The organism is Fulvimarina thalattae, from assembly GCF_040239565.1.
GTDB lineage: Bacteria > Pseudomonadota > Alphaproteobacteria > Rhizobiales > Rhizobiaceae > Fulvimarina.
Map to the genome: position 1 here is coordinate 1 of NZ_JBEHWS010000009.1, position 115,343 is coordinate 115,343.

95 protein-coding genes (1 of these 95 running past the window's edge) are annotated in these 115,343 nt (G+C 61.4%); 34 read left to right on the plus strand and 61 right to left on the minus strand.

The window, feature by feature from the left end; genetic code table 11:
- Positions 1-264 precede the first annotated feature (264 nt).
- From ABRA89_RS12560 to mdh, 12 genes are all read right to left on the minus strand, one after another.
- A complete protein-coding gene (locus ABRA89_RS12560; protein WP_349941834.1) occupies positions 265-921 on the minus strand; it encodes a glutathione S-transferase family protein in 657 nt (218 codons plus the stop codon).
- 128 nt (positions 922-1,049) lie between these two features.
- Positions 1,050-1,808: an SDR family oxidoreductase gene (locus tag ABRA89_RS12565; RefSeq protein ID WP_349941835.1), complete on the minus strand. Its 759-nt coding sequence runs from the start codon at positions 1,806-1,808 to the stop codon at positions 1,050-1,052.
- Positions 1,809-2,107: 299 nt separating this feature from the next.
- Positions 2,108-2,521, minus strand: a complete 414-nt coding sequence (locus ABRA89_RS12570) for a hypothetical protein (protein ID WP_349941836.1) — start codon at positions 2,519-2,521, stop codon at positions 2,108-2,110.
- Positions 2,521-4,152 carry a 2-oxoglutarate dehydrogenase complex dihydrolipoyllysine-residue succinyltransferase gene (gene odhB / locus ABRA89_RS12575; RefSeq protein WP_349941837.1) on the minus strand — a complete coding sequence of 544 codons (1,632 nt, stop codon included), beginning with the start codon at positions 4,150-4,152 and terminating at the stop codon, positions 2,521-2,523. Before odhB ends, ABRA89_RS12570 begins: the two co-directional genes overlap by 1 nt.
- A gap of 51 nt (positions 4,153-4,203) precedes the next feature.
- Complete coding sequence (locus tag ABRA89_RS12580) at positions 4,204-7,191, minus strand: 2-oxoglutarate dehydrogenase E1 component (protein WP_349941838.1); 2,988 nt, start codon at positions 7,189-7,191, stop codon at positions 4,204-4,206.
- 235 nt (positions 7,192-7,426) lie between these two features.
- Positions 7,427-8,347, minus strand: coding sequence for a succinate--CoA ligase subunit alpha (gene sucD / locus ABRA89_RS12585; protein WP_349941839.1), 921 nt, complete (start codon positions 8,345-8,347; stop codon positions 7,427-7,429).
- 45 nt (positions 8,348-8,392) lie between these two features.
- Positions 8,393-8,812 (minus strand): PIN domain-containing protein, encoded by a 420-nt coding sequence (locus ABRA89_RS12590; RefSeq protein ID WP_349941840.1) that lies wholly within the window; start codon positions 8,810-8,812, stop codon positions 8,393-8,395.
- Positions 8,796-9,053 carry a ribbon-helix-helix protein, CopG family gene (locus ABRA89_RS12595; RefSeq protein WP_349941841.1) on the minus strand — a complete coding sequence of 86 codons (258 nt, stop codon included), beginning with the start codon at positions 9,051-9,053 and terminating at the stop codon, positions 8,796-8,798. Before ABRA89_RS12595 ends, ABRA89_RS12590 begins: the two co-directional genes overlap by 17 nt.
- Before the next feature lie 583 nt (positions 9,054-9,636).
- Entirely contained in the window at positions 9,637-10,257 is a 621-nt protein-coding gene (locus ABRA89_RS12600; protein WP_349941842.1) for a hypothetical protein, read from the minus strand.
- A 77-nt stretch (positions 10,258-10,334) separates the two neighbouring features.
- A complete protein-coding gene (locus ABRA89_RS12605) occupies positions 10,335-10,532 on the minus strand; it encodes a hypothetical protein (protein ID WP_349941843.1) in 198 nt (65 codons plus the stop codon).
- Positions 10,533-10,537: 5 nt separating this feature from the next.
- Positions 10,538-11,728 carry an ADP-forming succinate--CoA ligase subunit beta gene (sucC, locus tag ABRA89_RS12610; RefSeq protein ID WP_349941844.1) on the minus strand — a complete coding sequence of 397 codons (1,191 nt, stop codon included), beginning with the start codon at positions 11,726-11,728 and terminating at the stop codon, positions 10,538-10,540.
- A 79-nt stretch (positions 11,729-11,807) separates the two neighbouring features.
- The gene (mdh, locus tag ABRA89_RS12615; RefSeq protein WP_349941845.1) at positions 11,808-12,770 is read right to left on the minus strand and encodes a malate dehydrogenase; all 963 of its coding nucleotides are present in this window, start codon (positions 12,768-12,770) and stop codon (positions 11,808-11,810) included.
- Positions 12,771-13,416: 646 nt separating this feature from the next.
- Here mdh and ABRA89_RS12620 point away from each other — a divergent pair.
- Complete coding sequence (locus ABRA89_RS12620; RefSeq protein ID WP_349941846.1) at positions 13,417-14,574, plus strand: GGDEF domain-containing protein; 1,158 nt, start codon at positions 13,417-13,419, stop codon at positions 14,572-14,574.
- On the opposite strand, the gene zapE is transcribed toward ABRA89_RS12620, so the two are convergent.
- Positions 14,556-15,737 (minus strand): cell division protein ZapE, encoded by a 1,182-nt coding sequence (gene zapE / locus ABRA89_RS12625; RefSeq protein ID WP_463671295.1) that lies wholly within the window; start codon positions 15,735-15,737, stop codon positions 14,556-14,558. The genes ABRA89_RS12620 and zapE overlap by 19 nt on opposite strands.
- 165 nt (positions 15,738-15,902) lie before the next feature.
- Between zapE and hisB the strand changes: the two genes are divergently transcribed.
- The 4 genes from hisB (at position 15,903) to hisA (ending at position 18,565) form a co-directional block, all read left to right on the plus strand.
- Positions 15,903-16,511 carry an imidazoleglycerol-phosphate dehydratase HisB gene (gene hisB / locus ABRA89_RS12630; protein ID WP_349941848.1) on the plus strand — a complete coding sequence of 203 codons (609 nt, stop codon included), beginning with the start codon at positions 15,903-15,905 and terminating at the stop codon, positions 16,509-16,511.
- Positions 16,512-16,548: 37 nt separating this feature from the next.
- A complete protein-coding gene (locus ABRA89_RS12635) occupies positions 16,549-17,007 on the plus strand; it encodes a DUF2628 domain-containing protein (protein WP_349941849.1) in 459 nt (152 codons plus the stop codon).
- A 44-nt stretch (positions 17,008-17,051) separates the two neighbouring features.
- Positions 17,052-17,705 (plus strand): imidazole glycerol phosphate synthase subunit HisH, encoded by a 654-nt coding sequence (gene hisH, locus ABRA89_RS12640; protein ID WP_349941850.1) that lies wholly within the window; start codon positions 17,052-17,054, stop codon positions 17,703-17,705.
- Between the two features lie 119 nt (positions 17,706-17,824).
- Complete coding sequence (gene hisA / locus ABRA89_RS12645; protein ID WP_349941851.1) at positions 17,825-18,565, plus strand: 1-(5-phosphoribosyl)-5-[(5-phosphoribosylamino)methylideneamino]imidazole-4-carboxamide isomerase; 741 nt, start codon at positions 17,825-17,827, stop codon at positions 18,563-18,565.
- Positions 18,566-18,575: 10 nt separating this feature from the next.
- Here hisA and ABRA89_RS12650 read toward each other — a convergent pair whose 3' ends face one another.
- A complete protein-coding gene (locus ABRA89_RS12650; RefSeq protein ID WP_349941852.1) occupies positions 18,576-19,424 on the minus strand; it encodes an alpha/beta fold hydrolase in 849 nt (282 codons plus the stop codon).
- Here ABRA89_RS12650 and ABRA89_RS12655 point away from each other — a divergent pair.
- Genes ABRA89_RS12655 through coaA form a run of 4 tightly spaced genes read left to right on the plus strand, consistent with a single transcriptional unit; the run spans position 19,409 to position 22,232 of the window.
- Complete coding sequence (locus ABRA89_RS12655; RefSeq protein ID WP_349941853.1) at positions 19,409-20,056, plus strand: Uma2 family endonuclease; 648 nt, start codon at positions 19,409-19,411, stop codon at positions 20,054-20,056. The genes ABRA89_RS12650 and ABRA89_RS12655 overlap by 16 nt on opposite strands.
- Before the next feature lie 38 nt (positions 20,057-20,094).
- Complete coding sequence (gene hisF, locus ABRA89_RS12660; protein WP_349941854.1) at positions 20,095-20,898, plus strand: imidazole glycerol phosphate synthase subunit HisF; 804 nt, start codon at positions 20,095-20,097, stop codon at positions 20,896-20,898.
- A 27-nt stretch (positions 20,899-20,925) separates the two neighbouring features.
- A complete protein-coding gene (locus ABRA89_RS12665; RefSeq protein WP_349941855.1) occupies positions 20,926-21,264 on the plus strand; it encodes a phosphoribosyl-ATP diphosphatase in 339 nt (112 codons plus the stop codon).
- Positions 21,265-21,272: 8 nt separating this feature from the next.
- Complete coding sequence (gene coaA / locus ABRA89_RS12670; protein ID WP_349941856.1) at positions 21,273-22,232, plus strand: type I pantothenate kinase; 960 nt, start codon at positions 21,273-21,275, stop codon at positions 22,230-22,232.
- A gap of 69 nt (positions 22,233-22,301) precedes the next feature.
- Here coaA and treY read toward each other — a convergent pair whose 3' ends face one another.
- The 4 genes from treY to ABRA89_RS12690 form a co-directional block, all read right to left on the minus strand.
- Positions 22,302-25,004 (minus strand): malto-oligosyltrehalose synthase, encoded by a 2,703-nt coding sequence (gene treY / locus ABRA89_RS12675; protein WP_349941857.1) that lies wholly within the window; start codon positions 25,002-25,004, stop codon positions 22,302-22,304.
- The gene (gene malQ / locus ABRA89_RS12680) at positions 25,001-26,857 is read right to left on the minus strand and encodes a 4-alpha-glucanotransferase (RefSeq protein WP_349941858.1); all 1,857 of its coding nucleotides are present in this window, start codon (positions 26,855-26,857) and stop codon (positions 25,001-25,003) included. The genes treY and malQ overlap by 4 nt, the downstream gene beginning before the upstream one ends.
- Complete coding sequence (gene treZ, locus ABRA89_RS12685; RefSeq protein WP_349941859.1) at positions 26,854-28,740, minus strand: malto-oligosyltrehalose trehalohydrolase; 1,887 nt, start codon at positions 28,738-28,740, stop codon at positions 26,854-26,856. The genes malQ and treZ overlap by 4 nt, the downstream gene beginning before the upstream one ends.
- A 326-nt stretch (positions 28,741-29,066) precedes the next feature.
- Positions 29,067-30,164, minus strand: a complete 1,098-nt coding sequence (locus ABRA89_RS12690; protein ID WP_349941861.1) for a zinc-binding metallopeptidase family protein — start codon at positions 30,162-30,164, stop codon at positions 29,067-29,069.
- A gap of 233 nt (positions 30,165-30,397) precedes the next feature.
- Here ABRA89_RS12690 and ABRA89_RS12695 point away from each other — a divergent pair, with 233 nt between their 5' ends.
- Positions 30,398-33,814, plus strand: a complete 3,417-nt coding sequence (locus tag ABRA89_RS12695) for a transglutaminase family protein (RefSeq protein WP_349941862.1) — start codon at positions 30,398-30,400, stop codon at positions 33,812-33,814.
- A 472-nt stretch (positions 33,815-34,286) separates the two neighbouring features.
- Here ABRA89_RS12695 and ABRA89_RS12700 read toward each other — a convergent pair whose 3' ends face one another.
- Positions 34,287-35,195: an AEC family transporter gene (locus ABRA89_RS12700; RefSeq protein ID WP_349941863.1), complete on the minus strand. Its 909-nt coding sequence runs from the start codon at positions 35,193-35,195 to the stop codon at positions 34,287-34,289.
- A gap of 40 nt (positions 35,196-35,235) precedes the next feature.
- Positions 35,236-36,030 (minus strand): ion transporter, encoded by a 795-nt coding sequence (locus ABRA89_RS12705; protein WP_349941864.1) that lies wholly within the window; start codon positions 36,028-36,030, stop codon positions 35,236-35,238.
- A gap of 74 nt (positions 36,031-36,104) precedes the next feature.
- Here ABRA89_RS12705 and ABRA89_RS12710 point away from each other — a divergent pair, with 74 nt between their 5' ends.
- Positions 36,105-38,543 (plus strand): circularly permuted type 2 ATP-grasp protein, encoded by a 2,439-nt coding sequence (locus ABRA89_RS12710; protein WP_349941865.1) that lies wholly within the window; start codon positions 36,105-36,107, stop codon positions 38,541-38,543.
- The gene (locus ABRA89_RS12715) at positions 38,540-39,424 is read left to right on the plus strand and encodes a transglutaminase family protein (RefSeq protein WP_349941866.1); all 885 of its coding nucleotides are present in this window, start codon (positions 38,540-38,542) and stop codon (positions 39,422-39,424) included. Before ABRA89_RS12710 ends, ABRA89_RS12715 begins: the two co-directional genes overlap by 4 nt.
- Here ABRA89_RS12715 and murI read toward each other — a convergent pair.
- From murI to ABRA89_RS12730, 3 genes are all read right to left on the minus strand, one after another.
- Positions 39,421-40,209 carry a glutamate racemase gene (murI, locus tag ABRA89_RS12720; protein ID WP_349941867.1) on the minus strand — a complete coding sequence of 263 codons (789 nt, stop codon included), beginning with the start codon at positions 40,207-40,209 and terminating at the stop codon, positions 39,421-39,423. The genes ABRA89_RS12715 and murI overlap by 4 nt on opposite strands.
- The gene (locus tag ABRA89_RS12725) at positions 40,206-40,982 is read right to left on the minus strand and encodes an RNA methyltransferase (RefSeq protein WP_349941869.1); all 777 of its coding nucleotides are present in this window, start codon (positions 40,980-40,982) and stop codon (positions 40,206-40,208) included. Before ABRA89_RS12725 ends, murI begins: the two co-directional genes overlap by 4 nt.
- Before the next feature lie 93 nt (positions 40,983-41,075).
- A complete protein-coding gene (locus ABRA89_RS12730) occupies positions 41,076-42,554 on the minus strand; it encodes a carboxylesterase/lipase family protein (RefSeq protein WP_349941870.1) in 1,479 nt (492 codons plus the stop codon).
- Positions 42,555-42,735: 181 nt separating this feature from the next.
- Between ABRA89_RS12730 and ABRA89_RS12735 the strand changes: the two genes are divergently transcribed.
- On the plus strand, positions 42,736-43,953 hold the full coding sequence (locus tag ABRA89_RS12735; RefSeq protein ID WP_349941871.1) for an NADP-dependent isocitrate dehydrogenase: 1,218 nt from the start codon (positions 42,736-42,738) through the stop codon (positions 43,951-43,953).
- 191 nt (positions 43,954-44,144) lie between these two features.
- Here ABRA89_RS12735 and alaS read toward each other — a convergent pair whose 3' ends face one another.
- From alaS to cckA, 3 genes are all read right to left on the minus strand, one after another.
- Positions 44,145-46,823: an alanine--tRNA ligase gene (gene alaS / locus ABRA89_RS12740; RefSeq protein ID WP_349941872.1), complete on the minus strand. Its 2,679-nt coding sequence runs from the start codon at positions 46,821-46,823 to the stop codon at positions 44,145-44,147.
- Positions 46,824-46,960: 137 nt separating this feature from the next.
- Positions 46,961-48,034, minus strand: coding sequence for a recombinase RecA (gene recA, locus ABRA89_RS12745; RefSeq protein ID WP_349941873.1), 1,074 nt, complete (start codon positions 48,032-48,034; stop codon positions 46,961-46,963).
- 287 nt (positions 48,035-48,321) lie between these two features.
- Complete coding sequence (gene cckA / locus ABRA89_RS12750; RefSeq protein WP_349941874.1) at positions 48,322-50,835, minus strand: cell cycle histidine kinase CckA; 2,514 nt, start codon at positions 50,833-50,835, stop codon at positions 48,322-48,324.
- Positions 50,836-51,084: 249 nt separating this feature from the next.
- Here cckA and ABRA89_RS12755 point away from each other — a divergent pair, with 249 nt between their 5' ends.
- Complete coding sequence (locus ABRA89_RS12755; protein WP_349941875.1) at positions 51,085-51,444, plus strand: flagellar biosynthetic protein FliO; 360 nt, start codon at positions 51,085-51,087, stop codon at positions 51,442-51,444.
- 69 nt (positions 51,445-51,513) lie between these two features.
- On the opposite strand, the gene dksA is transcribed toward ABRA89_RS12755, so the two are convergent.
- Positions 51,514-51,930 carry an RNA polymerase-binding protein DksA gene (gene dksA / locus ABRA89_RS12760; RefSeq protein WP_349941876.1) on the minus strand — a complete coding sequence of 139 codons (417 nt, stop codon included), beginning with the start codon at positions 51,928-51,930 and terminating at the stop codon, positions 51,514-51,516.
- Between the two features lie 363 nt (positions 51,931-52,293).
- Here dksA and ABRA89_RS12765 point away from each other — a divergent pair, with 363 nt between their 5' ends.
- Together ABRA89_RS12765 and ABRA89_RS12770 are read left to right on the plus strand one after the other, a co-directional pair.
- Positions 52,294-53,334, plus strand: a complete 1,041-nt coding sequence (locus ABRA89_RS12765; protein WP_349941877.1) for a cysteine synthase A — start codon at positions 52,294-52,296, stop codon at positions 53,332-53,334.
- Between the two features lie 3 nt (positions 53,335-53,337).
- Positions 53,338-54,102 (plus strand): alanyl-tRNA editing protein, encoded by a 765-nt coding sequence (locus ABRA89_RS12770; protein WP_349941878.1) that lies wholly within the window; start codon positions 53,338-53,340, stop codon positions 54,100-54,102.
- 31 nt (positions 54,103-54,133) lie between these two features.
- On the opposite strand, the gene ilvN is transcribed toward ABRA89_RS12770, so the two are convergent.
- A complete protein-coding gene (gene ilvN, locus ABRA89_RS12775) occupies positions 54,134-54,706 on the minus strand; it encodes an acetolactate synthase small subunit (RefSeq protein ID WP_349941879.1) in 573 nt (190 codons plus the stop codon).
- A 154-nt stretch (positions 54,707-54,860) separates the two neighbouring features.
- Between ilvN and ABRA89_RS12780 the strand changes: the two genes are divergently transcribed.
- On the plus strand, positions 54,861-57,059 hold the full coding sequence (locus ABRA89_RS12780) for a hypothetical protein (RefSeq protein ID WP_349941880.1): 2,199 nt from the start codon (positions 54,861-54,863) through the stop codon (positions 57,057-57,059).
- Positions 57,060-57,141: 82 nt separating this feature from the next.
- Here the strand turns inward: ABRA89_RS12780 and ABRA89_RS12785 are convergent, their stop codons facing one another.
- The 5 genes from ABRA89_RS12785 to ABRA89_RS12805 all read right to left on the minus strand — a co-directional run bounded on the left by ABRA89_RS12785 (position 57,142) and on the right by ABRA89_RS12805 (position 61,410).
- Complete coding sequence (locus tag ABRA89_RS12785; RefSeq protein WP_463671292.1) at positions 57,142-58,938, minus strand: acetolactate synthase 3 large subunit; 1,797 nt, start codon at positions 58,936-58,938, stop codon at positions 57,142-57,144.
- 295 nt (positions 58,939-59,233) lie between these two features.
- The gene (locus ABRA89_RS12790; RefSeq protein WP_349941882.1) at positions 59,234-59,746 is read right to left on the minus strand and encodes a type II toxin-antitoxin system YhaV family toxin; all 513 of its coding nucleotides are present in this window, start codon (positions 59,744-59,746) and stop codon (positions 59,234-59,236) included.
- Between the two features lie 2 nt (positions 59,747-59,748).
- Complete coding sequence (locus tag ABRA89_RS12795) at positions 59,749-60,075, minus strand: type II toxin-antitoxin system PrlF family antitoxin (RefSeq protein ID WP_349941883.1); 327 nt, start codon at positions 60,073-60,075, stop codon at positions 59,749-59,751.
- Positions 60,076-60,150: 75 nt separating this feature from the next.
- Positions 60,151-60,792, minus strand: coding sequence for a uracil-DNA glycosylase family protein (locus tag ABRA89_RS12800; RefSeq protein ID WP_349941884.1), 642 nt, complete (start codon positions 60,790-60,792; stop codon positions 60,151-60,153).
- 6 nt (positions 60,793-60,798) lie between these two features.
- Entirely contained in the window at positions 60,799-61,410 is a 612-nt protein-coding gene (locus ABRA89_RS12805; protein ID WP_349941885.1) for a glutathione S-transferase family protein, read from the minus strand.
- Between the two features lie 109 nt (positions 61,411-61,519).
- On the opposite strand from ABRA89_RS12805, the gene ABRA89_RS12810 reads away from it, so the two are divergent.
- The 3 genes from ABRA89_RS12810 (at position 61,520) to ABRA89_RS12820 (ending at position 64,093) form a co-directional block, all read left to right on the plus strand.
- Complete coding sequence (locus tag ABRA89_RS12810) at positions 61,520-63,076, plus strand: sensor histidine kinase (protein ID WP_349941886.1); 1,557 nt, start codon at positions 61,520-61,522, stop codon at positions 63,074-63,076.
- A 110-nt stretch (positions 63,077-63,186) separates the two neighbouring features.
- Complete coding sequence (locus tag ABRA89_RS12815; protein ID WP_349941887.1) at positions 63,187-63,390, plus strand: DUF1289 domain-containing protein; 204 nt, start codon at positions 63,187-63,189, stop codon at positions 63,388-63,390.
- Positions 63,383-64,093 (plus strand): retropepsin-like aspartic protease family protein, encoded by a 711-nt coding sequence (locus ABRA89_RS12820; RefSeq protein ID WP_349941888.1) that lies wholly within the window; start codon positions 63,383-63,385, stop codon positions 64,091-64,093. Before ABRA89_RS12815 ends, ABRA89_RS12820 begins: the two co-directional genes overlap by 8 nt.
- Positions 64,094-64,102: 9 nt before the next feature.
- Here the strand turns inward: ABRA89_RS12820 and ABRA89_RS12825 are convergent, their stop codons facing one another.
- The 10 genes from ABRA89_RS12825 to rpiA form a co-directional block, all read right to left on the minus strand.
- On the minus strand, positions 64,103-64,930 hold the full coding sequence (locus ABRA89_RS12825; protein WP_349941889.1) for a sulfite exporter TauE/SafE family protein: 828 nt from the start codon (positions 64,928-64,930) through the stop codon (positions 64,103-64,105).
- Between the two features lie 66 nt (positions 64,931-64,996).
- A complete protein-coding gene (gene dusA / locus ABRA89_RS12830; RefSeq protein WP_349941890.1) occupies positions 64,997-66,037 on the minus strand; it encodes a tRNA dihydrouridine(20/20a) synthase DusA in 1,041 nt (346 codons plus the stop codon).
- Positions 66,038-66,154: 117 nt separating this feature from the next.
- The gene (locus ABRA89_RS12835; RefSeq protein ID WP_349941891.1) at positions 66,155-66,496 is read right to left on the minus strand and encodes a hypothetical protein; all 342 of its coding nucleotides are present in this window, start codon (positions 66,494-66,496) and stop codon (positions 66,155-66,157) included.
- Positions 66,496-67,056, minus strand: a complete 561-nt coding sequence (locus ABRA89_RS12840; protein WP_349941892.1) for a hypothetical protein — start codon at positions 67,054-67,056, stop codon at positions 66,496-66,498. The genes ABRA89_RS12835 and ABRA89_RS12840 overlap by 1 nt, the downstream gene beginning before the upstream one ends.
- 196 nt (positions 67,057-67,252) lie before the next feature.
- Positions 67,253-68,635, minus strand: coding sequence for a class II 3-deoxy-7-phosphoheptulonate synthase (locus ABRA89_RS12845; protein WP_349941893.1), 1,383 nt, complete (start codon positions 68,633-68,635; stop codon positions 67,253-67,255).
- A gap of 175 nt (positions 68,636-68,810) precedes the next feature.
- Positions 68,811-69,278, minus strand: coding sequence for a YtoQ family protein (locus ABRA89_RS12850; protein ID WP_349941894.1), 468 nt, complete (start codon positions 69,276-69,278; stop codon positions 68,811-68,813).
- A gap of 27 nt (positions 69,279-69,305) precedes the next feature.
- Positions 69,306-69,950: a gamma-glutamylcyclotransferase family protein gene (locus ABRA89_RS12855; protein WP_349941895.1), complete on the minus strand. Its 645-nt coding sequence runs from the start codon at positions 69,948-69,950 to the stop codon at positions 69,306-69,308.
- Positions 69,951-70,108: 158 nt separating this feature from the next.
- On the minus strand, positions 70,109-71,503 hold the full coding sequence (gene gor / locus ABRA89_RS12860; protein WP_349941896.1) for a glutathione-disulfide reductase: 1,395 nt from the start codon (positions 71,501-71,503) through the stop codon (positions 70,109-70,111).
- A 95-nt stretch (positions 71,504-71,598) separates the two neighbouring features.
- Positions 71,599-72,234 (minus strand): DUF2059 domain-containing protein, encoded by a 636-nt coding sequence (locus tag ABRA89_RS12865; RefSeq protein ID WP_349941897.1) that lies wholly within the window; start codon positions 72,232-72,234, stop codon positions 71,599-71,601.
- 82 nt (positions 72,235-72,316) lie between these two features.
- Positions 72,317-73,012: a ribose-5-phosphate isomerase RpiA gene (rpiA, locus tag ABRA89_RS12870; protein ID WP_349941898.1), complete on the minus strand. Its 696-nt coding sequence runs from the start codon at positions 73,010-73,012 to the stop codon at positions 72,317-72,319.
- 194 nt (positions 73,013-73,206) lie between these two features.
- Between rpiA and ABRA89_RS12875 the strand changes: the two genes are divergently transcribed.
- A complete protein-coding gene (locus ABRA89_RS12875; RefSeq protein ID WP_349941899.1) occupies positions 73,207-73,875 on the plus strand; it encodes an HAD hydrolase-like protein in 669 nt (222 codons plus the stop codon).
- 27 nt (positions 73,876-73,902) lie between these two features.
- Here ABRA89_RS12875 and ABRA89_RS12880 read toward each other — a convergent pair whose 3' ends face one another.
- Positions 73,903-74,223 (minus strand): 2Fe-2S iron-sulfur cluster-binding protein, encoded by a 321-nt coding sequence (locus tag ABRA89_RS12880; protein ID WP_349941900.1) that lies wholly within the window; start codon positions 74,221-74,223, stop codon positions 73,903-73,905.
- A gap of 163 nt (positions 74,224-74,386) precedes the next feature.
- Positions 74,387-74,764 carry an Hpt domain-containing protein gene (locus tag ABRA89_RS12885; RefSeq protein ID WP_349941901.1) on the minus strand — a complete coding sequence of 126 codons (378 nt, stop codon included), beginning with the start codon at positions 74,762-74,764 and terminating at the stop codon, positions 74,387-74,389.
- 469 nt (positions 74,765-75,233) lie between these two features.
- On the opposite strand from ABRA89_RS12885, the gene ABRA89_RS12890 reads away from it, so the two are divergent.
- Positions 75,234-84,176: an apolipoprotein A-IV repeat region-like domain-containing protein gene (locus ABRA89_RS12890; protein ID WP_349941902.1), complete on the plus strand. Its 8,943-nt coding sequence runs from the start codon at positions 75,234-75,236 to the stop codon at positions 84,174-84,176.
- A 57-nt stretch (positions 84,177-84,233) separates the two neighbouring features.
- Here the strand turns inward: ABRA89_RS12890 and ABRA89_RS12895 are convergent, their stop codons facing one another.
- Positions 84,234-85,244, minus strand: a complete 1,011-nt coding sequence (locus ABRA89_RS12895; protein ID WP_349941903.1) for a diacylglycerol/lipid kinase family protein — start codon at positions 85,242-85,244, stop codon at positions 84,234-84,236.
- A gap of 253 nt (positions 85,245-85,497) precedes the next feature.
- On the opposite strand from ABRA89_RS12895, the gene ABRA89_RS12900 reads away from it, so the two are divergent.
- The 5 genes from ABRA89_RS12900 (at position 85,498) to ABRA89_RS12920 (ending at position 92,362) form a co-directional block, all read left to right on the plus strand.
- The gene (locus ABRA89_RS12900) at positions 85,498-85,662 is read left to right on the plus strand and encodes a DUF1328 family protein (RefSeq protein ID WP_349941904.1); all 165 of its coding nucleotides are present in this window, start codon (positions 85,498-85,500) and stop codon (positions 85,660-85,662) included.
- Between the two features lie 431 nt (positions 85,663-86,093).
- On the plus strand, positions 86,094-88,007 hold the full coding sequence (locus ABRA89_RS12905; RefSeq protein WP_349941905.1) for a PRC-barrel domain-containing protein: 1,914 nt from the start codon (positions 86,094-86,096) through the stop codon (positions 88,005-88,007).
- A 457-nt stretch (positions 88,008-88,464) separates the two neighbouring features.
- Positions 88,465-90,966, plus strand: coding sequence for a sensor domain-containing protein (locus ABRA89_RS12910; protein WP_349941906.1), 2,502 nt, complete (start codon positions 88,465-88,467; stop codon positions 90,964-90,966).
- Positions 90,967-91,112: 146 nt separating this feature from the next.
- Positions 91,113-91,727: a peptide-methionine (S)-S-oxide reductase MsrA gene (gene msrA / locus ABRA89_RS12915; RefSeq protein ID WP_349941907.1), complete on the plus strand. Its 615-nt coding sequence runs from the start codon at positions 91,113-91,115 to the stop codon at positions 91,725-91,727.
- Between the two features lie 176 nt (positions 91,728-91,903).
- Complete coding sequence (locus ABRA89_RS12920; protein ID WP_349941908.1) at positions 91,904-92,362, plus strand: DUF302 domain-containing protein; 459 nt, start codon at positions 91,904-91,906, stop codon at positions 92,360-92,362.
- A gap of 98 nt (positions 92,363-92,460) precedes the next feature.
- Here ABRA89_RS12920 and ABRA89_RS12925 read toward each other — a convergent pair whose 3' ends face one another.
- Positions 92,461-93,504, minus strand: coding sequence for a class I SAM-dependent methyltransferase (locus ABRA89_RS12925; protein ID WP_349941909.1), 1,044 nt, complete (start codon positions 93,502-93,504; stop codon positions 92,461-92,463).
- Between the two features lie 264 nt (positions 93,505-93,768).
- On the opposite strand from ABRA89_RS12925, the gene ABRA89_RS12930 reads away from it, so the two are divergent.
- Together ABRA89_RS12930 and ABRA89_RS12935 are read left to right on the plus strand one after the other, a co-directional pair.
- Positions 93,769-95,751: a putative bifunctional diguanylate cyclase/phosphodiesterase gene (locus ABRA89_RS12930; RefSeq protein WP_349941910.1), complete on the plus strand. Its 1,983-nt coding sequence runs from the start codon at positions 93,769-93,771 to the stop codon at positions 95,749-95,751.
- Positions 95,752-95,878: 127 nt separating this feature from the next.
- Positions 95,879-96,298 carry a DUF4864 domain-containing protein gene (locus ABRA89_RS12935; protein WP_349941970.1) on the plus strand — a complete coding sequence of 140 codons (420 nt, stop codon included), beginning with the start codon at positions 95,879-95,881 and terminating at the stop codon, positions 96,296-96,298.
- A 16-nt stretch (positions 96,299-96,314) separates the two neighbouring features.
- On the opposite strand, the gene tgt is transcribed toward ABRA89_RS12935, so the two are convergent.
- The 5 genes from tgt to coaD all read right to left on the minus strand — a co-directional run bounded on the left by tgt (position 96,315) and on the right by coaD (position 100,296).
- The gene (gene tgt, locus ABRA89_RS12940; RefSeq protein WP_349941911.1) at positions 96,315-97,445 is read right to left on the minus strand and encodes a tRNA guanosine(34) transglycosylase Tgt; all 1,131 of its coding nucleotides are present in this window, start codon (positions 97,443-97,445) and stop codon (positions 96,315-96,317) included.
- Positions 97,442-98,518, minus strand: coding sequence for a tRNA preQ1(34) S-adenosylmethionine ribosyltransferase-isomerase QueA (gene queA, locus ABRA89_RS12945; protein WP_349941912.1), 1,077 nt, complete (start codon positions 98,516-98,518; stop codon positions 97,442-97,444). The genes tgt and queA overlap by 4 nt, the downstream gene beginning before the upstream one ends.
- 18 nt (positions 98,519-98,536) lie before the next feature.
- Positions 98,537-99,016 carry a peptidylprolyl isomerase gene (locus ABRA89_RS12950; RefSeq protein WP_349941913.1) on the minus strand — a complete coding sequence of 160 codons (480 nt, stop codon included), beginning with the start codon at positions 99,014-99,016 and terminating at the stop codon, positions 98,537-98,539.
- A gap of 140 nt (positions 99,017-99,156) precedes the next feature.
- A complete protein-coding gene (locus ABRA89_RS12955) occupies positions 99,157-99,768 on the minus strand; it encodes a peptidylprolyl isomerase (RefSeq protein ID WP_349941914.1) in 612 nt (203 codons plus the stop codon).
- A gap of 42 nt (positions 99,769-99,810) precedes the next feature.
- Positions 99,811-100,296 carry a pantetheine-phosphate adenylyltransferase gene (coaD, locus tag ABRA89_RS12960; RefSeq protein ID WP_349941915.1) on the minus strand — a complete coding sequence of 162 codons (486 nt, stop codon included), beginning with the start codon at positions 100,294-100,296 and terminating at the stop codon, positions 99,811-99,813.
- 190 nt (positions 100,297-100,486) lie between these two features.
- Here coaD and ABRA89_RS12965 point away from each other — a divergent pair, with 190 nt between their 5' ends.
- Positions 100,487-100,609: a hypothetical protein gene (locus tag ABRA89_RS12965; RefSeq protein WP_349941916.1), complete on the plus strand. Its 123-nt coding sequence runs from the start codon at positions 100,487-100,489 to the stop codon at positions 100,607-100,609.
- A 125-nt stretch (positions 100,610-100,734) separates the two neighbouring features.
- Here the strand turns inward: ABRA89_RS12965 and gyrA are convergent, their stop codons facing one another.
- Positions 100,735-103,485 carry a DNA gyrase subunit A gene (gene gyrA / locus ABRA89_RS12970; RefSeq protein WP_463671296.1) on the minus strand — a complete coding sequence of 917 codons (2,751 nt, stop codon included), beginning with the start codon at positions 103,483-103,485 and terminating at the stop codon, positions 100,735-100,737.
- A gap of 305 nt (positions 103,486-103,790) precedes the next feature.
- Here gyrA and ABRA89_RS12975 point away from each other — a divergent pair, with 305 nt between their 5' ends.
- Positions 103,791-104,459 (plus strand): MarC family protein, encoded by a 669-nt coding sequence (locus ABRA89_RS12975; RefSeq protein WP_349941971.1) that lies wholly within the window; start codon positions 103,791-103,793, stop codon positions 104,457-104,459.
- A 194-nt stretch (positions 104,460-104,653) separates the two neighbouring features.
- Entirely contained in the window at positions 104,654-105,745 is a 1,092-nt protein-coding gene (locus ABRA89_RS12980) for a cation diffusion facilitator family transporter (protein ID WP_349941918.1), read from the plus strand.
- A gap of 39 nt (positions 105,746-105,784) precedes the next feature.
- On the opposite strand, the gene cobO is transcribed toward ABRA89_RS12980, so the two are convergent.
- From cobO to ABRA89_RS13015, 7 genes are all read right to left on the minus strand, one after another.
- Positions 105,785-106,423, minus strand: coding sequence for a cob(I)yrinic acid a,c-diamide adenosyltransferase (gene cobO, locus ABRA89_RS12985; RefSeq protein WP_349941919.1), 639 nt, complete (start codon positions 106,421-106,423; stop codon positions 105,785-105,787).
- A gap of 32 nt (positions 106,424-106,455) precedes the next feature.
- Positions 106,456-106,875: a GNAT family N-acetyltransferase gene (locus ABRA89_RS12990; protein ID WP_349941920.1), complete on the minus strand. Its 420-nt coding sequence runs from the start codon at positions 106,873-106,875 to the stop codon at positions 106,456-106,458.
- 207 nt (positions 106,876-107,082) lie between these two features.
- Positions 107,083-107,625, minus strand: coding sequence for a bifunctional adenosylcobinamide kinase/adenosylcobinamide-phosphate guanylyltransferase (gene cobU / locus ABRA89_RS12995; RefSeq protein WP_349941921.1), 543 nt, complete (start codon positions 107,623-107,625; stop codon positions 107,083-107,085).
- A gap of 7 nt (positions 107,626-107,632) precedes the next feature.
- Positions 107,633-108,214, minus strand: a complete 582-nt coding sequence (locus tag ABRA89_RS13000) for an ABC-type transport auxiliary lipoprotein family protein (RefSeq protein ID WP_349941922.1) — start codon at positions 108,212-108,214, stop codon at positions 107,633-107,635.
- Positions 108,215-108,392: 178 nt separating this feature from the next.
- Positions 108,393-111,209, minus strand: a complete 2,817-nt coding sequence (locus tag ABRA89_RS13005) for an MlaD family protein (protein WP_349941923.1) — start codon at positions 111,207-111,209, stop codon at positions 108,393-108,395.
- Complete coding sequence (locus tag ABRA89_RS13010) at positions 111,209-112,078, minus strand: ABC transporter ATP-binding protein (RefSeq protein ID WP_349941924.1); 870 nt, start codon at positions 112,076-112,078, stop codon at positions 111,209-111,211. The genes ABRA89_RS13005 and ABRA89_RS13010 overlap by 1 nt, the downstream gene beginning before the upstream one ends.
- 4 nt (positions 112,079-112,082) lie before the next feature.
- Positions 112,083-113,267, minus strand: a complete 1,185-nt coding sequence (locus ABRA89_RS13015) for an ABC transporter permease (protein WP_349941925.1) — start codon at positions 113,265-113,267, stop codon at positions 112,083-112,085.
- Positions 113,268-113,501: 234 nt separating this feature from the next.
- On the opposite strand from ABRA89_RS13015, the gene dgcA reads away from it, so the two are divergent.
- Together dgcA and ABRA89_RS13025 are read left to right on the plus strand one after the other, a co-directional pair.
- Positions 113,502-114,482: an N-acetyl-D-Glu racemase DgcA gene (dgcA, locus tag ABRA89_RS13020; RefSeq protein WP_349941926.1), complete on the plus strand. Its 981-nt coding sequence runs from the start codon at positions 113,502-113,504 to the stop codon at positions 114,480-114,482.
- 141 nt (positions 114,483-114,623) lie between these two features.
- Positions 114,624-115,259, plus strand: a complete 636-nt coding sequence (locus tag ABRA89_RS13025) for a DedA family protein (protein ID WP_349941927.1) — start codon at positions 114,624-114,626, stop codon at positions 115,257-115,259.
- Positions 115,260-115,297: 38 nt separating this feature from the next.
- On the opposite strand, the gene ABRA89_RS13030 is transcribed toward ABRA89_RS13025, so the two are convergent.
- Positions 115,298-115,343, minus strand: the end of a protein-coding gene (locus ABRA89_RS13030; RefSeq protein WP_349941928.1) for a MerR family transcriptional regulator. It continues 515 nt past the right edge of the window; the window shows 46 of its 561 coding nt (coding positions 516-561); the start codon falls outside the window, past its right edge; its stop codon occupies positions 115,298-115,300.

A 115,343-nucleotide genomic window follows, 5' to 3' on the forward strand; every position in this document is an offset into this window, starting at 1 on the left:
CCAGAAACGGCGGTAGAGCACGCCGTTCGGCCCGGAATTGGCATCAGAGAACAGCCGATTGGGGCAAGAGGGAACCAAATCCGCCTACCAAACGGAAATCATCGGGTTTCCGGAGGTGTCCAGCTATGGAACGTCCCAATCTATTGAGCAGCACCGGCGGTGCAGGACGTGCAACTGTCGGACGGCGGAAGAGATCAGGGGCGAATTGGAGCCCGTTCATCAGCATGGTCAGCCAGCGCTAGAGGGGCAATTTCCGAGGCAGCACTAAGGAGAAGAGGATGTTGATTCGGGTGCGGTGAGCTGCATTGATCGGCGTTCCGTCATCCGCGGCCACCATGCTGACAATCGCGGACACTCAAGAAGCAACTCCCGTCCTTCCGACGCCTGCATAAAGTAATCCAACATCGGTGCCGCATAAAGGTCCGCGAGGCTAACCGAAGCACCAGAGAGCCATCGATTATCACCGATCAGATCTTCCATTGCATGCAAGCATGTCCGCGCACCCGCGATGGCCGATTTAACCCGCAATGCGTCTGAGGCCTCGCCCTGTCTCACCTTTGAGACCAACTCGACGTAAATGCCCCAAACAAGATGTGGGTAGCAGTAGTTGTCGGCTATGCTGATGATCTGGTTACAGCGAGCCCGATCTACCGGCTCGACCGGCTGGAGAGCCGGCCCGTCAAAAGCCTCGTCCACGTAGCGCGTAATAGCACCGGTTTCGTAGAGCCTCAGCCCAGAATGCTCGAAGGCCGGGATACGGCCAAAAGGGTGGCGTTCGAAGTGATCTGCCGACGGACCACCCGATGCGAAAACATCGACCGGGATGAGGTCGTATGGAACTGCCTTCTCCAGCAGTGCAAGCCGAACGATCCGAACGTATACGCTATAGGATGCTCCGAAGAGCTTCGGTTTTACCTGCATAGCCTCACTGCTTCGTCGTCATCCGGAGAAAGGTGATTGAATACGGGACCATACGCGAATCAGAAGGTCAGGCGCTCGGCAAAGACCGACGACACCTTACTCAGTCTCAATCGGCAAGCCGTCCAACGTCAGCGCCCGCCGCCCACATCGAGGATCGCATTGCTGACATAGGACGCGTCGTCGGACAGCAGGAATAGGATGGTGCGGGCCACTTCCTCGGGCGTTCCGGCGCGGCCCATGGGGAGTTCATCGGCTAATTTCTTCGCCCGGTCGGGCATGCCGATATCGGTGTGAATCTCCGTATCGATGATGCCAGGACGCACCGCGTTGACCCGGATGCCGTCACCGGCGAGTTCGCGACCAAGGCCGAAGGTGAGACAATCCATCGCCGCTTTCGACGCGCCATATTCGACGCTGGAGCCCGCACCGCCCAACCGGCTCGCGAGCGACGAGGTCGTGACGATCGCTCCGCCGTTACCGCCCCGGCTTTTCGCCATGCGTTTTGCAGCCGCGTGGATAACGAGCGTGGCGCCGAGCGTATTCACCGCATAGAGCCGCTCGATCTCTTCGGCATCCTTGTCCATGAAGGGCTTTGCGAGATTGACCATCCCTGCATTGTTGGCGAGGCCACGCAGCGGAATGCCAAGCTTGTCGATATCTTCAAACATGGCGCGGATCGAAGCTCTTTCGGCGGTGTCGCATTGATGAGCGCTCGCAGAGCCACCCTCTTCTTCGATCGACGCAACGACGCCCATCGCTTCGTCCTTCGCCGCGCGGTAGGTCAGGGCCACGGTCCAACCCGCCTGAGCCGCGAGCTTTGCGACTGCCGCGCCGATACCGCGCGAGCCGCCAGTGACGAGGAGAAGTTTCGAAGAGGTATTGGACATCCGGTGCTACCTTGGCTTTAAGCTGAAGCAATTGGCTTGGAGCCCGATATGACGCGCATTTGCCGTCGACCGAGCCCGTCCTTGCGTTCTAAGCCCTCGCAATTCGGCATTTTCGAGAACGCCGTGCGTCCGCAACATTGGCTGGGCGAGCTTCGACACCAGTTGTTGCGGATGCAGAGCTTCAAACGAGAAGTTGTTTCAGGACGTTCGCCGCGGATTTTGGGCGGTGCTGGAAGATGAACGCTTGGCGACGTTTTCTTGGGCGAGACGACGGACTCTGGAACCGATAGCCGGCCTTCTCAACGCGGGCAGGAGTCGACGTTCTTCAACGAGAACCTCAGTTCAGTAAGAGAGTCGGCATTCGGGTGATTCTCCCGATAGGCTTCGGAACTGAACCACGTATCGTGATAGGTGCCCGGAGCGTAGGTTTCGTCCGACCACCATGGTTTGAACCGACCAGAGATATGCCGAAGCTTCACGCCTTCGGCGGTCAATCCTTCGACTTGAAAGCAGGCTTCTCTCTCGCCGGGAGGAGGTCCTACGGAGAAGCTGTCGGTCTCACTGTCATATTCGCGCGCGATCATGACATAACGGCCGACTTCCAGCGAAGCGGTATCGGGCTTCGTGTCGGCAAGACTCGCCGACGCGAGCGAAAGGAGCCCGGCCATCGCCGCGAAGCCGGCGATGGAAGACAGGAGGAGCTTGTCTGACATCACAGATCGAGGATCAGACGCTCGGGGTCTTCGAGGCTCTCCTTCACGCGCACGAGGAATGTCACGGCTTCCTTGCCGTCGACGATCCGGTGATCATAGGAGAGCGCCAGATACATCATCGGGCGGATTTTCACCTCGCCGCCGATCGCCATCGGGCGTTCTTGGATTTTGTGCATGCCAAGGATGCCGGACTGCGGCGCGTTAAGGATCGGGGTCGACATCAGCGAGCCGTAGACGCCGCCATTGGTGATCGTGAACGTGCCGCCCTGCATATCCGAAACGCCGAGCTTGCCGTCACGCGCCGCCTTGGCGAGGCGGCCGAGTTCCTTCTCGACCTCGGCGATCGTCATCTGGTCCGCATCGCGGATGACCGGGACGACGAGGCCCTTGTCGGTGCCGACGGCCATGCCGATGTGGCAGAAGTTCTTGTATACGATGTCGCTGCCGTCGATCTCGGCGTTCACCGCCGGGATCTCCTTCAGCGCATGGCAGATCGCCTTGGTGAAGAAGCCCATGAAGCCGAGCTTGATGCCGTGCTTCTTCTCGAAAAGCTCCTTGTACTTCTTGCGCATCTCCATGGTCGCGGTCATGTCCACCTCGTTGAAGGTGGTCAGCATCGCGGCGGTGTCCTGGGCGCTCTTCAGGCGCTTGGCGATGGTCTGGCGCAGGCGCGTCATCTTCACGCGTTCTTCGCGCGGAGCATCGTCCTTCGACGGCTCGGACCGCTTCGGCGCGGCCGGTTTCTCCTGCGTGCTTGACGGCGCCCCCTTGGAGACGGCCTCCAGAACGTCGCCCTTCAGGATCTGGCCGTCCCGGCCCGAGCCCTTCACCTGATCGGCGGAGACGTTCTTTTCTTCCATCAGTTTGCGAGCCGAAGGGGCAGGTGGACGGCTCGATTCCTCGGCCTTGTTCTCGGAACGCGCGGTCGTCGGCGCCTCCTTATCGTGTTCGGCTGCTTCCGGCGCACGATTGGCAACGGCATCGCCCGAGGAGTCGCCGCCGGATGCGCCTTCCTCGATCTTCATCAGAAGCGCACCGACCTTAACTTCGTCGCCTTCGGAGACGGCGAGTTCACGGATCACGCCGGCAACGGGCGACGGCACTTCCTGTGCTGCCTTGTCGGTCTCCAGTTCGAGGAGCGCCTCGTCCATCGAAACGCTGTCGCCGACCTTCTTGAAAATCGTGCCGACGGTTGCTTCGGTGACCGACTCACCGGCAGACGGGACGTTGACGTCGGTCAGTGAACCACCGGAGCCACCTCCGCCGCTCGACTGCTGCTGGTCGGATTCGCTTTCGGCACCGTAGCCGCCCGAATTGTCCGAGGCCGCTTCCTGTTTGGCATCGTCAGAGGGTTCCTCGGTGGCATCGTCGGACGAGCCAGCACCCGATCCTTCGCCCTCGCCGATCGTTCCGATGAGCGCGCCGACCTCGACCGTCTCACCCTGTTTGGCGACGATCTCCTGCAACACGCCGGCTGCAGGCGCAGGCACCTCGACGGTCACCTTGTCGGTTTCCAGTTCGGCCAGCGCCTCGTCCAGTTCGACGTGGTCCCCAACCTGCTTGAACCACGTGCCGATGGTGGCTTCCGACACGGACTCGCCAAGGGTCGGAACTTTGATCTCGGTGCTCATGGATTTTTCTTTCGGCGTCCTGATTCGGTCGAAGGGTGACGAGTGCTGAGATTAACCCAGCGCCTCCTCAAGGAAAGCTTCGAGCTGCTTAAGATGGGTCGACATGGTTCCGGCCGCCGGCGATGCGGCCGCCGCGCGTCCCGCATACCGCACTCGGGTGTTGTCCACGCCGATATGGTCGAGAACCCATTCGAGATAGGGATCGATAAAGGACCAGGCGCCCATATTCTTGGGTTCTTCCTGGCACCAGACCATCTCGGCCTGCTTGAAGCGCGACAGCTCTTTGATAAGGGCCTTGGCCGGGAACGGATAAAGCTGTTCGAGGCGCAGAAGGTAGACGTCGTTGACGCCGCGCTTCTCGCGATCCTCGTAAAGATCGTAATAGACCTTGCCCGAGCACATCACGACGCGGCGCATCTGGTCGTCCGGCACGAGCGTGGTCTCGGAGCCATCGACGCGTTCCGCATCGTCCCAAAGAAGGCGGTGGAAACTGGTATCGCCAGCCATCTCCTCCAGCCGCGAGACCGCCCGCTTGTGGCGGAGCAGCGACTTCGGCGTCATCAGGATGAGCGGTTTGCGGAAGTCCCGCTTCAGCTGGCGCCTGAGGATGTGGAAGTAGTTCGAAGGCGTCGTGCAGTTGGCGACCTGCATGTTGTCTTCGGCGCAGAGCTGCAGGAAGCGTTCGAGGCGCGCGGAGGAGTGCTCCGGGCCCTGCCCTTCATAGCCGTGCGGCAGAAGGAGGGTGAGGCCGGACATACGGAGCCACTTGCGCTCGCCAGAGGAGATGAACTGGTCGATCACGACCTGTGCGCCGTTGGCGAAGTCGCCGAACTGGGCTTCCCAGAGAGTCAGCGCGTTAGGCTCCGAAAGCGAGTAGCCGTATTCGAAGCCGAGCACCGCCTCTTCCGAGAGCATCGAGTTGACGACCTCGTAGATCGCCTGGCCTTCGGAGACGTGGCCGAGCGGGATGAAGCGCTCTTCGGTCTCCTGATCATAGAGCACCGAATGACGTTGCGAGAACGTGCCGCGCTCCGAGTCCTGGCCGGACAGGCGCACCGGATGGCCTTCGGCGACCAGCGAGCCGAAGGCGAGTGCTTCACCGGTCGCCCAGTCGATATTCTCACCGCTCTCGATCATCTTCGAGCGATTGTCGAGAAAGCGCTTGATGGTTCGGTGAACGTTGAAGTCGTCCGGCACGCTGCAAAGCTTGTTGCCGATGTCTTGAAGGGTCTTGAGCGGTACGCCGGTCGCACCGCGACGCGGTTCGTCGTCCTCTTCGGCCCGCTTCAGGCCGGACCAGGCACCATCCAGCCAGTCAGCCTTGTTCGGCTTGTAGGATTGGCTCGCCTCGAAATCGTCGTCCAGTGACTTGCGGAAGGTTGCGATCCGATCGTCGACGTCCTGCTGGGAGAGAAGCCCCTCCTCCACCAGTTTCTTGGAATAGATTTCCAAGGTCGTCGGATGATTCCGGATGACCTTGTACATCTTTGGCTGGGTGAACGCCGGCTCGTCGCCCTCGTTATGGCCGTGCCGCCGATAGCAGAACATGTCGATGACGACCGGCTTGTGGAACTTCATCCGGAATTCGGTCGCCACCTTTGCTGCGTAGACGACAGCTTCCGGATCGTCGCCGTTCACGTGGAAAATCGGCGCTTCGACCATCTTCGCGACGTCGGACGGATAGGGCGAAGAGCGCGAGAAGCGCGGATTGGTCGTGAAGCCGATCTGGTTGTTGATGATGAAATGCAGCGAACCGGCCACGCGATGGCCGCGTAGCGCCGAAAGGTTGAAGCACTCCGGCACGACGCCCTGGCCCGCAAAGGCCGCGTCGCCATGAAGAAGCAGCGGCAGCACCTTGGCGCGCTGATCGAGCGGCACGGTATCCGTGCGCGTCGAACCCGCGATCTGATCCTGCTTCGCGCGCACTTTGCCCATCACCACCGGATCGACGATTTCGAGGTGGGACGGGTTCGCGGTGAGCGAAAGGTGGACATTGTTCTCGTCGAAGGTGCGGTCAGATGACGTACCCAGATGGTACTTCACGTCGCCTGAGCCTTCGACGTCTTCGGGCTTGAACGAACCGCCCTTGAACTCGTGGAAGATCGCCCGATGGGGCTTCGCCATCACCTGACTGAGAACATTCAGGCGCCCGCGATGGGCCATGCCAAGAACGATTTCCCTCAGGCCAAGCTGACCGCCGCGCTTGATGATCTGTTCCAGCGCCGGGATAAGCGCTTCGCCACCGTCGAGGCCGAAACGCTTGGTGCCCTTGTATTTGACGTCCAGGAACCTCTCGAAGCCGTCCGCCTCGATCAGCTTGTTGAGGATCGCGCGCTTGCCTTCCTTGGTGAAGGCGACGCCCTTGTCAGGTCCTTCGATGCGCTCCTGCAACCAGCCCTTTTCGGCCGGATTGGAGATATGCATAAACTCGACGCCGAGGGTCGAACAATAGGTGCGCTTCAGGACATCCAGCATTTCGCGGATGGTCGCGAACTTCATGCCGAGGACATTGTCGATGAAGATCTTGCGGTCGTAATCGGCTTCGGTGAATCCGTAGGTCTTCGGCGAGAGCTCGTTATAATCGTCGTCCGGCTGGTTCGCGATGCCGAGAGGATCGAGATCGGCATGAAGATGGCCGCGGACGCGGTATGCCCGGATCAGCATGAGGGCGGAGATCGAATCCTGGCGCGCCCGGTTGGCCGCCTCCTCGCTCATCTCGACGCCCTGCTTCTGGGCTTCCTTGCGGACCTTTGTATCGATCCGCTTGTCGACATCGCCCCAATCGCCGTCAAGCGCCGCGACAAGCTCACCATTCGCCGCGATCGGCCAGTTCGGCCGCGTCCAGGAGGGGCCGGAGGCATTCTTCTGGACGATCGTCTTCTCGTCCTTCAGACCCTGGAAAAAGTTCGCCCATTCTGCATCCACCGAAGACGGATCGTCCTCATAGGCCGCGTAGAGCTCCTCGATATAGTCCGCGTTGCCGCCGTAAAGAAACGAAGTTTCTGCAAACACTTCGTTGGCGTCATCATTGCGTGCCATGGCGTCTATCCGCGGGGGTTACGGGGCCCCGCCTCCTCGCTGCGTTGAAAGGCGGGCGGCGTATCGCCCGTCCTGAAATGAACCGCTGACGGCGGTTTAGCGTCTGCCGCGCCAGCTTGTTCCAATTTGACCCTGCCGTAAAGCGCGTCTGCGAGCCAGATGGGGACAGAAACACGCCTCGGCAATGCAGGTTTGGCGGAGTAAACCCATCATCTTCGCCGAAACCGGATGCAGGTCAGCCTTTAAGGAACTCAACCAGGCTCGATCCGAGCTGCGCCGGAGATGGCGAGACACGGATGCCAGCCTTTTCCATGGCCTCGATCTTGTCTTCGGCACCGCCCTTGCCGCCGGAAACGACCGCGCCCGCATGGCCCATTGTCCGGCCCTTCGGCGCGGTGCGGCCGGCGATGAAGCCGACAGTCGGCTTGGCGCGGCCCTTTTTCGCTTCGTCGGCGAGGAACTGCGCGGCTTCCTCCTCGGCCGAGCCGCCGATTTCACCGATCATGATGATCGATTCGGTCGCGTCGTCGGCGAGGAACATCTCAAGGACGTCGATGAATTCGGTGCCCTTCACCGGATCGCCGCCGATGCCGACCGCGGTCGTCTGCCCAAGGCCTTCGTTCGTCGTCTGGAACACCGCTTCATAGGTAAGAGTGCCGGAACGCGACACGACGCCAACCGAACCCTTCGAGAAGATGTTGCCCGGCATGATGCCGATCTTGCATTCCTCGGGCGTCAGCACGCCGGGGCAGTTCGGACCGATCAGGCGCGACTTCGACTTCGCGAGCTTAGCCTTCACCTTGACCATATCGGACACCGGAATGCCTTCGGTGATGCAGGTGATCAGATCGATACCGGCGTCGATCGCCTCTTCGATCGCAGCGGCCGCGCCTGCTGGCGGCACGTAAATCACCGAGGCGCTCGCACCGGTCTGTTCCTTGGCCTCGGCAACCGAGGTGAAGATCGGCAGCTCGGTTCCGACCGCGTCCTTCGCGCCCTCTCCGGCTGTCCAGGTCTCACCGCCCTTTTTGGGATGAATGCCGGCAACCATCTTGGTGCCGTAATAGGCGAGCGCCTGTTCTGTGTGGAACGTGCCGGTCTTGCCGGTCAGACCCTGCACGATGACCTTGGTGTTCTTGTCGACCAAAATGGACATGGCGTTGTTACTCCTTGAAGGTCACCCCACTACGGGAGAAGGGCGTTACAGAAACGGATTGATGGCGGTCACGGCCCCGTAGGACTGACCATGGCTGAGTTCTTCGGTGTAGAGCGTTTTCGCGCCGAGGCGCTCGGCGGCGGCGATGATGGCGCCGTTCCTCGAGGAGAGCTGGTAGCGCTGGCAGATTTCGATGCCGGCAAACACCAGACGTTCATCGAGCGGCTGGCACGGCTTCTTGGCGATCGCGCGCACCCACTGGAGAGCCTTGTCCGGGCCGAGCGGTCGATCCCCATTGGTGGTGACGGCGGAGTAGAATTCCGCGAGCACCTGAGCTGACGTGCAATAGTCTTCCGACAGAATGATCCGCCGTGCCGCCTCACGCTTTTCGGGCGCGGCATGGCGCCCCTGTGCGGCATAGATAAGGATGGGGCTGTCGAGAAAGACATCAGCGTCCGCGATCAAACTGTGACTCCCCGGAACAGGGCTCGTCCCGATTGGGGCGCCAGCTGCCCATATCGGCATCCGAATCGTCGATGAGCCTCAACAGCTCTTCGCGGGCTTCGTCATGCTGTTTCGCGTCTTCGACCAGTCGCTGCAAATGGGAACGCACCATCTCGTTCACGCTCGTCCGCTTCATCGCAGCGAGGACGCGCACCTTGTCGAGGAGATCCTCGTCAATAGCGAGGGTGATGTTCTTGGGCATGGCCGTTCGAGCCGATCAGCTTCCACACGGATTATGTGGATCACATATCCTGTGTTCAAACTTCAAGCAAGTGTTATGGAGCGTCACGATGATCCACACAAGCCAAAGAACGCCGCTCAGCATCCCTTCAAGAGATCCGCGGGCAGATCCCTCCGCCGGCAGCCTCGGCCCCTGGCGGACGTCATGCGAGCGATTCTGATTCGTGTGGTCAGGCCTGTGTAACGGCCTCGCAAGTCGAACCGTCGGTCATTGCCGACGTAGTGGTCATACCGCCCGATCGCGACCCTGCGGTATCCGAGAGGGCTCAGCTCATCGGCCAAGAAGCTACGAAGCGAGGCGGGGCCGTTGATTTCGCTTTCGAGGCAGGCACGCGTCGCCACTCTTGCCTGTTCGAAAAGGTCGAAATTGCGCCGATTCTCGGCCGGAACCCGCGACGGCGCGTTGGCTGCCTCCGGAGGTATCACCTCGGGCGACGTCGTACAGGACGACATCGCAAGGGATCCGGCGATGAGAGTGCTTGCCTAAAGAGATCGCATCCAAGCCATTTGACGGCTTTCGAACACCCAGATCGCAACCACTCGCTTCATCCCGCCGGCTCGGCTCCCGCCTTCTTGCCAAGCTCCGTCAACTCCGCCCGGTCCATGTTGAGAACGAAGCGCCCGCTCCCGCCCGCCGGCATCCCCGTAATGGTCACCACGCGACCATGATCGTCGACGAAGCTCCAGAAGCCTGCGCCCGGCTGGGCCATGCCCAGCACCCCGCCGCCGCCTTCGACGCCGTCGATCTCACCAAGCCTGGCGGTATCGAGATCGTCGGGCTTGGCCGTGAGAACCATCTGGCAGCTCGAGGCAATGACATGGGGAAACTGCACCCGGCTGATCGTCAGGAAGCTGCCGTCCTCCTTGGTGGCGGAAAACAGCCCGGCCGCCGCGGCCACCCCGGCGGCCATCCCACCACCGTTCGGGTCCATCGATTTCCAGCCACGCTCGAGAGCGAGGCTGCCCGCCGAAGGAATGTTGGTCATTCCCGTCGAGCAGATCTCGATATAGTCGGCGAGAGACTTCGGCGCGCCGTCGGGAGGCGTCAGCGGGAGCTTCGTGCCACCCGCCGCGAGAGCTTCGGTCGCCAGCGCGGCCGAAAAGCCGAATGCCAGCGCGGCCCGGCTCATTTTCAAAGCCGCGACCTTTGCCCGTTCTCCGGTCATGGGCCTGTCCTCCGTAACTGTCTTCCCAGGGGCACTCCTCCACGCCGACCCTAGGATTAGATCAACGCGTCGGTGCCTTACGAACGCTCTTCCAGGATCTTTCGGATGTGACGCAGCTCTTCAACGGTCTCGCGACTGGCCTCGAGAATGCGATTGTTGATCGCTTCCGTATCGGCGACATGGCGATCCATGGCGAGGCGTGATCGCCGCATCAGCCAGATCGCCACGGCGATCAGCAGCAGAAGCGGCAACCAAGCGGCCAGAATATCAGCCATGCCCATCAACCGACGGCGGCGACGATCTTCTGGGCGGCGTCGTCAAGATCGTCGGCGGACGTGATGTCGAGGCCGGAGTCGTTGAGGATCGCTTTACCCTGATCGACATTCGTGCCTTCGAGGCGCACGACAAGCGGCACCTTGAGGCCGACTTCCTTCACCGCCGCGACCACGCCTTCCGCGATCACGTCGCAGCGCATGATGCCGCCGAAGATGTTGACGAGGATGCCCTTCACGTTCGGATCCGCGGTGATGATCTTGAACGCCGCCGTGACCTTTTCCTTCGATGCGCCGCCACCGACGTCGAGGAAGTTGGCGGGCTCCTTGCCGTAGAGCTTGATGATGTCCATCGTCGCCATGGCGAGGCCCGCGCCGTTCACCATGCAGCCGATGTCGCCGTCGAGCGCAATATAAGCGAGGTCGTATTTCGAGGCCTCGATCTCCTTGGAGTCTTCCTCGGTCTCGTCGCGCAGCGCCTTGATATCGTCATGACGGAAGAGCGCATTGCCGTCGAAGGAGACCTTCGCGTCGAGCACCCGCAGATGACCGTCGGTCATGACGATCAGCGGATTGATCTCCAGAAGGCTCATGTCCTTTTCCATGTAAGCCTTGTAGAGGATCGGGAAGAGCTTCATCCCGTCCTCGCGCGCCGCGCCGTCGAGCTTCAGCCCGTCGCAGAGCTTGACGGCATCGGCTTCAGTCACGCCTTCGGCGGGATCGATCGGCAAGTTGACGATCTTCTCCGGGGTCTCTTCGGCCACCGTCTCGATGTCCATGCCGCCCTCGGTGGAGGCGACGAAAGCGACCTTGCCCACGGCCCGGTCGACGAGAAGCGAAAGATAGAGTTCGCGGTCGATGTCCGCGCCGTCCTCGATGTAGAGACGATTTACCTGCTTGCCGCTTTCGCCAGTCTGCTTGGTGACGAGCGTGTTGCCGAGCATGTCCTTGGCGTTGGAAACCACATCCTCAACCGACTTCGCCAGCCGCACGCCGCCCTTGGCGTCTGGACCGAGCTCCTTGAACTTGCCCTTGCCGCGACCGCCCGCATGGATCTGGCTCTTCACCACATAAAGCGGTCCGGGAAGCTGCTTGGCCGCACCCTCGGCCTCATCGACCGACGTGATGGCGACGCCATCGGCCACCGGTGCGCCGAAGCCTTTGAGGACCTGCTTGGCCTGATATTCGTGGATGTTCATGTGATGCCCTTTTTGCCTCTCGAAGGCTCTAAAAGAAAACGGGGCTGCGGTCGCCCGCGCCCCGTCCGATTAAGTGAAATCAGCCGAGGCTCGGCTGAATACCGCGGCAGGCTTCCATCAGGCCCTTAACGCTGTCGACGGACTTGTCGAACTGGGCCTTCTCATCGGAATTCAGGTCGATCTCGATCACGCGCTCGATGCCGCCTTCGCCGATGACGCAGGGAACGCCCACATACATGTCCGAGAGGCCATATTCGCCGTTGAGCGCGGCGGCACAGGGCAGGACACGCTTCTTGTCCTTGATGTAGGACTCGGCCATCGAGATCGCCGAAGCAGCCGGCGCGTAATAGGCAGAGCCGTTCTTCAAAAGCCCGACAATCTCCGCACCGCCGTCACGAGTGCGCTGGATGATCTCTTCGAGGCGCTCGTTGGTGCACCAGCCCATCTTGACGAGATCGGTCAGCGGAATGCCGCCAACCGTCGAATACCGCGCAAGCGGAACCATGGTGTCGCCGTGGCCGCCCAGCACGAAGGCCGTCACATCCTCGACCGAAACCTTGAACTCGCTCGCAAGGAAGTGGCGGAAGCGAGACGAGTCGAGCACGCCGGCCATGCCGACCACCTTGTTCGCCGGCAGACCGGAGAACTTCTGCAAGGCCCAGACCATGGCGTCGAGCGGGTTGGTGATGCAGATGACGAAGGCGTTCGGAGCGTATTTCGCGATTCCGGCACCGACCTGTTCCATGACCTTGAGGTTCGTGCCGAGAAGGTCGTCGCGGCTCATGCCAGGCTTGCGCGGCACGCCGGCCGTAACGATGCAGACATCCGCACCCTCGATGGCGGCGTAGTCGTTCGCACCCGAAAACGCTCCATCGAACCCTTCGACAGGACCCGATTCGGCGATATCGAGTGCTTTACCCTGTGGCGTTCCTTCAGCAATATCGAACAGCACCACGTCACCGAGGTCCTTGAGACCCGCAAGGTGAGCGAGCGTGCCGCCGATCATGCCGGAGCCGATCAATGCGATTTTGTTGCGGGCCATGACATGAGTCCTCTTCGTCTGGCGACGGGCCGCTCGACGCGTATCCCGCGCGGATATGTTGCCGGCCGAACTTCCGTAAAAAGCGGAATGACAATCAGCCTGTGACGGCCACTTAACGCGCCGCGATGTTTCTTGCACCGCACCCTGACGAGAATTTGGGCTTTTCGAGCCGGAAAACTTGCCAGTTTGCGTTCGAGTCTGGAGTTGGGATAGCCCGCGCCGGAGTGTGGCGCAACAGCATCAAACGCCCGCCTGATCTATTCAAACGGTTAGATCATCACGCCGCTTCGCACTTTCTGAAAAAATAGCTCGCACTGATTGCCATGGCTGCCGCCGATGGCCGCATTTTTTCGATCTTTCGCCGATTTCGCAGCGCACAACCCATCGTTGACGCTATGTCATGAGCCTACCTCATCCGAGCAGCCCGCATCGTTTTGCGTGAAATGAAAATACTAATGCCATGATCAAAATATAATCTCTTTCCGTTATTTTCATGGACCGACCAAATCTGAATTCTCTGTATATAACTGTGCAAAAAACCCCCGGATTTCACGGCTTCGTAAAGAAAAACATTAAGGTTTTTGTTCATATCATTTGATTACGCACCAAACCGCCTACATCGCCTCCTCCCGCACCAGGAGACCGTATGCACTGGAATTTCGAGCTTATACTGACGCTCATAAATGGCGTCGGCATTCTCGCGATTCTCGCGGTCGCATACGGCGCGATTCGACGAAGTTCTTTCGGTTCGAAAGGACAAGCCGTTTTAATTGGTGGGGCAACGGCCTGTGCGGCGCTTCTGGCGACGATGCATCCGACCAATTTCGGCAACGAGTGCATGCTCGACAGTCGATCCCTGATTGTTGGGATCGGTTCGGCTTTCGGTGGTCCGATCACCGCGCTCATTGCTGGAAGCGTCACCGCTGCCTACCGTATCTCGATTGGCGGAGGCGGTGTCGTTCCGGGTACCATCGCCCTAGGCATGAGCATCGCGGCTGGTCTGGCATGGAACTTCGTTTTCTTCCGAAAGGGAAGAGTGCAGAGTATCAGCCTGCTCATTCTCGGCCTCGGCATATCGTGGCACGCGGCTCCGATTCTGATGACGGAGAGTACGCCGCTGGTTCAGCTGACAGTCATTCTCGGACTCGGCGGCTCAAGTATCGTTTCGACGCTCTTTCTCGGCTCGCTGATGGCGCGCGAAGAGCGAATGATCCGGCGCGAGGCGGAGCTCTCACGAATGGCTCTGCGCGATCCGCTGACCAGGGTGGCGAATCGCAGGGGTTTCAGGATGGCGCTCCAAGCCATTGCAGCGAACTCCGAACCACGTCCGTTCGCGCTCATGGTCGTGGACATCGATCACTTCAAAGCGGTGAACGACAGATACGGTCATACAGCGGGAGACTTTATCCTTCAGGCGGTCGCGGCGAAGCTCAAGCTCGCGTCGGGCACCGACGCGACAGTCGCGCGTTTTGGTGGAGAGGAGTTCGTCGTCCTGCTCGACGACACGACGCTGCTCGAAGCTCATCGGATCGCGGAAAATGCCCGCCGAGCGATCGCCGATTGGGATTCAGCCGAGGGTGAGACGGCGATCGACGTGACGGCCTCGATCGGCATCGCCGGCGGACTCACCGGCACGGATTACGAGTTGCTGCTCCGCAAGGCGGACGACGCTCTCTATCGCGCCAAAGAGGATGGCCGCAATTGCGTACGCGGCCATGACGATGCCTCCAGTCAAACACCCAACGAAGTCCGAGAGACAAAAGCCGCCGGCGCCAAGCCCGCCCGCTACGCCGTGGCGTCCTGAGGCACCGCATCTCCGGAGGACATGTAGCTGTCGCTCCGCATTTCGAAGAGACGTGAAACCGTGCGCTCAAATTCAAACGTCTCTGTTCCCGAAGGGGCGGAGTAGAGTTCCTTTGCCGGAACCTCCGCGGAGATCACCAGCCGGCGGCCGGCATCGTAGAGTGTGTCTACGAGATTGATCAGGCGCTTGGCTTCGTTGCGCTCCGCGCGGGTCAGCGCCGGAACGCCTTCGAGGATCACCGTGTGGAATCGCTTGGCGAGCGCGATGAAATCCTGCGCGCCGAGCGGCTTCTGAAGGAGCTCTTCATAGCGGAACCGTGCAGCGCCATTGCCTGCCCGCGGAACTGCGATCGTCCGGCTTTTGACAGAGAGCGATGCCGCACGCTCTTTCTCGCCGGACAGAAGCGAGGTCCAGACCTTATCGACCCGCGCTTCGGCTTCGTCATCCAGCGGTGTGATGTAAAGGTCTTCGGTGCCGATGGCAGCCAGCCGATAATCCTCGCCGGCGTCGAGGGCGAGGACTTCGACATGGTTCTTCAGCTTGTCGACAAAGGGCAGGAAGAGCCCGCGATTGAGACCGTCCTTATAGAGATCGTCCGGCGCGACGTTCGAAGTCGCCACCAACACGACACCCTCCTGAAAAAGCGCTTCGAACAAACGCGAGAGAATCAGGGCATCGGCGACATCGGTGACGGTGAACTCGTCGAAGCACAGAAGCAGGCTTTCCTCGGCGATCTGCTTGGCGACCGGCGGCATCGGATCGTCCTGGGAAGCGGTTCCTTCCTTCACCTTGTCGCGATGCGCGCCGATCCGGTCGTGAACATCGCCCATGAAAGCGTGGAAGTGGACACGACGCTTCTTTGAGACCGAACTCTGCCGATAGAACATGTCCATCAGCATCGTCTTGCCTCGGCCGACCGAGCCGTAGACATAAAGGCCCTTCACCTTCTCGGGCTTGCCCTTCTTGCCGAACATCCAGCCGAGCGCGCTCGATTTCGTCGCGATGGAGCGATTGGACAGATCATGGTCGAGGCGATCCAACCGATCGGCCAGAAGTCTCTGGGCGTGATCGGGTTCGATCTCACGCCGCTCGATCAGCCGCTCCAACTGGGCGCGGACGGGGCCCGCCCTCTTGCGTTCAGGTCTGGTCGACGAATTGGCCATCATCGCTCCGGTGTCTGGCGAGAACAGTGCCCACTCTTCCCGGCGCATTTGCATAGGCAAGTTTGCAGTGCAGTAAAAGCCCGGAAGCCGCACTTCGTGGCAATTGGCTCTTCGCGGATTGTGATGATAGGAAACGGTCAAAGCCCAGAACGAGAGAGAACGAGAATGGCTGGCAACGCTGGACGGCGCGATGCGACGGTGTCGCGGGCGACCAAGGAAACGGAAATCGAGGTCCGTGTGGATCTCGATGGCACGGGCAAATCCGATATCGCGACCGGCGTCGGTTTCTTCGACCACATGCTCGATCAGCTTGCCCGCCATTCACTGATCGACATGACGATCAAGGCGAAGGGTGATCTTCATATCGACGATCATCACTGCGTCGAGGACACGGGTATCGCGCTCGGGCAGGCGATCCGCCAGGCGATGGGCGATCGCAAGGGCATTCGCCGCTACGCCTCGCTCGATCTCGCCATGGACGAATGCCTCACGCGCGCAGCGATCGATGTCTCCGGCCGGCCCTTCCTCGTCTTCTCAGCCGAATTTACGCGGGCCAAGATCGGCACGTTCGACACCGAACTCGTGCGAGAGTTCTTTCAGGCCTTCGCGCAAAACGCCGGACTGACGCTCCACGTGACCAATCTCGACGGCGAGAATTCACACCACATCGCCGAGACCTGCTTCAAGGCGGTCGCGCGAGTTCTTGGCGAAGCGATCTCCATCGATCCGCGTCAGGCCGACCTCGTGCCCTCGACGAAGGGAATGCTGGCGTGATGCAGAGATCGCTCGATCCCGCCGGGAGGAATAAGCGATGAGTTCCCGGCGTTGGGTCGTGCTCGAACCGCCGACCGCTGGCGAAAAGGAGAAAACGGTCGAGGCGCGATTCGTGAAAGATGCCTTCGCACCCCTCGCCTTTTTCTTCCTGTTTTTCTGGCTGTTCTGGCACCGAGTATGGCTGGGCGGGATCGTCGTACTCGCGCTCTATCTCTCCTTCATGATGATCGGGTGGTGGCAGGGGTTTGGGCTTTTGTCCTCGATTTCTCAAGCCGGTCTTGCGCTGTTGGTCGGACTGGAAGGCCGGAACCTGGTCGTCAGCGATCGATTGAAAAAAGGTTGGCGGATGGCATCCGTAATCCACGCCGATTCGAGGGCCGAAGCCGAGTTGCGTTATTTCAAATCCAACACCGGAGAGGCGAGATCCGACACACAGGCTCTCGATGCTAAGCCCGAGAGCAAGACGGATCTTCCGTGGACAGCGCGAACCGCGTAAGGCGCTTCGGTAGGAACTCCACGACGCAGGCAGGACGTGCCTTGATGCAGACGGTCACGATAATCGATTACGGCTCCGGCAATCTGCGCTCGGCGACGAAAGCCTTCGAGCGTGCCGCGAGAGGCATCACCCCAGAGACCAGAATTCTTCTGACGGACGATCCGGACGCGGTGCGGACTGCCGACCGCGTCGTTCTGCCGGGCGTCGGCGCCTATGCCGATTGCCGAGCCGGTCTCGACGCGGTGCCCGGCATGGTGGAGGCGATTCGTGAAGCTGTCGAAGAAAAGGCGCGGCCCTTCCTCGGTATCTGCGTCGGCATGCAGCTGATGGCCGAACGGGGCCTCGAGAAGGCCATCACTCCCGGACTCGGGTGGGTAGAGGGCGACGTGGTGAAGATCGAGCCGAACGATCCGAGCCTCAAAATCCCGCAGATGGGCTGGAACACGCTCGATGTCACGACACCGCATCCGCTTCTGGAAGGCATTGAGACGGGGTCGGACGGCTTGCATGCCTATTTCGTCCACTCCTACCATCTGGCCGCCGCACGCGCCGCGGAACTCGTTGCGACGACCGCCTATGGTGGGCCGGTGACCGCGATGGTGGCGAGCGGCAACAAGGTCGGCACGCAGTTCCACCCAGAGAAAAGCCAGATGCTGGGACTGACGTTGATCTCGAATTTTCTGGAATGGACGCCCTGATATGTTCGTTTTCTTCTCCAATCGCTTGGGCTGCCTCGGCTCCATTCTCGTCTCGATCGTCCTGACGCTCGTGCTGCTCGCCGTCTTCCAGATCATCTAGCAATCGGAGAGTTCTTTCCGTGTCGATCCTTTTTCCCGCCATCGACCTCAAGGATGGTGCCTGCGTTCGCCTGAAACTCGGGCTCATGGATCAGGCGACCGTCTATAATGCCGATCCGGCGGGCCAGGCGCGGGAGTTTCGCGATGTCGGCTTCAGCCATCTCCACGTCGTCGACCTGAACGGGGCCTTCAAAGGCGACTCGGTGAACGGCGAGGCAGTCGACGCCATTCTTGCGGCTGTCGGCGCTGAGATGAAAGTCCAGCTCGGCGGCGGCATCCGCACCATGGCGGATATCGAGGGCTGGCTGGCGAAGGGCCTGTCGCGTGTCATCCTCGGCACGGTCGCTGTGCGCGATCCAGAGCTCGTGAAAGACGCGGCAAAGCGCTTTCCGGGCCAGGTCGCTGTCGGCATCGACGCAAAGGGCGGGAAAGTGGCCGTCGAAGGCTGGGCGGAAACCTCCGAACTCACCGCCGTCGATCTTGCGAAGCGCTTCGAGGACGCGGGCGTCTCCGCCATCATATATACCGATATCGACCGCGACGGCGTTCTCGCCGGCATCAACTGGCCGGCGACCATCGATCTCGCCGAAGCCGTCTCAATCCCCGTCATCGCCTCGGGCGGCCTCGCCTCGATGGCCGACATCGTTCGCATGACGATGCCGGACGCGAAAGCCCTCGAAGGCGCTATCTCGGGACGCGCTCTCTATGACGGGCGGATCGACCCGAAAGAGGCACTTCAGGTGCTCTCCGGCAAAAACTGATCGAAGGGCCCTATCCGCACACGGCCTGGCCGAGGAACCGCTTCACCGCCTGATTGAACTCCTCCGGTGCGTCGATGTTCGGCACATGCCCGCCCTCGACGAAGGTGATCTCAGCGCGACCGAGGCGCCGCGCGATTTCACCGGCATGAGAGACGACGACGCTCGTTTCATGCTTGCCCAGAATGACGAGGCAGGGCTTATCCGCGATCTCGACGGTCACCGGATCAGCGGCGACGACGGCGGCATAGGTCGCAACGATCGCTTCCGGTGGCATCTGCGAGAACCCGTCGACGAAGTGATCGCCGGCCGCCCGGCCGACCCATTTCCAGCCGAGCAGCAGCCGCGCGAGCGTCAGGCCGAGGCGAGCGGTTCTCCGCCGTCCGAAAAGCCGGAAGAACGGCCACAAGATGCGTTGCGGGCCCAGCCATTCGACGGCGCGGCGGACGGGCCCCGTCAGAGAAAGTGCGAGCGGGGTATCGGCCAGAATCAGCCCCGCAATTCGGCTTGGCGCGAGAGAGGACATCGACAGCGCGACCATTCCGCCAAGCGAGACGCCACAGATAAAGGCTCGCTCGATACCGAGTGCGTCGAGAAGCGCGATCATGTCCCGCGCATGGGCCTCGATCGCCAGTTCCTCGAACGGCCCAGCCGTTTCACCATGTCCACGTAGATCCGGCACGATGACGCGGCGTTCATCTGCAAACACCTTCGCCTGCCCATCCCAGACATGCCGCGTCTGCACGGCGCCGTGGAGGAAAACCAGCGGAGGCTCATCTCGCCCGGCCCGGTCGAAATCGTCGAGCGCAAAGCGCGTTTCGCCGATTTCGATGATCTTCGATTGCTGTGAGGCTGGTTTCAAACGAAAAGATCGATCCTTCGGCCGATGCGGGCGGCGATTTGCGCGGCTGTGGAACGCTGGTAGACTGCCAGCTGATGAACATCCAGTCGCAACCCGTCATGACTGCCGACGAATTCCTCCGCTGGAACGAGGGCCGCGAGGGAAAACGCGAACTCGTGCATGGACGGGTGTATGAGATGATGACAGGCGGCAGCCGAAAGCACGCTGAGATCATGCTCAATCTCGCGATCGTCTTTCGGACGGTTCTGAATACGGACGACTACGTGGTGACCGCAGCGGATTACGCCGTACGGACACCAGTCGGCATCCGCTATCCAGACATTCTGGTCCTCACACGCGACTTGGAGGGCAAAAGCCTCGCCACCGAACATCCACTTCTCGTCGCCGAAATCCTCTCCCCCTCCTCGCTCGCGATCGATTTCGGCGAGAAGGCAGAAGAGTACACGGCGATCGAGAGCCTCAGGCACTATCTCGTCCTCTCGCAGGACGAGCCCCGGGTCTGGCTCTGGTCGCGGAACGAAGACGGCGCATTCCAGCGACCGAAGATGATTGAAGGTGCGGAAAGCGATCTGCCTCTCACGGGATTCGATCTCACCCTCAAGCTTGCCGAGCTCTATCGCGGCATCGCATAAGCACCTGAGTATCACGCTCCAAAGATCGCAGCTTCGTCATGACCCTCAAGGCCCGCATCATTCCCTGCCTCGACGTGAAAGACGGCCGTGTCGTCAAAGGCGTCAATTTCGAAGGCCTCCGCGATGCGGGCGATCCGGTGGAAGCGGCACGCGCCTATGATGCAGCCGGTGCTGACGAACTCTGCTTTCTCGACATCACCGCCTCCTCCGACGAGCGCGAAACGATCGTCGATGTGGTTCGCCGCACTGCCGAGCAATGCTTCATGCCAGTGACCGTCGGAGGCGGCGTCCGCACAGTACAGGACGTGCGAACGCTTCTCCTAGCTGGCGCCGACAAGGTCTCGATCAATACGGCCGCCGTGAACCGGCCGGAGTTCGTGGGCGAAGCCGCGGACAAGTTCGGCGATCAGTGCATCGTGGTCGCGATCGATGCACGGCGCGTGACAGATACTGGTGCCGAGCCGCGCTGGGAAATCTTCACCCATGGCGGCCGCCGGGAGACCGGCATCGACGCGATCGAATTCGCGCGGAAGGTCGTTTCGCTCGGGGCCGGCGAGATCCTGTTGACCTCGATGGACCGCGACGGCACGAAGGCCGGCTTCGACCTGGAGCTTACCAAAGCGATCAGCGACGCGGTGGCCGTCCCTGTCATCGCTTCGGGCGGTGTCGGCACGCTCGATCATCTCGTGGAAGGCGTCACCAAAGGCGGCGCGGCTGCGGTCCTAGCCGCCTCCATCTTCCATTTCGGCACCTACACGATTACCGAGGCCAAGGCGCATATGGCCAAGGCCGGGGTTCCCATGCGGCTCGATCCGGCCGATATTTCGCTCGATGCCGCCTGATTCGCCGACCGCGGAAACGACAGTCCAATGACAGAATTCAGCCTTTCCGATCTCGAAAAGATCGTCGCCGAACGCGCCAGCGCCTCGTCCGGTGAATCCTATACCGCTAAGCTGAAGGAAAAAGGCATCGGCCATGTCGCGAAAAAGCTGGGCGAAGAGTCGACCGAGACGGTAATCGCCTTGGTTTCGGAGGGCGACGAACGCGTCGTCTCCGAGAGCGCCGATCTCATCTATCATCTCCTGGTAGCGCTCAATCTACGCAATATCCCGGCCTCCGACATCTTTGCCGAGCTCGGGCGCCGGACATCGACAAGCGGGCTTGAAGAGAAGGCCTCGCGGACGCCCGACGGACCACGCGACGGGTGAGCGAGCGGATGGATCAGCTCGAGCCAACACCCTTTTCGCCCTACCGGATTTTCTCGGCGCAGGAATGGTCCCAGTTTCGCGCCGATACCCCACTGACCCTGTCGGCCGCAGACCTCGAGCGCATCCGATCGATGAACGATCCGGTGGACCTCGATGAGGTGACCAGGATCTATCTCTCGCTGTCTAGGCTTCTTTCGGCTCACGTCGAGGCGTCGCAGTTGCTGTTCGAGCAGCGTCAGCAATTCTTGTCCGGTAACGGCGTCGGCCACAAGACGCCTTTTGTCATCGGCATCGCCGGCTCCGTCGCCGTCGGAAAATCGACGACGGCCCGTCTGCTTCAGCTGCTACTCGGCCGCTGGCCGACTTCGCCCAAGGTCGCTCTCGTCACAACCGACGGCTTCCTCTTTCCGAATGCTGTGCTGGAATCGAAAGGACTCATGCGCCGCAAGGGCTTTCCGGAAAGCTATGATGTCGGCGAGATCCTGCGCTTTTTGTCGGATATCAAGGCCGGCGCGCCGCGCGTGACGGCGCCGGTCTACTCCCATTTCTATTACGACGTGACAAAGGGCGAGCGCGCAATGGTCGATCGCCCCGATATTCTCATCTTCGAGGGCCTCAACGTGCTTCAGGTTCAGAAGATGCCGCCGGACGGGCGTGCGGTGCCGTTCGTCTCGGATTTTTTCGACTACTCGATCTACATCGACGCGGAAGAAAGCGACATCCATCGCTGGTATATCGATCGGTTCATGCGCCTTCGAGAGACGGCGTTTCAGCAGGAAGATTCGTTCTTCCACCGCTATGCCAATATTTCCGACGCCGATGCCCAGAACACCGCAGAAGATCTCTGGTCGCAGATCAATGCCGTCAATCTGCACGAGAACATTCTGCCGACCCGTCCGCGCGCCGACCTCATATTGAAGAAGGGGCCGACACACCTCATCGAACAGGTCGCGCTCCGGAAACTCTGAAGCGGTCGCCTGTCGAACGAGGACATTGGCTCCAGAGGTCGTTCTGGAGCCAACGCTTATCCCGCGCGGTTACTGTGGCGTCGAAATCAACATCGCCACAGGCAGAACGCCGAGCACATCGGCCACCTGAATCTCGGAACCCGTCCATTCGGCGTCGGTCAAGACATCCGTGAACGTCTTGGAGGTGAGATCGTCGGGCAGGATTACCCGTGTATCCTGCCACCGTTCAGCCGGCACAGCTGGGTCGAGCTGGCCATCCAACAGTGAGAGCGTCATGCGCGGCGCGATGGTGATCGCAGTGATGCCGTCTTCCGAGACGCGCGCGAAGGCGACGATCCAGCCCGCCCCCGGTCCCTCGACTTCGAGCGGTACATAGCGGCCCGTCGTGAAAACCGACGGCGCGCCCTGACGCATGCGAAGGCCTGCCGCGGTGATCCGCGCTTTCAGATGGCCTGAGCGCCAATCGGAGAGAAGCGCCGCAGGATCGGCTTCGGCCTCCAAGGCCTCGATACGCGCGTCGAAGTCGACGGCGCGACGATTGTCCGGATCGACGAGGGAGAAATCGTAGAACTCGGTGCCCTGATAAATATCGGGCACACCTGGCGCCGTCAGCTTGATCACCGTCTGGGAGAGGCTGTTGAGAGCGCCAGCCGTCACGAAGGGTTGGACACTGGACCAGAATTCCCCGATCAGTTCACCCTCAGGGTCGAGCATCGCCTCGACGAATGCTCGCAGCGCATTTTCGTATTTCTCGGCCGGCGCCGTCCAGCTGGTATAGCGCTTGGCCTCCCGCACGGCCTTTTCGGCGAATGCGGTGAGGCGCTCGGCAATCTCTTCGCACTGCTCTTTATCTGCCGGATCGAAGTCCGTCGGCAGCACGCCGAGCAGGGACTGGTAGAGCCCCCATTCGGTCGCCGGATCAGGCGAGAAGAGATCCGGCTCGATATCCTTGCGCCAGGCGGTCATCACGGCGGCGAAATTCGAAACGAGCGAGCGCCAGCGCCCCGGTGCCTCCGACAGCGTGTAGATCCGCGCGCGGGCGTCCTCGCCGCGCTTCGTATCGTGGGTCGTCGTTGCAACGAGACCGGAGGGCTGATCCTCCAGCCGTATCTGCATCGCCTCGTGGAAGGCTTCGATATCGGCGCCGTACTGGTCGGGCTCGCCACCCACCTCGTTGAGCGAGATCAGGCGGTTATAGCGGTAAAAGACTGTATCCTCGACCGCCTTCGCCATTACGGCGCCGGTCGTCTGCTGAAAACGGCGGGTAAAGTTGAGAGCGCCTGCAACGTCCTCGCCGTCCTCGAAATCGAGTTTCAGGAGCCTGCCGATGAACTGGATCGGCTCGTCCGCCTCGACCTCGCGGCGCGTCATCGCAAGATCGACCGCGTCGTCGATGATGGCGACGTCACGGCGGGGTACGCCATCGACGGACCCATAGGTGCGGTAGACAGGCAGCGCGGCGGCGACCTCCACGATCGAGCGCGCAAGCGTGTCGCGGCCGAGATCACGGGTGGATAGACCGCGTGAGGCAACGTCGAGCGCGAGGCCCGTCAGCACCGTTAGTTCGCCGGCCAGATTACGCAGGAAGATCGAGCGCTTCTCGGCGAGAATCATTGCGCGCAGGTCTTCGCGGCGTCCAAGGAAGGTGTGGTAAGCCTCGCTCATCCCCTCTTCGCGCTTGGGGTCGACATAAAGGCCGGAAAGCGCGGTGATGAACTCGTAGCCGGTCGTGCCGTCGATTGCCCAGGAAGAGCGAAGCCGCTCCTCGCCGGTCAGGATCTTCTCGACATGGATCGTCGGGGAGCGGCGGACGGCGCGAAACGCCTGGTTGAGATCGTCGAGATAGGTTTTCGGGTCCGCAAGACCATCGACATGGTCGATCCGGATTCCGTCCAGCCGGCGCTCACGTGCCAGCCGGATGATCATCTGGTGGCTTTCACGGAAGACGCGGCGCATTTCCTGGCGAACGCCGATGAGATCGGCGATCTCGAAGAAACGGCGATAGGTCAGGCGTTCACGGGCGGTGCGCCACCAGGCGAGCCGCCAGGCCTGAGCCTCGTGCAGGGCGTGAAGGGCCTGCCTGTCGGCATTGATCGTCTCGATCGCGGCATCAAGCGCTTCGCGGAAGCCGCTATCCTGAAGATGCTCACTGAGACGCTCACGAAGTTCGTCTGCTTCCGGCGGAGTCGAGACCGAGAAACGACGGACCAGACGGTCACGTTCGTCGTGGTCCATCAATCCGAAGACATGGCCATAAGTTCGAGGATCGACGGGCAGGCCATAGCCCGCGGCGTCGAAACGGAAAGCGGGCGCCGCCTCGTCGAGGACGATGGTCAGGTCGCCGGCTTCCAGCGCGTCGCCATAGGGCTTTCCAAGGACGGGAACGAGAATGCGCTTGGCTTCCCACGCGATATCGAACGTATAGGCGTAGCGGCTCTCCTCGCCCCAGCGCAGCACGTCCTCCCACCAATGGTTCTGCGGCGAGACGCCCATATGGTTGGGAACGAAATCAAGGATCAGCCCGATATCGGCTGAGGAGAGCGCGTTCGACATCTCCATGAAACCGCCAATACCGCCGAGATCCTCTTCCAGCGCGTTATAGTCGGTAACGTCGTAGCCGTGGGTGGAGCCTTCGGACGCGGCGAAGATCGGCGAGGCGTAGAGATGGCTGATACCGAGGCGCTTCCAGTAGCGGGCAAGATCGCGCGCGGCGGCGAAATCCGTGCCTTCCCTGAACTGGAGGCGGTATGTGGAGACGAGCGGCGCGCTCATGAGGGATTCGGCCTTTCCTCGCGCATCGCCCGCGCCAGGCTCTTGAAGCGCTCGTTTTTTTCGAGGTCTTCAAGAGCGACGTCCTGGCGAATGCGCCAATTGGGGTATTGATCAGTGGTGCCGGGCAAATTCGGCTGGTGGGTGGCACCCAGCATGTCCTCCAGCTGGACGGTAAGGAGCAACGACGGCGTCCGCGCGACATAGCGGTGGATCGCCTCGCTGAGGACCTGGTTCAGCTCCTGCGAAAGCGGCACGTCGCCGTTGAGCATCTGCTCGTAGTCGTTCGGAATGAGGCTCGCCTTGCGCAGTGCGACCAGGAGATCGATCCGTTCCTCGGCGCGGCTCCTGAGGTCGCGCTGCGTCGATAGTTCGTCCTGTGTGCCGGCCTGCTCCCTCAATATGATGTCGGTGCCTCGCCACCAGCCGGCAAGCGGTGCGAGATCGTGGGTCGAGATGCAGGCGAGCGCGAGCTTCGGATAGGCGCTCGGCGCAAGGAAGGCATCATCCCGGCGCTCGAAATAGAGAACACGGTAGGAGAATACGTTGGCCGCCTCCATCGTTTCCCGGAAGCCCTCCGGCACGGTACCGAGATCCTCGCCGATGACGACGCAGTGATTGGCGTTCGAGGCATCGGCGACAGCATCGACCATCTCGCCCAGGGGATAGCGGACATAGCCGCCGCCCGCCGACGACTGATCCTGCGGAATCCACCACAGCCGCGCGAGCCCCATGGCGTGGTCGATGCGCACCGCGCCGGCGTGCAGCGTGAGCTGCCCGAACGCGTTGCGAAGTGGCTTGTAGTCCCGTTGCGCCAGCGCCTTCGGCGAGAGCGGCGCGAGACCCCAGTCCTGGCCGGACGAGTTGAACATATCCGGTGGTGCGCCCACACGCGCGGCGGCGACGGTCAGCGCCGGATCGGCCCAGGTCTCCGCGCCGTCCGGCGCGACTCCGACGGCGAGATCGAGATAGAGGCCGATCGCCATGCCCTCGGATTTGGCCCGCGCCTGAACGCTCGCGATCTGCTCGTCGGCCTCGAATTGCAGCCATTTGTGGAAGTTGATCTCGTCGAGATGATCTCCCTCGAACGCCTGGACGGCATCGCTTTCACGATCCCTCAGCGGCTCCGGCCAGTGATGCCAGCCGGCATATCCACCAGCTGCAACCTGAGCCTCGGATATCGCCTCGAATAGCGCGAAGGCGTGGAGGGTCGAGCCGCCGCCGGATACGAACCGCTCGAAAGCCTGCGAAGACGTAATGTCGTCCTTGCGGGCCTCGAAGATCATCCGCAGCAGCCGGCTCTTCAGCGAAGTGACAGCCGGATAGTCGACGAGTGTCCCGTCGAGACCCTCGAAAAGCTCCGGCTCCTCGGCGCGCAGCGTCTCGATCGCCTTGCCGCCACCCTCGATCTTGTCGATCGCGAGATAAAGCGGGTTGTTGAAGCGCCGGGTCGAAGGAGAATAAGGCGAGAAGCGGTTGCCGTCAGCCATGAAGAGCGCATGCAGAGGATTGACGCCGATAAAGGAGGCGCCCTCCTTCGCCCCGATCACCGCAAGCCGCGCCAGATCCTCGAAATCGCCGATTCCGAAGTTGCGACTGGAGCGCAGGCCGTAGAGCTGGCAGGAAATGCCCCAGCGCCGGTGATCGGCGACGACTGGTGGCAACGCACAACTCTTTCCGGGCGTCTGCCGCGCCTCAGTAAAATGCCCGGGTGCACCGCCGTCGGGATCGACCGAGAGCGCCGCGAGAAGGCGCTGCTTTGCCTCGTCGGAGATTTCCTTCCGCTCGCCCATCTCGGACGTATAGACCGTCTGGATGCCGTGGCTATCAGCCAGCTGGTCAATTGATGGTCTCAAGCGGTACCTCCCGATATAAGCGTCTGATGCGAAAGACGGAAAACGACGGATGTGGGCGGCAAGGTCCCGTCCGCGAGCCGACTATCCGCATTTGCGGGATAAGAATGGACGAGATCGCCGGCGGTCAGGTCATTCTTCGTCAAGTCGGCCGGAAGCGGCCAGGGGTTATCGCTGAGATTGGCGAAGAGATGCAGTACCTTGCTGTCCTGAAGCGTCCAGGCGACGGCAAAGGCCAGCGTGCCGTCCGAGGTATGGTAGGAGCCGCATTGCGCCGGCACATGTTTCAGCAGCGGAACGATCCGTTTCTGACGGATTTTCAGGAGCAGTTTGACCTGTTCGAGTCGGCGCAGATGGTTCGGGCGCTTGAGCTCGGACCAGTCCAGCATCGACGAAGCGAAGGTCGTTTCGGAATTCGGGTCCGGGATCAGTTCGCGCGTTTCGGCAGCGTGGAAGGCCGTGAACTTGGCAAATTCGGAGCGCCGACCCTCGCGTACCGCATCGGCGAGATCGCCGTCGAAATCGGTGAAGAAGCAGAAGGGGTGGGTCTCACCCCACTCTTCGCCCATGAAGATCAGCGGGATCTGCGGCGACAAGAGCAAGATCGCCTGGGCGCATTCGACGATGCGCCGCGAAGCGAGATCGGTCAACCGCTCGCCGAAGGCACGGTTGCCGATCTGGTCGTGATTCTGGATGAAGTTGACGAAGGCCGTCGGCGGAAGGTGTTCGGAGGTCGTTCCGACTTTCTTGTCGCGAACCGGGGAATAATCGCCCTGATAGACGAACCCGGTCGCGAGCGATTTGGCCAGCTGCGAGACGCTGCTGCGCGTGTAATCGGCGTAATAGGCTTCCTGCTCGTGGGTCGCGAGAACGTGGACCGTGTGATGGAGGTCGTCGTTCCATTCGCCCGAGACGAGCTGCGGCTGACCGGTCTCGCCGCGCTCGATATGCCAGGTGATGTTGCGGTCGTCTTCAGTCGTGAGGTGCACATGCCGGCCAGGAAAGCGCTTGCGCACGGCGGCGGCGAGTTCCTTCACCAGCGGCGTGTCGGTCGTGTCCTTGATCGAGTCGATCGCATCGAGCCGCAGACCGTCGAAGCGGAATTCTTCCAGCCAGTAGAGCGCATTCTCGATCATGAATGCGCGGACCGGCTCCTCGTCATAAGCGATCGCCGGACCCCAAGGCGTGTGGATTTCCTCGTGAAAGAACTCGGGTGCATAGGCGCCGAGATAATTTCCGTCCGGTCCGAAGTGGTTGTAGACCACATCGAGAAAGACGCTGAGCCCCCGCGAATGGGCGGCATCGATCAGCCCCTTGAGCCCGGCATCGCCGCCATAGGCCTCGTGCGGACAATAGAGAAGAACGCCGTCATAGCCCCAGCCGCGCTTGCCCATGAACTGGGCGACAGGCAGGAGTTCGATGGTGGTGATGCCAACCGTCTTCAGGAAATCGAGCTTTTCCTCGATACCGGCGAACGTGCCTTTTTCGGAAAATGTGCCGGTGTGAAGTTCGTAGAAGACGGTTTCTTCCCATGGCCGGCCGTTCCACTCGGGCGTCGTCCAGCGATAGGCAGTGGAATCGGTAAGAACCGAGAGTGAATGAACGTCTCCGAATTGCCGGCGGGACGCAGGATCAGGAACGACGAGTCCGTTTTCGAGGCGAAATCCGTAAGCTCCGCCAACCGCGACCTTGTCGGTCGTCAGCCGCCACCAGCCGGCGTCGCCCATTTCCATTGCGCAGAATTCGGCGGGATTGCCGTTCGCGTCACCTATCGCAAGTTCGATCGAAGGGGCCGACGGCGCCCAGAGGCGGAATTCCGCGCCTTCGTGGACAAGTCTCGGACCCCAGGAGGTCTCGAACGAAAAGCCGTTTTCCGTCGAAGTCATAGAGTGCGGTCGCGTCCTTGTCGTTCGGGGAAAGCCCCAGGGATTTCATTATTGGGACGTGGTCTCATGCGGGACAGCGTGCTCCACAGCCATTCCCATAATTGGGGCACATGACGACGGTTCCAGCCCCACGAGCCGACCAAAAAATAATCGTCAGGCAAGCAATCGAGGCAGCCGCGCGCTCGCGCATGGAAAACGGCGAAGGAGCGACGATGGCAGCGCCCGGCTTGAAACGACTCGGGCGCTGCCATTCCCTCGACAAGAGTTCGAACAAGGTTGGGATAGAGCTCGCTACAACTGACCCAATTGTCCGCAATTTTCGTGCGTCAGGCCGCCTGCGCCTGTTTTCCGTTTCCGCCGGCCTCGCCACGCACGAGATCGTGCATGAAGCCGAGTTTTTCGATCACGGCCGGAGACAGGACGAACGGATAGAGATCCTGGTGCCCCATGGAACGGTTGAAGGAATTCAATGCCGCCGAAAGGGCAAACCAGGCATCCGTTATCTGCTGGATGGTGGTGTCCCGGGCATACGGATCGAATGCGATCTTCGTCGTCAGCAATCCCTGGTCGGGAATTCGCGGATCGATCGCGACACCCCAGGCATGGCCGGTTTCCAGCGTATCGACGATGTGAAGATAATGCGCCCACGTCTCGGCGAAATCCTCCCAGGCATGGGCGCCGGCATAGGACGAGACGAATTCTTCCTGCCAGTTCGGTTTCGGCCCGTTCTCGTAATGGCGCTGCAGTGCTTCGCCGTAGTCCTCGGTGTCGTCGCCGAACAGCGCGCGGCAGGCATCGAGTGCACCGGGATTGCCGTCGCGCACGATGCGATCCCAGTACCAGTGACCGACCTCGTGGCGGAAATGACCGAGCAGCGTGCGATAAGGCTCGCCCATGGCCTCGCGCCGCTTGACGCGCTCCGCGTCGTCGGCTTCGGCGAGCGCTATGGTTATGAGCCCGCGATCGTGACCCGTCATGACATTGCCGGGCGAACCGTCGTCCTCGGCGAGGAAGTCGAAACCGAGACCTTCCTCGTTCTCGCTGCGGGTCGAAAGCGGCAGACCGAAACGGTTGATGGCATAGAAGAGGCGATGCTTGCCGATCTCCATCCTCTGCCAGCATGCGAGATTTTCCGGGTCGGAGACGTCGGGAACGGTCTCGTTGTGCCGGCAGGCAAGGCAGTACTGGTCGGCACTATCGGCGGGAAGAAGCCAATTGCAGACGCCGTACTGGTAGTTATCGCAGTATTTCAGCGTCGCGCTGTCGGAGTGCGAACCGGCTTCTTTCCAGAAGTCGTCCTCCTTTTCGAGCGCGATCATGACTTCCCGTCCGGCGTCATAGCCGAGTGAGCGGCCGCAGCGTTCGCACGAGACGTTCTCGAAGTACACGACCTGATCGCAGGCCGGGCAGGAAAACAGTTTCATTTTCAGGTCCTTGGGGCAATTCGATACACTCACACAGGAGCGATGCGCATCAATGCTGGAGTGTGACGAACGTTCCGGCCTTCTGCCAGCATTGCCCGAAATCTTCTGCCAGCATTACCCGAAAGATCGGGCCCTGCCCTTAAAAGACCACAGGCCCGGCCCCTTGCCGCATGTGTGATGTGGTCTAAAGCATAGGTAACAAAAGAAAGCCGAAGCGAAAACAGAAAGCGCCCATGTCGATCCTCGCAAGCCTTCGCCACCTCACCCATTACAAATATGACCGCCCGGTCATTGTTGGTCCCCAGGTCATCCGGCTGCGACCCGCACCGCATTCGCGCACACGCATCCCGTCCTATTCGCTGAAGGTTTCACCGGCCGAGCATTTCGTGAACTGGCACCAGGACCCGTTCGGCAATTATCTCGCACGCTTCGTATTTCCCGAGCCGGTTCGCGAGTTCAAGGTCGAGGTCGACCTTCTCGCCGACATGACGGTCTACAACCCGTTCGACTTCTTCATCGAGGAGCATGCCGAGGAGTTTCCATTCACCTATCCGGAGGAGGTCAAGAAGGAGCTCGAATCCTATCTCGACCCTGAACCGGCGGATGAGAAGTTCCAAGCCTTCATCGACGAGGTCGACCTCACGCCCGGCCAGCGCACGATCGACTTCCTCGTCGGGCTCAACCAAAAGATCCAAAATCGTATCGACTATCTCGTCCGTATGGAGCCGGGCGTTCAGACGCCGGACGAAACGCTGACCAAGAATTCCGGCTCCTGCCGCGATTCCTCCTGGCTGCTCGTCAATACGCTACGCCATCTGGGCTTTGCCGCGCGTTTCGTATCCGGCTACCTGATCCAGCTGAAACCGGACGTCGCGGCTCTCGACGGTCCTTCAGGCACCGATCACGACTTCACCGATCTTCATGCCTGGGGCGAGGTCTACATTCCGGGCGCGGGCTGGATCGGTCTCGATCCGACGTCGGGTCTTCTCACCGGCGAAAGCCACATCCCGCTCGCCGCAACGCCGCATTATCGCTCGGCCGCGCCGATCTCCGGCCTCGTCGGATTTGCTGAAGTGGACTTCGAATTCGACATGACGGTCGGGCGCATCTCCGAGCGCCCGCGCGTCACATATCCATTCTCCGACGACAGCTGGGAGGCGCTCGACACCCTCGGCAAGAAGGTCGATCAGGAACTGGAAGCCAACGATGTCCGGCTCACCATGGGCGGCGAGCCGACCTTCGTGTCGATCGACGAGTTCGAATCGCCGGAATGGAATTCCGATGCCACCGGCCCGATGAAGCGCGGACTTGCCGACGATCTCATCCGCCGCCTCCGCGACCGCTTCGCGCCGGGTGGTTTTCTGCATTACGGCCAGGGCAAATGGTATCCGGGCGAGACACTGCCGCGTTGGACCTTCTCGCTCTACTGGCGCAAGGACGGCGCGCCGATTTGGCAGGACTCCGATCTGGTCGCCCGCGAGAAAACCGACGCCACCGTCGGCGCTGAAGAGTCCGAAGCGTTCACCCAGAGCGTCGCAAAGGCCCTCGATGTAGCGACCGAGAACGTCATGCCGGCCTTCGAGGACGCCTCCTTCTGGATCGCCCGCGAGCAGGGTCTGCCCGACAATGTGGAGCCGACCGATTCCAAACTCGAGGACCGGGAAGAGCGCGCGCGCCTCGCCAAAGTGTTCGACCACGGCCTGTCGAAACCGACGGGTCATGTGCTTCCCGTTCAGGCTTGGCAATCGCGATCGAGCAAAGTCCGCTGGATGTCGGAGCGTTGGAAGACGCGGCGCAAGCATCTTTATCTGACGCCCGGCGACTCCGCCCTCGGCTACCGCCTGCCACTGGCCTCCCTGCCCTATCTCGGGCGCGGGGACTATCCCTACATTCATCCGGCCGACCCGACCCAGCCTTTCCCACCATTGCCACCACAGAACCGCGAGCAGTGGGGACGCACAGCACGACAAACCCACGATCCGTCGTCGGACAAGGCCGATACGGTCGCCGGCCGGATGCGCGAAATGGCACCTCTGCCGCCGCTTGCTGCCAAAGAGGATGGTTCTCGTGCGCCCGCCGGGACGTTCTTTACCGCAGTCGCCTCGGAGAACGCCGAGATTCAGGGCTTCGTGCGCACCGCTCTCTCAGTGGAGCCGCGCGACGGAAAGCTTTGCGTCTTCATGCCACCACTAGAATTCACCGAGGCCTATCTCGATCTTCTCGGCGCGATCGAAGAGGCTGCGCGCGATCTCGATCTGCCAGTTCAGATCGAGGGCTACGCGCCGCCGCACGACCCGCGCCTCAACGTCATCCGCGTCGCGCCCGATCCGGGCGTGATCGAGGTGAACGTGCACCCGGCTTCGAACTGGGAGGAGGCCAAGGCGATCACGCAGGGCGTCTACGAGGATGCCCGCCAGTCGCGGCTCGGCACCGACAAGTTCATGGTGGACGGCAAGCATGCCGGCACCGGCGGCGGAAACCACGTCGTGGTCGGCGGCGCGACGCCGCTCGATTCGCCGTTCCTGCGCCGGCCGGACCTCCTGAAATCGCTGGTTCTCTACTGGCAGCGCCATCCCTCGCTTTCGTACTTGTTCTCCGGCCTCTTCATCGGCCCGACGAGCCAGGCCCCCCGCATCGACGAGGGCCGGCACGACCAGCTCTACGAGCTTGAAATCGCGATGGCGCAGGTCACGCAAGACAGTTTCTCGACCCCGCCCTGGCTAGTCGACCGGCTGTTCCGAAACCTGCTGATCGACGTGACCGGCAACACCCATCGCGCCGAGATCTGCATCGACAAGCTCTATTCACCGGACGGGCCCACCGGCCGCCTGGGCCTCGTCGAATTCCGCGGCTTCGAGATGCCGCCCGAGCCGCGTATGTCGCTCGCCCAGCAGCTTCTGATCCGCGCGCTGATCGCCAAGTTCTGGAAGCAGCCGGAGGACGGCAAGTTCGCGCGCTGGGGCACCAATCTGCACGATCGATTCATGCTGCCCGAATTCGTCTGGCAGGATTTCCTCGATGTTCTCGGTGATCTCACCCGTGCGGGCTATCCGATGCGCCCCGAATGGTTCGAGGCCCAACAGGAATTTCGCTTCCCGTTCTGCGGCAAGATCGAGCGCGAGGGTATCGAGCTCGAACTGCGTCAGGCGTTGGAGCCGTGGCATGTGATGGGTGAGACCGGCGCGATCGGCGGCACGGTGCGCTTCGTCGATTCATCGGTCGAGCGCCTTCAAGTGAAGCTGTCGAACTTCGACAATGCCCGGCATACCGTTACCTGCAACGGCCGCGAAGTTCCGATGACGGCGACGGGCAAAGGCAAGGAGGCGGTCGCCGGCGTACGCTTCAAGGCGTGGCAGCCGCCGTCCGGTTTGCACCCGACCATCCCGGTCCACGCGCCGCTCACCTTCGACATCTACGATAGATGGTCGAACCGCTCTCTGGGAGGCTGCACCTATCATGTCGCCCACCCGGGAGGCCGGAACTACGACACCTTCCCGATCAACTCCTACGAGGCCGAAGCCCGCCGCCTCGCCCGCTTCGAGCCGATAGGCCACACCCCGGGCGGTTATGAGCCGGTCCGCGAGATCGCCGATCCGAGCTTCCCGATGACGCTCGATCTGAGAAGGCCGGCAGGACTGGCTGTGCGTTAGGACATCGAGATCTCTTCCCCGCTGCGGCCGCTGGCCAAGCGGGGAAGGCATAGAGCAGGTGAAGTGCGTTCCTTCGGAAACGACTCCAACGCGGACGCGAAAAAGGGCCGCCCGAGAGGCGACCCTTTTTTACGTTTTTATAGATGTTGGCTGCAGCGGGTAACGACCCGTTTCAGAGCTTCTTCTTCGCCATTTTCGTGACGCCGCGCATGATATCGGATTCTGCGCTGCCGCTGCGTCCGCGCGTCGTAGAAGTCTGCCGGACCGGCCGCTTGGTTCCCGAACGTCTTTTGGAGCTCGCGAAGGCCGAGACAGCTTTTCTGACGATACTACCGAGGTTCATGATCGCATCTCCCAATTCGCGTAAGTGGTTCTGTTCATTTGGCTAATGAACGTGCCTAGAGAACCTCGGTTCCATCGCCGCGACCAACGCGTCACGCGAAACGGCACAGGTCTCGCGAAAAGTTTGCCGCTAACCGACGCCTAAAAGTGAAAGCATCAACGGGATCGTCAGAACCGATACCAGCGTCTGGGATGTGATGATGCCGGCCATGTAAGGCCCGTCGCCGCCGAGCTGGCGCGTGAGGACATAGGCGGTCGGCGCAGTCGGGATGGCCGCGAAAATGACGAGGACCATCGTTTCCGTCGTGCCGAGGCCGAACAGGATGGCGATCGCGGCAGCAAGAACCGGCATCGCGAGAAGCCGCGCGCCGCCGATCCCGACGAACGCCTTAACGTCCCGGGCGATCGCGTCCGGGCGCAGGGCCGCGCCGACGCAGAGGAGGCCGAGCGGCAGGCTCGCCTGGGCGATGAGGTCGAGGAAGCGGCCGATGCCGAACGGCAGGCCTATCCCAGTCGCGGCGATGAGAATGCCGATGATACAGGCAATGATCAGCGGGTTCTTCGACATCGGAGCGAGAAGCACCAGCGGGCCGCGCTGCTCTCCCCTTTCGGTGAGCGCGAGGATCGACAGGACGTTGACCAGCGGCACGGCGACGGCGAGCAGCACCGCAGCGCGTTCAAGACCGCCGTCCGGCACCGTGCTCGCGGTGATGGCGAGACCGAGATAGGTGTTGAAACGCACGATACCCTGCAAAGCCGGGCCATATCGCGCCGCCGGCATTGGCCGCAGGAGGCGAAACACGGCAAGCGCGCCGGCCGCAAAGAGCATCATCACGATCACCGCACCACCGAGGCGCAGAAGGTCCGGATCGCGAACCGGGGCATCGGCAAGATTCGAGACAAGCAGCGCCGGGAAGAGAAGAAAATAGTTCGCCCGCTCGGCAGCCGGCCAGAAGCCGGGCTCGGGAAACTTCAGCCGCGACAGCCCGTAGCCAAGGCAGATCAGGGCGAAGATCGGCCAGATCGTCACGAAGAGCACGGGATCGGCCTTTCAAACGGCGGATCGGCGTCCGAGGCTCTCACCCGTTCGGCTGCCCGGCACGCATTTCGGCAAGTTCAGCTCGAAGCGCCCTTACCTCGGCAAGGATCTCAGCATTCTCCTCATGGCGCTTTTCATGCTCGGCATCGATAGAAGCCTCATGCTCGCCCTGCATGGCCGAAACGATGACACCGATGAAGAGATTGAGCACCGCATAGGTGGTCGAGAGGATGAAGGGCACGAAGAAGAGCCAGGCATACGGATGGACCTCCATTACCGGCCGCACGATGCCCATGGACCAGCTTTCGAGCGTCATCACCTGGAACAGCGTATAGATCGACGCGCCCATATCGCCGAACCACTGCGGGAAGGTGTCGCCGAACAGCTTCGTCGCCATCACGGCGAAAATATAGAAGATTATCGCGAGAAGCGCGATGATCGAGCCCATGCCGGGCAAAGCCGCGATGAGCCCGCCGATCACGCGGCGCAGCGAGGGAATAACGGAAATCAGCCGCAGGACACGCAGGATTCTGAGAGCGCGCAGCACTGTCAGCGGGCCGGTGGCGGGCAGCAGCGCAATCCCGACAACGGTAAAGTCGAAGATCGACCACGGATCGCGGAAGAAAGCACCGCGGAAGGCGTAAATTCGGCCGACGATCTCGACGACGAAAATCGCCAGAATCGCCGTGTCGAAGGCAAGCAGCAGCCCGCCGACGCTGTGCATGACACTGTCGCTGGTCTCGAGACCAAGGAAGATCGCGTTCACGACGATCAGCCCGATAATGAACTGCTCCCAGCGTCTCGACCGGAAGAGATTTTGCAAACGCTGTTGCATGGTGGTGCGTCCCGGCAATCCCGATTAAAGGCCAGCGTGATATAAGCCGGTTCGTCAGAAGGACTATTGCGCGGATGTCTTCACCGGACCTTTCTCATTTTGCAAGAACCTATGCGGCGCTCACCGGTGGCGGGCGGGACGAGATGGTCGATCGCGACGGCGCGCTCAAGCCGCACTACAGGAACGTTATCGCTAAGGCGTTGGCGCTCTCGCCGGAGGAGCGCGACGAACGGGTGCGCCGTGCCCGGCAGTATCTTTCCGAGGCCGGCGTCTTCCACCGGGTCTACGCGCCGAGCGATGCCAGCGAGGAAACGCGGGAATGGCCCCTAGGCCATCCTGCGCTCCTTATCGAACCCGGCGAGTGGCGCACCCTCTCGCGCGGGCTCGTCCAGCGCGCGGAGTTTCTGGAAAAGCTACTGGCCGATATCTATGGCCAGCGCCGGCTCGTCACCCAGGGCATCCTTCCGAGCCCACTGATCGGCCAGAACCCGGAATTCTGCCACGCTCTTTCGGATCAGGCGAAGATGGGCGAGCCGCTGATCCGTTTCATCGCGATCGAACTCGGGCGAGGACCGGACGGACGCTGGTGGGTGCTGGGCGACCGCACACAGGCACCCTCCGGCGCGGGCTTCGCGCTGGAAAACCGAGTCGCCAACACGAAAGCGTTTCCGGATTTCCTGCGCGCGCTCAACATCGAGCGCCTCGCGCCCTTCTTTCAGCGCTTCCGGGAGATGCTCTACAGCCTCGGCGGCCCCGATCACTCGCGGGTGGGCCTCCTGTCGCCGGGCCCGCACAACGAGACCTATTTCGAGCACACCTATCTCGCTCGCTATCTTGGCCTTCTGCTTCTGGAAGGAGGCGATCTCGTCATCCACAATGATGAGGCAATGGTTCGCACCGTCAGTGGCTTTCAGCCGATCCGCGTCCTCTGGCGCCGGCTCGACAGCGATTTCGCCGATCCGCTCGAACTCTTCGGCGGCTCGCATATCGGGACGCCCGGCCTGCTTCAGGCGGTCCGCGCGGGCAAGCTGAAACTGATCAACGCGATCGGGTCGAGCATTCTGGAAACGCCCGGCTTTCATGCCTTTCAGCAGCGCATGGCAAACGCGCTCCTCGGAAAAGATCTCGAACTGCCGACGATCGCCACGTGGTGGTGCGGGCAGAAGGCGGAGCGGGCCTATGTCGAGGCCAATCGCGATCGCCTGCAGCTCGCGTCCGCTTTTCCGTCGGAAAAAATGGCGTCGGGCATGATCCAGACACCGGCCGTCTCGGACGCCGAGCAAGCCCATGAAAGCCGCAAGATCGATCTCGAACGGGATGGCACGCACTGGGTCGGGCGTGAGATTGCAGCGCTTTCGACAACACCTGTCCTCGTCGAGGGCAAGCTCGAGCCCCGTCCGGTCACGCTGCGCGTCTTCCTGACCCGAGATGAAGACGGCTGGCATCTGATGCCGGGCGGCTTTGCCCGTGTCGCCGACCAGCAGGATGCGCGCGTCATCTCCATGCGCCAGGGCGGCAGCTCGATCGACGTCTGGGTTCCCTCTGAAACAAAAGTCGACAAGCCCGAACGCCCTCTGACCCTGCTCGCGGGCACCGGCAAGCGTTTCCAGCGCAAGCTGCCCGGCGCCCTGCCCGCACGCGCCGCCGACAACCTCTACTGGCTCGGCCGCTATGTCGAACGCTGCGAGACGGCAACCCGGCTTCTAAGAGCGTATGGCGCGCGTATGGACGAACTCACCGAGCCCGGCGAATTCGAAACCCAACTCCTTGATCTGGTCGGCTTTCTCGGCATCGAGGTCGCGGCCGAGCGACCGGTACGTGCCCTTCTCGCCTATGCCCAGCAAGCCTTCGACACGGCGTCGAGGATACGCGACCGGTTCTCGCCGGACGCATGGCGCACCCTGCACGAAACCGTGGATCTCATCCTCGGAAGCTACAACGACGACGACGTGGAGCTGGTCAGCCTGACGAGTTCGGTTCTCACCCATCTGTCTGGTTTCGCCGGCCTCGTGCACGAGAACATGTACCAGTTCACGGGTTGGCGCTTCATGCAGATCGGCCGCTCGCTGGAGCGAGGGTTCAACACCGCGTCCACGATCGCCGGCGTGATCGAGCCGGACGAACTCGCGGACGGCGCGTTGGAGACGATCCTCGACTTCACCGATAGCCGGGTGACCTATCGGCGGCGCTATTCCGTTGACCTTACCCGCGAAACGGTACTCGATCTCAGTATGCTCGACCCGCTCAATCCGCGTTCCATCGCCTTCCAGGTCAACCTCATTCAGGAACTGCTCAACGATCTGCCGAACCAGAACACAGCGGAGACACTGGATACCCTTACGAGGCGAGTCGCGCGCCTTGCGGTGCGGCTCCAGACCGCCGACGCCACTGAACTCGGACATGCCTTTATCGTGCGCGTCGCCAACGATCTCGGCGATATTTCGAGGCTGCTGACGGCTCGTTATCTGCTCTCGTCACCGGAAGCCGCCACTGTCAGCGGAACGCCTGAATGAAATACGACATCACCCTCAAGATCGACTACCAGTATGCCGGATCGGTCGCCGATGCCCGACATGCGCTTCGGGTGCGACCGCGCCTGCTTCCCGCGCAGACGCCCATGTCCGTCGATGTGAAGATCAAGCCCCAACCGGAAGAACTCCGGATCGAGACCGATTTCTTCGGCAATGAACGCGATGCCGTCGCGATCTGGCGGACCCATCACAGCTTCGAGGTGGAGATGCGGGCTCGGATTTCCGTCCATCGCGATCCGCTGGAGCCCGAAAGCACCGAACCGCTCGAAGACGTCGTTCGCCGCGCCAATGCGGAGACGCGCACCAACGGCGCCTCGCCGGTCTGGTATCTCGGCCAGAGCCGGCGGATCGAGCCCTACCAGCCTCTCACTGCCTATATCCGCGAGATACTCGGCTCTTTCGAACAGCCGGCCGCCAAGGCGATCCTTGATGTGACGAAGGCGATCAAGGAGGATTTCACCTATAAGCCCGGCGCGACGGATGTCGGCACCAGCGTTCCATCCGCCTTCGACGCGCGGATCGGCGTCTGCCAGGACTTCGCTCATGTTATGATCGCTGGGCTTCGCGCGAACGGCATTCCGGCAGGCTATGTGAGCGGTTTCCTGCGCACCGATCCGCCGCCCGGTCAGCCAAGGCTCGAAGGCGCCGACGCGATGCATGCCTGGGTGACGGCCTGGCTAGGACCGGAAACGGGTTGGGTGGACTTCGATCCGACAAACGGCATTTTCGCATCTAACGATCACATCGTCGTCGCGATCGGCCGCGATTATGACGACGTCACGCCGATCTCAGGCGTGCTGATGACCACAGGGCCCCAGGAGACCGGCCACACAGTGGACGTCATACCGGTCGAGGCGGACTAACCGGTCCGAAGCCCGAAGCCGTGCACGATTCGTTGCGTTGCGTAATCCGGCGTGCCGGAGGTGAACACGGCCGGGTCGAAATCGCCGTGCATCGACCGTGTGCCGGTATCGCCGACCACGCGCTCGGCCTGACGGGCGATCGCCTCGGCCGGATCGAGCCAGTCAACCGGCCATGGTGCCATCTTGCGCATGCGGTTCACCAGAAACGGATAATGCGTGCAGGCGAGCACCACGATGTCGGTGCGCCGACCACCCTCCTCGATGAAGCAGGGCTCGATTTCGGCGAGAACTGCCTTTTCATCGACGAAGCCGCCGCGCATGTAGCGTTCAGCAAGGGTCGCCAGAGCCACGCTGCCAACGAGCTTGACCGAACATTTCGAAGCCCACTGATCGATGAGGTCCTGCGTGTATTGCCGCCGCACCGTGCCCGGCGTCGCAAGCACCGAAACCAGCCCGGACCGGGTGCGCTCGGCTGCCGGCTTGATCGCCGGTACCGTGCCGACGAACTTCATTCCCGGATATGCCTTGCGCAGCGAGTCCAGCGCCAGCGTCGAGGCCGTGTTGCAGGCGATCAGGCAGGCGAGCGGTTCGTAAGTCGTAATCAGGTCTCCGAAGAGATCGACCAGCCGATCGCACAGCGCGTCTTCCTCCCAATTGCCATAGGGAAAGCCCGCATCGTCCGCCACGTAGACGAAGCGGCGATCGGGCATCAAGACCCGCGCTTCGCGCAGAACGGTGAGGCCGCCGACGCCGCTGTCGAGGATCAAGATCGGAGCGTCGTTCATGATGCGTCCGCCTCGTCGGCACGGTCTCTCGCGGGCCTTTCGAGGGATTTGAGAACGCCGCGCAGACTGCGCACTTCCTGTTCTGAAAACTGAGCCTTTGTCAGCATGGTCCGCAGATTGTGGACCAAAGCCTCACGTTTTTCGGGCGGGAAGAAGTAGTTTCGCTGATCGAGCATCGATTCCAGATGATCGAAGAGGCGGTAGAGATCGGCCTTGTCGGCGGGCGGATTGGGCGGGGCGGAAAAGCGCGGCGTCTTCGAAGGGTTCGCCGCATTGCGCCAGGCATAGCTCACGAGGAGCACGGCCTGCGCGATGTTGAGCGAGGCGAACTTCGGATTGACCGGAAAGGTGACGATCTCATCGGCAAGCCCGACCTCGTCGTTTTCCAGCCCGTACTTTTCGCGCCCGAAGATCACACCCGTCTTCCCCACCGGCGCATGGGCGACGAGCCGTTCGGCCGCCTCTTCCGGCCCGCGCACGGGCTTGTAGCTGTCCCGAGCTCGAGCGGTCGTCGCATAGACCAGCGAGAGATCGGAGAGCGCGTCTTCCAGCCTTTCGAAAACACACGCTGCATCAAGAACGTGATCTGCTCGGCTTGCGGTTGCCCGCGCCTTCTCGTTCGGCCAACCGTCACGCGGTTTCACGAGACGCAGATCGATCAGCTCGAAATTCGCCATGGCCCGCGCGACCATGCCGATATTCTCGCCCATCTGCGGCTCGACGAGGATGATCGCCGGTGCATTGGAAAAATCTGGCGGGGTCTCGGTGGGCACGCGGTGGCTCTCTCGGCTCGGAATGATGCTGCGATGTATCGCCGATCACCATGCGTTTCCAGTGCCGCAGAACGCGCGAAGCCTCTGCGACGGTCAGGGAACGAGGCCGTCCACCCCTTCCCAGGCGAGCCGCCTTTCGCGATCCGGGTCACGCTCGATCCTATCATCCACATCGAACACCTTGATCTCCCGCGCCTCGGGTTCGAATTGCGGCCAACCGCGCCCCGGCGTTCCGGACCGTACGAAGGCCGTCCAGTGATCCTGCATGCGCAGGCTCAGGCGACGTCGTGCCGGATCGGGCAAGAGCCCGAGATAGACACTGCGGAACGGCACGAGGAAACGGTCGAAGAGCAGCGGCAGATCGACGGAATGAGTCGCGCCCAGCTTCGACAGCGCGCCCTTGGCTCGCCAGTCGAGCCGATAGACGAAGGTCGGCGCCTTGGAAGAATGAATTTCAGCAAGGCGGTTCGACGAGGCACCAAAAAGAATATCGGTTCCGAACCGGGTCGCGCCGGCTTTGTCCTGTCCGTAGAGACGCGAAAGCTTCGTGGCCCTCTCTCGGCCTGCCTGCCGCTCGACCCAGGACGAGAGATCGTCGAGACCGACCGAAAAGCTGAAGCCCTTGAGATCCGTGAATAGAGTGAATTCGTCCCGGTTCGTCCCAAGAAGGAGCGGCACCGGCTTCGCCTGCCGGAACAATTCAGGCAGCGGTTCTTCCCCGATTTCCGCGCCGTCCAGATAGGGCATGGTGGGGATGCCAGGAAAGCGCCGGAAGAGCGCCGGGATGATCTCGACGAAGGCACTCGGCGGAAGCGCGAAGAGCCGCTCACGTTCGCCGTCTGGCACAAGCATTTCAAATGCCGTCTGGGCGATCTCTCGCGCGGTCTCCTTTTTGCGAAACATGTTGATCGTGCCGGACTGGCAGATTGCCTGCGCAAACAGGGCCTTCGAGCCTTCCGCAATCATGTGGAAGCCGACCGAAGCGGACCCTGCCGATTCGCCGGCGATCGTCACCCGGTCCGGATCACCACCGAAAGCGGCGATATTGTCCCGCACCCATTCGAGCGCCAGACGCTGATCGAGGAGACCGGCATTCGCTATGAAACGCTCATCGCCGGCAAACAGCTCGCCGAACGCGTTGAACCCGAGCAGGCCCAGCCGATAATTGATCGTCACGACCACGACATCGCCGCGCCGCGCAAGCCCGTCGCCCGGATATTGCGCGCCCGAGCCGATGAAGAACCCGCCGCCATGGAAGAAAACGAGAACGGGTCGCTTGCCCCGGCAATCCGGCGTGAAGACGTGAAGGTTGAGGCAGTCTTCGCTCGTTTCGCCGGAAAATCCCGTCAGCGCCGCGATCGCCTTCGGCACGACATTGCGCTGGGGCGCGGACGGACCGAACCGAAGTGCCTGAAACGTGCCCTGGAAAGTCGCGCGCCGGCGCGGCTCGGAAAAGCGATGCTGGCCGGTTGGCGCTTCGGCATAGGGAATGCCCAGAAACCGCAAGACTCCGTTATGCTGCCGCCCCTCTATCAGCCCGCATGGAGCCTTCGCGTATGCTGCACCTGCCATTTCCGAATTTCCGACCTATCCTCGTCAGTGTCTGCTGGGTTAAGCGGACCGCCGCGCTCTGCTTTGCGTCCGCTTAGGTGGGTGGTATAGGGCGCTCAGATCAGTCCGGCGCGGTCAATCCGCGTCGTCATGTCCCGGCGGCCAGCGGTCGCCGCTTATATTTTTTCGAAGGATGGCACCGATGGCGAAAATCAAAGTCGAGAACCCTGTGGTCGAACTCGACGGCGACGAGATGACCAGAATTATCTGGCAGTTTATCAAGGAAAAGCTGGTTCATCCCTATCTCGACATCGATCTGGAATATTACGATCTCGGCGTTGAAAATCGCGACGCGACCGACGATCAGGTCACGGTCGATGCCGCAAACGCCATCAAGCGCCACGGCGTCGGCGTCAAGTGCGCCACCATCACGCCGGACGAAGGCCGTGTCGAGGAATTCGGTCTGAAGAAGATGTGGCGGTCGCCGAACGGCACGATCCGCAACATTCTCGGCGGCGTCATCTTCCGCGAGCCGATCATCTGCAAGAACGTACCGCGCCTCGTTCCCGGCTGGACGAAGCCGGTGATCGTCGGCCGCCATGCATACGGCGATCAGTACCGCGCCACGGACTTCAAGTTCCCCGGCAAGGGCAAGCTGACGATCAAGTTCGTCGGCGAGGATGGTCAGGAGATCGAGCACGAAGTGTTCGACGCGCCGGCCTCCGGCGTCGCGATGGCGATGTACAATCTCGACGAGTCGATCAAGGACTTCGCCCGCGCCTCGCTCAACTACGGCCTACAGCGTGGCTATCCGGTCTATCTGTCGACCAAGAACACGATCATGAAGGTCTATGACGGACGCTTCAAGGACATCTTCGAAGAGATCTACAAGAGTGAGTTCGAGGACAAGTTCAAGGCGAAGAAGATCACCTACGAGCACCGCCTCATCGACGACATGGTCGCCTCGAACCTCAAATGGTCTGGCGGCTATGTCTGGGCCTGCAAGAACTACGACGGCGACGTCCAGTCCGACACGGTCGCGCAGGGCTTCGGCTCGCTCGGCCTGATGACCTCGGTACTGATGACACCCGACGGCGAGACTGTGGAAGCCGAGGCCGCCCACGGTACGGTCACACGCCACTATCGCCAGCACCAGAAGGGCGAGCAGACCTCGACCAACTCGATCGCCTCCATATTCGCCTGGTCGCGCGGTCTCGCCCACCGCGCCAAGCTCGACGGCAACGACGACCTGAAGACGTTCGCCGAGAAAATGGAGACAGTCTGCGTCAGCACGGTCGAGCGCGGCTTCATGACGAAGGATCTGGCGCTCCTCATCGGCCCCGATCAGCCCTGGCTCTCCACCACCGGCTTCCTCGACAAGGTCGATGAAGGCCTCCAGAAGGAAATGGCGAAGGCCTGAGGCCAAGAACAGATAAGTCCGATAAAGGCGGGTCTATGGCCCGCCTTTTTTGTATTCCGAGATGGTGACTGTGCGCGGTATTGTGCCGATATGGGCAGACGGTTTTTCCGGCCGCGAACGGTAATCGCGAGGAAGTTCAATGGCCGGGCACTCGACTCAGTGCTCGGCCCCTAAAGGAGACATTGAGCCAATCAGGCCGCTGCCTGATCTGCCTCTTCCAAAGCCTTCTCCACCGCAGCAATCGCATTGGCGGCATTGTCCGCATCGGGGCCACCGGCCTGCGCCATGTCCGGGCGGCCGCCGCCACCCTTTCCGCCGATCGCGCCGCTTGCAGCCCTTACGAGAGCTACGGCATCAAAGCGTGAGGTCAGGTCTTCGGTGACACCGACAACGACCGAAGCCTTGCCCTCGGCGACGCCGACAAATGCCACGACGCCTGACTGGACGGACTTCTTGGCCTCATCGACGAGACCCTTCAGGTCGCGGCCGGAAACACCGTCGATAACGCGGCCGAGGTAGCAGACGCCGTTCACCGATTTGGCGGCGCCAGAATTTCCGCCTTCACCACCGCCGGCGAGCGCCAATCGCTTCTTTGCTTCAGTAAGTTCGCGCTCCAGACGGCGCCGTTCCTCGACGACCGTTTCGAGGCGGGCCAGTGCATCCTCGGGTGAGGACTTCAGGAGTGCAGCCATCTTTCGAACACGTTGATCCTGCTCACGCAGATAATCGCGCGCTGCCTCGCCCGTGAGCGCTTCGATGCGGCGCACGCCTGCGCCGACCGCACTTTCACCGAGGACATGAACGACACCGATCTCGCCGGTCGCGTTCACATGCGTGCCGCCGCAGAGCTCGATCGAATAGGGCTTTCCGGCCTTCTCGCCCTCTTCTGCGGTCCCCATCGAAACGACGCGAACCTCGTCGCCATACTTCTCGCCGAACAGCGCCATCGCACCGGATGCGATCGCGTCGTCCACGGCCATCAGCCGGGTCTCGACCGGAGCGTTCTGCCGGACGATGCCATTGGCGAGCCGCTCGACGGCTTCGATCTCGGCCCGGTCCATGGGCTTCGGATGAGAGAAGTCGAAGCGAAGACGTTCCGGCGCGACCATGGAGCCTTTTTGGGCGACATGGGTGCCCAGAACCTCGCGAAGGCCTTCGTGAAGGAGGTGCGTCGCCGAATGGTTGGAGCGGATCTTCGCACGGCGGCGGTGCTCGACCTTGAGATCGAGCGCGTCGCCGACCGCCACCTCTCCGGCTTTCACCGTGCCGCTATGGACGAAGAGTCCGTCGGCGAGCTTCTGAGTATCCTCGATCTCGATAGTCGTCTCACCATCAGTCATCACGCCGGCATCGCCGAGCTGACCGCCGGACTCCCCATAGAAAGGCGTCTGATTGACGACGACGAAGACCTTTTCGCCGGCCTTCGCGGATTTCACTTCCGCACCGTCCTGCACCAGCGCGAGGACGGAGCCGCTGACCTCTTCGGTGTCGTAGCCGAGGAATTCGGTCGCGCCGACACGGTCGCGGATAGGGAACCACACCTTTTCGGTGGCAGCTTCACCGGAGCCGGCCCAGCTCTTGCGGGCTTCGGCTTTCTGGCGTGCCATCGCCGTGTTGAAGGCATCGAGATCGACCGCAATGCCGCGCTGACGAAGGGCATCCTGCGTCAGATCGAGCGGGAAGCCGTAGGTGTCGTAAAGCTTGAACGCAGTCTCGCCGGACAGCTTCTGGCCTGAATCCATCCCCTCGGTGGCATCCGCGAGAAGCGATAGGCCACGATCGAGTGTCTGGAGGAAGCGCTTTTCCTCGAGCTTCAGCGTCTCGGAGATCAGAGCCTCACCGCGCGCGATTTCGGGATAGGCGCGCCCCATCTCGGAGATTAGCGTAGGCAGCAGCTTGTACAGCACCGGCTCGCTGGCGCCGAGAAGGCGCGCATGGCGCATCGCGCGCCGCATGATGCGGCGGAGCACATAGCCACGGCCCTCATTCGAAGGCAGAACGCCATCAGCGATGAGGAAAGCGGTCGAGCGAAGATGGTCGGCGATGACGCGATGGCTGGCAATTGCGCCGCCCTCTGCGCGCGAACCGATGGCGTTCTCGACGGCCGCGATGAGCGTACGGAAGAGATCGATGTCGTAGTTGTCGTGCACGCCCTGCAGCACGGCCGCGATGCGCTCCAGCCCCATGCCGGTATCGATCGAGGGGCGTGGCAGGTCGAGGCGCTCGTCACCCGCCAGCTGCTCGTACTGCATGAAAACGAGATTCCAGATCTCGATGAAACGGTCGCCGTCTTCGTCGGGGCTCCCTGGAGGACCACCGGGAATGCCCTCGCCATGATCGAAGAAAATTTCCGAGCATGGACCGCATGGCCCCGTCTCGCCCATCGTCCAGAAATTGTCGGACGTACCGATCCGGATGATCCGGTCGTCAGAAAGGCCGGCGATTTTCTTCCAGAGTCCGGCAGCTTCTTCGTCTTCCGAATAGACGGTGACGAGAAGCTTGTCTTTCGGCAGACCGAACTCTTTGGTGATCAGCGTCCAGGCGAGTTCGATTGCCTGATCCTTGAAATAATCACCGAAGGAGAAGTTGCCGAGCATCTCGAAGAAGGTGTGATGCCGGGCGGTGTAGCCGACATTGTCGAGATCGTTGTGCTTACCGCCGGCGCGAACGCATTTCTGCGACGTGACTGCGCGGGGATAGGGCCGCTTTTCCTCGCCTGTGAAGACATTCTTGAACTGGACCATGCCGGCGTTCACGAACATCAGGGTCGGATCGTTGCGCGGCACGAGCGGCGAAGACGAAACCTTCTCGTGTCCGTTCTTCGCAAAATAGTCCAGAAATGCGGACCGGATTTCGTTGACGCCACTCATCGTCGCAACCTTTGGAGAACAGTCATTTGGCCAGACCGGGCGGAAATCGCCCGATCGGCCATTGCGTCGCCGTTCTACAAAGCTCGTGTCTCGCTGTAAATCGAGACCAGGGTCCAGCGTGAACCGAAACCCGCTGATTATTCTTCTTCTGCAGGACCGCTCGTGCCGTCTTCCAGCAGTTTCTCCGCCAGAATGCCCGCATTTTGACGAATCGACTGCTCGATTTCCCGCGCGGCGTCGGGATTATCCCGCAGGAACTGTTTGGCGTTTTCCCGTCCCTGCCCGAGTCGCTGGCTGTTATAAGAGAACCACGCCCCGGACTTCTCGACAATGCCCGACTTCACACCGAGATCGATGAGCTCGCCCATCTTCGAGACGCCTTCGCCATACATGATGTCGAACTCGACCTGCTTGAACGGCGGCGCAAGCTTGTTCTTGACCACCTTCACCTTGGTCTGGTTGCCCGTCACCTCGTCACGATCCTTGATCGAGCCAATACGGCGGATGTCGAGGCGAACAGAGGCATAGAATTTCAGCGCGTTGCCGCCCGTCGTCGTTTCGGGAGAGCCGAACATGACGCCGATCTTCATTCGGATCTGGTTGATGAAGATGACCATGCACTTGGAGCGGGAGATCGAACCGGTCAGCTTTCGCAGCGCCTGGCTCATCAACCGCGCCTGCATGCCCGGCAGCGAATCACCCATTTCGCCCTCGATCTCGGCGCGTGGCGTAAGCGCTGCCACCGAATCGACCACGAGAACGTCAATCGCGCCTGAGCGGACAAGCGTATCGGTAATCTCGAGAGCCTGCTCGCCGGTATCCGGCTGGGACACCAGAAGATTTTCGAGATCGACGCCGAGCTTTCGGGCATAGACCGGGTCGAGCGCATGCTCCGCATCGACAAAGGCGCAAATTCCGCCCTTTTTCTGGGCTTCGGCGATCGTGTGGAGAGCGAGTGTCGTCTTACCCGAGCTTTCCGGACCATAGATCTCGACGACGCGTCCTTTGGGCAGGCCACCAATGCCAAGCGCGATGTCGAGGCCGAGCGAACCGGTCGAGACCGTTTCGACCTCGACGCTCTGGTTGTTCTGCCCGAGCTTCATGATCGAACCTTTGCCGAAGGCGCGTTCGATCTGAGAGAGAGCGGCGTCCAACGCCTTGGTTTTATCCACCGAATTATCCTCGACGAGTCTGAGGGCGTTTTGGGCCATGTCTCCGCTCCTTAATGCATTCGGCGCGCGTCACGCAACGCTATCCATGGGCCAGAGATACGTACCCTTTTTGTTCTCGTCAAGCGGAATGTTTTATATTTGTTCTCATGCCCCTGCGGGTGTTCTCCGCCTTAAAGGCAGACCGAGCGAACGCGAACAATTCGCGTCGCAAACGGGAGTTTATTGGTAGTCGGAATGGGCCAGCAGACAACATAGTTCGTTGTCTGCTGCGTTAGCGCAAACGATTGCGTGGCATCTCAAAAGGCAGCTCTCGAAGTGGGTAGCGATCAATCGTCGCTGGACAGCATCTGCTTGACCGTCATCGCCAGCTCGCGCTGGGTGAAGGGTTTGGAGAGGAAACCGAATTTCTCGCCCTCTGGCAGGTTCTTCGCGAAGGCATCCTCGGCATAACCGGAGACGAAGATGAACTTCATGTCCGGCCGGACCTTGCGCATCTCGCGCAGCAGCGTCGGCCCGTCCATCTCCGGCATGACGACGTCGGAAACGACGAGATCGACCTTGCCATCCAGGTCCTCCAGCACGTCGAGCGCATCGAGCCCGGAATCGGCTTCGTGGACGTCGTAGCCCTTCAGCTTGAGCGCACGTACGCTTCCGGCGCGGACATAGTCCTCGTCCTCGACAAGCAGAATCGTCGCGGTACCGGAGAGGTCGACCTTCTCATTCACGTCGACTGCAGTCGGCTTTTCGCTCGCGACCAGCGAAGGCTCGGGCACGAAGCGCGGCAGGAAGATACGGAAGACCGTCCCCTCGCCTTCCGTCGATTCGACGTAGATGAAGCCGTTCGACTGCTTGATGATGCCGTAGACCATGGAAAGGCCGAGACCAGTGCCCTTGCCGATTTCCTTGGTGGTGAAGAACGGCTCGAAGATACGCTCGGCGACGTCGGCCGGCATACCGGTTCCGGTGTCGGACACCTCCACCAACACGTAGTCGGCGGCGGGCATCTCGGCATAAGCGAAGGCCGAGGCCTCCCCTTCGGCGACGTTGCGGGTCTCGATCTTGATCGTCCCGCCATTCGGCATCGCATCACGCGCATTGCCGACGAGATTGGTGATCACCTGCTCGAACTGGCCGATATCGGCCATCACCGGCCAGAGGTCGCGGGCGTGCCTGCGCTCCAGCTTGGTCTTGTCGCCGGCGATCCGCTTCAGGAGGAGGTCGAGATCGGCGACAACGTCCGTCAGGTTCAGCATTTTCGGCCGCATTGTCTGGCGACGGGAATAAGCGAGAAGCTGACGGACCAGAGAGGCGGCGCGGTTGGCGCTCTGCTTGATGAGAAGCAGATCCTGGAACGACGGATCGCCCGGCTTCTGGTTCATCAGAAGAAAGTCGACCGACGCGGTGATGACGGTGAGAACGTTGTTGAAGTCGTGGGCAATGCCGCCAGCAAGATTGCCAACGGCTTGCATCTTCTGCGCCTTGGCAAACTGTTCCTCCAGCGCGCGCTGGTCGGTGATATCCACAGCATAAAGGATGATCGTCTCGCCGGCACCCGACTCGCGATCCGGAATGGCGTTGAGATAAATCCGCACCGAGCGCGGCTTCTCGCTCTTCAGCGTGACGTCGATCGGAGCGATCTCCGCCTCGCCTTCGCTCGCCGCCTTGAGGTATTCGGCAAGGCGGCCCGCGCTTTCCTCGTTGAGGAGGTCGAGGAAGGAAACCGAACCCTCGACGGCGTTCACGCCGAACAGTCGTTCAAATGCCGGGTTGGAGCGGCGGCTCACATATTGATCATCGAGCGCGGCGATTGCCATCGGGGCGGCGTTGAAGAAGCGGTTGAACCGGGCGCCAGCAGCTTCGGAATTGGTCGTCTCGTCGGAGGTCTCCGTGAGGACGATCGCGCGCAAGCCGGTACGCCCATCCCTCTCGCGTGCCTTTTGGGCAATCAGCTTGACCGGAAGAATGCGCCCCCTGCCGGTGGTGAGATCGAGATCGATCAGCTGGTTGTCACCCTCGACCAGCGATTTGATTCGCGTCTCAAGATGAGAGCGCATGGTCTTCGGCAGATAGTCGGCGAGATTGGCCGTGCCCGGATCGAAATTGCCGAGATCGGTATCGAGCCATGTCGCCAGTGTCGCATTGAGATAGGTGAGGCGCAGATCCGCATCGGCCGCGAAAAAGCCGACGGGTGCCTTGTCGAGATAATCGATCGCATCCTGTAGGGTGCGGAAGGAGGCTTCCTCTTCACGCCGATCTGCGGTGATGTCCGCTATCTGCCAGGCTTCAAGCGTGCCGCCGGGCGACTGGATCGGTCGCACGGAAACCCGGTACCAGCGCGCATGATTATCCTCACGGGACAGCGGCGTATCGAGGCGAAATTCGCGCTGGCCGCCGCCATTCCGCGCGGCTTTTGCAAGCCAGTAGACGTCCTCGGCAGCGCCCGCATGGCGGGCGAGCAGCTGCACGGGGGACTGGACATCGGCACCATCATCCTTGCCGATCAGGCATCCATAGGATTTGTTGGCGTAAACGACGCGGCCCTTGGCATCGACGAACACCGCACCCTGACGCGCCCCGTCGAGAAAACTCCGCGCGGCTGCTCCCTCGTCAGCGCGGCTGCCGATCGAGATCAGGCCAAGTGCGAAGCCGAACAGCGCGACGATCCCGATAACCGCGACCAGCGCAAAGATTACAAGCAGCGCAATGCCGCCATAGGCATGGCCGAACAGAGCCATCGCCGCGGCGATCAGAATGAGAAAGCCTGAGAAGAGAAGAAGCCGGCGCACACTGCCAGCCCGTTCCGTTCGATCGATCAGGGGTTTGTCGAACGCATTCGCCATTGTCATCTTTCCGGCCCGGCTCTCCATCGCGGCAAACGCAACATGAGTCATCGCGCTCAAAGAGGCGAGTGGAAAAAGGCCGCCGCCCCGTACTGGGCCGGGCTCTGTTGCGTTCGTGCCGTCTTCTATAAACCAGCGGAACGAAAATATCCTGTTTTCGCGACGCCAGGCTTGCGCCGAACTTGCAAGGCGAACCATGCAGTTAGATTAGGTCCGAAACTCGCAATCCGTTCGAATGGGACAAAGCCGATGCCAGACTGGTTCGCCGCGATAACAGGAGACACGTTCGGCCCGATCTTGTGGGTCGTCTTCGTCGCGACGCTGGTTTGCCTGATCGCAGTCGTCAGCCTTTGGCTGATCAAGACAATGACGGGAGGATCAGGCTCGGCGATGGGATTTCGCGGACAGGCGCCACGACTTGCCGTGATCGAAGCGGTCAATATCGGCGATCGTCGTCGCCTCGTCCTCGTCAGACGCGACGACGAAGAGCATCTGCTCCTGCTCGGAGGCGCCAGCGACGTCGTCGTGGAGCGCTATGTGAAAAGCGGAATGAAGGGTGAAAGCCGTCCGCACACTCACGCGGACAAAGACGGCCCATACAAAGATTGACGCTCAGGACGGAGGACACCGTCAAAAAGCTAGCATATCGCGAAAATGTCGCGAAAAGCCGGGCCGGCTTCAGTCGTCCCGGTAGATCTTCTCGCGGCGCTCGTGCCGCTCCTGGGCTTCCAGGGACAGGGTCGCGATCGGCCGGGCGTCGAGGCGCTTGAGATTGATCGGCTCGCCGGTCTCTTCGCAGTAACCGTAGGTGCCGTCGTCGATTCGCTGAAGAGCGGCGTCGATCTTTGCCACAAGCTTGCGCTGACGGTCACGAGCACGCAATTCGATCGAGCGATCCGTCTCGGACGAAGCCCGGTCTGCGGCATCGGCCTGGTTCGGGCTGTCGTTTGCCAGCGCTTCGAGCGTTTCCTTCGACTCGCGAAGAATATCCGCCTTCCAATCCTTGAGCTTGCGCCTGAAATATTCTCTCTGGCGGTCGTTCATGAACGAGCCATCGTCCGTCAGAGCAGCTGCAAGATCAACGGTTTCACTCATACGGTCCTCCATCGCCGGGCGCTGGCGCTTATACCCGCGAGGCTTGTGTAAAACAAGCGCTTCTCAGCCGCGCCGCGGGAATAAAACATGGCCTGTGACATTATTCCGTCGGCTCCGACACTATGCTTCAGCTGCCGCAATAGCTAACCTCGACATACGAAATTCATGCGACAGCCTGGGCGGATCGAGATGCACCTGTTTTCACGATACCGAACCATTGCCAGACTTGCCTTGCCGGAGGCTCGCACGTAACCCTCGCCGCACTAGATTCGGGAAGCAGTTCACGAACTCGATGTGCCGTCGTCTCGCGATCAGGGACGCACGCTCATCCTCAATCAAGGCGCCTCCAAGCCGAAGCGAGCCATGTCACGTTATAATTCCATCCTCGACGCCATCGGCAACACACCGCTCATCCGCCTCAACCGGGCCTCGGAAGAAACAGGCTGCGAGATCTACGGGAAGGCCGAGTTTCTCAATCCCGGTCAGTCGGTAAAGGACCGGGCCGGCCTCTTCATCATTCGCGACGCCGAAGAAAAGGGAATGCTCGAGCCCGGCGGGATCATCGTCGAGGGCACGGCCGGCAACACCGGCATCGGCCTGTCCCTGGTGGCGAATGCGCTCGGCTACCGCACGGTCATCGTGATTCCCGAGACCCAGAGCGAGGAAAAGAAGGACGCGCTGCGCCTGATGGGCGCGGAACTGATCGAGGTTCCGGCCGTCCCCTACAAGAATCCGAACAACTACGTGAAGCTTTCCGGCCGACTGGCTGAAAAGATTGCCCAAACCCACCCTGCAGGTGCGATCTGGGCGAACCAGTTCGACAATGTCGCGAACCGTGATGGTCATGTGGTCACGACGGCCGAAGAGATATGGCATGATACCGACGGCGAGATCGACGGCTTCATCTGTGCAGTCGGCACAGGCGGCACGCTTGCCGGCACCGCTCTCGGCCTCAAGCGCCATTCGGGTCGCATCAAGATCGGGATCGCCGACCCTATGGGTGCGGCCCTCTACAACTATTATGCGCATGGCGAGATGAAGTCGGAGGGCTCCTCCATCACCGAGGGTATCGGTCAGGGGCGCGTGACTGCGAACCTCGAGGGCTTCGAGCCTGACTTCGCCTATCAGATCCCCGATGAGGAGGCGATGAAGATCGTCTTCGATCTGATTACAGACGAAGGCCTGTGCCTCGGCGGCTCTTCTGGCATCAACATCGCCGGTGCGATCCGCCTCGCCAAGGAGATGGGGCCGGGCCATACGATCGTGACGATCCTCTGCGACTACGGCAACCGATACCAGTCGAAGATGTTCAATCCGGCCTTCCTCAAGGAGAAGGGCCTCCCGGTGCCGGAATGGATCGGAAAGAACCCGGAGTTCGACGTACCGTTCGAGGATGCCGACTGACCGATGTCGCAGACGGAAACAGAAGAGCCCGACGGTACAGAACGCGTCTATCAGACTGACGCCTACCTCTCGACGATGGAGGCAAAGCTTGCCCGGATCGAAGGCGAGCGTGGCCTTGTCTTCGAAAGCACAAACTTCTTCGCGACCGGTGGCGGACAGCCGGGCGATACAGGCTTCGTGGAGCGCGGCGACGGCTCGAAAATCGAGATCGTCGAAACGGCGTATTCGCCGGACAAGCACGATGTGGTCATGTTCGCAAAGCACGGCGACGCGCTTCCCGAGCCCGGCGAAACGCTGACGCTCCATATCGACTGGCAGCGGCGCTACAGACTGATGCGCATGCACACCGCCTGCCATCTTCTCTCGGTCGTCTGCCCCTACCCGATCACCGGTGCCGCCGTTGGAGAAGAAGAAAGCCGCATCGATTTCGACTGGCCGGATGCAGCGGCTGACAAGGAAGCGATCTCGGCTTCGCTAATGGAACTCGTGTCGGCCAACCATCCGGTTTTCACGAAGATGATCACCGAGGCGGAGCTCGACGCCAATCCGGGCCTCGTCAAATCGGCGAACGTGAAACCGCCGCGCGGTGCGGGCCTGATCCGGCTTGTCTGCATCGGCGAGGCTTCATCGATCGATGCCCAGCCCTGTGGCGGCACCCATGTCTCGGAAACCGGCGAAGTTGGCGAGATTCACGTCGGCAAGATCGAGAAGAAGGGCAAGGCAAATCGCAGGATGCGTATCCGGTTCGGCCCGCTGCCCGCACAGTAAGCGTCTACCTGAGAACCAGATTCTACAAGCCTCAGTCGCCGCTTGGTCCACGTGAAAGAGCGGCGACACCCGTCCGGCAAATCTCGACCAGGCCGAGCGGCTGCATGATGCCGACGAAGCGATCGATCTTCGACGGGCGTCCGACGATTTCAAACACGAAATGCTCGATCGAGGAATCGACGACGCGTGCCCGGAAAATATCGGCGAGCCGCAGCGCTTCCACGCGCTTGTCGCCCTTCCCCGCCACCTTGATGATGGCGAGCTCGCGCTGGATCGGCTTGGTCGCCTCGCTGCCGGCACCGCCCTTGGTCAGATCGATAACCCGGTGAACCGGGACGATGCGGTCGAGCTGGCTCTTGAGCTGCTCGATGACGTGGGGAAACCCCCGCGTGACGATCGTGATGCGCGACAGGTGCCGCTCGTGCTCGGTCTCCGAAACCGTCAGGCTTTCGATATTGTAGCCGCGCCCGGAAAAAAGTCCGATCACCCGTGCGAGCACGCCGGGCTCGTTGTCGACGATGACCGACAGGGTCCGCGTCTGCGTTTCTTCTTCTTCGGGCGTGATGAAATAGGCCGAAGCAGGCGGCTGGACGGGCTGTGACATTTTGAAACTCTGACGCGTTTGGAAAACCGGCTGGCGCACCATAGCGATCGACGCGTGAAAGGAAAGCCCGGGTCTCGGCCTTGTCGACTTTGTCGGGCGGGTCATCTTTATCCTCAAGGACTTGCGACACAGCACCATTGGGTAGGAGACAGTCATGAAATCATGGACTTCCATGATCGCAGCGGGCACGGCACTGGCCCTTCTTCCTCAATCCGGTCAGGCGCAGGAGAGCGCGCAGCAATGCAGCGGCGTGCCGAACGCCTCCGGGATCGAGCTTCTGATTTCCGTCGAAGGCGCGCCAGGGCGGTATCGTCTCACCTGCCAGAATGGCGCGCTCGTTGCCGTTCCAGCCGAAGCGGCCGGGCTCGTCACATCGCCGACAGCTGCCGAGCAGGCGACCGAGAGCGCCGCCAACACAGCCGATGCCATGATCAGCGGCGAGATGCAGATCGGCCGCAACATGGCAGGTGTCGGCTCGGAAGAAATGCAAGGCATCGCGGGCGCGACTGCGCAGGACGAGACCGGCTCCAACGTTAAGACCTCGGGTTCCGGTGACCTGACGCCCCGCACCGAGCAGCCGCTCCTGGAGGAAGCCGAACCCGATGGAATGGTGCCGTCGGAGGAGGCCGAGTCGTCCACATCGGCAGAAACCGAAATCGAAAACTCGGCCGAAGAAACCGCCGATGATTTGGCGGATGAGGCAACGGATCTGGGTGAACCACCAGCGCCGCTCGATTCAGACGAGGCCTCATCGGATGAATCCGGCGGCGCGATGGAGACCGAGAGCAATTCTGATGCGGAGGAGCCGGACACAGCCGTTAACGGCGTAACTGGAAGTGAAGAGGATCGCACCGACGACGACACCTCTGCCTCGAGCGAGGAAAGCTGGGCGAATGATGCGGAAAGCTTCGCCGAAGAGCCCCAGGAAGAGATGCCGGAGGGCATCCCTTCCATGGCGACGGTCGACGAGAGCACCGGCACGACCGATGAGGCCCCGGTGGTCTCGAAGCCACAGGGAGCCGTGACCAAGACCGGCCCCGGCAGCCTAGCGCAGCAGATGGCGGCCGCGTCCCAGTCGCCGGCCGCCGAGGGTGCTGGTGATCGTGCCGCCGACGAAATGTCGTCCTCCTCGGAAGAGAGCGATGGAAGCGGCGAGAGAGCTAAAACCGCGAAGTCCGAAGATGGCTCGGAGGACGCGCTTCAGGCTACGGGCGTCCCCTCAAGGACCGGACCCGGAACGCTCGAAGAGCAAATGGCCGCAGCTACAGTTGGAAACGGCTCTACGGGCGCGCCCTCGAAGACCGGACCGGGTTCGCTAGAGCAGCATATGTCGGCGGCCACAGCTCGATCGGCTGCAACTGAGGAAAGTGCCGGTGCCTCGGATGAAGCCGATTCAGGCACTGACTCCGAGGAAAGCAACGCCAGCTCGCTGGAATCAACGGGCGTGCCGTCACGGACCGGCCCAGGAACTCTGGAAGAGCAGATGGCCGCAGCGGCCGCCGGAAACGGCTCGACGGGAGCGCCGTCGAAGAGCGGACCGGGCACGCTGGAGCAGCAGATGTCGGCGGCCACAGCTCAATCGGCTGCAACTGAGGAAAGCGCCTCTGCTTCGAACGAAACCGAAGAAAGCACTCAGTCCGAGGAGGGAACGACCAACTCCCTAGACGCGGCTGGCGTGCCCTCACGCTCTGGTCCCGGAACACTTGAAGAGCAGATGGCTGCTGCAACAGCCGGAAACGGCTCGACCGGCGCACCCTCGAAGACTGGCCCCGGCACGCTGGAGCAGCAGATGTCAGCCGCGAGCGCCCAGTCTGCGAGCTCGGAAGGCGATACATCTGATATGGGATCAAACGCCGGTGCAGAGGCCTCCGCGACGCCTGACGAAAGCGGCGACCAGATGGCTGCCGTGTCTCCCGCTCCGTCCTCCGAGCCTGAGGCGAATAGCGCCGAGAGCGATGACAGAATCGCGGTCCCGGCAAATGTGGTTGCGAGCGCCCGGCTGGCCCTCCCAGGTGTCGATTTCCGCTCTGTCTCCGTTCGGGATGAAGAAGATGGACAGCTCTTCGCGCTGCGCGGCGAGGCACCGGATGGAACGCCGGTCTCAGTCGCGGTCGAGGCCGATGGGCAGATCGTCAGCGTCGACCGGCAAATCGAGCCCGAACAGGTGCCGGAACAGGTGAATAGCATCGCTACGGCGCTCTTGCCCGATCGCTCGGTCGATCGCGTTATGCTTTCGACCCGGGAGAACTATAAGAGCTATTTTGTCTTTCAGGGGAAAGACAGCACATCGGCGCCCTTTGCCCTCGAAATCCGCTCGGATGGTCGGGAAGCCCGGTTCGTCCGGCCGAACTGATCGACTCGGCATCAACGACACCTTGCGAAAATGGGCGCTCGCGGCGCCCATTTTCGTTTCAATTTGCATCTTCGGATGATGGTCAGACCAGCGCCCTGCCCTTGGCGTCGATCGCATTGGCGACAGCTTCGTCCGTCGCCTCGTCCGGCAGCAGGATCTCGTTATGTGCCTTGCCCGAGGGTATCATCGGGAAGCAGTTGGTGAGATTCGCGACACGGCAATCGAAGAGCACCGGACCGTCATAGTCCAGCATCTCCTGAATCGCATCGTCGAGATCGCCCGGCTTCTGGCAACGGATGCCATGGCCGCCATAGGCTTCGGCAAGCTTCACGAAGTCCGGCAGCGCCTCGGTATAGGAGTTCGACAGCCGGTTGCCGTGGAGCAGCTGCTGCCACTGGCGCACCATGCCCATATACTGATTGTTGAGGATGAAGATCTTGATCCGCGCATTGTGCTGCACGGCGGTCGACATCTCCTGCATGTTCATCAGCACCGAGGCATCGCCCGCAATACAGACCGAGAGCGCGTCCGGATGGGCGATCGCCGCGCCGATCGCGGCCGGTAGACCGTAGCCCATCGTGCCAAGGCCGCCGGAGGTCAGCCAGCGGTTTGGCTTCTCGAAGCCGTAGAACTGCGCTGCCCACATCTGATGCTGCCCAACTTCGGTGGAGACATAGGTCTCACGGTCCTTGGTCAGCTCGTAGAGCCGCTGGACGGCGTATTGCGGCATGATGACGTCGTCGTTCGGCGAATAGGCAAGGCAGTCGCGCGCCTTCCATTTCTCGATCTGCGTCCACCAGTCGTGCAGCGCCGGCTTGTCGATTCCCTCTCCACGCTCCTTCCAGGCAGAGACGAGATCGCGCAGGACATGGGTCACGTCGCCGATGATCGGCAGATCCACGCGCACGTTTTTGTTGATCGAAGACGGGTCGATATCGATCTGGATCTTGCGCGAATTCGGCGAGAAGGCGTCGATCCGTCCGGTGATCCGGTCGTCGAAGCGTGCGCCGATGCAGATCATCAAATCGCAATCGTGCATGGCGAGGTTTGCCTCGTAGGTGCCGTGCATGCCGAGCATGCCCATCCAGCTCTTGCCGGAGGCCGGATAGGCCCCGAGGCCCATCAGCGTCGACGTAATCGGATAGCCGGTCAGGTTCACGAGCTCGGTCAGGAGTTCGGAGGCCTCGGGCCCTGAATTCACGACGCCGCCACCGGTGTAGAAAATCGGCCGCTTGGCCGAGGCCATCAGCTCGACAGCCTGACGGATAGCCTCCGCCTCGGGATTCATCTTCGGACGGTAGCTCTCATGGGTCTGATCCGGCGGCGGCGGCGAATAGAAGCCCGTCGCGAACTGGACGTCCTTCGGCACGTCGACCACCACAGGACCGGGGCGACCGGTCGTCGCCACATGGAAAGCCTCATGCAGCACGCGTGACAGATCGTTGACGTCCTTCACCAGCCAGTTGTGCTTGGTGCAGGGCCGCGTGATGCCGACCGTGTCGCACTCCTGGAACGCGTCGGAGCCGATCAGCGTCGTCGGGACCTGGCCGGTGATGCAGACGAGCGGGATCGAATCCATCAGCGCGTCCTGAAGCGCAGTCACGGCGTTCGTCGCGCCGGGACCGGAGGTGACCAGCATCACCCCCGGCTTGCCGGTCGAACGCGCGTAGCCCTCGGCCGCATGACCCGCGCCCTGTTCATGGCGAACGAGGATGTGGCGGACATCGGTCTGCTGGAAGATTTCATCATAGATCGGCAGCACCGCACCACCGGGATAGCCGAAAACGTCCTTTACGCCGTTGTCCCGCAGCGCCGTGACGACCATTTCGGCGCCGGTCATTTCGCGCTTGCCGTCCGCTTCGATGCTTTCGTTGCTCATCGTATCCATGTCCTGCTCGATCTCTTCCCTCGCCGGCATCCCGTTCGCCGAACTCCAAGCATAAAAAAAGGGCCTCCAGAGGGCCCTTGTCTACGCGCACACGTGGCATTCGCCTGGCAGCTACGCCGCCGGTCGTGTGCGCGTTCCTACGATTACGAGAATGGTCGTGTTCGTCATGGTGCGGAACGCTATGCATTCGCGGGGGAAAGGTCAATGGTTTTTCGGCGATCGTTGGTCAATATGCGCTGCAATTCTCGGAGTGACCGGCAAGCCGGCCATTATTGAGACGATTCCGCTAGATTTCGCGAGAGGATATGAGGTCGGTTTTGAAGCGAGCACTTCCGCTCTTTGCTTCCTTCAGAAGTGACGTGAGATCTTCGGGAGGATTGCCACTCTCCAACATGCTTTTGAAAGTGGCGTAAGCATCGCTTCTGCTCCCGTAGGCCCGCAACGTCGTATCGTCGTTGACCCACACGAAAACGATGACCTTCATTCCGCCATGGAACCGGAAGAACATGCGGTATTGCTGGAAAAACTTTGCTCTGAACCAGTGCTTGCGGTCCGCCCCGAGGGTCCCGCCTTGGCGGAATTGCGGCGAGGCCGGATCAGCCGGAACAATCTCAGTCACGAGCCGAAAGATTGCAGCCAGTCGCTTGGTGCAGTTCTTTTTACGCCATGTCGTGGGATCGCGCAGCTTTTGCCGCTCGACCTCTTCGATCAGTGTTTCAAGCTGTTCCAGAAAGATCGGATGCGCATAGATCGTCCAGCCATTGATAACGAGGGGCGGATCTGTTGGATTGTCCGGCATCGCTATTCGTCGTCAGGCGAAATCGCCTCGTCGAGATCTACCTCTATATCGCCGACGAGGGCCTCGATACGACGATGAAGGTTCCCGCCGAATACCTTTAGATGCTCAGGATGGCTTCGAATGTCGTTCTCCAGAAGGTCCAGAAACGGACCGAGGGCTGGATCGAGTTCTTCAGAATATACCGGCTCGATATAGACCCGACCGTCGGAACTGGTCCGATAGCGGATCTTATCGCCTTTCCCCAGTTGCAGTTGCTTTCGCACGGCGCGCGGAACGGTGGTCTGATAGCGCTCTGTCAGCGTGGAGACTGCATCGTGGGCGGCGGACAAGGGGTGCTCACTTGTTGGATCGCGTTCGACTGCAAAAGTAATGCAAGTGCATTACTTTTGCAAGGTAGAGCTGCGTCATCGAGCGATCGATTTCATTACCCTCTCCTTCAATTCCGGCAGAAGCTCCTCTGCAAACCACGCATTCTTCCTCAGCCAGCCGTTGTTTCGCCAGGATGGATGAGGGAGCGGCATCACTGGCGCGTCTTTCCCTCCGCTTGCGAGGATATCGCGCCAGTTCATAACCGTTTCCGTCAAAGTCCGCCCTCGACCTTTGGCGATGTGGAAGCTCTGAGCATAGGCGCCGATCGCAAGAACCAGTTCGATTTGAGGCATCGCGGCCATCGCCCGGTCGTGCCAGGTCTGGCGGCATTCCTTGCGCGGCGGTTTGTCGCCGCCTTTGGCGTCATAGCCGGGAAAGCAGAAGCCCATGGGCAGGATCGCAACCTTCGAGCGGTCGTAGAAGATCTCCGGCCCGATCCCCATCCAGTCGCGCAGGCGAACGCCCGATGGATCGTTGAACGGCTTCGACGTTTTATCAGCCAGATTGCCGGGAGCCTGACCCGCGACGAGGATGCGTGCGGTATCCGAAAGAGCGAGCACTGGATTGGGCTCGATCGGTAGCGGTTCGCCAAGCGGATTATCCGCGCAGATGCGGCAACTTTCGATGATGCGCTGGAGATCTTCGGCGCGCTCCGAGCCGGTCGTTCCTTCGGTCATCGAGGATCAGGCTGAAGCGCTCGGCCGCTTTTCGAACTCGGCATACCATCGCCGGAGACTGGAAAAGTCTTCCGGCACTTCCAGCTTGGCGGCCTTCATGAAGCCGACCGCGACGAACACGGTGATGTCAGCCACGGAGAAATTCTCGCCTGCGACGAAGGGCTGCTCGCCGAGCTGATCCTCGAACATCTTCAAGGCATCGATCGCGCGGCCCCGGTTTAGGTCTGCCCATTCCTTCACCTGCACCGGTTCGGCTTTCGCCATGCCGGGATGGCCGTGCCGGAACACCGCCCCGACCGATTGATAAAGCTCCAGTTCGGCGCGACGCTGCCACATCTCGATCGTGCCGATCTCCAGCGGCGTGCGTCCAAAGAGCGGCGGATCGGGATGGAGTGCCTCGAAGTAGCGGCAGATCGCGATCGACTCTGTAAGGATCGTGCCGTCGTCGAGCTCCAGCACAGGCAGCCGCTTCAAACGGTTGCGCGAGGCGATCTTCTCGCTGCGATGCTCGCCTTCGGCCATATCGACAGGCTCAAGCGGCACCTCGATGCCCTTTTCCGCAAGAAAAATTCGGGTCCGCCTCGGATTGGGCGCACGCCCTCCATCGAACAGTTTCATGGCTGATCTTCCCTCCCCATTGCTTGGCTTTCCGTCATGACTGTCTCGTCATGTTCGCGGTTCATTAAGGCATTTTGTTCATTCTTCGGGAAGACAAGCCCTCGTTCTGATGTTCCCGCGTTCCGGACCTGTCCTCGATCCAATGTCCCTTGCCCTCTCCCCTTTCGACAACAGGACCGATGCCGGCCAGGACCGCAAGCCGCGCGCGCTGCCCAGTGGTTCGAAGGCGGTTCAGTCGGCGCGGCAGAACCTGAAGCGGAAAGGACGGCGCAACGCCTCCTTCATCGAGGCTGAACTCCTCGTACAGCATGCCGCCCAGCTTCGCGCGGCCTCGATCATCCTGCCCGCGCCCGTGCTGCTTGCAGGTTTCGGTCTGTCGACTTTTACAGGGGTTACGGTTGCATCGGCATGGACGCTGGCGACGCTGAGCGCCTACCTGATCATCCTTTATCTCGCTCGCCGTGCAGATACCGGTACCTACGGGACTGAAGGCTCCGCCAAGGCGAGGCCGCACGCAAGCGTGCTTCCCTTTCTCGCCGGTCATACGTTCGCCGGTCTCTGCTGGTCCGCCCTCGCCTTTCTGGAATGCCAGGACTGCACTGCGATGCGGTTCGAACTCTTCCACTTTGCCGCGCTGATCATGGCGATTGCCATGACCGCGATGATTTCTTCTACCTTGCGCTTCGTGGTGCCGATTGCCTTCGCACCGCTTGTCCTCGGCCTGAGCCTCGAAACTTATACCAATCCCGATCCCATAAGCTCGGCGATGCAGGGTGTCGTCATCGGCGCCGTGCCGTTTTTCGCCTTCGTCGCGGAAGCGCTGCGCCGGGGTGCGGTCGCCCGGGTTCGTCACCAGGCGGAGAAAGACGAGCTGATCGGCGAACTCGAACGCTCGCGCGTGCTGTCAGACGAAGCACGTCGCCGCGCGGAAGACGCCAACCTCGCCAAGTCGCAGTTCCTCGCGACCATGAGCCACGAGCTGCGTACACCGCTCAACGCGATCCTGGGCTTTTCCGAAGTGATGATGAACGAGATCTTCGGGCCGATCGGCAGCCCAAACTACAAGGAATATCTCGCCGACATCCATTCCTCCGGAAAGCACCTTCTCGGCGTTATCAACGAGATCCTCGACCTGTCGCGCGTCGAGGCGGGACAATACGCGCTGAACGAGGAGGCGGTCGATCTTTCCACGATTGCCGCCGATTGCGCCTCGACCGTGCGGCTGCGGGCGGAAGACAAGCGCATCTCGCTTCAGATGCAATTCGAGGAGGGTCTTCCCTCGCTCTGGGGCGACGAACGCGCGTTGCGCCAGATCGTGCTCAACCTTCTCTCCAACGCGGTGAAGTTCACGCCGAAGGGCGGCGAGATCGTTCTGCGCGTCGGCTGGACGGCAGGCGGCGGGCAATATGTCGGCGTCAGCGACAACGGGGCCGGCATTCCGGAGGATGAGATCCCGACGGTCCTCGCCTCCTTCGGCCAGGGCTCGAACGCCATCAAGAGCGCGGAACAGGGCACCGGTCTTGGTCTCCCGATCGTTCAGGCGCTGGTCAAGCTGCACGACGGGCAGTTCGAGCTATCGTCGCGCGAGGGCAAGGGAACGGACGTCATAGCCGTCTTCCCGCATTCGCGCGTCCTGGAAGTGATGCCGGCCTTCGACATCGTTTGAAGCTTCGCACGCCCCAACGGGTCCGCGGCCTGTCTTGAGCGGAAGCACCCAATCGACCATATCCAGTGCAATCATGAGACACGTTGCGCGGCCTGCGCCAAAGGACATCAATGATCGAATCGCCCTGTAACGGGATCTGCCAGTTGCACCCGCAGACCGGGCTCTGCCGTGGTTGCGGCCGAACTGGCGCCGAGATCGGAGCCTGGGCGTCCCTCTCCCGCAGCGATCGCAAGTCCGTCATGGAAACTCTTCCAGAGCGCATGCGGCAGGCGGGCATGAAACCCTTCGGCATCAAGGATCGCAGCGATGCGTGACGGTAATCTCTTCTGGATCCTCATTGCGATCATCGGCATCGCCCTTCTCGCTCTCCTGACCAGTCAGGACGGGATGGTCGCCGGCCTGCCGGAGGGCCAGTTCGCCGAGCTTGCCTATTACGGCACATGGGGCGTCGCGCTTGGCGCCGGCCTCTTTCTCTTCAGCGGCATCCGGATTGGCGAAGCGCTTCGACACGCGATCGTCTGGATCGGCATTTTCATGGTGGTGATCGGTGCATACGCCTTTGCCCCGGAATTTCTGGCGATCAAGGACAGGATGATGGCCGTGCTCATGCCCGGAAGCGTCGTCCCGGTCTCCTCCGATGGCGAGCGGCCGCAATACATGGTGACGCGTGGTCGTGACGGGCATTTCCATTTGAACGGCGCGGTCGATGGCGAGAGCGTTTCGTTCATGGTGGACACCGGGGCCTCCATGATCGCAATGGATCGGCCAACGGCAGAATCGCTCGGTATCGATACGGATAGCCTGTCTTTCACCGACTATGTGCAGACAGCGAACGGCGTCACCCGCTCGGCGCCGGTGTTCCTCGATTCGGTCACGGTTGGCGATATCGAGCGGCGCAATATCCGCGCGGCCGTTACGGACAGCGACGGCTTGGGCACCGTGCTGCTGGGTATGAGCTTCCTCGACACGCTGACATCTTACGATTTTCGCGGCGACCGGCTGATTTTGACGGACTGAGCGATCGCCTTAGGAAAGGCTGATCGCAAACCGCGCCGCGACGATGACAAGGAAGATGCCGAAGCCGATTTCGAGCGTCCGCCGTGAAAGCTTGTGGGCAAGCGTTGCGCCGAACGGAACGGCGATGAGCGACATCGGTGCCACGACGGCGAGTGTCGTGAGACTGACATAGCCGAGACTGAAGGGCGGCAGCAGAGGATCGCCCCAGCCGCCGAAGATGTAGGTGACGACACCGGGGATCGCGATGAGGGCACCGACGCCGGCGCTTGTCGCCACCGCCTGGATCATCGGCCGGCCATAGAGCGTCATGAAGGTGTTGTTCAAAACGCCACCACCGATGCCGATTAGCGCCGAGGAAAGACCGATCACGACGCCGGCGACGGACCGCCCTGCCCGTCCCGGCAGATCGTCACCGAGCTTCCATTCGATCCGGCCGAAGAGAAGCTTCAGCGAAATCACGGAAGCCAGCACCGCAAAGATCGCGCGCAGGGTGACGGACGAGGCGCTCGCGGCAAGAAATGCACCCGCGATCGATCCGGCCGGCACCGCAATGCACCACTCCTTCAGAAGCTTGCGGTCTACAGCGTCCCGGCTGAGATGGGCGTAGAGCGAGCGCAGCGAGGTCGGCACGATGGTGGCAATCGAGGTGCCGACAGCGATATGCATCGCGACAGCTTCCGGCACTTCGAGCCATTGATAAAGCTGGTAGAGCACCGGGACATAGATTGCTCCGCCGCCAATGCCGAAGAGGCCGGCGAGAAAACCGGCGAGCCCGGCAGCAAGAGCGAGTGCACCGATGATGACGGCCATGCTCTGAAGATCGATCGAATTCAGCATGGGATAAACATGAAATGCCCGGCGGAAGTGGTAACTTGCGGTGAAAGCGCTGTGCGCTCCGTCTGCTTAGGCCGCTTCCCGTCCCGCGTCGAGGCGCACATGGGCAAAGGCCTCGCTGAGGATCGCCGGCGTCACGCCAGGCTTGGTCGATTCCGTCGAAAGTACTTGCCGCCAGCGCCGTGCGCCGGGAAGTCCGTTGAACAGGCCGACCATGTGCCGCGTAACATGGTTCAGGCGCCCGCCGCGCTCCATGTGACGTGCGGCGTATTCTTCCATCTCGGCGATCAGGGCCGGATAGTCGAATTCGCTGGCGGCCTCGCCGTAGACCAGATGATCGACTTCAGTCAGCACGTCCGGCGTCTGGTAGGCGGCGCGACCCAGCATCATGCCGTCGAGACCCAGAGAGGAGATCGTGTCTGTTGCTGAAGCCGCGGATTTCAGGCCACCGTTGAGACCTACAAAGGCATCCGGAACGCGTACCTTGAGACGGCCGACGCGATCGTAATCGAGCGGAGGAATATCGCGATTTTCCTTTGGACTCAGGCCTTCCAGCCAAGCCTTGCGGGCATGGACCCAGATCACGGAAACGGCGGCGCGGATTGCTTCGTCCACCAGCCGATCGAGTGCTTCCTCGATATCCTGATCGTCGACGCCAAGGCGGCATTTGACCGTAACCGGCAGATCGCCCGCTGCCTCGCGCATCGCTGCGAGACCGTCGCCGACACGCTCCGGCTCACGCATGAGGCAGGCGCCAAAGGTGCCGGATTGGACCCGATCCGATGGGCATCCGACATTGAGGTTGAACTCGTCATAGCCCCAGTCTCGGGCGACCGTCACGGCCGCGTGCAATTTCTCGGGGTCCGATCCGCCGATCTGCAGCGCCAACGGATGCTCGGCGGCGTCATAATCCAGAAGCTTCTCGCGCGGACCGTGGATGATGGCGTCGGCGACAACCATCTCCGTATAGAGAAGCGCATGCGTGGTGAGCTGCCGGTGAAAAAAACGGCAGTGGCGATCGGTCCAGTCGATCATCGGCGCAACGGCGAAGACCGGCTGGCCCTTGCCATAGAGCTTTGCTTTCGCTTGATCTGATCGATGCGCTTTCATCGTTCGGCTGCTTCTTCCCTGCCGCCTTTACACTTGAACATTTGCGGAGCGCTTTAACGCATCACCGCGCCCGCTGCCACCCGAGGCGAAGCGGGAGACGACTACCCCGAAATTTGGCTATCGGCGCTCCCGATCCCGTCGCCTCAGCTCTTCCAGCTCCTCCAGATCGGCGGCAAGCCTCGCGCGTTCACACGCCTTGCGCTCCTCGTCCTCGGCCATGACCACGCGGTGGATTTCACCGACCCGCGCATGAATTTCACCGACGATCTGCTCGAAGGTCGCATGGCGATACTGATCGGCCATCGGCTGGAAGACGGCGATGCGCGCCATGCTCAACTGCTCGTCGCCGGCCTGCCGGCCGCGCCGCCTCTCGGCAAAATAGGTATCTATCAGGCGCATGACGACGATCAGACCGGTCACGCCGGCCGCGACATAGCCCATGATCTCGCCGACCGGCATCAGCCCCTCTTCCCCCGATATGCTGCCCGCCCGTCGTTCCAGCCGGCTTCGCGGGTCGCGCGGTGCATGCTGACGAGTTCGGCCAGAATGCAGGCGTAATAGACACCGGCTCCGCTGGCAGTCGTGCCAGATAGCGGGAAACCGAAAGCGAAAGCCGCCCAGAGCGGGATGGTGCCCAGTGCCGCGAGCACTCGGAAATGGGGAGACTTTCGCCAGCCGCCATTGGCGATGAGAAGCATCAGGCGGCCGCCACCGCCGACGAGGCAGAAGAGCGACCATGTGTCGATACTCGCCCAGCTTTTCAGGACCGCGAAGGACGGCGCTTCGAAGGTGCCGCCGTAAGCCAGCGCGACGCCCCAGTTGAGCAGCCATATCGTTAGCAGCCATTCGGCGAGACGCTCGCAGACGGAATGCCAGATGCCGCGCAGAAACGCGAAAACACTCCGAAGCCCCGGCATGGTTCGCAGAGCCCACCAGAGGATACCGTCGCCCCTGCAAAGGGCGGAAATCCGCTCCGGGCTCATCGCCGGCGCCCCAACCAGACCGATACTACCATTCAAGCCCGCCTTCTCTCTTATCCACCGACATCGCGGTCAGAGCCGCGCACACGTTCTTCAAGTCGCGCAACTATGCCGCCGACTGCGGACACCGGGGATAAGATCAAAAGAGGCTTTTCGGGCAGCGCAGGACTTGAGGCACCGCAAAAGAAGATGGCCCGGCGAACCGGGCCATTTTTGAAACCGTCGGGCGTCTTGCTTACTCCGCCGCCTGCTTGTTCGCAGGGGCTTCGGCCGCATCCGACTTCAGATGTTCGGCAACGAGGAAAGCAAGCTCCAGCGCCTGATTGGCGTTGAGGCGCGGGTCGCAATGGGTGTGGTAGCGATCCGAGAGGTTCTCCGGCAGAACGGGCCGGGCGCCGCCGATGCACTCCGTCACGTCCTTGCCGGTCATCTCGATATGGATACCGCCCGGATGGGTGCCCTTGGCATTGTGAACGGCGAAGAAAGCCTCGACCTCGGCCAGAATGCGTTCGAACGGCCGGGTCTTGTAGCTGTTCTGCGAGATCGTGTTGCCGTGCATCGGATCGCATGACCAGACAACCGTCCGCCCTTCCTTCTCGACGGCATCGATTAGCGCGGGAAGATGCTTCTCCACCTTCTCATGGCCGAAGCGCGTGATGAGGGTCAGGCGGCCAGCCTCGTTGTTCGGGTTCAGCTTGTCGATGAGGCGCAGGAGGCCGTCCGGCTCCATGCTCGGACCGCATTTGAGGCCGATCGGGTTCTTGATGCCGCTGCAATATTCGACATGAGCGTGATCTTCCTGGCGGGTACGATCGCCGATCCAGATCATGTGGCCGGAGGTGGCGTACCAGTCACCATGCGAGGTCGAGTCCTGCCGGGTCAGTGCTTCCTCGTAGCCGAGCAGCAGCGCCTCGTGGCTGGTGTAGAAATCGGTCTCGCGCAGCGAGCGATGGTTCTCGCCATTGATGCCGATCGCACGCATGAACTCCATGGACTCGGTAATCCGGTCGGCGATCTGACCATAGCGCGCCGCTTCCGGGCTGCCCGATACGAAGCCGAGCATCCACTGATGGACATTGTCCAGATTGGCGTAACCGCCCTGAGCGAAGGCGCGCAAAAGGTTCAGCGTCGCGGCCGACTGGCGATAAGCCTCGATCTGACGGTCTGGGCTCGGAATGCGCGAGGCTTCGTCGAAGTCGATGCCGTTGATGATGTCGCCGCGATAGGAGGGGAGCGTCTTGCCGTCCTTCGTCTCGTTGGACGAGGAGCGCGGCTTGGCGAACTGTCCGGCGATGCGGCCAACCTTCACGACGGGCTTGGAGCCGGCAAAGGTCAGCACCACTGCCATCTGGAGAAATGCGCGGAAGAAGTCGCGGATATTGTCCGCGCCATGCTCCGCGAAGCTTTCGGCGCAATCGCCGCCCTGCAGGAGGAAGCCACGGCCGTTTGCGACTTCGCCGAGGCTCTGTTTCAGCTTGCGCGCCTCACCGGCAAAAACCAGCGGCGGGAACGACTTGAGACGATCCTCGGTATCGCGCACGGCGTTGGGATCCGGATAATCCGGCACCTGCTCGATCGGCAGGTTGCGCCAGCTCGACGGTGTCCAATTCGCGCCCATGATTTTGACCTCTCATCGACCGGTTTTGGGGCCGGTCATTTCATCATTGTTATTCTTAGATTTTTGCTCGGCAGGCTCTGCGTCAGCCATCCGACAGCCCCCTCATCAGGGGATAAATCGACCGAATTCGGGCGCGTTTAAGCATTTCCGGGCATAAATGTCACCCGTGAGAGGTCTAATACCCGTTCAGTTCGCCGCGGATGACGTAGCGAAGGATATCGACGACCTGATCGGGCCGCTCGACCACTGCGCTCGATGCTGCGCAGACTTCCTTCAGCGCATGAGCGTGTTCCGGCGGATGCATGACGATCAGGCTCTTGCCGAGCGCTGCGGCCATACCGGCATCGAAGGCCGCGTTCCACTGCTTGTACTTGTCACCGAACCGCACGACGATGATGTCCGCTTCCTCGATCAGCGTCTTGGTGCGGATCGAGTTCATCAGCGCGCCCTTGCGGTCGTGCCAGCCCTTGTCGTCTTCCGGGCCCAAGATCGCGACACCGCAATCGTCGGAGGCGGCATGGTTCGTCACGGGTGCCGAGAGGGATACCGGAAGGCCAGCCGCCTCAACGCCCTTCGCGATCTCGTCGCGCCAGTCGGTGTGGATTTCTCCGGAGAGATAGATGCGCCAAAGCTTCTCGCTCATCGCAATACGCCTAACCTTGTCCTGATTTTATTCGTTGGGGCTGAGTTCGACCGCCTGAACGCCGCGCGCGGTGACGAGACTGTCGAACAGCTCCGCCTCGCCCTCCTGCAGAGCGACGGAACGGGAATAGCGCGGCGCGGATCGGTCCTGTAGCAGCCGCGTCTCGAAGCCTTGCGTGCGCTCGACGAACCGCTTCAGCCCATCCTCGCCATAGAGATCGCGAAAGCCCTGCATGACCGCGTCGAGATAGCTCTGGAGAATTGCCGAACCGAGCTCCACCGCATCGCTTGCGCCGGGTGTCGCTTCGTAGATGAAGACCGGCATGTCGGCGAGCGGCGGGTTTTCGATCGTCAAAGCCGCAGGATCGATGATCCGGCGATTGTAGCCCGCCTCGCGCTCGTCGAGACTGGGCAGGTGGTCGACGAGATCATAGACGACGACGCCGTGCACGGCCTCGCTCTCGTTGGGCTGCACCGAAAGAAGCGCCATCTCCGCCGTCGGATCGCGTGGCTGCCAGAATCGCTGCCAGCCACGCGCCTCCGCGCGCCGGATGCCAAGGAACTTCGTGCGTAGCGTGTGGCGATTGACCAGCGAGCCATAGCCGAAATAGGCGATGACCTTTCCGTCGGCAGCCAGCGCCTCGAGGTCGGGATGATCGGAATGTACGTCCATAGCCCTGCAATGGCAGCGCCGGGCGCTCCAATCAAGCCTTCGAAGGTCGACAGCCGGACTCCATCGCGGCGGTATCGTCCGCTGTCCTCGCGCTCTGCGTTCCATTTCCAAGCAAAGATTAGGGTGGCGGAGAGGTGCGAACTAAAGACGGTCTGCCGTCAGGAGGCGATTTTCTCGCCTTTGCGCAGGATGTAGCTCGGCTCGTACATGGTCACGAGTTCTTCCGCACCGCTCGGATGAAGCGCCATGGTCTCGTCGAAATGGCTCTTGGTCAGCCTCGCCTTCACCGCGATGCCGAGTACCTGGGCGAGCTCGCCAGCATCCGAGCCCAGAACATGGACGCCCAGAACCCGGTCGGTCTGCTGATCGACGATGATCTTCATCATCGTCCGCTCGTTCCGGCCCGAAAGCGTATGCTTCATCGGCTTGAAATCGGTCTTGAAGACGGCGACGTCCTCGAAACGCCGGCCGGCCTCCGCTTCTGTCAAACCGACTGTGCCGATTTCAGGCTGGGAGAACACTGCCGTCGGAACGGAGTCGTAATCAGGCTTCTTCGGATTGTTCTTGAACACGGTCTCAACGAAGCACATCGCCTCGTGGATCGCGACCGGCGTCAGCTGCATGCGATGGGTCACGTCCCCGACCGCATAGATGTTGTCGACGCTCGTCCGGGAATAGTCGTCAACCTTGATCGCGCCGCGCTTGTCGACTTCGACGCCCGCCTTCTCGCAGCCGAGATTTTCCGTATTCGCCTTGCGGCCGATCGCGAGCAGGATCTCGTCGGCATCGAGAACCTCGCCGTTGTCGAGTTCAGCCTCGAAGCCGCCGTCAGGCTTTTGCCGGACTTCCTGAAACGTTTCCTTGCAGCGAACCGACATGCCCTTCGCGCTCATCTGCTGGTGCAGACATGTGCGAATATCGTCATCGAAGCCCTGCAGAATTTCCTGTCCACGATAGACGAGCGTCACGTCCGTACCGAGCCCAAGGAAAATATTGGCGAACTCCACCGCGATATAGCCGCCGCCGAGGATGACGAGTTTTTCCGGCTGCCGCTCAAGATGGAAAAGTTCGTTCGAGGTCAGGCAGTGATGGGCCCCCGGCAGATCGGGATGCTGGTTCGGCCGCCCGCCGACCGCGATAAGGATCTTGTCCGCAGTCACGAGTTCGTTCGTCTCGGTGAGACGGATTTCGTGCGGTCCTTCGAGAACGGCACGACTTGCGAGCGGCTGCGCGCCGGCTTTTTCGAGATTGGCCCGGTAGATCGTTTCCAGCCGGGCGATCTCCTTGTCCTTGTTGGCGATCAGCGTTTCCCAGCTGAATTCGCGGGAGCCGACGTTCCAGCCGAATCCGGCCGCATCCTCGAAATGCTCGGAATATTGTGAAGCGTAGACCATCAGCTTCTTCGGCACGCAGCCGCGAATGACACAGGTCCCGCCGTAGCGGTATTCCTCGGCAATCGCGACGCGTTTGCCGATCTGCGCTGCACGCCTTGCGGCACGGACGCCGCCCGATCCGCCGCCGATGACGAAAAGGTCGTAATCATAGGTCGCCATCAGGTCAGGTCCGTTTTTCGCATACAGGAGCCCCGGCGCCTGCGCCGAGGCAATATGGCACGCCGGCGATGTTTCAGTTTGAAGAGGTGTCGGGTTTATTGGCCGTCGCCGCCACCCTCAGCGTTTTGGCCCTCGCTACCCGCAGCATTCTCTCCTGCGTTGGAGGCGCCGGCTTTGGAAGCGTAGATGTCGTTCATGCCCTGAAGTGAAGCCTGGCGCAGATCACGCAGGATGCCGTTGGTCCAGACATTGGCGGCGCCCATGGAATCACGCGCAGCTTTGGGACCCACCTCAATCAGCTTCTGGCCTGCATCTGTCGCGTAGAACTCGGAAATCTGTTTGAGTTCCGCTTCGGAAAAGAGCTGGGCGTAGACTCGCGCAACTTCCGTTTCGAGAGCGGCCCGGCGCGGGGCAAGTTCAAGCGCCTTCTCGTCCACCATGTTCGAGATCTCCGACTGGAGATCCGGATTGTTGGGGATGAATTCCGCTTTGGTCTGGTTGGCGGCGTTCAGGAGAATGTTGTCGAATTCATCGGTCGCGCCGATCGCGTCGACGGCTGCGCGCGCAGCCGCGAGATGGCTTTCGGAAACCTCCTGCGCCGGCTCCGACTCTTGGGCCTGACCCGAAGTTTCGGGCGCTGCCGTGTCCTGTGCCAGAGCGGGTGCGGCGGCGATAACCGCGCCGCTGAAGACGATGGCGCTCAGCGCCGGGACAATGTTCTTGATCCGCAAAACTCGAATCTCCGTAGGTTGTTTGAGCCTCGCGCGAAAACGGTCGCGTCTGCCGGGTGGGTGGTCCTTTGAGAGCCGCTCGTCAAGCCTCAAGCTTCTCGATACCATCCTCGCCGGCCAGGATCGCGGTGCTGGCGAGCTTGATGAAAAGGCCGTGCTCCACAACACCTGGAATCGAATGAAGCGCGGCGCTGAGGGCTTCTGGGTCTGGAATGCGGCCAAAAGATGCGTCCAGAATCAAATGGCCGCCATCGGTGATGAAGGGCTGATCACCGTTCTTCCTGAGGACGATTTCACCTGAGAGATCGAGGGACTCCGCAGAGCGGCGGATTGCCATGAAGGTCGCCATCAGCCCAAAACCGTTGACCTCGATCGGCAAGGGAAACGCACCGAGCGTCTCGACCTTCTTCGACCTGTCGGCGATGACGATCATCCTGGCGGATGAAAAGGCAACGATCTTTTCCCGCAGCAGGGCGCCGCCGCCGCCCTTGATGAGGCGCAACTTTCCGTCGACTTCGTCGGCTCCGTCGACGGTGACGTCGAGGATCGGGATCTCGTCGAGCGTCTTCATGGGAACGCCGAGTTCTTTGCAAAGCTTTTCGGTGCGCTCGGATGTCGCGACCCCGGTCATCTCGAACCCGGCGTTTACGTGTTCCGCGAGAACACGCACGAACTCTTCCGCGGTCGAGCCTGTGCCGATGCCGATGTTCAAGCCTTCTTCGAGCTCCGCAAAAGCGGCTTCCGCGGATTTTCTCTTCAAGGACTTGGCGTCCGACATCCATAAACTCCCAGGACCGTTCTTATGCGGAAATATGGCTTCGGTGCCCGCCTATCCGCAACGCGGTGTTTGATTTAAGCCCTATCGCGCGGATGTCGACAGACTAAAGGGCAAACTTTTGCGCTGTCGACGACAGGCGAGGCAGGCCAGACGCGTCCTGTCGGAACAAGAGCGAAGAAGAGGCAGGCTATCCGATGACGAAACTGGCGGTTTTCGATCTCGACGGAACTTTGGTCGATACCGCTCCCGATCTCGCAGCGAGCCTCAACGCCTGCCTTCATGCCGACGGGCTTCCACCACTGCCCCTCGATGTCGTGAGGCCCCATGCCGGACATGGCGCGATCGCCATGCTGAAGGCGGCCTATCACCACCACGGGCGCGAACTTCCCGAGGCATTGATCAAAGAGCATTTCGACCGATTTATCGTGCACTATGAGGCCAACATCGCCGAGACCTCGCAGCCATTTCCCGGCGTTCTGGACGCGATGGACAGACTCGAAGCAGCGGGCTGGTCGTTAGCGGTGTGCACGAACAAGCGAGAGAAGCTCGCGGTGCTGCTGCTCGACGAACTCGGCCTCTCGAAACGCTTCGCCGCCATATGCGGACAGGATACGTTTGCCGGGATGAAGCCTGACCCCGCCCATCTCGGCGGCACGATTGAACGTTCAAAATCCAGCGCGGCGAAGACGGTGATGATCGGCGACACGATCACGGACATAGCCGCCGCAAACGCGATTCAGGTCCCGTCAATTCTCGTCGATTTCGGCTATGCGCCCGACGAAGATGCCCGCGCGAAAGCAAGTGTCGTCATTTCCCATTACGACACACTAACGCCCCGCTTTGCCGAAGACCTCATCGGTTGATCGGGGATATGTCATGGCTGGGCCGCTTCAGGCCTGCTCTTCGGGGGTGGTAACGGTCAGTCCGTCCAGGTCGTCATTCAGGATGATCTGGCAGGAAAGCCGAGAATTTTCGCGTGGCTGATAGGCGAAGTCGAGCATATCCTCTTCCATCGCCTCGGGTCCGGACAGCTTGTCCACCCAGGCTTCGTCCACATAGACATGGCAGGTCGCGCAGGCGCATGCACCGCCGCATTCGGCCTCGATGCCCGGAACATCGTTGCGCACCGCGTTTTCCATGACCGTCGTTCCGGCCTTGGCATCGATCTCCCGTCGGTCGCCGGACGAGGAGACGTAGATCACTTTGGGCATGATATCTTGAGCTTTCCGATCACCGGCTGTCGCCCGCGAACCCCGTCAGGAAGCGAGGCCGCGAAGAATTGGCTGGAGCTATCGGCAAGCACAGGCTGACTGTCAACCGTGGGACGCGTCCGGCAATTGCCACCCGTGGCAAGCTTGTCCGCTCGAACCGAACTCAGGCGAGTTCGGCCGCGAACCGCCGGGTCATGTTCATATGGTCGATCAGCCGCGACAGGGCCGCCTCGTTCGACGGTCCGGTTTCGAACTGAGCGGCCGCGTCCGCAAGAGCGAATGCGCCGACATTGCGTGCCGTGCCCTTGAGCGCGTGGGCAAGCGTCGCACGCTCCGTAAGCGACAGCGCACGGAGCCGTGCTTCGGCGCTGCCGATCTGGCGGGCCAGCATCGCAAGAATACTGCGTTCGAGTTCGCGATCGCCGCAAGTCTGCGTCGCAAGATGGACGAGGTCGATGGGGCTCGCGGCGGAAGGTCTCATCTTGTGCGAAGAGGAAAGCGAGGCTTCGTCCGGCGTGGCATGAGAAGAAATGGCGGGCATCGTCGTTCTCCGTAATCCGGATGGAAACGCGATCGCCTGAATAGCTGAAACCCTTGTGAGTTCTGCCAGATCCGTTCCGCATCACCCTGATTGACCAAGGCTGATCCAATAAGGTAATCAATCGGTTAACGTGGCGGAATAAAAGTTGGGGCGATTAGGCTTGCGCGAATGGTGCAGCCTCATGAAAATTGTGCTGCCGCAGACTCGGGCAACTGACCGATGATGTTCCGGGTTTTGTGCGTTAACCTTATCTTTAAACTTGTCGAAACTCGGCTCCAAAGCGGTTTCATTCCCGTTTTGAGCCCGGTACGATGGGACGTCCCATTTTCGTGCGCCTCGTTGCGCGCGTCGATGTCATGATCGCGGATGACACTCCGTGAGAACTGACGGTTCCGCAAGGCCTGCCCGCTCCCGGCGAGGCGCCGCGGAAACGCCGGTTCGAGTAACGAGTAATGAAGGCGTACCGACGATGTCGAAGTCCAAAGCCTACGATCCTCTCTCCGACGAAGCCGTGAGTGAGCTCGAGGCCGCTTTGGAAGCGGATCTCAATTCCCGATCGGGACAATGGTCCGACGATGCCGCACAGGCGGAGACACCGCAAAAGCCTGACAATACAACCGTCGACATGTCTCTGGACGATTTCGAGCGTCAGCTCGGCGAGACCGCGGAGGAACTCCGCGCAGAGCAGGCGCGCGAGAATGCGGAAGGATTCTTGCCGCCCAAAAACGTGAAAGAATCGACGACGCCGGAAAAGCCGCTTCCCCAGACTGCCGCCAATCAGGACACGGGTACGGCAGACTACATACCGTCCGGCGGAACAGAAAGCGAAACGAACCAGCGCAGTTACGGCCAGAAAGCCGCGAATGACGAGGAACGCCGGACCGCAGTGATGGCGGACGCGCTCCTTTCGCGCAGCAGCTCGTCCCTTCCGCTCTGGCTTGCTGCGTTGTTCGCGGTTCTCTGGCTCGGCGGCACGGCGCTCGCAGCCTATCAGTTCTTCGGCGACCGCCTCTTCCCGCTCGATCAGGCGATCACCGATCCGGAGCAAGGCACGCTGCTCGCCATGATCGCAGCGGTGGGCGTGATTCCGGTCCTGCTCGTCTTCGCCTTTGCGATACTGGTTCGTCGATCCTCCGACCTGCGTCTCATGAGCCGCTCTCTCGCCGAGGTCGCCTTCAAGCTCGCCGAGCCCGAGACGGTCGCAAGCGAGCGTGTCGCCAGCGTTGGCCAGGCTGTGAGACGCGAGGTTTCCTCGCTCGGCGATAGCGTGGAGCGGGCCCTCTCACGCACGATGGAGCTCGAAAACGTCGTCCATGGCGAGGTTTCGGCACTCGAACGGGCCTATGCCGACAACGAGGCGAAGATCCGGACGCTCGTTCAGGATCTCGGCTCCGAACGCGAACAGATGCTGTCCCACGCCGAGCGCATGCGCTCTTCGGTGGTCGGATCGCACGAACAGCTGGTCACCGATGTCGATCAGGCTTCCGAACAGATTCTCCAGCGCATCGAAGAAGCCTCGGCCCGCTTTACCGCGCTCTTCGAGGATCGCTCCCGCGCGCTCGCCGAGGATTTCACGTCGCGCTCCGACTCGATGGCGATGCTCTTCGACGAGCGCTCGAGCGAAATCAGCGGCCGGCTGACCTCGAACAGCGAAGAGCTGATCCAGCGCATCACGCAGAGCGGCGAGCACGCGACGCAAACCCTGCGTGAGACCGGCGAGAACGTCACCGGCGAACTCGATTCCCGCCTTTCAACCATGAGCGAGCGCTCCGACGCGCTGATGGAGCGTCTGTCCACCATCGGCGAGGACATCGAAAGCCGTATCCAGTCTTCCGAAGAACGCATCGGCGCCCTTCTGGAGAGCCGGGCGCAGTCGCTTACAGCCAGCACCGACGAGCTTGCCACGCGGTTGACCGCGATCGGCCAGGAGATGGAACAGCGCCTCGTTGCCTCCGGCGAGGCAATCAACGGGCTTCTCGCCAATCGCAGCGCAACCCTGACCGGCGAGAACCAGAGGTTCCTCACCGATCTGACCCAGGCGCTGGACGAGCGCTCCAACACCATGACGTCGGAGACGTCGAGCTTCCTCTCCGGCCTTGAAGCGGCCTTCGAGAAGCGTCTGCGCGAACTCGCGGAAAAGAGCGGCGGTTTCCTCGGCGACCTCGACCGGGTGATCGAGCACCGCAGCGAAGAGCTCGACGGAAAGACGAAGCACCTGATCACCGATATCGACGGCCGCCTCGGCACGCGCGCCGCCGAGTTCGAGGACAAGTCCGGCTCGATCGTCGATCGTCTCGAAACACAGGCCCGCGAATTCGATCGCCAGCTGATCGCGACCGGCGAATCCATGACCGGCCTTTTCGAGGCCCGGAAGGGAACCCTGAGCGACGAGACAGGCCGCTTCCTGTCCGACATGGCCGCCGTATTCGACCAGCGCCTCCAGGGCCTTGCCGGCGAAGCGCAGAACTTCCTCGCCCAGCTCGACGGTGCCTTCAACGAACGGCTGCGCGAGATCGGCGAACGCGACAACATCTATATCGGCCAGCTGAGCGAGAGCATCGACACCCGCCGGAGCGAACTCGAAGATCAGTCCCAGCGCTTCCTTTCAAGCATGGAAACGAGCCTGACGGAGCGTACCGAACGGGCAGCGAATCTCCTCTCCGAAACAAACGAGAGGACCATCGGCGACCTCGACCGCCGGATAGAAGCGATCGACCGCACCCTCACGGAACGCGGTGGCAACCTTGTCGAAGCTCTCGACGAGCGGGCAAACGTCATTGCGGATGCGACCCAGCGGATTTCGGATTTGCTGGAAAAACGCTCGCGCGAATTCGCCCAGGCTCTCGCCGAACGCGCCCAGGAGATCGTGGCAGCCTTCGAGGCCGGCCATCATGCCCTCGGAGCAAGCACGCAGGAGGCCGTCGCCGAGAGCGATCGTGTTCTCGACAAGCGCACCTCCGAACTGCGCGCGCTCCTCGACGACCGACTCTCGGGGCTGAACTCCCTGCTCGACGCGGGCTCCGGACAGATCATCGCCGCCTTCGACGGCGGCAATCAGACATTTTCAGAGCGCGGCGCCGCGATGTTGGAGTCCACGCGCGCCCTGTTCGAAGAGCGAACCACTCAGTTTTCGCAGCTCTTGTCCGATCGAAACTCCGAACTGGGCGCGACCCTCGACGAACGGCGCACCAACTTCGACGACAAGGCACAGGAAATCCGCTTGCTTCTCGACGACCGGCTTCAGGCGCTCAACGCGAACCTCGAAGAGCGCTACGGGCATTTCGTCGAAGGCTTCGAGGATCGCCAGGCGACATTCGCGAACCAGGCGGAATCGGTTCGCTCGCTGCTCGATGACCGCCTCGACAGTCTGAGCGGGCTCCTCGCGGCCAGTTCCGGAATGATCGCCGGCTCGTTCGATGATCGCCAGCGCGAATTCGAAGAACGCGCGACCACGATGTCCCGCGAGATCGACGATCGTCTGGCGGGCCTCGCGAACCAGCTCGGCGCCAAGCAGAACGAGATCACCCAGGCGTTCGACCAACGCAAGGCGATCTTCGACGAACAGACCGAGGGCGCGCGCCGGCAGCTCGACGAGCAGCTGGACGGACTTCGCTCCCTCCTCGACCAGCGCCTCGAAGGCCTCGGCGGCATTCTCGCAGCAAGCTCAGGCATCATCGCCAGCTCGTTCGATGACCGTCAGAACGAGTTCGAAGAGCGGGCTCGCGCTGTCTCGGCGGAGATCGACACGCGTCTTGCCGATCTTTCCCGGGCACTGGACCAGCGCGGCGGCGAGATCACAACCGCCTTCGAGGATCGCCAGAAGATATTCGACGACCGCGCGGACGTCGTCCGCGCAGTGCTCGACGAGCGGCTGGAAAGCCTCGGTGCAATGCTCGACGAGCGAGCCGGCCAGATTTCCGGCGCATTCGATGGACGTCAGTCGGCCTTCGAGGAGAAGGCGCGCACGATCGCCAGCGATCTCGACACCCGCCTCAACGATCTTGCTTCGCTCCTCGATGCGCGCAGCGGCCAGATGGCCGGCATCTTTGACCAGCGCCGCCAAGGCTTCGTCGAATCCGCCGAAGTCGTCCGTATGACGATCGACGAGAAGCTCGGTGAGCTCGCGACGATGCTCGACCAGCGCTCGGGAACGATCGCAGAGACAATCGACCAGCGGCGCAATGCGTTCGATGGAATCGCGGAGGATATCCGTGGCGCCCTCGACCAGCGCCTCGAAGGCCTGAATACCTTGCTCTCCGATCGAGCCGGTGCGATCTCCGGCGCGTTCGAAGACAAGCAGGGCGAGTTCGACCGGCGGGCCGATGCCGTTCGTACCTATCTCGATGAACGGCTCGAAGATCTCGGCTCCATTCTCGAAGCCCGCTCAGGCCAGATGGCCGGTCTTTTCGACGATCGTCGTCATGCCTTCGACGCGAAGGCAGAAGAGGTCCGCTCGCTCCTCGACGAACGGCTCGGCTCTCTGTCCGAACTGCTCGACCGGCGGCGCGCTGCCCTTGGCGAGACCTTCGACGAAAAGCTCCAGCAGCTCGATGCCTCGACCGGTTCGCGGATCGACGCGCTGTATGAGCGGACATCCTCGATCGGCAACGCGCTTGCCTCGGCGGTCGCCAATCTCGAAACGCTTCTCCAGAAGCGGCAGGCCAGTCTCGAGGAGGTTCTCGGCAACCGCAGCGAGGACCTCGAAGCAAGCCTTGCCCTCAACTCGCAGACGCTTCTTTCCGGCCTCGAGAGCCAGTCGGGCCAGATCAAGAACTCGCTGGAAGATACAGTCCTTCGTGTCGAGGCGCTCATCGGAATGGCCGACGGCATCATGGCTCGCGGCGTCGACGAGAAACAGGAAGCGCTGGCGCAGCTGCTGGAAGAGCGCGGAAAAGCGATCGAAAGCCTGGTCGATCAGACCCGTGACAGTCTGACCGGTGGTCTCGACCACCGCATCGAGTCGATCGCATCGCTGCTATCCGATCGCTCCGAGCGTCTGAACCAGTCGCTTGAGAGCGAGGGCGTCAAACTGATCTCGACCCTCGATGAGCGCTCCAACGCCCTGCGCGGCGAGCTCGACGATCGCGCCTCGATCCTCACCTCGATCACCGAAGAGATCCGCGAGCGGATGCTTTCTGCTCTCGACGAACGGATCGGTACGCTGCGCGGTGGTTTCGACGATCTCGCCTCAAACGTTGCATCGGATGTCGCGTCCAAGGTGGATGCACTTGCTTCGGCGATGGAAGAGGCGCGCAGCGCTATCCGCGAGAGCATCGACAGCCAGACCGAACAGTTCCGCACCGAGATGGACGAGCGTTCGAACAACTTCTCCGATCGCATCGGCCAGAGTGCCAGCGGTCAGATGGAGGCGATCGAACAGGCCCTTTCCACCGTCATCGGCGGGCTCGACGAGCGGACCGAACGCATTCGCGAACTTGCCCGGATGAACGACGCGCAGCTCGTCGAAGACCTGGACAATCGCGCGAAGACCCTCGCCGATCAGGTCGCCGGCCGCGTCCAGCTTGCCGAAGAGGGCCTCACCACGCGGGCCGAAAGTCTGCGCTCGATCATCGGCGAAGCTCAGCGGCTACTCGTCGACGGTCTCGACGAGCGCCTCGGCGCGATGGCTGCGCTCGTGGCGGCTTCGGAAAGCTCGGTTCTGGGCGGTCTGGACGAACGGCGCGCGGCGATCGCGAGCGAACTCTCAGGAGGCCGAGAGGCCATCGCGCACACGATCGAAGAGCGCGTGAACGCGATTTCGGAATCGCTCATTCAGGCCGATCTCAAGCTGTCCTCGATCCTCGACGACCGCCGCGACAGCATTGCCTCGACCATCGAGGAAGCGTCCCGCGCAGCGGCCGCAACGCTCGGTGACCGGAGCGACGAAGTGCGCCGGGCGATCGACGAGAGCGTTGCGAACGTCTCGTCGACGCTCGACGAACGGCGCGGCGAACTGGTCGCAGCTCTCGACCAGGGATCGAGCGCGCTTGCGGAGAGTCTGGACGAACGCACCAATGCCATTTCCTCGGCGCTGGAGCGCGGCCTCGGCAACGTGGAGCGCACGCTCAACGCCCGTGCCGGCGCCATCGCGGACACGATCCGCGAGACCATCGCGGAAGCCATGCAGACCATGACGGCCGAAGTCGCCCAGGCCCGCGAAGGGCTTCAGGGCGAGACAAACCGCATGGCGGAGAACCTCTCCGGCATGGAGCAACTCTTCACCGCATCGAGCGATGCCGCCCGTCGGCAGATCGAGGAAGAAGCGAACCGCCTCTCCGACCGGCTCAAGAGCCTTGCCGACGAGCTCTCGGCCAAGGCCAACGATGCCCAGCTCTCGCTCACCGGCGAAAGCGCGCGCATCGCCGAGAACATCACTGGTGCGACGACAGCGCTTCGCACCCTTTCGGAAGAGTCCCGCAACCGCTTCTCGGTGGAAGCAACCGAGCTGTCGCGTTCCATCGCGGCGCTGGCAGGCGATATGAACCGAGAAGTCACCACGGTTCAGGAAGGCCTTGCCTCCCAGCGCATGCTTCTCGCCGATGCCCTCTCGAATGTATCCGTCGAGGTCGCGAGCGAGTTCGAGCGCAATACCAAGCGCTTCGAAGAGATGATGCAGGAGGTGCAGGGCCGCGTCACCAGCTCGTCCTACGAGAGCCGGGACGCTATGCGCGAGCAGGCAGAGACCATCGCCGCGCAGATCACCGAAGCGGCGAACCGCATGCGCGAGCAGGCAGAGACGAGCCAGCTCGCCTTGCGCGACAACACCGATCAGCTGGCCAACCGCATTTCGGGCGCTTCCACGCGGCTTCGCTCCGAGACCGACAACGCGGCCAGGAGCCTCGAAGAGCGCGCCCAGCGCTTCACAGAAGAGCTTTCGACCGTCTCGGTGCAGCTCGAAGAGCTTATGCAGTCGAACAATCTCGGCGAAGGCCTGCGCGAGGCGACGGAACGTGTCCGGGCCGAGATCGCCAGTGCTTCGGCGAGCCTGCGCCAGGAAGCGACGACGATCGCCGCCGAGCTTCGCGGCGACGTGGTCAGCCTTTCGCAGTCCTTCGTCCACGACGCATCGGAAGCACGCCAGGAGCTTCTGTCGCGCAGCGCCGATCTCTCCGGTCAGTTCGCTACGATCTCCGAAACGATCCGCACTCAGACCGATCAGGCCCGCGAGCAGCTGATGGAAGCCGCCGGAGCTGTCGCCGACGAACTCTCCTCGCGCATGGGCGAGAGCGAGAGGCAGATCGCAGCACGCGGCCGGATGCTCTCCGAGGACATGGCGAAGCGGACCCGCGAAATGGCGGCGGTGTTGTCATCGAGTTCGGCGGAAATCGCGCGAATCCTCGAAACCGAACTCACCGAGCGCCTCACCGCGAGCGAGCGCGGGATATCGGATCGTGCGCGTCTTCTCGGCGAGGAACTGCAAGGCCGCACGACGGACCTCACCAACATCATCGGCTCCCAGCACAACCAGCTGGTGCGGCTTCTCGAGGAAGATGCCCAGCCGCTGGTCAGCCAGCTCTCAAGCCGGGCGGACGAAACCATCGCCGCCCTCAATCAGGCGGCAGAGGGTGTCATGGGCGCTTTCGACGAGCGTGCCCGCAGCGCCGCAGCAGACGTCTCCGATATCAGGGACCGCCTGTCCGGCGAACTCAACTCGCTGCTCGGCCGCCTCGGTCAGACCTCCGGCGAGCTGCGCGGGCTCGTGGACGAGACCGCAAGCAATCTCGGCGCGATCGACTCGACGCTCCAGCAGACCGGCGAACGCTTCACCAGCGCGGCCGAGCAGGCTTCGAACCAGATCGCCCTCACCGCGCGCATGCTGGAGAACAACACCGAGCGCCTCGACCAGATGTCCATGGGTGCCTTCTCGAAGATCGCGTCGATCGTCGATCGCTTCGCAGAACATGGCGCCGCCCTCGGCGATGCGGTTCGCCAGATCGAGACCGGCGAAGGTCGCCTGCGCGAGACGCTGGAAGGCGGCCGGGGCGGTCTTGAAGAGCTGGCGAGTACGCTGATTTCTCGTTCCGAGGAAATCGGCGGCACGATCCAGTCCTTCGAAGGTCTCATGACCAATCTCTTCGACCGGACCGAGGAGCGCTCCCGCGCGATTTCGTCCCAACTGTCGAACGAGGTCTCCGGCACGCTCGAACAGGCGGAACGGCAGCTGGACTCGACGGAAGTGCGCTCGCGCGCAGCGGCCGAAACGATCCGACAGGCGGTCCAGAGCGCCGTCGAGGAGGCCAGCCAGCGCTTCGAAGGCGCAACCGACGAAATCCGCCGGGCAGCTTCCATCATCCGCGACGAGATGTCGGCGGCCCGCTCCGAGATCAAGCAAGGCGTCTTCGAACTTCCCGAGGAAACCCGGGAATCGACAGCCGCCATGCGTCGCGCAGTCTCCGATCAGTTGCGCGCCCTGCGCGATCTCAGCGAGATCGTCCAGCGCACGGGCGGTGCCCTCGATGTCGCGCCCGTCGCGGCCGCAGCAGGAGCCGCCGCAGGCAGCTATGCATCGAGCCGGCCGGCATCGCAGCCACGCCAGGAATATCAGCCAAGGCAGGAGCCGCCACGCCAGCCGCAAAGCCGTCAGCCCGAGCCGCCGCGTGCGCCGCAACAGCCGGCTCAAACGCCTCAGTCGGCTTTCGACGACAGCGACTTCGAGGAGCGCCTTGCCGCCTCCTTCCTGACCGACGGCAATCTTGCCCGAGACCTGCGCGGCTCGAATCCCGACGCGGCAAGTCCGCGACCATCGACGGAGACCAGAAGCGCGGCACCGCAGGCCCGCGCTGAAGGCAGTGCCACGCGCACTCCATCAATGGAAAGCAATACGCCGGCACGGCCGCTTCAGGGCCCGCCGCCGCAGCCCGCTCCGTCTGCCGTCCGTCGGCAGGAACGTCCCGCTCAAAGCGATTACCGGAGCGAAGCATCACGGCCGTCGTCGACCGGCAAACGTGAGGAAACGCCACCTGAGCCGCAGGGAAGCGGTTGGGTCTCCGATCTCCTGCGACGGGCTTCGCGCGAGGATCAGTCGATGGCGGGACGCGCTTCCCCGTCCGCGCCGGTTGACCGGTCCTCAGGCAACCAGCTTGACGATCTTTCCGGGGAGATCGTCCGTGCGATCGACACGAACGCGGCATCCGATCTCTGGCGGCGGTATCGTCTGGGTGAGACGAACGTCTTCAATAGGCGCCTCTATACGATCCGCGGTCAGCAGACCTTCGACACGGTACGGCGTCGCTACCAGCGCGACACGGACTTCCGTTCGGCTGTCGAGAGCTACATCTCGGATTTCGAGAAACTGCTTTCGGAAGCGGTCCGGCGCGATCCGGATATCGATCTGACGAGCAGCTATCTGACGACCGATACGGGCAAGGTCTACACGATGCTCGCCCACGCCGCGGGTAAGCTCGACGGCTAGCGGTATCTCAGAGACCGGACAGTCCGTTTCGAATGGACTGCCCGGCCCACATGCCAGTCAGGTCGATTTTGCCGATAGATACGTCGCCTCGTGCGGCGCCAGCACCATGAGGGCGCCGGGATCGATCTCGATCACTGTCTCATCTTCGAGCCTGACGAGTTCGCCGTCCTTCACCGCGCGATCCTTGTGATTCCGCCCGCCATAGATGAGCCGCACGCGTTTGGCCTTGAACGCGTCGAGGTTCTGGTTTTCACGCCAGGCTCCCATCATGATGTCCAGCACCAGCTTGGCGACGCGCCCGACACTGCGCGCCTTGCAGATATAAACGCCGAGATAGCCGTCCGTTGGATCGTCGGCGAAGGGCACGTGACCGGTGCCGTAAAAATTGTTCGAAAAGGCGACGGCCGCCGACTTGATCTCCTGCACCTTTCCATCGAGTTCGATTTCCAGGCTGATCTCTGGGAGGGTGCGGATTGCAATCCACCCTGCCCTCCACGTGGCCATTACCTTGCCGATACGCGATCCATAGGAGAACTTGTTGCGCATGCGGACCATGCGGGCATGCAGGCCGACGGCATATTGATGAACGAAGACCTCACCGTTTGCCCGTCCCACATCAACAGGCGTTATCCGCCCCGATGCAAGCGCACCAATCGCCTGTTCCAGATCGAGAGGGATTTGCAGCGTTCGGGCAAAGAGGTTCATCGTTCCTGCCGGCAGGATTCCGAGCGCGGTCTTGGTGCCAACGCATTTCGCCGCTGCAGCAGAGACCGTGCCGTCTCCGCCGCCCACGAGAAGGACCTCGGTATCGTGGCGATCGACCGCCCCCTGGATCGCCTGCACCACTTCGTTTCCCGAACAGCGCACGATCTCGACCGTATGGCCTTGAACCGCGAACTCGTCCCTCAACAGGGACGAGAGCCAGTCGAGGTTGGTGGTCTTCAACGTTCCACCATCCTCGTTGAGAAGCGCCAGAACCTTCATCTGATCCCCTTGCGTCGCGTGGGGTGCCGTCACCACCACTGCCGAACCGACAAACACCGGAATTCCGCCGACGTTCCGATCCACTGTTATTCTTGTTGTGCCGCGATCTGAGAACCGCTCGAGCGCTATCTAAGGCAGACGAAGCGCGTGGTGATGCCCAAGGATGATCGCGAGAACAAGATTAGCGCCGGAAGAGGATCGCCCACGGCGTTTTCGGCTCAGATGCCCGACGAGACAACCGATTTCCATATAGGGCCGTGGAACGCTCCGCGCTCAAAACCATTCGGTTCTGCAACGGCGATCCAGGCGATCGACTGACCAAAGACAGGACATATCCATGCTCGAGATCATCGTCATCCTCCTCATCGTCGCCGCGATCGCGAGCCTGCTTGGATTTCGAGGCATCGCAGGTGCTGCGGGCGGAATCGCCAAGCTCCTGATTTTTATCGTGTTGATCGGCCTGTTGCTGATGATTCTCTTCGGTATTCTGGTCTTTGCGTAACCTCGCGAAACGGCAGCTGCCATCGCAGGCACACTCCGAATAGAGCGATTTTATTTCGACCGATGTCATTTGCTATGCAGGGTTGGCACGAGAAGACGCGCCACGCCGTCGCTCAACCCGAAAAACAAGAACCTGGCAAAGCGGCCTAAGTCGGGAGACCACGCCAAACAAATAGCTGGCTATCAATGCAATCAGTTGTACTTAGGGTGCACGAGCATTTTGCAGTGCAATAAAGCCTTATCTTCGATGTCGAAGATGAACCGGACCTGAACGCGCACATCGTGCGCGCCTATTGTTTGAGCCTGCCAAAAAATACTTTTTCGCAACGGAACCGCCCAGCCCCTTCAGCCATTTCTTAGCCATCAACGTCGCCGTTGGCACCATGTCACGCGGGCGGCGCTGTCAAACAACTGACAGACAAGGAATAAACGATGCTACGCAAACTTCTCGTTTCAACGGCCCTCGCAGGCGTTCTCGCCACAGGTGCCTATGCTCAGGACAGTGAGCAGTCCAGTGATGCTGCAACCGAGGGTCAGACCCAGGAAATGCAGTCGGAACAGGGCAGCTCCGATGCGAGCGGTTCTGACGCGAGCGGCGGCGAAATGTCCGCTTCGTCCGATAGCCAGGCTTCGGGCGATTTCCTGCAGCAGCTTTCATCCGATCAGTATCTGGCATCCAATCTGACAGGCCAGTCGATCTATGGTAGCGATGCCGAGGATGCCGAGGCGGTCGCGACGATCGATAATTATCTCGTTGGGTCCGATGGCCAGATCGTTGCTGCTATTGTGACGACCGCCGGCGAGGAGTCGAAGACAGTCGCCATTCCGTTCGATCAGATTTCTTGGTCCATGCAGGAAGGCGAGCCGCGCGCGACCATGGCTTCCGGCGGTGATGACCTCGGCTCGATGCCGACCTTCATGATGCCGGGCGAGCAGGAGCAGCAGGAAGCAGCTTCCGGCGAAGGCTCCGGTGCTGAAGGTGGCGGCTCGACCGAGCAGTCGGGCATGGCGTCCGAAGACTCGGCCAGCGGTGACATGGCAGCCTCGGGTGGCTCGGCCAGCGAGACCGATCCGTCAAGTGGCGGTGAAGCGAGCGGTTCGGGTGGCTCGTCCGATACGGCCGCAACAGGCGGCAGCGACACCAGCGGTTCCGGCGGCTCGTCCGACATGGCGGCTTCCGGCGGTAGTGGATCGGAAGCTTCCAGCGACACCGCGTCGAGTGGCGGTTCTTCCGATGTACCGACGTCTGTCGGTCAGGATCAGTTCCTGTCCCAGAATCTGATTGGCGCGGACGTGCTGTCCGGTCCGGGCGAAGATGCAGAGAGCGTTGGCGAGATCAACGATCTGGTCGTGTCGTCCTCGGGCGCTATCGAGGCCGGCGTCATCGGCGTGGGAGGATTCCTCGGCATTGGTGAGAAGGACGTTGCTGTTCCGTTCGACGGAATGAAGATGTCCAAGCAGGAAGATGGCACGCCGCAGGTAGTGTACGCATCCGACCGCGCGCAGCTGGAAGAGGCTCCGTCCTTCAGCAGCGAACGTCCTGAGGAAGGTGGTGAAGGTCAGCAAAGCAGCGGCGACCAGGCTTCTGGCGACCAGCAGGCTTCCGAGGGCTCGGGCACGAATTCCGATGGCGGCACTGGCGACAACACGACTGAAGCCGGTGATTCCGCAGCAGCAGCTGCCGCTGGTTCGGCGGCTGGTTCGGCAGCAGCCGAAGCCGATCAGGCCGCCTCTGAAGCCGGTTCCGAGATGGAGCAGGCAGGCGACCAGGCTGCTCAGTCCGCAGATAACGCTACGGATGAGGCAAGTCAGGCCGCTGATCAGGCTGCTCAGTCGACCGAGAATGCTGCTGACGAAGCAGGCACCGAGATGGCACAGGCTGACGATAGCTCGGCAGCTAGCTCCGACTCGTCTTCGTCCGGTGATCAGGCTAGCGGTGACTCGGCTTCCAGCGAAGGTGGTCAGTCGGATATGCAGCCGCTCGACGACACCTCATCGCTTACAGCGGATGATCTGATCGGCACTTCGGTTGTCGGCCCGGACAACGAGTCGGTCGGTGACGTTGGCGACATCGTTCTCTCGCAGGACGGTGGTATCGAAGCGGTCATCATCGACGTTGGCGGTTTCCTCGGCATCGGCGAAAAGCCGGTTTCGGTCAGCATGGACGAACTTCAGTTCATGCAGGACTCCGGCGGTTCGCTGTCGGTCCAGACGCAGATGACCGAGGACCAGCTTGAGAACGCTCCAGAATACACGCCTGAGGAAAGCGCTGCCGGCGGTTCGGGCGAAAGCGGCTCGGGTGGTTCCTCCGATGGTGGTAGCTCGAGCGAAGGCCAGAGCAACTAAGACTTAACTCCATTAAGAACTTAAGAACGGGCTCGCTTCGGCGGGCCCGTTTTTTTTTCGGGTGCTCAAAGCCGCCGGAAGGAATATCATGAGTGCCGGTAGTTTTTCAGACGCGCTTCCACAAAGGAATGCTGCAAACCTGACGTAATTTTCTGCGCGTTGAAACGCTTGCGATTACTGAAGTGATTATCGTTTTTTAATTGTAAATTACTCTTAAAACGCGCAGTCCAAGGGCACGAACTCGCCTCGGGAAGTCCAACGGACTCTTGTTATCAGGCTCGCTTAACGCAATCCTCACGGAAATCGATCAATAGATATTAATCTTCTTTTCGGAGAGGTCTCCGCGCAGAATCGGTGAATTTCAATGACGCAGCGCCTTGTAGGAACAAAGACGCAAAAGCCATCGGGGTCGCTTGACGAATACATCGCTGCTTTTGCGCAGAGCGATGCCGCGGCGATGCTGGCGACAATTTTCGCTCACACCCCAAACCAAATTGTCCTCTACGACGAAAACGCGCGGATCATTGTCGCGAATCCGGCAGTTATCGGACGGTTTGGCGTGGCTATGGAGGATATTCGCGGGCGCACGCCCGACGAGATTATTCCTCATGACGATATGGTGGAGTTGCGCCAGAAGATTGTCCAAGCTGCCTGCAGCGGCCAGATTACAACGATGCATTTTTCGGACAGGGCTTTGGACGAGACAGCCTCGGCCCCAAAAATCCGGCTGATACCGCTGATCGCTCCGCATAGCGCGACACGCCGCGTCCTCGCAATCAGCAGCCACACGACCGACATCGACGAATTGCGCATTGCTGCGGCAGAAGCGAACGACCGGCTTAGCGCCGCAGTGAAGGTCTTTTTCGACATGTTCTGGATCAAGGACGCCGACGGCGCCTACGTCCTGACCAATGACAAATTCGACGAGTTCAACTCGCTCCAGAAGAAAGAAGCGATCGGCCTCAGGGCGAGCGACCTCAGCCATGGTGACATCCGTGAAACCCATCGTCTGACTGACGAGGAAGCACTCACTTCTCAGGATGCCGTTCAGTTCGAGATGGAGATCCCGGCAAGCGACACGATGAGAGCCCGGCGATACGATGTGAGAAAGACTGCAATCCACGACCGCTACGGGAAAATAACCGGGATCCTCGGTACTGCGCGGGACATAACCGCCAACCATGAGATGGCCGAGGAATTGCGAGCCCGTGAGCGTGACTACCGACAACTCGCCGAGCACCTGCCCGACTGCCTCATCCGCTTTGAGCGCACTGGGCGTCCCATTTACATGAACGGCGCCTTGAAGCGCATGCTCAAGGACAGATTCGGCTTTTCACCGGACAATGAGTTCGCCGAGTTCATGGAAAAGCCGGAGCGTTATCCCGGTCTCGTCGATCTGCGGAACAGCGTTTACGAGGTTCTTCGAACAGAGCAGCCATACCAGAAGGAATACGTCTTCCACTTCGGCGACGATGTCACCATAACGCATGAGATTCGCCTGTTTCCGGAATTCTGCGAGAACCGGAAACTCATCTCCGTTCTCGGCATCGGCCGCGATATCACCGATCGGAAGACCGCCGAGCAGGCGCTCGCCGAAAAGGAGCACGAACTCGAACGGCTGGCTTTCACCGATAGTCTGACCGGGTTGGCCAATCGCGCGAAGTTCCGCGATACGCTGCTCGGTGAAATTGCCGCGGCAACGAAAAGCGGTACAAGGGTGGCACTCTTCACCCTGGATATCGACCACTTCAAGGCGATCAACGACTCACTTGGCCATGTCATCGGCGACGAACTGCTTTGCCTGTTCGCGGAACGTCTGCTCAAGCAGGTTGGGCAGGGAATTTGGGTCGGACGTCTCGGCGGGGACGAATTCGCCGTCATTCAACCGGGTCTGACCGATCCTGCTCAAGCCGAAGCTCTCGCCGAAAAGATCATCAAGGCGATTGCCGTCCCGATGACGTTGGATGGAGTTTCCGTCAACGTCGCAACCAGCATCGGCCTCGCGATTGCTCCCGACGACAGCATATGTGACGCGACACTGTTCCGCTATGCTGATATCGCGCTTTACAAGGCGAAGGCGAGCGGTCGCGGTCAGTTCTGTCGCTACACGGCGGATATGAACCGCATCGCCCAGAATCGCTTCGAAATGGAAGCGATGATGACGAGAGGCTTGGCCCTTCGGGAATTTTCAGCCCATTTCCAACCCAAGATCGATCTTAAAACCGGTCGGATCTGCGGCGCTGAAGCGCTATGCCGCTGGAAGACCCCCGAAAAAGGCTTCATCTCACCGGCGGAGTTCATCCCGATCGCCGAGGAAACCGGCAAGATCATCGAAATTGGCCGCCGGATTCTCTTCGATGCGGCGACATTCGCCGTCGCATGCAATACGAAGCGGGACGAGCCCATCGTTGTCGCGGTCAACGTCTCGGCCCGACAATTTCTCTACGGCGGATTTCTCGCCTCGTTCGGCCGTTGCCTCGACCAGACTGGATGCAAGGCGAGCTGGCTGGAGATCGAGATCACCGAGAGCATTCTGCTGAAGGACGATGTCACGATCCTTCAGACTCTCCAGACAATCGCCGATCTTGGCGTGGTGATCTCTATCGACGACTTCGGCACCGGATATTCGGCGCTGAGCTATCTGCATCAATTCCCGATCAGCGTGTTGAAGATCGACCAGTCCTTCATCCGCCAGATCGACCATGACCCGAAACAGGAAGTGCTGGTGAAGGCGATCCTCGCGATGGCGCAGGGGCTGGGCCTCAAGACGGTCGCCGAAGGCGTGGAGCGCGTGGAGACAGAACGACTGTTGACGACGCTCGGCTGCGATCAGGGTCAGGGCTATCTCTGGCACCGACCAATGCCTGCCGCCGATCTCCTTGAACTGCTGAACGCAGACGACGAGGCCAACCTTGGGCATTCCACCCGACAGAAGCCTGCTTACCGACGTGCGGTCTGACGAAGCGGACAATTGGTCGCTGTTAATTCGGAATTGATCACGAAACCTTTCCGGCGCCCCGGTCGAACAATAGTTCAAGAGCACCACGCATTGGCGCGGAACAGGCGCCGCGAAGATGCTCGACCATCGTCGACCTGGGAGATGACATGACCAGACGTTTTGCTCCGATTGTTTTTGCCGCTGCAACTGCAACCGGCCTCGCCTTCACCGCCCCAAGTTTTGCCCAGAACACCGAGACGGCGATTTTCGCCGGCGGCTGCTTCTGGTGTGTCGAGGCGGACTTCGATCACGTCGACGGCGTGACCGAAACGATCTCCGGCTACATCGGAGGAAAGAGCGAGAACCCGACCTATCAGAACCATTCCGGCCATGTGGAAGCGGTTCGCATCACCTATGATCCCTCTAAGGTGAGTTACGACGAATTGCTCGAAGTCTACTGGCACTCGATCGATCCGACCGATGGTGGCGGCCAGTTCTGTGACCGCGGCCACTCCTATACCACCGCGATCTTCGCGACGAACGCCGAGCAGATGCAGAAAGCCCAGGCAACCAAGGCGGAGGTTCAACAGGACCTTGGCAGCGTGGCGACGGAAATTCGTCAGGCTCCGACGTTCTGGACGGCCGAAGGCTATCATCAGGATTATTACAAGAAGAACCCGGTCAAGTATAAGTTCTACCGCAATGGCTGCGGACGCAACAATACGGTCGAGCGTGTCTGGGGGGACAAGGCGTTCATGGGCATCAAGGATGCTGTCGGCTGAGAGTCATAACCCTCACGGTGCGCTCATGAGGCGCACCGGCCGCTCAAAACAAAACGAGTGGCCATGATTCGATAACGGCACGGCCTGCATCGAGAGATGGCCGCCCGCTTCGCCAGACAGTCCATCCGCCCTAACTTTCACGGAAGAATTTCCGTGATGATTCAGGAGCTTGCCCCATGCGTGCATTGACCGCCAGCCTGTGCGCCCTCTTCCTCGTCTTGTCCCCCATCGCCGTTAGCGCGCAGGAAGAATGGGTAACGAAAACGACCGACCGCAGTGTCGATGAAGCTGTCGAGGCGCTGACGGGCGCCATCGAGTCGGCCGGCGCAAAGGTCATGGCCACCATCAACCACGCCGAAAACGCTGCTTCGGCAGACCTGGATCTGCCCTCGACGACGGTTGTAATCTTCGGGAATCCAAGGATCGGCACGCCGCTCATGCAGGAAAACCGCCGCGTCGCGATCGATCTACCTCAGAAGATGCTGATCTGGGACGACGGTGGCCAAACGACGATCGGCTATGTCTCGGCGGAAGCCCTCGCGGCGCGGCACGGGCTTGATGCCTCCAGTGAGTCGATCCGAAAGATGGCAGGCGCGCTCGACAAACTCAGCAGTGCTGCGGCCGGAGCGGAATAGTCTTCGGAGTCGGCAAACATCCTCGAAAACGCATTCAGGGGCCGCAAGAACGCCCCCCGACAGAATAGACGAAGAACAGACGCTAAAGCTCTGTCTGATCAGTTCTTTTTCTCGATCACGGCGTAGATGATATTGCCGTTTTCGCCGCGCTCGACCCGCACGTCCGCCGTATTGCGATCAACCGAAGCGTTGACGATCCGCCAGACGTCTTCCTCGGAGCGCAGGAGGAGCGACCAGTTCATCATCGTTTCCATATAGCCGTCATCGGCGATATCGTCGGCGAAGTTGGCAAGCAGGAACCTCCCGCCAGGCTTCAGCATGTCCAGGCAAATCTTGGTGAGCTTGATCGAGACCGGGTCCGGAAGATAATCGTAGAGCCCAGCCGCATAGACGAAGTCGAATCTACCAAGGTTATAGGCGCCCTTCAGGATACCACGCACCGAACCATTGATCGGCTCCACGCAGCTGCCCGAAAGATCACGCATCATCATTCCGACGCTCATCGGATCCTGGTCGAGTGCGACCCAGCGCTTCAGACCACCGGCCCGGAACGCCTCCGAAAGCTCGGTTTCCCTCAGATGCCCAGCCGCGATCGTGAGAATTTCCGTGTGTTCGCCAACACGTTCCGCGACTTCGTCGACGTTTCGGGCGAGGAGTTCACGGCGTTCGCGTACGGCTGATGCAGCCGGTGCCTCGTTCGTATAAGCGTTGATCGCGCGACCCCGGTCGCTGGCGCTATCCATCTCTGTCTGACGAGAGGAATGCCTGTAGATGAAGTCGAGGAGTCCGGCGTCACCGGAATAGCCGCGGGGCTTCTCGAACGAGCGCCGGGTAAACGGATCCTCATGAATGATCCGAGCCACCGAATGGCTCTGTATCATCTTGACGAGGTCGGCCCATATCGCAGGGCTGTACCGCGCTCTCGCCCTATGCAGCTCACTGAATAGGGCCGCCATCGCGGAGTATTCGGCGCCCGGATTTTCCAGACGCTGACGCGTCATTTCGAGAAGAAGCGCGACCTGAGTGTGGGCGACGGCGGCTTCGTTCGCTTCCGCCGAACCTTCCGAACACAGGATATTCTGAGAGATCATCTCCTGCGTGATCAGACTTTCACCGTCGAATTCAAAAGTTGCCTGCTGCATATCAGCCCCCTCAGGTTGAATACGAACCAAAGGGTAGCAGGCTTTCGAAATGCTGTCTTTTTGATCCTTTAATTAGTGTTAACGCAGCAGCCCGCTCCCCCGTTGAGATCGGCTCCAAATGCCGGATGCTCGGCTTCTGCGAAAGGTTCTAATTCCTTACGGAAAGCGTTCTTCAACTATTCTACCGCATGTTCGACTTCGCGGACATGGTCGTGCATGCGCACCAGTCCGCGAATTTCATTCGCGGATGGGCGGTTTATACCAGTGAACGATTCGGCACTCGACGATAAGCTGCAGGCGGAGCTCGGTCTCCCCTGGTATGCCCGTCGCGACACCGCGCTGAACCGTCTTCATTACGAACGGCGTGAGTCCGACCGAGCGTTCGTGACCCGCTTTTCGATGTGGGCGGCAATCGTCATCTTTGTCAGCTTCTCGGCCATCGATTACTTTCTCATCCCGGATGTTTTCTGGCTGACGACAATCTTCCGGGTCAGCGCCGGAGCGATCGCCTTTCTGTTGACCGAATACATGCACCGCCGCAAAGCGTCTTCGGACGTAATCGACGAAATCAGCGGCCTCATCATTATCGGCTGCTATTTTGCATGGCTATACCCGGCGGCTCAATCAAATGACCTGACGACGCTCTCGTATTATTTTGTATACGGCATCCTTTTCATGATGGTGAGCAATCTTTTCTTCGACTTCCCAACCCATATCGCCGTTCGTACCAGCTTTACGGTATTGGCCGGCGGTTTGATGTCAGTCTTTTGGTTGCCGGAGACGACCCATAATTACATCATTTCAACGATCGTGTTTTACGCGTCCTGCTTTGCGGTCACTTCATATGTCAACTGGAAGCTCGAGCGAGAGCGTTATCATGTCTTTCTCAACGCGTATCAGGCCGAACTGAACCAAAGCGAGGTCGAGCAACGCGGGCGCGAGCTGCTCGCGCTTTCCAGAACCGACCCGCTGACCGGATTGTCGAACCGGCGGGCCATCGACGAAAAACTGGAGCGTTATTGGGAAGACTGGCTGCAGTTCGGCCAGTCGTTCGCAGTGCTGCTGATCGATGTCGATTACTTCAAACCCTACAACGACTTCTACGGCCATCAGGAAGGCGACCAGTGCCTTGTTGAGCTGGCTGCGACATTCAGCGAGATCGCTGCTGCGCGCCAGTGCGTCGTCGGTCGGTTCGGTGGCGAAGAGTTCATTTTCCTGTTCAAGTCGGACGAACCACAATCGGTCTCCTATCTCGCGGAGCGCATACGCAGTTCGGTCGAATCCATCGGGCTGCCGCACGAAAGGCGTAACGATGGCCGCAAATCCGTGACGATCAGCATCGGCGCGGCGATCAGCCATTCCTCGAATGGGACCCATCTGGAAAATCTCATTCAGGAATCGGACCGTGCACTCTATCGCGCGAAGGACCGAGGTCGAAACCGTATCGAACTTTACGACCCCGTAAACCCGATCGGCGGCACCGGTAAGGAGGATATCGGCGCTCTGCTGGACAAGGCGATCGATTCGGGACTCGCCTCGATGATCTATCAACCGATCATCGACATAGAGACGAATGAGACGATCGCCGTCGAGGCACTGATGAGGCTTGAACGGTCCAACGGCCGCGTGGTCAGGCCAAGTGTCTTCATTCCCGTCGCCGAGAGCACCGGGCAGATCAATTCCCTCGGCCGCTGGGCGCTTCAGTGCGCCTGCCGGGACGTTCTCGCCAAAAACCTTGCAGAAGTCGTCAGCGTGAACGTTTCGGTGATGCAGCTGAAGACCTCGGGTTTTTCCCTTTATACCGCCGCCCTGCTCGGCCGTCTGAATATCGATCCCAAACGCCTTGCGCTGGAGATCACTGAAAGCCAGACGCTCGACGCCCATCCGGAGGCGCTGAATTGCATCAATGAGCTGAAGCGGCTTGGCGTGAAGATCTGGCTCGACGATTTCGGATCGGGCTATTCCGGTCTTGCTTGGCTGCAGAAAGTGGATTTCGATCTGATCAAAATCGACGGCTCGTTGATGCACGATCGCATGACGGCTCGAGACAAATCGATGCTGTCGGATCTGATCAGGCTCATTCGGCACCGAGGTCATGCAATCGTCATAGAGGGGATAGAAACGCCCCAGCAGCTTAATCTGATGCGCAAATACGACGTCCGATACGCTCAGGGTTTCCATCTGAGCTGGCCGATCTCCCTATCCCAACTTGAGGCAGCCAAGGAAAAAGAACTGGCCGCCAGCTGAGCCCTTAAGCGCTGCACTTTTTCAGAAGTCGGCTGATTACCTCACGTCATCGTGAGGAGCGACACTGTTTCTTCTTCCAGTCCCGCATCGAACATTCGGGAATGAACGAAACAGGAGACCCGTCGTGATGCATTCGATTGTCAGGCTCGCAGCTATCGTCTCTCTCATCTTCCTCGGCATCGCCAATGTTTCGCGAGCGGACGACTCGTCCGAGATAGAGGCTGTCATTTCCTCCCAGCTTGAAGCCTTTCGCCAAGATAATGGCGAAGCGGCATTCGTTCACGCCGCACCGAAGATCAAATCGATGTTCGGCACGAAGGATCGCTTCATGGAGATGGTGCGGACCGGTTACGCGCCCGTATATCGGTCCAGCAATGTCTCGTTCGGCGAGCTGACGCATGCTGGCGACGGCTTCCGGCAGGACGTCTTCATGACCGATCCCAAGGGGCAGAGCTGGATCGCCACCTACACGCTGGAGCGCCAGCCCGACGGGACGATGAAGATCACCGGCGTCTATCTGAAAAAGAGCGAGGAACTGGCGGTCTGACGTACCGCCGCAAACGTCAAAGCGCGGCGATGTCGCCGCGCGCCCAGCCGGCTTCGGTCTCGGCCTTGAAATCGGCGAAGCATCCCGCCTCGATCGCATCGCGCATGCCCGCCATCAGTGACTGATAATAGGCAAGGTTCGTCCAGGTCAGCAGCATGCCGGCAAGGGATTCGTTCGCCCGCACGAGATGGTGAAGATAGGCGCGGGAATAATCGCGCGCCGCCGGGCAGTCCGATGTCTCGTCAAGCGGTCGCGGGTCCTCGGCATGCCTCGCGTTCTTCAGGTTGATCTTGCCGAAGCGCGTATAGGCTAGACCGTGGCGGCCGGCCCGGGTCGGCATCACGCAGTCGAACATGTCAACGCCCCGCGCCACCGACTGCAAGAGGTCGTCCGGGGTGCCGACGCCCATCAGATAGCGCGGCTTCGTCTCTGGGAGCACTGGGAGTGTTTCCTCGAGCGTCTTCAGCATCACATCCTGCGGTTCACCGACGGCAAGACCGCCGATCGAATACCCCTTGAGGTCCATCGCTGCGAGAGCCTCGGCCGATCGGATGCGAAGGTCGGGAACGTCACCGCCCTGCACGATGCCGAACATCGCCTTGCCCGGCTGGTTTCCGAAGGCTTTCGCCGACCGCTCGGCCCAGCGAAGCGACAACTCCATCGCCCGCTCGATCTCCGCGCGCTCGGCGGGTAGGCGGATGCACTCGTCCAGCTGCATCTGGATGTCGCTGTCGAGAAGTCCCTGGATTTCGATGGAGCGTTCCGGTGTCAGCGCGTATTCGGTGCCGTCGATATGGCTCTTGAACTTCACGCCGGTCTCGTCGAGCTTCCTGAGATCGGCGAGCGACATCACCTGAAACCCGCCTGAATCGGTCAAGATTGGATAAGGCCAGCGGGCGAATTCGTGCAGACCACCCAAGCGGGCAACGCGCTCGGCGCCAGGCCGCAGCATCAGATGGTAGACATTGCCCAGAATGATGTCCGAGCCGAGTTCGCGGACCTGATCGAGATACATCGCCTTCACGGTGCCGGCGGTTCCCACGGGCATGAAGGCAGGCGTGCGCACCGTGCCCCGCGGCATGGTGATCTCGCCGCGCCGCGCCTTGCCGTCGGTGGCGAGGAGGTTGAACTGAAATGTGTCGGTCATTCTTCGATCCGGTCCAGCAGACATGCGTCGCCGTAGGAATAGAAACGGTACTCGTTCGAGATCGCGTGCGAATAGGCCTCGCGCATGCGCTCCAGCCCGCAGAACGCCGAGACCAGCATAAAAAGGGTCGAGCGTGGCAGGTGGAAGTTCGTCATAAGCCGATCGACCGCCTTGAAGCGGTATCCAGGCGTGATGAAGATGTCGGTCGGCCCGGCGAAGGGCGCGATCCGACCATCCGCGCTCGCCGCGCTTTCGAGAAGCCGTAGCGATGTGGTACCGACGCAGACGATCCGGCCACCGGCTGCTCTCGCTGCGTTGAGCCGTTCGGCCGTCGCCACATCGATAATGCCGATCTCGGCATGCATCCGATGATTGTCGGTGTCGTCAGCCTTCACAGGCAGGAAGGTGCCAGCGCCGACATGAAGCGTCAGGAACTCTGTAGCGACGCCACTTTCTCGTAACTTCGCGAGAAGATCGTTGGTGAAATGCAGCCCCGCAGTCGGTGCCGCAACAGCGCCGGCCTCACGGGCATAGATGGTCTGGTAGTCGGTCCGGTCCTGCTCGTCGTCACCACGACGCGCCGCAATGTACGGCGGCAGCGGAACATGGCCGACCGCAGCGATCGCCGCATCGAGATCAGGGCCGGAATGCTCGAAGGTAAGTGTCGCCTCGCCGCCCTCACCCCGGGCCGTGACCTCGGCGACGAGGGTCTCTGCATCACCGCTCGAAAAGACCAGCTGATCGCCGACCTTCACACGCTTGCCGGGCCGCACGAAGGCCGCCCAGCTCTCGGGCGACAGCCGCATATGGAGCGTCGCCTCGACCTGGGCGATCCCCTCGCCGTCCCGCAAGCCCTCTCGGGTCCGCACGCCAAAAAGCTGAGCCGGTATGACCTTCGTGTCGTTGAAGACGAGAACATCACCCGCCTCCAGCAGTGCCGGCAAATCGGCAATCCGATGATCGGAGAGGCCGCCTCTCGATACGCCGAGAAGCTTCGCCGTTTCGCGCGGCTCCGCCGGCCGGAGCGCGATGCGCTCCGGCGGCAGTTCGAAGTCGAAGAGATCGACCCTCATATCGCGCTAAGGCCTGGCTCAGCCGGCGTCGACATCGCTCGCAACGCGCATGGTCGTGATCGAGTCCGGATCGCGAACGGGCTCGCCCTTCTTGATCTGGTCGACATTGTCCATGCCCTCGATCACCTCACCGAACACAGAATACTGCTTGTTCAGCCAGGGCGCGTCCTCGAAGCAGATGAAGAATTGCGAGTTCGCCGAGTTCGGGTTGGCCGTACGCGCCGCCGAAACAGTGCCGCGCTTGTGCGGTTCGGCCGAGAACTCGGCTTCGAGATCCGGCTTGTCGGAACCGCCCGCGCCGGTGCCCGTCGGATCGCCGGTCTGGGCCATGAAGCCGTCGATCACCCGATGGAAGACGACGCCGTCGTAGAAGTTTTCGCGAGCGAGTTCCTTGATGCGTTCGACATGCTTGGGCGCGAGGTCCGGGCGCAGCTTGATGACGACCTGTCCCTTGGTCGTATCGAGGATCAGGACGTCTTCTGGATTGTCATAGGCCATGATCGGTCTCTTTCTTCATTGCATTCAAAAAGGGCGGTCCGGGACGTTTCCCGAACCGCCGCGATTGATGGTCTCTGTGTGACATTATCGAAAAGCGCGCAACCCCGGCCTATCGGCCGAGAGGCTTGCCAATCGATTGCTCAGCCCTGTCCACCCGATGCTTCTCCGCCGCCGACGGTCACGTTGGTCATCACGTCCGGGTCTTCGACGGTGCCGTTCTGGCGCGCGTCACCCTTCTTGATCTGATCGACGACATCCATGCCTTCGACGACATCACCGACGATCGTGTACTGGCCATCGAGGAAGTCGCCGTCGGCGAGCATGATGAAGAACTGGGAGTTGGCGGAATTCGGGTCCTGCGAACGGGCCATGCCGACCGTGCCACGATCGAAGGTCTCGCTCTCGCTGAATTCAGCGTCGAGATCAGGCTTGTCCGAGCCGCCCATGCCGGCGCTGGAAGCGTCGAAGGAGTCCGAGCCCTTCTTGCCGAAGCGCACGTCGCCGGTCTGGGCCATGAAGCCGTCGATCACCCGGTGGAAGACGACGTTGTCGTAAGCGCCTTCCTCAGCCAATGCCTTGATCTGCTCGACATGCTTCGGCGCGAGATCAGGGCGGAGCTCGACGACGATCTCGCCCTTGTTGGTTTCGATGTTGAGGCGGTTGGAGGCATCGGCAGCGTCCTGGGCCGATGCCGGCATCACAGCCGCCATGGTGAGCCCGGCGAGGACGCCGAGTGCTGGAAGAAGTTTCATTTGTGACCCCCTAGATCGCGAACGGTACGAAACCGGCGCTGGCTACGCGTTTTTGCCTCGAAGCGCGGCCAAGACCGGTCCTGGAACGAATGACGAGACATCCCCGCCCATCTTCGCGATCTGACGAACCAATGTGGCGGTAATGGGCCGTGTCTCGGGCGAAGCCGGGAGGAAAACCGTCGTGATTTCAGGGCGCATCGCCCCATTCATACCGGCCATCTGCATTTCGTAGTTCAAGTCCGTGCCGTCACGAAGGCCGCGCACGAGCACCGATGCACCGGCCTTCGCCGCCGCGTCCACGACAAGGCCGTCAAAGGAAACGATTTCGATTTCGGCGCTCCTGCCATCCACCTTCAGGCTTTCGCGGATGAGGTTGGCGCGCTCCTCGAAGGAAAACATCGGGGTCTTCGCCGCATGAACGCCTATTCCGACGATAATCTCATCAAACGAGCTGAGCGCCTGACGCAGGATCGAAAGATGTCCGAAGGTCATCGGGTCGAAGGAGCCGGGGAAGAAGCCTGTCGTCATCTCGTCTTTCCGTGAAACAGGAGGCGCTTAAGAATGATTACAGATCGAGACAATTTGCGTGAAGACAATCGCGAACCTTGTGTCTATCTTGCACCCAAGGGGATCGACGCGGCCTTCGACGATCTTCGCCGGGAACCATTCGGCATCGTGAAACGTATTCGATGCAAGATAACGAGGAGAGACACTCAATATGCTGATCGTCGCGCTATCTCTCGCAATGGTTTTCAGCCTCACAGCCGCAACGCTTGTCACGATGCACAGCGATCAGGAACGCTCGCGCGTGAAGGTAAAGGCCCGGCAGTTCCGCCGCTGATTGCGGTAAAGACTTTAAGAACACCGACCTCCAGACGGTAAACAATCGACCTCCAAACTAGCTGGCGCCGCTCTCGAATATCGAGAACGGCGCCTTTTCTTTTGGATCAAGCTGGAACGGGCGGATCAATTCTCGCCGCTCGGCTCCTCGCCCGGATCGTCATCCGGCGCATCGTCGCGAGGTTCGACCGCATCTCCGCCAGCATCGGGTTCATCGCCTTCGATGACATCGGCTTCGCCGGTCTCATCGGTGCCCTGATCCGGAATGCGCTCGACGGAAACCACCCGCTCACCGTCCGCCGTCTTGAAGATCGTCACGCCGCCTGTCGCACGGCCCTTCATGCCGATGCCGTCGACCGGCACACGGATGACCTGTCCACGATCGGTGACGAGCAGCAGCTGATCCTCGTTCTCCACAGGAAAGCCGGCCACGATTGCGCCCAGCTTGTCGAGCCGGTTCGTGTCGGTGGCGCGGATACCCTTGCCGCCGCGCCCTGATGTGCGGAACTCGTAGGAGGACGAGCGCTTGCCGAAGCCAAATTCCGAAACGGTGAGGATCATCTCTTCACGCGCGCCGAGTTCGGCATAACGCTCCTGATCGATCGCAACGTCGGCGACCACTTCCTCATCGCTGTCGGTCTCGCCATTCGTATCGCCTTCGACGGCGCGACGCATCTTGAGATAGGTCGAGCGCTCTTCGGCCGAGGCCTCGACATGGCGCAGGATCGCCATCGAGACGACAGTCTCGCCATTGCCCAGCGAGATGCCGCGCACCCCAACCGAATTGCGGCCCGCGAAGACGCGGACATCAGTGGTCGGGAAGCGGATGCACTGGCCGGACGATGCCGTGAGCAACACATCGTCGTCTTCCGAACAGGTGGCGACGCCGAGGATCGAATCCTGATCGTCGTCGAGCTTCATGGCAATCTTGCCGTTGCGGTTCACGTTCGTGAAGTCGCTGAGCTTGTTGCGGCGGACCGTGCCTCGGGTGGTGGCGAACATGACGTTCGTCCGTTCGGCCGCCTCTTCCTCGTTCGGCAGCGGCAGGATGGACGTGATGCGCTCGTTCTTTTCGAGCGGCAGGAGGTTCACAAGCGCCTTGCCACGACCCTGCGGAGTCGTCAGCGGCAGACGCCAGACCTTTTCCTTGTAGACGATGCCGCGCGAGGAGAAGAACAGCACCGGCGTATGCGTGTTCGCGACGAAAAGCCGGGTGACGGAGTCCTCGTCGTTCTTCAGGCTCATGCCCGAACGGCCCTTGCCGCCGCGACGCTGCGCCCGATAGGTCGCGAGAGGCACGCGCTTGATGTAGCCGCCATGGCTGACGGTCACCACCATGTCCTCGCGCGGGATCAGGTCCTCGTCTTCGAGATCAGCCGCGCCTTCGGAGAGTTCGGTGCGGCGCGGCGTGGCGAACTCGTCGCGGATGGCGATGAGCTCGTCCTTGATGATCTGCATCACGCGGGTGCGTGAGGAGAGTATCTCCAGATAGTCCTTGATCTCGGCGCCGATCTTTTCGAGCTCGTCGCCGATCTCGTCGCGCCCGAGGGCCGTGAGGCGCTGGAGCCGCAGGTCGAGGATCGCGCGGGCCTGGGCTTCCGACAGGCGATAGGTGCCCTGATCGGAAATCCGGTGGCGCGGATCGTCGATGAGCCGGACCAGCGGCGCAACGTCCTTGGCGTCCCACTCGCGGGTCATCAGCTGTTCGCGGGCGGTCGCCGGATCGGGCGCGGCGCGAATGAGCTTGATAACCTCGTCGATATTGGCGACGGCGATAGCGAGGCCAACCAACACGTGCGCCCGCTCGCGCGCCTTGCGCAGCAGATATTTCGTACGCCGGTTGATCACATCCTCGCGGAACGCGACGAAGGCCGACAGCATGTCCATCAGGGTCAGCTGTTCCGGCTTTCCGCCGTTAAGCGCAACCATATTGGCGCCGAACGAGGTCTGCAGCGGCGTGAAGCGATAGAGCTGGTTGAGAACGACATCGGCCGTCGCATCGCGCTTCAACTCGACGACGACGCGATAGCCGTCTCGGTCGGACTCGTCGCGAATGTCGGAAATGCCCTCGATACGCTTGTCGCGCACGAGCTCCGCCATCTTCTCGATCATCGTCGCCTTGTTCACCTGATAGGGAACCTCGGTGACGATGATCGCCTCGCGATCGGCGCGGATCGTTTCGGTATGAACCTTGCCGCGCATCAGGAGAGAGCCGCGGCCCGTCGAATAGGCCGCCTGGATGCCTGCCTTGCCCAGCAACACAGCGCCAGTCGGGAAGTCCGGTCCCGGAATGATCTCCATCATCTCAGGCAACGTGATCGACGGATTGTCGATCAGCGCGACGCAACCGTCGATGACCTCGCCCAGATTGTGCGGCGGTATATTCGTCGCCATGCCGACAGCAATGCCGCCGGAGCCGTTGACGAGAAGATTCGGGAACCCGGCCGGCAGGACCACCGGCTCCATCTCGCGGCCGTCGTAGTTTTCCTGGAAATCGACGGTTTCCTTGTCGATGTCCGCGAGTAGAGCATCGGAAATCTTGCGCAGCCGGCACTCGGTGTAACGCATGGCTGCCGGCGGATCTCCGTCGATCGAGCCGTAATTGCCCTGCCCCTCGATGAGCCGGTCGCGCAGCGACCAGTCCTGCGCCATGCGCACCAGCGCATCGTAAATCGCCGAGTCGCCGTGTGGATGGTATTTACCCATCACCTCGCCGACCACACCGGCCGATTTGCGGTACGGCCGGGTCGAGGTAAGGCCCATCTCATGCATGGCATAGAGAATGCGTCGATGCACCGGCTTCAGGCCATCGCGCACGTCCGGCAGCGCGCGACTCACGATCACACTCATGGCGTAATCGAGATAGCTGCGCTGCATTTCTTCGATGATGGAGACCGTGCCGATGCCGCTGCCTTCCGGCGGCCCGCCGGTCGGCTCGTCGGGAGGCGTCAAGTCGTCGTTGTCGTCAGCCAAGGATATGTCCAGAAATCGATGCGAATTCGTGGGCTTGCTATAGCCCGAAGGAGTCCGTCAGCGCAAACCTTTGGAGGCCCTATCCGGCCGCCTTATGAAGCTATCCAAAGCTTCTTGTCAGTCCGCATGAGTGAAAGGTCGAAAGAGGCGCAAGACTTGCCACCGATCTTCTTTCCATGTTCTCAGTCGAGACCCGCTTCAAACGGAACATGGCGATGGTCGATCTTCTTCTCAACGGCTTCGTGACGCTGTTCGTCATCGTCGATCCGCTCGGCCTGATCCCGGTCTATCTCGCGCTTACGCCTGGCATATCGCGAAAAGCTCGAATGAAGATGGCCTGGAAGGGCTGTCTGATAGCCTTCTTCATTCTCACGGTCTTCGCGCTTCTGGGCCTCACGCTGCTCGAAGCGCTTGGGATTTCGCTCGGTGCCTTCCGTGTCGCCGGCGGGCTTTTTCTCTTCGTGATCGGCTTCGAGCTCGTCTTCGAGCGGCGCAACGAGCGCAAGGGTAAGAGCGCGACGAAGGCTGTCGCGGAAAAGGACGACGAGCCCGGTGAGGATGCCGATGTGGCCGCCTTTCCGCTGGCGATTCCACTCATCGCCGGCCCCGGCGCAATCGCTGCCGTCATCCTTCTTTCAGGCCAACTGCCGAGCGCCGTCGGCAAGGCGAGCGTCGTGGCGGTCATCGCCGTGACATTGCTCATCACCTGCGCCGCCCTGTCCTTCGCCCACCGGCTCGACGATCTCCTCGGTGCGACCGGCCGGGGTGTGATCTCGCGTGTCCTCGGCGTAATCCTGGCCGCACTCGCCGTGCAGTTCGTCGCAGATGGAATCGGCGCCCTGTTCTCGATCGGCGAAAGCGGTGGCACGGCAACGTAAGGCGACGAAGACCACTCCCGGCTAACTGAATGCTGCGAGAAATTCAGGGCTCTTGCCTTGCCGATCCGCCGCATTTGGTCACCTGACTCAAAAAGTTCTCGGCGCGGGAGCCGGCGGCTTCAGGTTTCAGCCTCCGCCGACGACGAAATTCTAGCTCCGCGCCTTCAGCGAGGCGATGTCGAAGGAGGTCCGCAATGGGCAAATATCTGAGCCAACGCGAACTCTCCGGCGAGAAGAGCGCATTCGGCGGCGAGCAGAGAAAGCGCCGGCTTAAGCCTCGCGATTCCGACAGCAATGCCCAGAGCAAGCAGGAGCAAGAGGACGAAGACGAGTCGGGCAGCAAGAAGACCATCTTCGCCGCGCTGTTCGCCAATCTCGGTATCGCGATCACGAAATTCGGTGCCGCGCTCTTCACCGGTTCTTCGGCGATGCTCGCAGAGGGTATTCACTCGGTCATCGATACGACCAATCAGGCGCTCCTGCTGGTCGGATTGAAGCGCGCCAAGAAGCCTGCCGACGAAAAGCATCCCTTCGGATACGGCTCGGAAATCTATTTCTGGGCCTTCATGGTCGCGATCTTCCTGTTCGCCCTCGGCTCGGGCGTCTCGATCTACGAGGGCGTTGCTGGCTTGCTGGCAAGCGAGAGCGAGGGGCTCACATCGCCCTCCATCGCGCTTGGTGTCCTCTTCATCGCCTTCTGTTTCGAAGGTTATTCCTGGACGATCGCATGGAAGGAATTCCAGGATCGCCGCAAGGGAGGCAGCTTCTGGAAAGATTTCCAGCGTCTGAAGGACCCGTCGATCTTCGTCGTTCTCTTTGAGGACTCGGCCGCTTGCCTCGGCATCATCATCGCGGCGATCGCCGTAGGCCTTTCCTGGTTGACCGGAAGTCACGTCTACGACGCCATCGGCTCGATCGTCGTCGGCATCGTGCTCGGCCTCACGGCCATTCTGCTGGCCATTGAAGTGAAGGGGCTTTTGGTCGGCGAAACGGCTGACCCGGACGTGGAAAAGAAGATTCAGGAAATGGTCGGGCGGCGCGACGAGATCATCGCAATCAACGAACTGCGCACGCTTCACCTTGGGCCGAACGACGTTCTGATGACGATGAGCGTCGACTTCAAGGACGACGTGGTTTCCCAGACAATCGAGCGGATCGTTACGGAGATCGAGGAACAGGTGAAGCGGAACTACAAGATGGTGCGGAAGGTCTTCGTCGAGGTTCAGTCTCAGTCAGGCCACGAGCGCTTCGCCAATCCCTATGAAGGCGAAGGCGCAACCAGCTGAAATTCTCAGACCTCACCGCAGGCCGGATGAAACCAGCCGCTAGAACTCAATTCCCTTCTGTGCCTTCACGCCTGAGCGGAACGGGTGCTTCACCATGGTCATCTCGGTGACGAGATCGGCGAAATCGACGAGTTCGTCCTTGGCGTTCCGCCCGGTGACGACGACATGCTTCATCTCGGGCTTCTGCTTCAGGAACTCGATTATCTCGTTGAGATCGAGATAGTCGTAGCGCAGCACGATATTGAGTTCATCGAGGAGGACGAGATCATGCTCCTCGTCCATGATCATCGCTTTCGCCCGTTCCCAGGCCTGGCGCGCAGCTTCGATATCGCGCTGGCGATCCTGGGTTTCCCAGGTAAAGCCGTCGCCCATCGCTGTAATGGTGATCTGGTCGGCGAACTTCTCCAGCGCCACGCGCTCGCCCGTCTCCCATTTGCCTTTGACAAACTGGACGATGCCCACCTTCATACCGTTGCCGATGGCGCGGAAGACAAGGCCGAAGGCCGCGGTCGACTTGCCCTTGCCCTTTCCGGTATGGACGATGACGAGGCCCTTCTCGACGGTCTTCGTCGCAACGATCTTGTCGCGAGCCGCCTTCTTCTTTTTCATCTTCTCGGCGTGACGTGCGTTGAGTTCCTCGTCGCTCATGCTGTCGGTGATCTTGGATTTCTCGGCCATCGAATCTCTTCCCGGGGTCATTGAGCCGGACACTAACCGAAAAGCTTGGAGAGGAATAACCGCTCCTGTTCGTCCGGATAGGACGGAAGCCGGCCGAAGATCTGATAACCCATGCTGAGATAAAAGCCGGGGGACTGAAAGGAATAGGTGGAGACCCAAGCCCCAACGCATCCTGTTTCGCGCGCCGATGCTTCCGCCGTCTCGATCAGCGCCCTGCCGAGACCCAGGCCCCGCCAGCGAGCGGGAACGCTGATGTTCTCGATAACCATCCAGTCCCAATAGAGCTGACCGGCAATTCCTCCGTCAGCGCCGTCATCGTCCATCAGGGCAAAGCCGAAATACACCGGCGAATAGGCGAAACGTCGGGCGACCTGCGGCTCAGCGAAAGGACGCACGAGATTGGCGCGCGTCTCCAGATCCGCCATATCCACGGGTTCGATACTGATAGCCATTGGGTCCCTTGCGAAAGATGCTTGGGAAACGTCGTTCGATCACCCTGCCAGCGCACCTCAGCGCTCGGGGACGAAGCTAAGCGCGTCCGGAGGCGCTTCTCTTAGGCGCGAAACGCCATGGTGATAAGCCGAAAAAGCCGCTGCGTTGCAGCATTCGCAGCCGCTCGCACCGGTATTCCGATTTCCAGACCGCCAGCGGACGGTGAGCTAAACTGACTTCTTCGGCTTGAGCACCATCGGAAGACCGGCTGCTACGAAGACGACTTCGTCGGCAATCTCGGCAATCCGCTGGTTGAGCCGCCCGGCGTGATCGCGGAAGGCACGGGCCATCGCATTGTCCGGCACGATGCCGAGGCCGGTTTCGTTCGAAACGAAGATCACTCGGCCTGCGGGTTTGCTCCGGAGCGCTTCGATCAACTGGTCGATCTCATCCGAAACATCGCGCTCCGCCATCATCAGATTGCTCACCCAGAGGGTCAGGCAGTCGACGAGCAGAATGTAACCATCGCCAATCTCAGCCAGGATGGTTTCGCCGAGGTCGAGCGGCTCCTCGATGGTGGTCCACCCGTCCGCCGCGCGATCGGCGCGGTGTTGCGTAACGCGTGCTCGCATCTCGTCGTCGAAAGCCTGTGCCGTCGCGAGATAAATGGGATCGAGGCCCGTTTTCCTGGCGCGCGTTTCGGCATAGGCGCTCTTGCCGGAGCGAGCACCGCCCAGAACGAAGAGGATTTCAGGTGTGTCGGAGGCCATGCCCGCCTCAGACGAGTGCCAGCGTCCAGGCGACGATTTCTGAGGACACCTGATCGAAGGCGCGGTCGAGAGCGGAGACGAAAGCGGAATTTCCGCTTCCCGCAACGGGTGCACGGCCGGTGAATATCTGCGTGCGGCGAACCGTACCGTTCCGATCGTTGAGCGCCTTCACCGAAATCTCGATCACCGCCTGACGGCCGTTGACGACGTCGATCTCGAAGCGGCGGATTTCGAGAATGATCTGGTAGTCGATCGCGAGGCCCTGCCCCGGCACGCCGACGGCACCGACCTGCCCCGTGTTCTCAAAAGCCTGAAGAAGCCGCAGCTGCACCATGCGCGGCAGACGATCGCTCCACTGGCTGTCAGCCAGATATTCTACCGAATAGGGCGTCGGCTTCACGACGATCCGGTCCGAATCGATCGTCTTGATGGCGGTCGGCTCAGGAATCAGCAGCTGGGCGCGGGTCGTCCCAGGCGCAGACCGCCCGAGCGGCGGAGCCGAAATCTCGAAGGTTTCGAGAGGTTGCGTGCACGCCCCGAGCCCGAGAAGCGTTATCGCCAGAACAATCAGTCGTGAAACGCGCATCATGCCGTTTCCCTCGAAACAACCAAGAACAAATGCCGGGATGGCTTAGGCCACGCGACCGCTAACACTGCGCGAGCCCCTGCTCCACGACAATGGCAGCGAGCCTGCGCATCTCCTGTCTTAAGGTACTCGCGGCCGGCTTTCACGCCCCGGCGCAAGAGCCATGCCACAGTGTTGCCGATCAGCGACGCCTACGGCCGTCATAGGTTCTCACGTCGGATTCGCCGCCAAAGATCACCTGACTCGGATCGCTGGCGATATCGTCGACGGCCCGGCCTATGCGGTCGACCGTCTGATTGAGCTGTCTTGTCAGCGCCTGAACCTCGCGCCGCGTCGAATCGGAGAGGTTCTGGATGTTCGCCGACAGCGGCCCGACCTGCCCCTGAACCGATTGCGCGGTGTTGCGGATCGCTCTCAGAGCCTCGGTCACTTCCACGCCGAGTGGCCGCCCGGCATCGCTGCCGTTCAGAAGGCGGTTCACCGAGGTGATCACCGTATCCAGCTGGCCGGAGGCCGCCGCTACCTGCCGGCTCGTGATATTGGCGTTTGTGAGGATCTCGTCGATCTCGTCCTGCCGCTCGTTGATGATGTCGCCCACGCGCCCGATGCTGTCGGCCGCCCGCGCGATATTGTTCGTCGCACTCGAGACATTGCTCACCGCATTGTTGACGAGCTGCGGCTCGACCTCGTTGAGGATGCTGTCGAGCTGCTGCCGGGTCTGGTCGAAGCCGTTGAGCGCCGTGGTCAGTGAGGCGACGGCGGTATCCACACCATCGATGATGGAATCGATTGTCTCCGATTTCGAACCGATCGTCTCAGCCAGATTGCCGATCTGGTCGATCGAATTGTTCAGCTGATCCGTATCGATCCGATCGACGAAGTTGCCCGCCTTGTCCACGGTCGCGGACAGTCGCCCGCTCGCATCGCGCAGGGACTCGGTGATCGGCTGGATATTCGCGAGCGCCGCGTCGATCTCCTCGCCGCGATTGGCGACCGTCGTCGAAATACGGTTGATGTTCTGGATGAGGTTCGACGCGCCGGAAATTGCCGTCGAGATCTGCTCGCGCTGCTGGGCGACCGTGTCCGACACCGCCGACAGATTCTGGGCCGTCGAGGACAGACTGTCGACCGTGTTCGAAATCTCCTCCGGATCGACAGAGGCGATGACCTGACGCGCCTGATTGGCGGTTGTCTCGATCGCGCCGCTGGCGTTCTGGACCGATTGCGAGATCGGATCGAGCCGCGAGAGCAGCGTGTCGATCTGATCGCGGCGGGCTGCGATCGTATCACTGACGGCGCTCACGTTCTGAAGCGTGTTCGAGGCGCCAGTGATGGCACTCTGGATCGCCTCGCGCTGGGCGGACACCGTCTCGCTGACGGCGGAGAGGTTCTGAGCCGTCGACGAGAGGCCATCGACGGTATCACTGATCTGTTGCGGATCGATGCCCGCCAGAAGCTGGTTCGCGCGCTCGCCGGTCTGGCTGAGATTGTCCGCCGCTGTCACAGCCGATGCGGTGATCGGGTCGATGCGGTCGAGTGCCGTTCCCAGCGCTTCGGACCGAGACGCAATGGTGGTCGTCACGCGGTTGACGTCCGCCGCTGCGTCCGAAGCCCGCGACAGGAACTCGGTGATCGTGTCGCGCGCATTCGAAATCGTGTCGGTGATCGCGGAGAGGTTGGATGCCGTCGACGAGAGGCCGTCGAGCGTATCCGTAACCTGGCCCGGATCGACCGAAGAGACGACCTCGCCAATCCGCGAGGCGGTATCGGTGAGCTGCGTCGAGAGCGTACCGATGCTGTCCGAGATCGGATCGAGGCGCGAGAGGAGCGTGTCGATCTGGTCGGTGCGGGCGGCAATCGTGCCAGTCACGGCATCGATATTCTGCATGGTGTTCGAAGCGCTGGTGATCGCCGATTCGATGGCTTCGCGCTGATTGCTGACCGTCTCGGAAACGGCGGCGAGATTGGTCGCGGTCGACGAAACGCCTGAGAGGGTATCCGAGACCTGCTGCGGATCGACAGCCGCGATGATCTCGTTCGCCGAACTCACCGTCGTGTCGAGCTGACGGGCGACGGAAGTTGCAGTCTCCGACAGCGGGCCGAGATTGCCGATGAAGGCATCGATGCCATCGGCATTGCGCTGGATCGTCTCGCCGATCTGGCTGACGCCGGCGGCTGCATTCTGGACCGCTTCCGTCACTGCATTGAGGTTCTCCGCGCCGTCACGGATCGAGACCGTCGTCGCACTGACATTGTCGACGATCGAGCTGATCTGAGCCGGATCCACGGCATTGAGGATCGCCTGCACGTTCTCGATCGCATCGGGAAGCCGCTGGGCCACCGTATTCGCGCTTTCGGCAAGGTCGCTCAGCCGAGCAATAAATTGATCGATGTCGTCGGTGTTATCGGCGAGAGAGTCGGTGAAAGCCGAAACATTGCCGGTGATGTCCGTGATATTACGGGCGCTTTCCTGAACCGACGGGCCGACCGTTCCGACAACCTCTTCGAACTGGGTCATGATATTGTTGGCACGCTCGGCGATGTCGCGGGCCGTTTGCAGGATGTCGGTGACCTCCGAAGGAGACGCGGTGATCACCGCTGTCGTGCCCTGCTCCGCCGCCTGATCAAGCAGGCTTTCCTGATCGATCTGACCACCGCGAAGCTCGATATAGCTGTAGCCGGTCAGCGGGTTGGCGACGAGGTTGGCATCCGTCGATTCGGAGATCGGCAGGCCCGGCTCGACCGTTGTGGAAGCGATCACCACCCGCGGGTTGTTGGGGTCGAGCTCCAGTCTCTGGACCGAACCGACCGGCAGGCCGTTGAACTGCACCTGACTGCCCTGCTGCAAGCCCGTCACGGAACCGGCGATGCGCACAAGAAGCGGAACGCGGGTCGTGCCCTGGGTGGCGAGAACCGACCAGTAGACGAAGCCAAACGCGAGAGCGAGCACGGTGATCGTGAAGATCCCGACGCGGACATAATTGGCTTTGGTTTCCATCAACCGGCTCCATTCGGCTTGGCTTGCGCCGGCGATGTGCCGTTGTGAACGACCGTACGGGCGCGCTTGCCGTGAAAGTAGGATTTCACCCAGGGGTGATCGTATTCGAGCATGGTCGAGAGCGGGCCTTCGACGAGCACCTTCCGCTCGCCAAGCACCGCGATGCGGTCGCAGGCCTGGAAGAGGCTGTCGAGGTCGTGCGTGACCATGTAGACACTGAGACCCAGCGTATCGCGCAGGGTCATGATGAGTTCGTCGAAATCGGCGGCGCCGATCGGATCGAGGCCGGAGGTGGGCTCGTCGAGGAAGACGATATCCGGATCGAGGGAGAGCGCTCTTGCAAGCGCCGCGCGCTTGATCATGCCGCCGGAGAGTTCGGACGGATATTTGTCGGCCGCGTCCTGCGCGAGCCCGACGAGATCGATCTTCAGGCGCGCAAGCTCGTCCATCAGCTTTGGGGAAAGCCGGAGATATTCGCGCATCGGCACCTGAATGTTTTCAAGCACCGTCAGCGAGGAGAAGAGCGCGCCGTGCTGGAAGAGGACGCCCCAGCGCCGCTCGACGGCGAGCCTGTCCCGATCGTTCGCATTCTCGTAGTCGACCCCGAAAACTTCGATCGTCCCGGCCTGCTTCTGATTGAGCCCTAGGATCGTACGCAGCAGCACCGACTTGCCGGTTCCAGAGGGGCCGACGAAGCCCATGATTTCGCCGCGCCTGACATCGAGATCGAGATCTTTGAGGATCGTCTTCGGGCCGAAGCTGACGGTCACGCCACGCGCCCGGATGATGACCTCGTTGCCCGACTTGTCCTCAGGCGAAGCGGTCGATGCGACAAGGTCGTTCTGCGGTGCGGTCCCTTCGGCGAGCATGGGCTTAGAGTCCGATCGAGGCGTAGAAGATTGCGAAAATTCCATCCATGACAATCACCAGAAAGATGGATTTGACCACTGCGGCGGTGACGCGCAGGCCCAGGCTCTCGGCACTGCCGCCGACCTTCATGCCCTCGCTGGCGGCCACCAGTCCGATCAGGATCGCCATGAAGGGCGCCTTGATGAGCCCGGAGAATATGGTGAAAAGATCGACCGACTGCTGAAGGCCCTGAACGAAGTTCAGAAACGAGATGTCGGAATAGATCCTGAGCGTGATCGCACCGCCCACCAGCGCGGCAAGATTGGCGATGACGGTGAGAAGCGGCAGAGCGATGGAAAGGGCGACGAGGCGCGGGAAGACGAGCACGCCGATCGGATTGAGGCCGATCACGTGGAGCGCGTCGACCTCCTCCCGCATCTTCATCGAGCCGATCTCGGCGCAGATCGCGCTTCCGGAGCGGCCTGCGATCATGATCGCGGCAAGCAGCACGCCGATCTCACGCAGGACGAGAATGCTGATCAGATTGACCGCATAGACCTCGCCGCCATAGCGGCGCAGCTGGAAAGCGCCCTGCTGGGCGATAATGCCGCCGACGAGGAAGGTGATGAGGACGATGATGGGAATCGCCTTCACGCCCATCTGATCGACCTGATTGAAGATTGCGGCGGGCCTGGTCTGCGTGCGGCCGGAGATACGGCTCCCGGCCCCGTACATGGCGCCGCCGATCAGATTGAGGCCGTTGACGATCTCGTCCTTGATACCGAAGACGAATGCGCCGACGGCGGCAACAGCATCGGTAAGAATGTTGGAGCGGCCCCGCTGGCGCACGGGGCGCTCGCGGTCCATGGCACGGCCGACGGCGGCGAAAAGCGCGGTGTTCCGCTCGGCCATACCTTCGAGTTCGACGCCCTGACGGTCTGCAGCAAGAGCGCGTTTCAGGCGCTCCAGCACAAACGCGCCAGCCGTATCGATCTGACCGACCTTGGACAGGTCCATGGAGACCTTCGAGCCGAGGTCGGCATGTGCCGTCTTCTCCAGATCGGCCTCGATTGATCCGACCGTACGCGAGAGCCAGTCGCCGGCTGCTTCAAGTACAAGCGTGCCGTCACGGCGCTCGCCGCGCAGGCTGGGCGCATTCGCGCCGGATGCTCGGTTGCCGGCAGTCTTTGAAGTCGTCGCTGTCGCCATACCCCTTCGTACGGACTGTCGGGCCCGCCTATCCCCTCTTCGCAATCCCGCCGACCGTAAGTCCCGTTCCGGCCCAACTAGCGGATTTACGCCGCAGATGCTGTACCAGCCTTTTCATTGTCCGGCACGGCTCGCGCATTCGATCATCTTACCTAGATGACAAATCGCGGCCTCATTGTTTACCGCCTGTTAAGGCAAAATCAGGGGCTCAGGCTTGCGATGGAGCGAATTCGAATGGGCAGTCGTCTTTCAGTCACAGTGGAGCGCTTTCCCCTGGCGAAAGAATTCAGGATCGCGCGCGGCGCTAAGAGCGAAGCGGTGGTCGTGGTCGCCGAGCTTGAACAGGACGGAAAGAAAGGGCGCGGCGAATGCGTGCCCTATGGCCGCTATGGCGAGACCATCGATAGCGTTTGCGCGACGATCAACTCTCTTTCGGATGAGATCGCGAATGGTCTCGATCGCCACGGCCTTCAGGAGAGACTGCCTGCGGGAGCGGCCCGCAATGCAGTTGATTGCGCGTTTTGGGATCTCGAAGCCAAGCTTTCAGGAACGCCGGTCTCCTCTCTTATCTGCAGTCAGTTCCCACGGCCGCTAGAGACCGCATTCACGATCAGCCTGGACCAGCCGGGCGTCATGGGTTCGGCGGCCCGCGCGGCAGACCGCCACATCCTGAAGGTCAAGATGGGCACCAAGAACGACGTCGAGCGCATCCGCGCTGTTCATGCCGCCGCTCGAGGGGCGCGGCTGATCCTCGATGCCAATGAGGGATGGGACGCTGAATGCCTGAACCCCCATTTGCTCGAGGCGACCCGCGGCGGCGCGGTTCTCATCGAACAGCCGCTTCCGGCAGGACAGGACGACATGCTGGCGACGATGCCCCACCCGGTGCCGATCTGTGCCGACGAGTCGGTTCATACGACCGCCGATCTGGAGGGCCTTTTAGGAAAATACGATTTCGTGAACATCAAGCTCGACAAGACCGGTGGGCTGACCGAAGCTTTGAAAATGATGGGCAGGGCGCGAGAACTCGGCTTCGGCGTGATGATCGGCTGCATGGTGGGAAGCTCCCTGGCCATGGCACCTGCTTCTCTTCTGGCTCAGGAAGCCGACGTGGTCGACCTCGACGGTCCGCTCCTCATCGCGAAAGACCGTGAGCACGGTATTCACTACACCCATTCCATGATGTCACCGCCGCCTCCCGAACTCTGGGGATGATCACAGCTTTAGGCTTGCATCTTCCAACCGGAGGGCGAACGGCCTATTTGCGCGATCAGGCTGCGGGTGCGCTGCCGTCAAAACTCAACATTCATCCGGTAGGTTGTTACACTCCGCCGCGAGTGAGTTTCTGGATCTGTCTTGTACGAAATCCTCAGTCTCATCAGCCAGTTCGGCCCGCTCATCGTGCTTGCGGGCACGTTCTTTGAGGGCGAAGTCTTCGCGATTATCGGAGGCTTTCTGGCCTATCGCGGGACCTATCCGTTCCAGCTCATGATCACGCTTGCCTTCGTTGGCTCGTTCTTCGGCGATCTGGCCGTCTTCCTGTTCGGCCGATACGCCTCGAACCATCGCTGGGTTCGTCCCTGGCGCGACCACGAACGGTTCTCGAAGGCGCTGCGTCTGGTCGAGCGTTATCAGGCGTATTTCGTGATCGTAAATCGATACATCTACGGCCTGCGGATGCCCGGACTTATCGCGCTTGGCATGTCCCGGATCGGCCTTGTCCGCTTCACGATCCTCAATTTCATCGGCGCGGGAATCTGGGCGAGCCTCTTTACGACACTGGGCTACGTCTTCGGCTACTCGATTCAGACGCTGTTTACTCAAATGGCGATTGTCGAGACCGGTGTCGCGATCTTTCTTGGCGTCGTCGCAACCTCGATCGCCATCTATTTCGGCTATCGGCAATGGGGTCCGATCGTCCGCGCACGGCTCGCACGCCGCCGTGAGAAGGCCCGCGCTCAAAACCAGTCAGTATCGGAAAACAAGAGCTGACCCTTCGGCGCTACTCACAGCGAGCGAGCGACCGGCGATCAATGAGAATTGCTCGAATACCGTACGGGATCATCCCGCTCGTTA

Excerpts from the sequence above, each read along its gene's own strand:
- ABRA89_RS12665 (WP_349941855.1), top strand. The coding sequence starts at position 20,926 with ATGACAGAATTCAGCCTTTCCGATCTCGAAAAGATCGTCGCCGAACGC.
- ABRA89_RS12570 (WP_349941836.1), bottom strand. The coding sequence starts at position 2,521 with ATGTCAGACAAGCTCCTCCTGTCTTCCATCGCCGGCTTCGCGGCGATG.
- sucD (WP_349941839.1), bottom strand. The coding sequence starts at position 8,347 with ATGTCCATTTTGGTCGACAAGAACACCAAGGTCATCGTGCAGGGTCTG.
- ABRA89_RS12735 (WP_349941871.1), top strand. The coding sequence starts at position 42,736 with ATGGCGAAAATCAAAGTCGAGAACCCTGTGGTCGAACTCGACGGCGAC.
- hisF (WP_349941854.1), top strand. The coding sequence starts at position 20,095 with ATGACCCTCAAGGCCCGCATCATTCCCTGCCTCGACGTGAAAGACGGC.
- ABRA89_RS12950 (WP_349941913.1), bottom strand. The coding sequence starts at position 99,016 with ATGGCCTATGACAATCCAGAAGACGTCCTGATCCTCGATACGACCAAG.
- ABRA89_RS12845 (WP_349941893.1), bottom strand. The coding sequence starts at position 68,635 with ATGGGCGCGAATTGGACACCGTCGAGCTGGCGCAACCTGCCGATCGAG.
- tgt (WP_349941911.1), bottom strand. The coding sequence starts at position 97,445 with ATGACCGACACATTTCAGTTCAACCTCCTCGCCACCGACGGCAAGGCG.
- ABRA89_RS12810 (WP_349941886.1), top strand. The coding sequence starts at position 61,520 with ATGTTCCCGCGTTCCGGACCTGTCCTCGATCCAATGTCCCTTGCCCTC.
- hisB (WP_349941848.1), top strand. The coding sequence starts at position 15,903 with ATGGCTGGCAACGCTGGACGGCGCGATGCGACGGTGTCGCGGGCGACC.
- ABRA89_RS12800 (WP_349941884.1), bottom strand. The coding sequence starts at position 60,792 with ATGACCGAAGGAACGACCGGCTCGGAGCGCGCCGAAGATCTCCAGCGC.
- cobU (WP_349941921.1), bottom strand. The coding sequence starts at position 107,625 with ATGGCCTCCGACACACCTGAAATCCTCTTCGTTCTGGGCGGTGCTCGC.
- murI (WP_349941867.1), bottom strand. The coding sequence starts at position 40,209 with ATGAACGACGCTCCGATCTTGATCCTCGACAGCGGCGTCGGCGGCCTC.
- ABRA89_RS12855 (WP_349941895.1), bottom strand. The coding sequence starts at position 69,950 with ATGGACGTACATTCCGATCATCCCGACCTCGAGGCGCTGGCTGCCGAC.
- ABRA89_RS12850 (WP_349941894.1), bottom strand. The coding sequence starts at position 69,278 with ATGAGCGAGAAGCTTTGGCGCATCTATCTCTCCGGAGAAATCCACACC.
- ABRA89_RS12885 (WP_349941901.1), bottom strand. The coding sequence starts at position 74,764 with ATGCCCGCCATTTCTTCTCATGCCACGCCGGACGAAGCCTCGCTTTCC.
- ABRA89_RS13000 (WP_349941922.1), bottom strand. The coding sequence starts at position 108,214 with ATGATGCGCGTTTCACGACTGATTGTTCTGGCGATAACGCTTCTCGGG.
- ABRA89_RS12890 (WP_349941902.1), top strand. The coding sequence starts at position 75,234 with ATGTCGAAGTCCAAAGCCTACGATCCTCTCTCCGACGAAGCCGTGAGT.
- queA (WP_349941912.1), bottom strand. The coding sequence starts at position 98,518 with ATGAGGGTCGATCTCTTCGACTTCGAACTGCCGCCGGAGCGCATCGCG.
- ABRA89_RS12605 (WP_349941843.1), bottom strand. The coding sequence starts at position 10,532 with ATGGCTGATATTCTGGCCGCTTGGTTGCCGCTTCTGCTGCTGATCGCC.
- hisH (WP_349941850.1), top strand. The coding sequence starts at position 17,052 with ATGCAGACGGTCACGATAATCGATTACGGCTCCGGCAATCTGCGCTCG.
- ABRA89_RS12730 (WP_349941870.1), bottom strand. The coding sequence starts at position 42,554 with ATGGCAGGTGCAGCATACGCGAAGGCTCCATGCGGGCTGATAGAGGGG.
- ABRA89_RS12920 (WP_349941908.1), top strand. The coding sequence starts at position 91,904 with ATGCGTGCATTGACCGCCAGCCTGTGCGCCCTCTTCCTCGTCTTGTCC.
- gor (WP_349941896.1), bottom strand. The coding sequence starts at position 71,503 with ATGGCGACCTATGATTACGACCTTTTCGTCATCGGCGGCGGATCGGGC.
- ABRA89_RS12565 (WP_349941835.1), bottom strand. The coding sequence starts at position 1,808 with ATGTCCAATACCTCTTCGAAACTTCTCCTCGTCACTGGCGGCTCGCGC.
- zapE (WP_463671295.1), bottom strand. The coding sequence starts at position 15,737 with ATGGCCAATTCGTCGACCAGACCTGAACGCAAGAGGGCGGGCCCCGTC.
- msrA (WP_349941907.1), top strand. The coding sequence starts at position 91,113 with ATGACCAGACGTTTTGCTCCGATTGTTTTTGCCGCTGCAACTGCAACC.
- mdh (WP_349941845.1), bottom strand. The coding sequence starts at position 12,770 with ATGGCCCGCAACAAAATCGCATTGATCGGCTCCGGCATGATCGGCGGC.
- ABRA89_RS12595 (WP_349941841.1), bottom strand. The coding sequence starts at position 9,053 with ATGCCCAAGAACATCACCCTCGCTATTGACGAGGATCTCCTCGACAAG.
- rpiA (WP_349941898.1), bottom strand. The coding sequence starts at position 73,012 with ATGTCGGACGCCAAGTCCTTGAAGAGAAAATCCGCGGAAGCCGCTTTT.
- ABRA89_RS12980 (WP_349941918.1), top strand. The coding sequence starts at position 104,654 with ATGGGCAAATATCTGAGCCAACGCGAACTCTCCGGCGAGAAGAGCGCA.
- ABRA89_RS12805 (WP_349941885.1), bottom strand. The coding sequence starts at position 61,410 with ATGAAACTGTTCGATGGAGGGCGTGCGCCCAATCCGAGGCGGACCCGA.
- ABRA89_RS12695 (WP_349941862.1), top strand. The coding sequence starts at position 30,398 with ATGTCGATCCTCGCAAGCCTTCGCCACCTCACCCATTACAAATATGAC.
- ABRA89_RS12600 (WP_349941842.1), bottom strand. The coding sequence starts at position 10,257 with ATGACCGGAGAACGGGCAAAGGTCGCGGCTTTGAAAATGAGCCGGGCC.
- ABRA89_RS12975 (WP_349941971.1), top strand. The coding sequence starts at position 103,791 with ATGGCGATGGTCGATCTTCTTCTCAACGGCTTCGTGACGCTGTTCGTC.
- treZ (WP_349941859.1), bottom strand. The coding sequence starts at position 28,740 with ATGACTTCGACGGAAAACGGCTTTTCGTTCGAGACCTCCTGGGGTCCG.
- sucC (WP_349941844.1), bottom strand. The coding sequence starts at position 11,728 with ATGAACATCCACGAATATCAGGCCAAGCAGGTCCTCAAAGGCTTCGGC.
- dusA (WP_349941890.1), bottom strand. The coding sequence starts at position 66,037 with ATGAAAGCGCATCGATCAGATCAAGCGAAAGCAAAGCTCTATGGCAAG.
- ABRA89_RS12635 (WP_349941849.1), top strand. The coding sequence starts at position 16,549 with ATGAGTTCCCGGCGTTGGGTCGTGCTCGAACCGCCGACCGCTGGCGAA.
- ABRA89_RS12560 (WP_349941834.1), bottom strand. The coding sequence starts at position 921 with ATGCAGGTAAAACCGAAGCTCTTCGGAGCATCCTATAGCGTATACGTT.
- ABRA89_RS12965 (WP_349941916.1), top strand. The coding sequence starts at position 100,487 with ATGCTGATCGTCGCGCTATCTCTCGCAATGGTTTTCAGCCTCACAGCC.
- ABRA89_RS12875 (WP_349941899.1), top strand. The coding sequence starts at position 73,207 with ATGACGAAACTGGCGGTTTTCGATCTCGACGGAACTTTGGTCGATACC.
- dgcA (WP_349941926.1), top strand. The coding sequence starts at position 113,502 with ATGGGCAGTCGTCTTTCAGTCACAGTGGAGCGCTTTCCCCTGGCGAAA.
- recA (WP_349941873.1), bottom strand. The coding sequence starts at position 48,034 with ATGGCCCAAAACGCCCTCAGACTCGTCGAGGATAATTCGGTGGATAAA.
- coaA (WP_349941856.1), top strand. The coding sequence starts at position 21,273 with ATGGATCAGCTCGAGCCAACACCCTTTTCGCCCTACCGGATTTTCTCG.
- alaS (WP_349941872.1), bottom strand. The coding sequence starts at position 46,823 with ATGAGTGGCGTCAACGAAATCCGGTCCGCATTTCTGGACTATTTTGCG.
- treY (WP_349941857.1), bottom strand. The coding sequence starts at position 25,004 with ATGAGCGCGCCGCTCGTCTCCACATACCGCCTCCAGTTCAGGGAAGGC.
- ABRA89_RS12710 (WP_349941865.1), top strand. The coding sequence starts at position 36,105 with ATGTCTTCACCGGACCTTTCTCATTTTGCAAGAACCTATGCGGCGCTC.
- ABRA89_RS12910 (WP_349941906.1), top strand. The coding sequence starts at position 88,465 with ATGCTGGCGACAATTTTCGCTCACACCCCAAACCAAATTGTCCTCTAC.
- ilvN (WP_349941879.1), bottom strand. The coding sequence starts at position 54,706 with ATGTCACAGCCCGTCCAGCCGCCTGCTTCGGCCTATTTCATCACGCCC.
- ABRA89_RS12620 (WP_349941846.1), top strand. The coding sequence starts at position 13,417 with ATGCACTGGAATTTCGAGCTTATACTGACGCTCATAAATGGCGTCGGC.
- dksA (WP_349941876.1), bottom strand. The coding sequence starts at position 51,930 with ATGAGTGAAACCGTTGATCTTGCAGCTGCTCTGACGGACGATGGCTCG.
- cckA (WP_349941874.1), bottom strand. The coding sequence starts at position 50,835 with ATGGCGAATGCGTTCGACAAACCCCTGATCGATCGAACGGAACGGGCT.
- ABRA89_RS13005 (WP_349941923.1), bottom strand. The coding sequence starts at position 111,209 with ATGGAAACCAAAGCCAATTATGTCCGCGTCGGGATCTTCACGATCACC.
- ABRA89_RS12690 (WP_349941861.1), bottom strand. The coding sequence starts at position 30,164 with ATGAAACTGTTTTCCTGCCCGGCCTGCGATCAGGTCGTGTACTTCGAG.
- ABRA89_RS12880 (WP_349941900.1), bottom strand. The coding sequence starts at position 74,223 with ATGCCCAAAGTGATCTACGTCTCCTCGTCCGGCGACCGACGGGAGATC.
- ABRA89_RS12935 (WP_349941970.1), top strand. The coding sequence starts at position 95,879 with ATGCATTCGATTGTCAGGCTCGCAGCTATCGTCTCTCTCATCTTCCTC.
- odhB (WP_349941837.1), bottom strand. The coding sequence starts at position 4,152 with ATGAGCACCGAGATCAAAGTTCCGACCCTTGGCGAGTCCGTGTCGGAA.
- ABRA89_RS12955 (WP_349941914.1), bottom strand. The coding sequence starts at position 99,768 with ATGAAACTTCTTCCAGCACTCGGCGTCCTCGCCGGGCTCACCATGGCG.
- ABRA89_RS12755 (WP_349941875.1), top strand. The coding sequence starts at position 51,085 with ATGCCAGACTGGTTCGCCGCGATAACAGGAGACACGTTCGGCCCGATC.
- ABRA89_RS12790 (WP_349941882.1), bottom strand. The coding sequence starts at position 59,746 with ATGCCGGACAATCCAACAGATCCGCCCCTCGTTATCAATGGCTGGACG.
- coaD (WP_349941915.1), bottom strand. The coding sequence starts at position 100,296 with ATGACGACAGGCTTCTTCCCCGGCTCCTTCGACCCGATGACCTTCGGA.
- gyrA (WP_463671296.1), bottom strand. The coding sequence starts at position 103,485 with ATGCAGCGCAGCTATCTCGATTACGCCATGAGTGTGATCGTGAGTCGC.
- ABRA89_RS12780 (WP_349941880.1), top strand. The coding sequence starts at position 54,861 with ATGAAATCATGGACTTCCATGATCGCAGCGGGCACGGCACTGGCCCTT.
- ABRA89_RS12905 (WP_349941905.1), top strand. The coding sequence starts at position 86,094 with ATGCTACGCAAACTTCTCGTTTCAACGGCCCTCGCAGGCGTTCTCGCC.
- ABRA89_RS12825 (WP_349941889.1), bottom strand. The coding sequence starts at position 64,930 with ATGCTGAATTCGATCGATCTTCAGAGCATGGCCGTCATCATCGGTGCA.
- ABRA89_RS12765 (WP_349941877.1), top strand. The coding sequence starts at position 52,294 with ATGTCACGTTATAATTCCATCCTCGACGCCATCGGCAACACACCGCTC.
- ABRA89_RS12580 (WP_349941838.1), bottom strand. The coding sequence starts at position 7,191 with ATGGCACGCAATGATGACGCCAACGAAGTGTTTGCAGAAACTTCGTTT.
- ABRA89_RS12705 (WP_349941864.1), bottom strand. The coding sequence starts at position 36,030 with ATGCAACAGCGTTTGCAAAATCTCTTCCGGTCGAGACGCTGGGAGCAG.
- ABRA89_RS12820 (WP_349941888.1), top strand. The coding sequence starts at position 63,383 with ATGCGTGACGGTAATCTCTTCTGGATCCTCATTGCGATCATCGGCATC.
- ABRA89_RS12835 (WP_349941891.1), bottom strand. The coding sequence starts at position 66,496 with ATGCCGGTCGGCGAGATCATGGGCTATGTCGCGGCCGGCGTGACCGGT.
- ABRA89_RS13010 (WP_349941924.1), bottom strand. The coding sequence starts at position 112,078 with ATGCTCGCCGAAGGGACCGCACCGCAGAACGACCTTGTCGCATCGACC.
- ABRA89_RS12770 (WP_349941878.1), top strand. The coding sequence starts at position 53,338 with ATGTCGCAGACGGAAACAGAAGAGCCCGACGGTACAGAACGCGTCTAT.
- ABRA89_RS12815 (WP_349941887.1), top strand. The coding sequence starts at position 63,187 with ATGATCGAATCGCCCTGTAACGGGATCTGCCAGTTGCACCCGCAGACC.
- ABRA89_RS13015 (WP_349941925.1), bottom strand. The coding sequence starts at position 113,267 with ATGGCGACAGCGACGACTTCAAAGACTGCCGGCAACCGAGCATCCGGC.
- ABRA89_RS12925 (WP_349941909.1), bottom strand. The coding sequence starts at position 93,504 with ATGCAGCAGGCAACTTTTGAATTCGACGGTGAAAGTCTGATCACGCAG.
- ABRA89_RS12715 (WP_349941866.1), top strand. The coding sequence starts at position 38,540 with ATGAAATACGACATCACCCTCAAGATCGACTACCAGTATGCCGGATCG.
- ABRA89_RS12900 (WP_349941904.1), top strand. The coding sequence starts at position 85,498 with ATGCTCGAGATCATCGTCATCCTCCTCATCGTCGCCGCGATCGCGAGC.
- ABRA89_RS12990 (WP_349941920.1), bottom strand. The coding sequence starts at position 106,875 with ATGGCTATCAGTATCGAACCCGTGGATATGGCGGATCTGGAGACGCGC.
- ABRA89_RS12785 (WP_463671292.1), bottom strand. The coding sequence starts at position 58,938 with ATGAGCAACGAAAGCATCGAAGCGGACGGCAAGCGCGAAATGACCGGC.
- cobO (WP_349941919.1), bottom strand. The coding sequence starts at position 106,423 with ATGGCCGAGAAATCCAAGATCACCGACAGCATGAGCGACGAGGAACTC.